Source organism: Streptomyces sp. NPDC047043 (genome assembly GCF_040644055.1).
In the GTDB taxonomy this organism is placed as follows: Bacteria; Actinomycetota; Actinomycetes; order Streptomycetales; family Streptomycetaceae; genus Streptomyces.
Genome location: NZ_JBEYVO010000008.1, coordinates 112,105 through 222,902, shown reverse-complemented (window position 1 = coordinate 222,902; position 110,798 = coordinate 112,105). Strand labels below are relative to the sequence as shown.

The following is a 110,798-nucleotide window of genomic DNA, read 5'->3' as shown; positions in this document are numbered from 1 at the left end:
GAGGTCGTGGCTCACCAGCACGACAGCCAGGCCGAGTTCGTCGCGCAGGGCGGCTATCAGGTCCAGGACACCGCGCTGGGTGACGACGTCCAGTCCGGTCGTCGGTTCGTCGAGGACCAGCACCTTGGGCCGGGCGGCGACGGCCATGGCGATGGCGACGCGCTGCTGCTGGCCGCCGGACAGCTCGTGCGGGTAACGGCGGGCCAGTTCGGCGGGGCGCGGCAGCCGGACCTGCTCGAGCAGATCGACGACGGGGATGTCGCCACCCGCCTCCTCGATCTGGCGGCCGATGCGCATGGAGGGGGTCAGCGCGTGTCCGGCGTTCTGGGCGACCATGGCGACCGTCCCGCCGCGCAGCCGCCGCAACTCCCGTGCGGGCAGGGCGAAGACGTCGCGCCCGTCCACCTGGACGGAGCCACCGGTGATCCGGGAGCCGTGCCGCAGATGCCCGAGCAGGGTCGCGGCGACGGTCGACTTGCCGCTGCCGGACTCCCCGACGAGCGCGAGGGTCCGCCCGGCGGCGACCTCGAGGGAGACGTCGTGGACGACGGGCACGTCCCGGCCGCCCGAACGGTACGCCACGGACAGGGAGTTCACGGAGACGATCGAGGTCGTGACCGATGCGGTCGCGCTCATCAGGAGCCCTCCCTGATCCGGTCGACGCCCCAGGCCTTGGACAGGCCGTCGGCCGCGAGGTTGAGCCCGACCACGAGCGTGGCCAGAGCGATGATCGGCGCGAGGCTCGCCATCGGCACGACGGTGATGGCCGTGCGGTTCTCGGCGACCATCAGCCCCCAGTCCGGAGTGGGCGGGTCGGCGCCGAAGCCGAGGAAGGACAGCGAGGAGATCAGCAGGACGACCCAGGAGGCACGCATCGCGAACTCGACGCACACGACATCGGTGATGTTCGGCAGGACCTCGCGGCGCAGGATCGCCCAGGTGCCCTCGCCGCGGGCGCGGGCGGCGGTCACGTAGTCGGCGGGTACGACGGCGAGGGCGGCACCCCGCACCACCCGGACGACCTGAGGCACGTAGACGACGGCGATCGCGAGCACGATGACCAGCGGGCCCGTGCCGAGTGCCGTGACGACGACGAGGAGCGTGAGGATCGCGGGCACGGACAGCACCGCGTCCAGCACCCGCCCCAGCACGTCGTCGAACCAGCCGCCGCGCAGGGCGGCCGCGCAGCCGATCACCGTGCCGAGGGCGACGGTCAGGACGGTGGCGGTGACGGAGACACCGAGCGCGTACCGGCCGCCGTACAGGACGCGTGCGAGGACGTCGCGGCCGTACTGGTCGGTGCCGGCCCAGTGCGACCAGCTCGGGCCGAGCAGGGCGTGCGAGGCGTCGTTGGCGATGGGGTCGTAGGAGGTGAGCAGTGGGGCCAGCAGTGCGATCACGACGTGGACGGCGACGATCGCGAGGCCCACGACGGCGGTGCGTGAGGAGCGCAGGGTGCGCAAGGCGCGGGCGGTGGCGCGTGGGGCCGGGGCGGCGACCGGGGCGGTGTCGAGCGTGGTCATCGGGTCCTCCCTCGGATGCGGAGCCTGGGGTTGAGGGCCATGGCGCCGAGGTCGGCGGCGAGGTTGCACACGACGTAGACGACGGCGCTGATCAGGGCGATGGCCTGGATGACGGGCAGGTCCCGGTTCTGCACCGAGGAGAGCATCAGCTTGCCGATGCCCGGGTAGTTGAAGACGTTCTCGACGACGGCGACCCCGCCCGCGAGCCAGGCGACATTGAGGGCGATCACGTGGAGGGTGGGCAGGAGGGCACCGGGCAGGGCGTGCCGGGTGACGATCCGCCAGGTGGACAGGCCCTTGAGGCGGGCGGTGGTGACGTACTCGCTCGCCATCACGTCGATGACGGAGGTGCGGGCCATGCGGACGATGTAGGCGGCCATCACCACGGCGAGAGCCAGGGCGGGGAGCCAGACGGCGGGCAGGAGTTGGGAGACGGTGGCGTCGGGGCCGTAGAGGACGACCGCGGGGAACCACGGCAGCGCGACCGAGAAGCACAGCACCAGGACGGTGGCCACGACGAACTCGGGAACGCTCATGCCGACGAGGCTGACGGTCGAGATGAGGTGGTCGGGCCAGCGGCCGCGGTGGAGCCCGGCGAGGATACCCAGGAGGAGCGAGCCGGTCACCGCGAACAGGACCGTGATCAGGGCGATGAGCGCGGAGTTGGCCAGGTACTGGGCGACTTCGGCGCCGACGGGCTTAGTCGAGACGAGGGAGGTGCCGAAGTCGCCGTGCAGGGCGCCCCTGATCCAGTCGAAGTACCGTTCCCAGGCGGGCCGGTCGAGTCCGAGCTTGCCGCGCAGCTCGGCGACGGCGGCCGGGGTCGCGTCCTTGCCGAGGACCTGGGTGGCGACGTCGCCGGGCAGGGCCTGGACGGCGAGGAAGACCAGCACGGAGGAGAGGAAGAGAGTGCCGAGGGCGGCCGCGATCCGGCGGGCGACGAAGGACAGCATGTTCACGCCCCCTTCAGGCCGATGCGGAGGTAGTCGAACTCGAAGCCGTGCTCGGCGTATCCGCGTACCTTGCGCGAGATGCCGACGAGCCGGTCGGCGAACATCGGGGTCATCGCCCCGCCCTTCTCGATCACCAACGCCTGTGCCTGGCCGTAGAGTTCACGGCGTTTCGTGTCGTCCGTCTCGGCGCGCGCCCGGTCGAGGACGGCGTCGAAGTTCTTGTCCGACCAGGCGGTCTCGTTGTAGGAGGAGCCGCTGCGGAAGATCTGGGTGAAGAGCTGGTCGACGGGCCGCCCGGTGAACCAGTAGGTCGCCATCAGCGGCTTCTTCATCCAGATCTGCGTGTAGTACGAGTCCGCGGACGCCGTCTTGACGCGGGCGCGGATCCCGGCGCGCTTCGCCGAGTCCTGGTACGCGAGCGCCATCGGCGTGAAGAGCGGGTCGTAGGAGGAGGTGTACAGGTCGACGGCGAGTCCCTCGTGGCCCGCCTTCTTCAGCAGGAAGCGGGCCTGTTCCGGATCGTGCTTCGGGTGTGCGGAGATGTGTGCCGGGTCGGTCGGGGGCACCGGGTTGTCCCAGCCCGCCGTGCCCGCTCCCTGCAGTGCCACCTGCACGACGTGCTCGGGGTCGTAGGCGAGCTTCATCGCCTGACGGACGCGGACGTCGGTGAAGGGCTTCTCGGTGGTGAGCATCGGCAGCACGTACCACTGGGCGTTCTTGACGCGGGCGATGGTGGCGTGGTCGGAGGCGGCGACGACGCGGGCGGTGGCGAAGTCGAGGTTCGTCTGGGACAGCAGGTCAACCTGCCCGGCCAGCAGGGCATTTGAGCGGGCGGACATGTCGGCGACCGAGTAGAAGGCGATCGCGTCGAGGACTGGGCGGCCGGCCCAGTGGTCGGCGTAGGCGGTGATGCGGCCGGGACCTGCGGGTGCGAACGACTCCAGCTTGAAGGGGCCGGTGCCGATGCCCGTGCGGCCGATCGACGTCGCGCTGCCGTCGGGGACGACGTAGCAGTTGTAGTGCGTCAGCAGGCTCGGGAACTCGGCGTTCGGGGTTTTCAGCGGGACGACGAGGGTGTGGGCGTCGGGGGTGCGCAGCTTGTCCGGGTCCACCAGCGGGGCGAGTACGGCGGCCTGCGGGGACGCCGTCGCCTTGTCGAGGATGTGACGCAGCGTGTAGGCGGCGTCGGCGGAGGTGAAGGCGCGCCCGTCGTGGAAGGTGACGCCCTTGCGGAGCCGGAAGGTCCAGGTGCGCGCCTTGCCGTCCGCCTCCCAGGACTCGGCGAGGTCGGGCGCGAGCTCACCGTCGGAGCCGATGCGGACGAGCCGGTTGTAGAGCGCGCCCAGGTATTCGTACGCCGACAGGGCGCTCGCCGGGTCGAGGGTCTCGGCGTCGGAGGCGGGCGGCCGGGCGATCCGCAGGGTGCCGCCGCGGTCGGGGGCGCCCCGCACGGCGGCGGCCGGCACGACGGGGGCTGCCGTGGCGCCCGTACAGCCGGACAGCAGCCAGGACGCACCGAGCGAGGCCACGGAGGCGGCGCCCGCGGCGAGCACCGACCGGCGACCCGGATGGTGGATGTCGGACATGGACCGACCGTCCCTCCCGCTATTCGTTCAGCGGAACGATTGAGTGAAGTGCGTGAACGATAACGAGACGACGGTTTCCCGCCAACCCTTCGGGCGCGGAAATTTACGTCGGAAACGCAGCGGTTACCTGCGGCGGTCGGTCGGCTGCCGCGTTCAGCAGGTGACCTCGCGGGCCCACGGCAGCAGCAGTCGCTCCAGCAGGACGACGAGGTGGAAGAGCAGCACGCTCATGACGCTGAGCAGGGCCATCGCGGCGAAGGCGAGGGGCGTGTCGGCGTTGGTGCCGGAGGCCACGATGACGTAGCCGAGGTCCTGGTCGCCGCCCGCGAACTCGCCGACGACGGCGCCGACGACGGCCAGGGTGACGCCGAGCCGCAGTCCGGTGAAGACCTGGGGCAGCGCCCAGGGGATGCGCAGTTTGCGGTAGGTCTGCCAGCGGGTCGCGGTGAGCGAGCGGGCGAGTTCGGTCAGTTCCAGGGGCACCGAGGTCAGCCCGGCCATTGTCGTCACCACGACGGGGAACCAGGCGAGCAGGGCCACCATGAACACCTTCGGGGCGGTGCCGTAGCCCAGCCAGACCACGAGGAGCGGCGCGACCGCGATCTTGGGGACCGCGTTGACGGCGACCAGGAGCGGCATGACCGCGCGTTCGACGGTGCGGGAGGCGGTGAGCAGCACCGCGGTGGCGAGACCGGCGGCCACGGCGAGCCCGAAGCCGATCGCCGTCTCGGCGAACGTCTGCCAGGTCTGGCGGAGCAGGTAGCCGGGCAGCCGGTCGAAGGCGTCGACGACGTCGGGCGGCGCGGGCAGCAGGAACGGCCTGATGTCGAAGGCGACCGTCACCAGCCACCACCCGGCCAGGGCGCACCCGGCCGCCAGGACCGGAGGTCCCGCCGACAGGACGCGTCTCACGCCGGAGGCCTGCGGCCGATGGTCGAGTACGTGAAGTGGCTGCGCACAATGAGGCGCGGGTCGTCGACCAGCCGTACCAGGGCGTCGAGTTGGGCCTCGGTCATGCCCGCGGTCAGGAAGTCCTCCCGGGCCTGGGCGAGGTTCGCGCCGATCAGCAGGGCGCCGGCCGTGCCGCCGGGCCAGGACCGGGCGTGCATCGCGGTGTCGACGTCGGTCAGGCCGGCCTCGAGCATGGCGGCGGGTGCCCGGGAGGCCCAGGTGGGGTCGTTGCCGTGGGCGGGCAGGACGCGTTCGACGAGCAGGGTGTGGTAGAGGTCGACCAGTTCGGCGGCCTCCGGGGTGGGTGCCGCCAGCACCATCTTGCGGAAGGTGGTCTCGAAGTCCTCCACCACCAGTGCGCCGCCGGGTGCGAGGACAGCGGCGAGCCTGCGCAGGACGGCCTCGCGGCCGGGCAGGTGCAGCAGCACCAGCCGGGCGTGGATGACGTCCCACGGACCGTCGGGCACCGGTTCCGTCTCCAGGTCGTGCTGCAGCACCTCGTAGGGCGCATCGGTCGGCAGATGGCGGGTGTTGATGTCGGTGGCCAGCACGCGTCCCGTCGGTCCCGCCGCGCGGGCGAGCCAGGCGGCGATGCTGCCGCCCCCGGCTCCGACCTCGAGGCAGCGTCGGCCGGTCAGGTCACCCAGGGACGTCAGCCGCGAGACGGTGAACTCGTCAAGGACCACCGGGAGTTGGCTGTGCCGGTCGACGGCTGCCGGGTCGTCGTTGTCGAAGGCGTAGGTGAGCGGGGTTTCCATGGGCGTCAACTCGCCTTCATGGCGGCGAAGTCGACGACATCCTTCGGCCTCATGCCCGGCTCGATGAGACCGGCTTTCTGCAGGTCGGCGATGGCCCGCCGCATCCGCACCTCGGTGATCATCCCGATGTTCGCCCTGCCCTGCGCCGTCACGGACGGTGTCATCAACTCGATCTCCTGGGTCGCGGCGGCGGCGTCGGTCGCGGGCTGCTGGGCATGCAGCAGATTTCCGGCCTTCAGGTTGGCCTTGAGCGAGGCGTAGGAGTCACAGGTCTTCTTGATCACGTGCTGCGCGGCCTGCGCCCCCAGGCTCCACCGTGCCTTCACCTCGTCGTAGGCGAGGCGGCGCAGCGGAAAGTTGTTCTTCACGCCCTGTTCGAAGGCGACCTGACTGACCCAATTCGCCGCCTCGTTGCAGGCGGCCAGGGTTGCTTCAAGTGCCGCCGCCTGTACGGGCGTCGGCAGCAGCTTCACCTGCACCACCAGCTTCACATCCGCGACGCTATCCGGCGATCCCGGCCCCCGCATTCGAACAGGGCAATCACCCCTGCCCAGTTACCGAGCCGTCCCGGCCCGCCGCGCCGCCCGCCCGAGGATGCGCGCCTCCTCCCGGGCGTGAACGCCCGGGGTTCGTAAGAACATACTGAGGGGCGCGGTCGACGACTTCCGGGTGCACGGCAAGGCACTGAGCGCCGCAGAGGTGGCAGCGCTGGCTCAGGCCCCCTCGGCGTAGCAGAAGAACGGCCGGTCCGCCCCCTCCCCCGTGGAGGGCGGACCGGCCGTCGCTCAGAGGCCGGCCGTCACTCGCCCGCGTAGGCCTTCTCCAGGGCGGCGATGTCGAACTTGCTCATCGCCATGAACGCCTTGGTCGTGCGGGACGCCTTCTCCGGGTCCGCATCACTGATCATGTCGATGAGCTTGTCGGGGATGACCTGCCAGGACACGCCGTACTTGTCCTTGAGCCAGCCACAGGGGCCGGGCTCGCCGCCGCCCTCGGTCAGTTTGGTCCAGTAGTAGTCGATCTCCTCCTGGTCGGCGCAGAAGATCTGGAAGGAGATCGACTCGTTGAACTTGAACTGCGGGCCGCCGTTCAACGCGACGAACTTCTGGCCGTTGGCCGTGAACTCGACGGCCAACACCGAGCCGGCGGGGCCCGCTCCTCCCTCGACGTTGCGGCCGACGCGTCCGATGCTGGAGTTCTTGAAGATCGACACGTAGTAGTGGGCGGCCTCCTCCGCCTGGCCGTCGAGCCAGAGACACGTGGTGAATCCGTCGGTGGTCATGAGCACCTCCTGGGGGCGTGGAACGCGGTCACCTGTGTCGACTGATCCTCGCGCCGGAACTCATCGGCCGGGCGGCCGATTAATCCAGATGGCCGCTACACGGTTCGGAACTAGCATCGCGGTCATGACGACTCCGTCCGCCGACAGCGGCCTACGTCCCTTCCGCATCGACATCCCGCAGCGCGACCTCGACGACCTCCACGACCGCCTCGACCGCACCCGCTGGCCCGACGAGCTGCCCGGGGTGGGCTGGGCGTACGGCGTGCCCACGGACTACCTGCGCGAGCTGGTCGGGTACTGGCGGCACGCATACGACTGGCGGGCAGCCGAGGCGCGGCTGAACGAGTGGCCGCAGTTCACGACCGAGATCGACGGCGCGCGGGTGCACTTCGCGCACATCCGCTCCCCCGAGCCCGACGCCACCGCGCTGATCGTCACGCACGGCTGGCCGGGGTCGATCGCCGAATTCCTGGACGTCATCGGCCCGTTGACGGATCCGGCCGCGCACGGCGGCGACCCCGCCGACGCCTTCCACGTGGTGGTGCCGAGCATTCCGGGCTTCGGGTTCTCCGGACCCACCCGGGAGACCGGCTGGGAGGCGCGCCGGATCGCCGACGCATGGGTCGAGCTCATGACGCGCCTGGGCTACGAGCGGTTCGGCGCCCAGGGCGGCGACTGGGGCGCGGCCATCTCCCGCGAGCTGGGCCGCGTCCACCCCGACCGGGTCGTCGGCATCCACCTCAACCTGCTGCCCGGCGCCCAGGCGGCCACCGAGCCGACCCCCGGGGAACTGGAGAGGCTGAGCCCCGAGGAGCGGGAGCGGACGCTGACGTCGTGGCGCCGGTGGGCCGCGTGGTTCCGCGACGGGACGGGCTACTTCCATGTGCAGTCCACCCGCCCGCAGACCGTCTCGTACGCGCTCACGGACTCGCCGGTCGGCCAACTCGCCTGGATCGTCGAGAAGTTCCAGGAGTGGACGGACTCCGAGGAGCTGCCCGAGGAGGCCGTCGACCGGGACCTGATGCTCACCAACGTGATGCTGTACTGGCTGACGGGCACGGCGGGCTCGTCGGCCCGCGTCTACTACGAGCGTGCCCATGCCTCGGGCGAGCGCATCGCCGCCCCGCACGAGCCCTCGACCGCCCCGACCGCGGTGGCCTCCTTCCCCGGCGACCCGCAGATCCCGCTGCGCCACAAGGCGGAGCGCACGGAGAACATCGTGCGCTGGACGGAGCTCGACCGGGGCGGGCACTTCGCCGCGATGGAGGAGCCCGACCTGCTGGTGGAGGACGTACGGGCGTTCTTCCGGCAGCTGCGCGAGAAGGGCTGAGACGGGGCTCTGCCCATGGCGAATCTGCCGCGGGCAGAGAAAGTGCTGACGGGCGTCGTCCGAGGTCAAGAGTGGAGTCGACGGCATCCCCGCCACCACGAGGAGAACCGATGACTCCACTCACCACGCTCGCGCCGCGGGCCGAGGAGGGCGACACCCCGCCCACCCGCTTCGACGACCAGCTCGCCGCCCAGCTGCTCGCACAGCGGATCGTGCTGCTGGGCACGCAGGTCGACGAGGTCTCCGCGAACCGGGTCTGTGCCCAGCTGCTGGTCCTGTCCGCGGAGGACCCGCGCACCGACATCAGCCTGTTCATCCAGAGCCCGGGCGGTTCCGTGCACGCCGGGCTCGCGATCTACGACACGATGCGGCTGATCCCGAACGACGTCTCGACGCTCGCCATGGGCTTCGCGGCCAGCATGGGCCAGTTCCTGCTCTGCGGCGGCGCACCCGGCAAGCGCTACGCCCTGCCCAACGCGCGCATCATGATGCACCAGGGGTCGGCGGGCATCGGCGGCACCACCGCCGACATCGAGATCCAGGCGGACAACCTGGAGCACACCAAGCGGACCATGGAGCGGCTCATCGCCGAGCACACCGGCCAATCGCCGGAGACCATCTCCCGGGACGGCGACCGGGACCGCTGGTTCACGGCCGAGGAGGCCAGGGAGTACGGCATCGTGGACCGGGTGGTGGAGTCCTTCGCGGACGTCCGCCCGGCCGCCTCGAAGCGACGGATGGGGCTGTGACATGGGGAACTACACGATTCCGTACGTCGTCGAGCGCACCGCGAACGGTGAGCGGTCCTCCGACGTGTTCAGCCGGCTGCTGTCGGAGCGGATCATCTTCCTCGGCACCGAGATCGACGACGGAGTGGCCAACGTCGTCATCGCGCAACTCCTCCATCTGGAGTCGTCGGCCCCGGACAGCGAGATCTCGATCTACATCAACTCGCCCGGCGGATCGTTCACTTCGCTCATGGCGATCTACGACACGATGACGTTCGTGCAGGCGCCGATCTCGACCTTCTGTGTCGGCCAGGCCGCCTCCACCGCGGCCGTGCTCCTGGCCGGCGGGGATCCCGGGCGGCGGTTCGTGCTGGAGCACGCGCGTGTGCTGCTCGGGCAGCCCGCCTCCGGTGGCAGCCGGGGCACGATCTCCGATCTCGCGCTGCAGGCGAAGGAGATGGTGCGGATCCGCTCCCAGGTCGAGGAGGTGCTGGCCCGGCACACCCACCACGAACTCGCGACACTGCGTGCGGACATGGATCGCGACAAGGTGTTCACCGCCGAGGAGGCGGTGGCGTACGGGCTGGCCGACGAGGTGGTGAGCCGGCGCCTCGTCTCGGTGTGAGGCGCCGGCCGGAAGGCGTCCTCAGGCGGCCAGGCACAGTCCGTTGTACGGCGACGCGGACGTGCCCCGGCTGCGGCCGGTGTGGCGGCTGCTGATCCGGGTGAGCTCGCCCTGGGCCAGCGACAGCAGATCGCCGAGGCCCAGGCCCAGGGCGTGGGCGGCGGCCGCGAGGACCTCGGAGGAGGCCTCCTTGCGGCCGCGCTCCACCTCGGAGAGGTACGGCATGGAGATCCGGGCCGCGTCGGCCACGTCCTTGAGGGTGCGCTCCTGGGCGAGGCGCTCTCGCCGCAGGACGTCGCCGATCAGGTCGCGCCACAAGGGTTCCCTGGGCGCGGGAGCCGCAGGAACGGGCGGGGCCGAGGGCGCCGGGGAGGCCTGGCGCGGAGGCGGCGAGGTGGCGGGGCGCGCACCCTGCGGGCGGCGCAGCGGAATGACTCGGGCTTCGTTCGGCGCTTGGCTGCTCACCTCTTCAGCCTAGGTTTTCCGGGCCCCGGCGGAAGGGGGCGGTATTCCGCCCAGAGTGGAATCATGGAGGGAGACGACGTCGTGGTGAGGCCCGACGCAGCGCATCCGGCCCGTCGCCGTGCGTGCCGGTGGGCATGCAACGGCGCGGAGGGGGTACGCGCAACCGGTAGGGCTTGACGCAGACGTCGAACCGTGACTTCGGGAGAGGACATGGACACCGCCGTGGAACGGTCAGAGGCACAGGTCGTGGGGACCGCCGGGACCGGCACGGAAAACGGACCACTGCCAGGTATCGCGGAACCGCGAGCCGTGGCTCCCCGTGACGCTCGGGAACTGTCCCGCCAGTTCTTCCAGCGCCTGTCGGAACTCGAGGAGGGCACGCACGAGTACCAGTACGCGCGCAACACGCTCATCGAGATGAACATCTCGCTGGTGCGCTTCGCCGCCGGACGGTTCCGGGGGCGCGGCGACGAGATGGAGGACCTCGTCCAGACCGGAATGATCGGCCTGATCAAGGCGATCGACCGTTTCGAGCTGGCCCGGGAGGTCGAGTTCACCTCGTTCGCGCTGCCGTACATCGTCGGTGAGATCAAGCGGTTCTTCCGCGACACCACCTGGGCGGTGCACGTACCGCGCCGGCTGCAGGAGCTGCGCGTCGAACTGGCCAAGGCCCGTGAGGAGCTCGCCAGCCGGCTGGACCGGGAGCCGACGGTGCCCGAGCTCGCCACCTTGATGAACATCCCCGAAGGCGAGGTGATCGAGGCGCAGATCGCCTCCAACGGCTACAACTCCTCGTCCCTGGACGCAGCGCTGACCGGCGACGGCCCGGAGGACGGCGAGGCGGTGCTCGCCGACTTCATCGGCGTGGAGGAGGACGGGCTGCGGCTCGTCGAGGACTTCCAGTCGCTCGCCCCGCTCATGGCCGAACTCGGCGAGCGCGACCGGCAGATCATCCACATGAGGTTCGTGGAGGAGGCCACCCAGGCGGAGATCGGCGAACGGCTCGGCTGCTCGCAGATGCATGTGTCCCGCCTGATCAAGCGGATCATCGCGCGGCTTCGCGAGGGGATGCTGGGCGAGCTCGGCTGCGCGTGAGGGACAGACACGCGCACCTCCACGGGTGACCGCCGCAGGCCACTGCGGCGGTCATTCGCCGTTCAGCGCCACCACTGCGAACACCCGCTTGCCCACCGGCACCCGCTCGACGACGACCCGGGCGGCCAGTACGTGGACTATCTCCAGACCGTGCCGGCCGACGCGCTCGGGGTCCTTGGGGAAGCGGCGGGGCAGGGCCGCACTGCTGTCGTACACGCACACCGAGACCGCACTGTCGGTGCCCTCGAGTTCCAGGATGTACGGCCCGTTGCTGTGCCGATCCGCGTTGGTGACCAGCTCGCTCACCACCAGGAGCACTTCGTCCAAGGCCCGGTCGTCGATCTTGGCGCACCACTCGGTTCTGAGCTGGTCCACGAAGTGTGCGGCGAAGGACCGCGCCTCGGCGATGCATCCGGGTTCGCCGGAGTAGTGCGCCGCCCGCCGCAGCGGTTCGACGGGCACGTCGAAACCAGTCGGTACCACTGCCCCGCCCACATGCTCGATCATGCGTTTCTCTCTCGGAAGCCGGCCTGGCCGGACGCTGCTGCATCAGTGCTGTTACCCCGAGCCGGGCCGCGCAGTCCCGTCCGGACCGATGTGTCCGCTTCGACTCAGAGCGCCGGTGATGTGGTGATCGACTCCGACTGGAGCGCGGACGAGGTGGTGATCGACTCCGGCTGGCTCGTCTCCGGCTCGGAGGAGCTCGATCCGGAATCCGGCGGCGAGGAGGACGAGGAGCTGGGCGCGGACGGCGTGGACGGGGCGGTCGACGTCGGCGGGCAGCTGGTCTTGGAGCTCTCGCCGGGCGAGGAGGCGCACGGGGGCGGCGACTTGGACGACGGCGAGGTCGGTGCCGTCGGCGTGGACACGCTGACCGACGGGGAGGGCTTCACCGGCGGCTCGGTCTTGTGGTCGTGGTGGCCGGTGTCGCCGCGGTGCCGGCCGATCCACTCGTGGTGGTCGGGGTCGTAGATGACGAAGATGTTGATGATCCGCGGTGCGGGGGTGACCACGACGACGTTCGCGGGGCGGTACGCCGGCCAGGAGTCGCCGGTGCGTTTCGGGGTGGTCTGCAGGGCGACGGGCGGGGTGAGCGGGTTGCCGCAGGCGCAGCGCACGCGGGGCACGCCGTGGCTGTCGACGAGGACGGCGGTGCCGGTCTGCAGGACGGCCTGGTAGCTGGTGGCGGCGCCGTCGCGGTAGCCGTGGTTGGTGACGCGGGTGTCCATGCGCAGCTGCACGGGGGTGAGTGCGCGCAGGTAGGTGGGGACCTGGGCGGGGGTGACGTCGGCGACGGAGGCGAACGCCTTGTTCTTGGCGGGGGTGGCCTGGAGGGTCTTGATCTGTTTCTCCACGTCGCAACTGGAGACGTTGCGGGTGCCGCCGTACAGTCCGGGCGCCCCGCCTTCGACGCCGCGTACGGCGTTGGCCGGCGCGGACTCGGTGGCCGGGGAGGCGGAAACCGGTGGGGCGGAGCTCTCCGTGGCCGTGGACTGGGTGAACGGCTCGGGTCCGGTCTTGCCGGCGGCCTGCAGGAAGACCTCGCCGCCCTTGCCCGTGCCTCCGTCGGAGCGGGTGAACACGACGGCGAGGACCACGGCGGCGACCACCGCGGTGGTGAGCACGGCGACGCGGGGAGCCGACTTCCACCAGGGGCGGTGGGGCTCCGGCGACGGCGTGCCTCCACTGCTGCCCGGCGGCTGCGAGGGCGGACCCGAGGGTGGCTGGGAGGGGCCCGACAGCGGGCCGGAGGGCGGTCCTGTGGGTCGGCCGGAGGACGGCGGTTCGACGCTCACGAGCTCTTCTTCCCGACGTGTGTTTTCTGCGGCTCGCCCCGATTCCTGCCGCTTTCCTGCCTTGTGAACCTATTGTGTGCTCCGGTCCCGTGCTGCCCGCAAGCCGACGCGGACGGCCCTCCCGGCGGGCGGGGGCCGCGGGTGCTGCTTAGCGTGGCAAGGGTGAGTCCGCGACCCCCCTTCGCCCCGGCCGTCTCCCGTCATGGCTGGGTGCAGGCCCTCGCCGCGGTGCTGGCCTCGCTGGTCGCCATGGGGGTGGTCGCCGCGCTGGGACTGTGGGCGGCCGGTGCGGCGGATCTTCCGGACGGGGCCTTCCCGCGCGTGGTCGCGGCCACGGTCGTCACGGCCGTCGGCGGCACGATCGAACTGTCCGGAAACGCAGGCGGCCTGGCCAAGTCCAACGCCGGTCTCACCGTGATCCCGCTGTCCGTCACGCTCGTCGGGGCACTCGTGCTCGCCGCCGGTTTCCTGCGCCCGCTGCGGCACCGGGCGGTCGCCGGCGCGCCGGAGCTGGCCGGCTGGGCCGCCCGGCTCGCCGTGCTGTGGCTGCTCGCGCTGCTGGGCCTGGCCTTCGCCGCCCGGCAGAGCTTCACGCTCTCGCTCGGCGAGGGGACGATCGGCGACATCGGCGACCTGTTCGACGTCTCGCCGAAGGTCGGCTTCAAGACCGATGTGCCGCTGACTCTGCTCTTCGGTGTGCTGTGGCTGGTCGGAGTACTGGTGCTGGCCCTGCTGGTCGCGCGGGGGGCGCCGCTGCCGGGACGCCTGCTGCGCTTTCAGGAGTCGGTACGGCCGGCCGCGTACGCCATGGTCGTCCTGCTACTGGCGTACGTCGTTCTGGGCATCGTCATCGGCCTGGTCGTCGCGCTGGTCCGGGGCCACCGGGTCGAGACGCTGGCCGTGATCCTGCTGGGTATGCCGAACCTGGTCTGGCTGGCGCTCACGCTCGGCCTCGGTGCCACCTGGACCGGCAGGGTGCAGGGACCGTTCGGGCTGCCGATGCCGCATGTGCTGGACGAGGTGCTGCGCACCAAGGAGGTCTCCACCCTCAACCTGCGCACGCTCGCCGAGTACGACGGCCGGGTGTGGTGGCTCATGGTCGCGGCCGCGGTCATGCTGCTGGCCGCCGCGTTCCTGCTGGCGGCCCGCTCCCCGGCCCGGATACGCGCCTGGCAGCACGCCCTGCACATGGCGGTCGCACTCGCGCTGACCGTGCTCATGATCTGCCTGGTCTGCCGGATCTCCGCGCACTACGGGCTGTCGGTGCTCGGGATCGGCGACCTGGGCGGGGATCTGGCCGGTGACCTGTTTCTCAAACCCCAGGTGTGGACCGCGCTGGGCCTCGCGCTGCTGTGGGGGCTGGTGACCGGTCTGCTCGGCGCGCTGCTGGCCAGGCCGGTGCGGCGACGGGGCGAAACGGAAAAGAGGTGGGACGGATGATGGCGTCCGTGGAAGTGTGCGGTCAGCCCAGGCTCTGTCTGACGACCGGGACTAGGGAAGGGCAGCACATGGCGCTGGCTCTCGAAGACCGCCTGGCGGTCACCGAGTTGATCGCACTGCACGGCCACCTGGTCGACGACGGGGACCTGGACCGGTCACACGAGGTGTTCACGTCCGACGTCGTCTACGACCTGTCCGACTTCGGCCAGGGCGAGGTCGCCGGGCTCGCCGCCCTCAAGGAGGCGGCGCTGGCGCTGGGCGCGAAGAACCCCGTGGCGCACCACGTGACCAACGTGGTGATAGAGGAGGCCGCCGACGACCGGGTGCGTGCCCGTTCCAAGGGGCTCGGGATCATGGCGGACGGCTCGTGCGGGTCGGTGACGTACGAGGACGAGCTGGTGCGCGTCGCGGCGGGCTGGCGGATCTGCCGGCGCAAGGTGATCGCGCGGCGGGTGCCGCTCAGCGGACTGGGTCAGGAGGCGTGAAGACCGGCTCCGCCCACCGCGGCGGCGGTGCCGGCCGCCCCTGCCCCTCCCCCACGACCCGCAGGTCCACCTCCGTCGGCGGGTGGCCGACGGTCGCCTCGCCGGTCACGGCAGCGCGCAGGGCGGTCACGAAGGCCAGGCACGAGTCGTGGCGGTCGTCCGGGCTCTTGGCCAGCGCCTCGGCGAACACCGCGTCCATCCGGGGCGCGAGGTCGGGGCGGAATTCCGTCAGCGGGGGCGGCTCGTCGTACTGGTGGGCCCACAGCAGAGCCATGTCGTCGTCACGCCGGAAGGGCGGGCGGCCGGCCAGGGACTCGTAGACGACGCAGGCGAAGCCGTAGACGTCGCAGCGCCCGTCGACGGGTCGGCCGGAGATCTGCTCCGGAGCCACGTAGTCGAGCGTGCCGACGAACTGGCCGACGGTGGTGAAGCCGGTCAGGGACAGCGACTTCTTGGTCAGGCCGAAGTCCGTCAGATAGGTGTGCTCGGGGTGGTCGCTGTCGGTGCCGCGGGCGACCAGGATGTTGCCGGGCTTCACGTCCCGGTGGACCAGCCCGTGCTCGTGGGCCGCGTCCAGCGCGGAGCCGACCTGCGCGGCGATGCGCAGCGCGACCGCGGGTGCCAACGGGCCCCGCCGGTCGAGGAGATGACGCAGGTCGCTGCCCTCGACGTAACGCATGGCGATGTACAGGACGCCGTCCGTCTCGCCCGCCTCGTACACCGGCACGATGTGCGGGTGGTCGATCGCGGCGGCCGCCCGGGACTCATGGGTGAAGCGGAGGCGGAAGGTGTCGTTGCGGGCGAGTTCCGGGGCGAGCAGCTTCAGCGCGACGGTGCGGTCCAGGCGCAGGTCGCGGGCGCGGTAGACGACGGCCATGCCGCCGCGGCCGATCTCGCGCTCGATGCGGTAGCCGGCGACCTGCCTGCCGATCAGTTCCGAGGGGCGGCCGGAGAAGAGGCCGGTGTCACGGTCCATCGGGTGTCACGACCTGGGTGGGCGCGTGGCCGGGGTCCGCGGCCGCGGCGCGGGGTTCGTCGTCCGTGGCGTAGGTGCTCAGGCGCATCCCGTCGCCGTACACCCACCGGCCGTGCTCGGTGTCGTAGAGCCACATGGACTCGCCGTCGACGACGACGCCGATGCGCAGTCCTTTCGTACGGCCGCGGAAGGACTCTCCGTCCAGGCCGCCGCCGGCGAGTTCCTCGACCGCGGTCCGGTAGCGGGCCAGGGCCTGTTCGGTGCGGGCGATCAGGGGGCGGGGGTCGGCGGTGCGGGCCTCGGGGCCGCCGGTGGCGGGCGGGTCCTGGGGCACGGCGACCAGGAAGCGGCCGTCGACCCAGGCCGACCAGCCGTTGGCGCACAGGACGTGGCCCCAGTCGCCGCGCCGCTCGACCAGCTGGACGGGCAGGAGCGGGTCGAGGGGCACGGTGGGACGGGCGGGGTCGGGGGCCTCCCAGGCGGGCATGCCGTGCTGGGGGACGACGTGGGTGGGGCGGAAGCCGGGGGTCGTCATCACCGCTCCTACTTCCGCATCACGGCGGGTTCGTGCCGGCGCAGCAGCCGCGACACCGCGAACCCGAAGACCGCCGAGAGCACGACCAGCATGGCGATGTTCAGCAGCCACACCCCGGCCGAGTGCTTGAAGAGCGGGTCACCGGTCAGGTCGCCGGGCACGATGCGGGCCAGTCCGACGGTGCCCGCCATCGCGCCGAGCGCCCACCGGGAGGGCACCAGCCAGGACAGCTGCTCCAGGCCGGGTACGCCGTGCAGCTTCAGCAGGGCGCCGCAGAAGACGACTTGGACGATGGCGAGCAGCACCAGCAGCGGCATCGTCACCTCTTCCTTGTGCACCAGCGCCGACACCAACAGGCCGAGCATCATCGCCGTGAATGCCAACAGGGCGACGGCCACGGTGATTTCGGCAAGGGGCGGCATCAACACACCCTCGCCGCCCGGCGCGTTGAGATCGACGCCTGCCAGCCCGACCAGGGTCAGCACCACGGCCTGCAGCACGGTGATCGTCCCCAGCACGACGACCTTCGACATCAGGTACGCCGATCTGGACAGGCCCACGGCCCGTTCGCGCTGGTAGATGGTGCGCTCCTTGACGAGCTCGCGCACGGCGTTGGCCGCTCCGGTGAGGACGCCGCCGACGCAGAGGATGAGCAGCGCGTTCATCGCCGTCGCCTGTGTCAGCTTGTTGCCGGCGAGGGCGCGGGCCATGGCGCCCATCACGAACGGCAGGGCGATCATGATGGCGAGGAACGTGCGGTCCGCGCTCAGTGCGGTCGTGTAGCGGCGGATCAGCGTGCCGAGCTGCCCGCCACGGCTGCGCGGCCGGGCCGGCGGGGTGATCACGACCGGGCCGGACCGGGGCACGCGGGGCTGGGCGGTGGCCTCGGTGACGTAGGCGCGGTGGAAGGGCGAGAAGCTGAAGTCGCCCGCCCAGTCGCGGTCGCGGTCCCGTTCGAAGGACTCGAAGGCCTCCGGCCACTGCTCGAAGCCGAAGAAGGCGAGGGCGTCCTCGGGCGGCCCGTAGTAGGCGACCTTGCCGCCGGGCGCGAGGACGAGGAGCCGGTCGCACACGTCGAGGCTCAGGACGCTGTGGGTGACCACGATGACGGTGCGGCCGTCGTCGGCGAGGCCGCGCAGCATGTGCATCACCGAGCGGTCCATGCCGGGGTCCAGACCGGAGGTCGGCTCGTCGAGGAAGAGCAGGGACGGCTTGGTCAGCAGCTCAAGGGCCACGCTGACCCGCTTGCGCTGCCCGCCCGACAGGCTGTGCACGGGCTGGTCGACGCGCTGCTCCAGGCCCAGTTCGCGGATGACCTCGTCGACCCGGGCGCGCCGCTCGGCCTTCGCGGTGTCCTCGGGGAAGCGCAGTTCGGCGGCGTAGGAAAGGGCGCTGCGGACGGTGAGCTGGGCGTGCAGGATGTCGTCCTGCGGGACCAGGCCGATGCGCTGGCGCAGTTCCGCGTAGTCCCGGTAGAGGTCGCGGCCGTCGTAGAGGACGGTGCCGTGGTCGGCCGGTCGCTGCCCGGTCAGCGCGTTCAGCAGCGTGGACTTGCCGGCGCCGCTCGGGCCGACCACCGCGAGCAGGCACTTCTCCCCCACCGGGAAGGAGACGTGGTCGAGCAGGGTCTTGCGGCCGCGGTCGACGGCGACCGTGAGGTCCTGCACGTCGAGGGAGACCTCGCCGGTGTCGACGTACTCCTGCAGCTGGTCGCCGACGAGGCAGAACGCGGAGTGGCCGATGCCGACGATGTCGCCGGGGCCGATCGGCGCGACGGTGACGGGCGAGCCGTTGAGGAACGTGCCGTTGTGGCTGCCGAGATCCGCGATCTCGTACGTCCCGTCGGGCAGGGCGCGCAGTTCGGCGTGCCGGCGCGAGACGCTCAGGTCGTCGACGACCAGGTCGTTGTCGGCCGCGCGGCCGATGCGGACGGTGCGGGTGGGCAGCGGCCGTACGTTCGTGGGCTGCCGAAAGGTGCCGGTCAGGCCGGGCATGGAAACCGCCGCCGCCGAGGGGCGCTCCCGGACCGGTGGGGGCACGTCGGCCAGGACGGCGCGCGGGCCGTCGGACGGGTTGCCGAAGCGGATCACGCTGCCGGGGCCCACACCCCACTCGTGGACGCGGCGGCCGTCGGTGAAGGTGCCGTTGGTGCTGTTCTCGTCCTCGATCAGCCAGTGGTCGTCGTCGGGCCGCAGCACCGCGTGGTGCCACGAGACCCTCGCATCGTCGATGACGATGTCGCTCAACGGGTCGCGTCCGACGTGGTAGTCGCGGCCCGGACTCATCACCAGGGAGCCTGTCTCGGTCTCCAGGACGAGTGCGGGCGCAGTCGGCGCGACGGGCCGCTCTGCCATGCGGTGAATTCTACCGATACGTCCACATGCGCGCCCGGCGTGGCGGACATGTGGACGGTCAGCCGACGGGCAGGACGAGCGCCGGGATGGTCCGCTGCATGCGCAGGGCGTCGATGGACTCGGCCAGCAGCTCGTACTCGGTGGTCTCGTCTCTGGTGGCGATCCGCACCAGCCGTCCGCCCGCCAACTCGTCGGCCACCAGCTCCTGTTGGGCGACATCGCCGCACCAGGAGCGCAGCACGGCCGGGACGTCGGGCACGGTGTCGGCGACGGGGACGAGGGAGCTCGGCGGGAAGTGCTCGGCCTCGGGCTGCGGGTCGAGGCGGTCGGCGATCCAGTTCGCCCGGTCGCGCAGCCACCACAGGGCGAGGGCCAGGGTGGGGGCCCGGTAGCTGCCTAAAGGCACCCCGATGCGTTCGCCCCCGCAGGTGCCGTACGCGGTGACATGGCATAAGAACTCGTCGTGCACGTTTCGCTCCCCCGTTGCTCGTTCGCCTGTCGGCCGGCCTCGCTTTCAGTGCGGCTCACGTGCTGTGCTTTCGGTGCGGCTCATGTGCTGTGCGTGATGGCGTCTTCGCTCGCCGTGAAGTCCCTTAAGTGTTGAGTATGTTCACTACTGAAACACTGTCACCACGTCTTTCCGGCCAGTCTCCTGGCATATTCACAGGGGGAGTTGGCCGAAACCCTGCGAGTGCCGCCATTACCCGAGGGGTAATCGACCGCGCTCGGAGCCGCGGGCATGGTTGTCGGTACCGGATCGCCGGAGCGCGAATCCGGGTCCTGACCAGCAATGACCACTCGATGGAGGCTGATCGCCCATGTCCGCGAACACCGACCGTTACGAGAGCGCCGTCGCCCGTTACTTCGAGGCTTGGAACGCGAGCGAGCCCGAGGAGCTGACGAAGGCGGTGGCCGCCGCGTGGACCGCGGACGGCTCCTACACCGACCCCCTCGCCGATGTCCGCGGCCACGACCAGGTCGCGGCCGTGATCACGGCGGCCCACGAGCAGTTCCCGGGTTTCGCCTTCCGGCAGAGCGGCGCCGTGGAGGGCCACCACGACACGGCGCGCTTCGCCTGGGAGCTGGTGAGCGAGGCCGACGGCTCGGCACCGGTGGCCGGCTCCGACGTGATCACCCTGGACGCGGACGGCCGTATCCGCTCCGTGCTCGGGTTCCTGGACCGGGTGCCCGCGCGGGCATGACGGCCCGTCCCGCGATGAGTTTCCCCGTTCCCGGCGGTCTGCCGAGTGAAGGACCACCGGGAGCGGAGGAAGCATCATGGCCACGATCGGCAAGCTGGACGCGGAGTTCACCGCGGTCCTGCGCAAGAGCCCGAACGAGGGCGGCTGGATCTATCTCGTCTGGCCGGGGTCCGTCGAGTTCTTCGGCACCCGCGGGCTGGTCAAGGTCCGCGGCACGATCGACGGACACCCCTTCCGCAGTTCCTTCATGGCGCTGGGGAACGACACCCACAAGTTGCCCGTGAAGGCCGAGATCCGCAAGGCCATCGGGAAGGCGGAGGGCGACACGGTGACCGTGCGTCTGGAGGAGCGGATCAGCTCCTGACCGCGTCACGGTAGCGGCGGGGCGCGACACCGACGGCGCGCTTGAAGGCGTTGCTGAAGGCGCTCTCGGAGGTGTAGCCGACGGAACGGGCGAGCACCGCGACGGGCACCGCGTCCTGCCGCAGGGCGCGGGCCGCGAGGCTCATGCGCCAGTTGAGCAGATACGTCAGCGGCGGCACCCCGGCCGCCTCCTTGAACCGTACGGCGAAGGTGGTGCGGGACATCGTGGCCGCCCGGGCCAGCTCCGCCAGCTGCCAGGGGTGGCCCGGGTCCTCGTGCATCAGACGCAGGGCCGGGGCGAGCCGTTCGTCGGCGAGGGCGCGCAGCCAGCCGGGCGGGAGCCCCTCGGACTCGGCGAGGCAGACCCGGAGCACCTGCACGAACAACAGCTGGGCCAGCTGGTCCGAGGCGAACTCGACACCGGCCCGGCGCGTCTTCATCTCCCCCACCAGCTGCCCGGTCAGCCAGCGCAGCACCGGCGCCTCGGCCGCGTCGGCCCGAACGTGGATCAGCTCCGGCAGCGCGCGGCGCAGCAGTTCGCCGCTGTCCCGGCTCAGGTCGATGTGCCCGGACACGCACGCGACGTCCTCGTCCTCACCCTGGCCGAGCCGTGCCATACGGGTCGCGGGTTCCATCGTCACGGCGTCGGAGTCGACGGGTTCGAGGCCCGGCGCACTGCACAGCACGTACGGCTGTCTGCCGTCCGAGACGACCACGTCACCCTCGGACAGGGACACCGGCTCCCCACCGCCCTCGCGCAGCAGCAGACAGCCGCCCCGCAGCACGGCGTTCACCTTCAGCTTGTCGCGTCCGCGCAGCCGGATCGCCCAGGTCCCACCCGCCGTGAAGCCGCCGGAGAACACACTGCGGGCGCCTGCGACGGCGAGGGCGTCGGAGAGCGGATCGGCGGACATGCTCGAACTATCACGCAAGTAATGCGGATTCTCAAGCATTCATCGTACGGAGACGCGCCCCTACGGTGGCCTGAACGGATCGCTTTCGAGGAGACACCGACCATGACCACCGCACAGCACCCGCTCCCCTCCGGCTTCGGCGCCGCGTCCACCGCGGAGGAGGTGATCAAGGGCGTCGACCTGACCGGCAAGGTCGCGATCGTCACCGGCGGCTACTCCGGCATCGGTCTGGAGACGGCCCGTGTGCTGGGCGCTGCAGGCGCCGAGGTCGTCGTACCGGCGAGGGATCTTCAGCGGGCCCGGGAGGCTCTCCAGGACGTGCCCGGTGCCGAGGCCGAGTACCTGGACCTGCTGGATCCGGCGTCGATCGACGCCTTCGCGGAGAAGTTCCTGGGCTCCGGGCGGCCGCTGCACATCCTGGTCAACAGCGCCGGGCTCATGGCGACCCCGCTGACCCGGGACGCCCGCGGGTACGAGGTGCAGTTCGCCACGAACCACCTGGGCCACTTCCAACTGGTCGCGCGCCTGTGGCCGGCGCTGGTCGCGGCCGGCGGTGCGCGGGTGGTGGCGGTGTCCTCGCGAGGCATCCGCTTCGCCGACGTCGACTTCGACGACCTGCACTTCGAGCACCGGCCCTACGAGCCGTTCGCCGCCTACGGCCAGTCCAAGACCGCCAACGCCCTGTTCGCCGTCGAACTGGACCGGCGCGGGCGGACGGACGGTGTGCGGGCCTTCTCCGTGCACCCGGGCATCATCATCGACACGGGCCTGATCAAGCACGTCGACCCGGAGATCATCCGTGCGTCCGGCACGGTCGACGAGGCGGGCAGGCCGATCCGAGACCCCGAGCGCCAGTGGAAGACGGTGCAGCAGGGCGCGGCCACGAGTGTCTGGTGCGCCACCAGCCCGCAGCTCTCCGGTGTCGGCGGTGTCTACTGCGAGAACTGTGACGTCAGCCCGCTGGTGACGCCCGAGACCGAGGCCGCCTGGTACGCGGGCGAGGAGACGCCGGGTGTCCTGCCACACGCCGTGGACCCAGAGGCGGCGGCCCGCCTCTGGGAGGCCAGCGAGCGTCTTACTGCTGGATGATCGCGTCGATGCGGGCGAGCTCGTCGGCGTCGAAGTCCAGGTTGCGGGTGGCCGCGACACTGTCCTCGATCTGCTGCGGACTGCTCGCACCGACCAGCGCGGAGGTCACCCGGCCGCCGCGCAGCACCCAGGCCAGGGCCAGCTGCGCCAGGGTCTGGCCGCGGCCCTTGGCGATCTCGTCGAGGGCGCGCAGCTTGCCGACCAGTTCCGCGGTGAGCCTGTCCGAGTTCAGGAACGGGCTGTCGCTCGCGGCCCGCGAGTCCTCCGGGATGCCGTCGAGGTAGCGGGCGGTCAGCACGCCCTGCTCCAGCGGGGAGAAGACGATGGAGCCGACCTGGAGCTCGTCCAGCGTGTCCAGCAGCCCCGACTCCTCTGGTCCGCGGGCCAGCATCGAGTAGCGCGGCTGGTGGATGAGGAGGGGGGTGCCCAGCTCGCCCAGGATGCGGGCGGCCTCGCGGGTCTGCTCGGGCGAGTAGTTGGAGACACCGACGTAGAGCGCCTTGCCCTGCTGGACCGCCGAGTGCAGGGCACCCATCGTCTCCTCCAGGGGAGTCTCCGGGTCGGGGCGGTGCGAGTAGAAGATGTCGACGTAGTCCAGGCCCATGCGCGCAAGGCTCTGGTCGAGCGAGGACAGCAGGTACTTGCGGGAGCCCCATTCGCCGTACGGGCCGGGCCACATGAGGTAGCCGGCCTTGGTGGAGATCACCAGCTCGTCGCGGTAGCCGGCGAAGTCCGCCTTCAGCGCCGCACCGAGCGCGGACTCTGCGGCGCCGGGCGGCGGACCGTAGTTGTTGGCCAGGTCGAAATGGTTGACGCCGAGGTCGAAGGCGCGGCGCAGGATGGCCCGCTGGGTCTCGACCGGGCGGTCGGGACCGAAGTTGTGCCACAGGCCGAGCGAGAGCGCGGGGAGCTTGAGGCCGCTGCGTCCGGTGCGGCGGTAGGGCATGTCCGCGTAGCGGTCGGGGTGTGCGGTGTACAACGCGACTCCAGAGGGGTTGGCACACGAATCACGGATTCCGGGAACTCTGGGAAACCAGTACCCACTCTTTCGTGACCTGCGGGCAGTGGTCCAACAGGAGAATCCGATGGAACTAAGCGGATAGGCTTCTCAATCATGGAACTGCGCCATCTCCAGCACTTCGTCGCGGTCGCCGAGGACCAGCACTTCACCCGGGCCGCGGAACGGCTGATGGTGTCCCAGTCGGGTCTGTCGGCCTCGATCCGGGCGCTGGAGCGGGAGTTGCAGACCCCGCTGTTCGTCCGCACCACTCGCCGGGTGACCCTCACGGAGGCCGGGCGGGCGCTGCTGGGCGAGGCGGAGCGGATCCTCGCGCAGGTGCGGTCGGCGCACGAGGCGGTCGCGGCCGTGCAGGGCGTGCTGCGCGGGACGCTCGCGCTGGGCACGGAGCAGTGCATCGCGGGGGTGCACGTGGCGGGGTTGCTCGCCGCGTTCCGGCGCCGCCATCCGGATGTGGAGATACGGCTGCGGCAGGCCGGCTCGGGCGCCTTGGCGGAGGAGGTCGCGGCCGGGCGTCTGGACCTGGCCTTCGCCTACCGCACGCAGGCGGACACCGACCAGCTGCGCTCGGTGTCGCTGACCGGCGAGCCGATGACCGTGCTGTGCCACCCCACCCATCGCCTGGCGACCGGCGGCGCGGCCGTCACGCCGGACGACCTCGGCGGCGAGGTGTTCGTCGACTTCCACCCGGACTGGGGGCCGCGGCGCACCACCGACACGGCCTTCGCCGCGGCGGGCGTACGGCGCACCGTCGCGCTGGAGGTGAACGACGTGCACAGCCTGCTGGACCTGGTGGACGAGAACCTCGGCATCGCGGTCGTCCCCCGGCACTTCCGGCACAAGCGCGAGGCGCTGACGGCCCTGCCCGTGAAGGGCACCGGCGAGACGGTCTACGAGACGGTGGCCCTGCTGCCGCCGCCCCAGGCGACCAGCCCCGCGGCCCGGGCGCTGATGGCGCTTCTGGAGCAGGGGACGCACGAGGGACCGTAATGCGCGATGGTGGATGCATGCATGCCAAGGACATCCTCATCGACGGGTTCAACCGCATCCAGGAAGAAGTCCACGCAGCCGTCGAGGGCCTCGGTCCCGACGACCTCCACGCCCGCCCCTCCGAAGCCGCCAACTCCATCGCCTGGCTGGTCTGGCACCTCACCCGGGTTCAGGACGACCACGTCGCCGACGCCTTCGGGCTCGACCAGGTGTGGCTCACGCAGGACTGGGAGAAACGCTTCGGCCTGGACCTCCCGCGCCACGACACCGGGTACGGGCACAATTCCGCGAAGGTCGCCAAGGTACGGGTCGACTCCCCCGACCTGCTGACCGGCTACTACGACGCCGTGCACGCCCAGAGCCTCGGCGTCCTGCGCGAGTTGGCCGCCAAGGACCTCGAGCGCATCGTCGACGAACGCTGGGATCCGCCGGTCAGCCTGGGCGTACGGCTGGTCAGCGTCCTGGCCGACGATCTCGAGCACATCGGCCAGGCCGCCTACCTGCGGGGGCTGTTTCAGAGCGCGGCTTCGTAGCCCGGCAGGACGAGGTCCTCGATGAGGGCCTTGCGCTCGTCGAAGGGGATGAACGCGCTCTTGAGGGCGTTCACCGTGACGGTGCGCAGGTCCTCGACCGTCCAGCCCGCCTGCTCCACCAGCAGGGACATCTCACGGGTCATCGTCGTGCCCGACACCAGCCGGTTGTCGGTGTTGAGGGTGACCCGGAAGCCGAGGTCCTTCAGGGCCGTGATCGGGTGCTCGGCGATCGAAGTCGCCGCGCCCGTCTGGAGGTTGGAGGTCGGGCACATCTCCAGCGCGATACGGCGGTCGCGGACCCAGCCCGCGAGCCGGCCGAGCTTGCCGTCGACGATGTCGTCGGTGATGCGCACGCCGTGTCCGATGCGCTGGGCGCCGCACACCTGAAGGGCCTGGTGGATGCTGGGCAGGCCGTGCGCCTCGCCGGCGTGGATGGTGAACGGCACACTCTCGCGGCGCAGGTGCTCGAAGGCGTCCAGGTGGTCGGCGGGCGGGAAGCCGTCCTCGGCGCCGGCGATGTCGAAGCCGACGACTCCGGCGTCCCGGAAGGCGACGGCCAGGTCGGCGGCCTCACGGACACGGTCGAACATCCGCATCCCGCACAGCAGGGTGCCGACGCGCACCGGGGTTCCGGCGGCCGCCGCCTTCGCCATGCCGGCCGCGAGGCCTTCCTGGACGGTCTCGACGACCTCGGCGAGCGTCAGCCCGCCGCTGGTGTTCAGCTCGGGGGCGTAGCGCACCTCGCCGTACACGACACCGTCGGCGGCCAGGTCGAGGACGTACTCCTCGGCGGTGCGCAGGAGGCCCTCGCGGGTCTGCATCACGGCGAGGGTGTGCTCGAAGGTGGCGATGTAGCGCACCAGGTCACCGGAGTTGGCGGCCTCGAAGTACCAGGCGGCGAGCTCGTCCGGGTCGGTGGTGGGCAGGGTGTGGCCGACCGCTTCAGCGAGCTCCACCACGGTGGCGGGGCGCAGACCGCCGTCGAGGTGGTCGTGCAGGACGGCCTTGGGAAGCCGGCGGAGAGAGTCGGTGTCTATGCGCGTAGAGCTCATGTGCGGTCGTTCCTCGGCGGTTCGGGTGGGCGGGATCAGGTGGCGGGCTGGAGCAGGTCCCAGCGGTTGCCGTACAGGTCCTGGAAGACGGCGACCGAGCCGTACGGCTCGTGGCGGGGCTCCTCCAGGAAGGTCACGCCCGCGCCGAGCATGCGGGCGTGGTCGCGGGCGAAGTCGTCGGTGTGCAGGAAGAAGCCGACGCGCCCGCCGGTCTGGTCCCCGACCCGGCCGCGCTGCGCCTCGCCCTTGGCCCGGGCGAGCAGCAGGGCGGAGCCCTGCCCTTCGGTGCCCGGCTCGACGACGACCCAGCGGGAGCCGTCCGGGCGCGGTGCGTCCTCGGCCAGCCGGAATCCGAGGGCCTCGGTGTAGAAGCGGATCGCCTCGTCATAGTCGTCGACGACGAGGGTGACCAGGGCGATACGTCTCATCGGGGCCTCTCGGAGGGGGTGGTTGACCGGAGAGGTTATACGTAAAACCCCGAGGATGCCAGTCGGCTCTCGGATCGCACTGTCAGAGCCGTCGTCTACAGTTCAGTAGACGGTCTACATGGATGTAGTCCGTCGACTGCGAAAGGGGCTTTCAAGATGACGACAGGGCATCGCACCCTCACCCTCCCGACCGTCCCGGTCGACCCTTTCGCGATACCGGCGTCCCGTCTCCGCCCGTGCCCCTGCCCCACGACGGAAGAGCGCCGCCATGTGTCCCCGACCCCCGAAGACGACCGCCGATCACCAGCCACGCCGAGCGCGGCACGCTCGCGCACACGACCTGCTGCGCCGCCGCCTCGGCCCGGCGATCGCCCTGGCCTACGCCGCCGCGGTACTGCTGCCCGGTCCGGGCCTGTGGCTGCGGCGCCCGCACGGGTTCGGCATTCCCGGTCTTGGCGAACTGTCCTTGCGGACACCGCAGTTGCTGCTCGCGCTGGTGCTGTTCAGCGCCGGGCTCCAGGTGCCGTTGCGTGAGCTGCGGCTGCTGCTGCGGCGCCCGGTCGCGCTCGTCGCCGGGCTTGTGCTGCACGTCGGCGCACCACTGCTGATCGTGCCGGGGGTCGCCTTCGCGCTGCGCCAGTCCCCCGATCAGGACGGCGGCAGCGGCATGGTCGCCGCGGTGATCCTGATCGTCGCGATGCCGGTGGCGGCCGGGGCGACGGTGTGGACCGCCAAGGGGGACGGCGACCAGCCGACGGCCCTCGGGCTGGTCCTCGCCTCCACCCTGGTCAGCCCGCTGACGGTGCCGCTCACCCTGGCCGCCCTCTGTCCACTGCTGCACGGCGGTTACGCGAGCCGGGTGGCCGAGGCGGAGCACAGTGCCGGGTACGCGTTCGCGCTCACATCGGTGGTGCTGCCCTGCGGTGCGGGCATGCTGTGTCGGCTGCTTCTGCCCCGGCATGCATCGGCAGGGCTCCTGGAGACCGCCGTCGCCACGGCACTCCCGGCTTCGCTGCTTCTGACGTACGTCAACGCCAGCGGGGCCCTCGGCCCCTTCCTCCGGCATCCGCGTCCGCTGCTGCTGGCTGCCGCGCTCGCCGTCGCCGCAACCGTGTGCGGGCTGTCCTTCACCCTCGGCCGCGTCGCCGCGCATGCCCTGCGGCTGGACGCGAGAGCGGGCGCGTCCGTGACGCTGGCCTGCGGGATGAACAACAGCAGTGCCAGTGCCGTGCTGATCACGACGGCGCTGCCCGACCGGCCGCAGATCCTGCTGCCGGTGCTGGCCTACGGACTGCTGCAGAAGGTGGCGGCCGGGCGGGTCGTGCGGGGGTTCGGCCCGTGGGAGGGAGAGGCGGAGGCGGACAGATCCCGGCCTCGGTGAGCTGTTCACTGGACGTTCAAGAGGAAGACAGTTTCTTCGATGCCCAGTGAGCAGACTGGCCTCATGGCGACCGCACAGGCAATCGACAACAAGAACCCCGGCGAGCTCAAAGACGTTCCCGGCTGGTTTCCGCCGTTGGACCAGGTCCTGTTCACCTGGTTCCTGGAGCGGCAGGAGACCGGCGGGGTCGGGGGTGACCTGCTGGAACTCGGCGCGTACATGGGCAAGAGCGCGATCCTGCTCGGTCAACACCGGCAGGAGGGCGAGGAGTTCACGGTCTGCGACCTGTTCGGCGGCGAGGCGCCGGACGGGGCCAACCGGGCCGAGACCGCGAAGTCGTACTCCTCGCTCACCCGGCAGGCCTTCGAGCGGAACTACCTCTCCTTCCACGACACCCTGCCCCGGGTGATCGAGGCCCCGACGTCCGTGATCTCCAAGGAGGTGGGCCCGGGCAGCTGCCGCTTCGTCCACATCGACGCGTCGCATCTGTACGAGCACGTCCACGACGACATCGGTGCGGCCCACGACATCCTGCAGCCCGACGGCATAGTCGTCCTCGACGACTTCCGTTCCGAGCACACTCCCGGCGTCTCGGTCGCCACCTGGGAGGCCGTGCTCAACCGCGGGCTGCGGCCGATATGTCTCAGCACCCAGAAGCTGTACGGCACTTGGGGCGATCCGGAGCCCGTCCAGGAGGAGCTGCTGGCGATGCTCAGGAGCCGTACGGACTGCGGCCTGAGCGTCCAGCAGGCCGCAGGACACCGACTGGTCCGCGCCCGCGCCAAGGGCATGCAGCCGCCGCCCTTCCCGCACTCCCGGTACTACTCGGCGCCGGAACCGCAGCCCCGGACATCCCCGGCACCGGCTGCCGTCCCCTCAGTCCGCCGCCCCCGTCCCCGCTCCCGCCGCATCGCCGTGGACCTGCTGCCCCCGATCGTCACCCGCGCGATCCGCCGGACGCGCGCGAAGCGGGCGTAGGGCCTGCCGGGGCCGGGCCTCACATTCCGTACCGGTCGTGAGGCGCCCCTCACGACCGGTCGTCGAGGATGTCCTGAGCTCTCCGCACCGCGTCGTCATTCCAACTGCGCTGTTTTTCCAGCTTGGTTCGGTTCTTGTTGATGAGCTGGTTCTGGATGCGTACGTCGATCGCGTGCACGGTGCGGACGTAGCCGGTCTGCTGCTTGCAGCGGGCGTCGGCGGTCGCGGTCTTCTTCTCCACGGCGGTGGGCTCGTTCGGGTCGTGCCGTGACCCGTTCAATCGATCCTGAAGCTCCTGGTTACGGCGGTCGTCGCCGTTCTGGGCGTCTTGCGGGGTGGCGTAGTGGAAGCCCGCTTTCCGCATACAGGCGGCCCACGCCTTGTCGGCCTTCTTCCAGACGGGATCCTTCTTGCCCTGCTCGATGCTCTTGCTCTCCAACTCCAGGACCGGGTTCCTTCGGTCCTGGGGGTTGGTCCCGTAGATCGCGCGGTCGGCCTCGCCGAGGCAGCCGCGTTCCGGGATGCGGTGGCCGTGCACGGTCTTGTGGTCGTTGCCGACGAACTCGCCGGTGAGCGCGAGGTATTGGGACAGGGTCCACTTCTTCTTCGGGTAACGGCGCTCGAACCGGATCCGCGCGGCCTGATAGCCGTAGCGCGCGGCCTGCTCGGGATCCTGGACGCCGTAACGGAACTCGTCGTCGGCGTACATGACCATCATCACCACACCCGTCCCGGCGGGACGTTCGGGCCAGGCGGGTGCGGGGTCGACGTCGAGGCTCTTGAGGGTGTCGAACCCGAGACGGACCATGCACTCCTTGGCGAGCGTCCACCGGGCCCTCGAGACCGTACGGCCGTCGTCGTGCTTGTCGTACGCGGCCAGCGGCAGGAAGCGGGGGTCGTCGGACGAGGTGGGCCGCCCGTCGGAGGCGGGCGGGTCGGTCTGCCCGCCGCACGCTGCGAGGGCCAGTGCCGAGGCGAGGACCGGTAAGAGGGGGGTGGCTGCTCTGCGCATCGGGCCAGCTCACCAGGGCCCGGCGCCGCCGACTGTGGTGGAGGCCATAGTTCCGGGTCACAGCCGCATCACAGGTACCGGCTCCCTCGTACCGGCCTCCTGATCTGCCGTCAGGAATCGAGGTCGTCGGCGAAGTGCCGGAAGCCGTGCCGGTCGCGGTGCATCTCCCACAGGGTGCCGGCGAGGACGGCCGGGTCCTTCCTGTGGTGGCCCGGGATGATCGCGCCGGGGATGACCAACTGCCCGACGTGGATGCTCTCGTCGGCCAGCGTGTCGTGCAGCAGATGGCCGTACGCGCTCTCCGCGGCGAAGGCGATGGAGGTGCCGGCGCGATCGGGGTGCGGCACGACCGCGGTGCCGCCGTTGACGAAGAGGATGGTGCCGCGGCCGAGGGCACGCATGCCGGGCAGCACCTGCTGGACAGCCGCGACCGGGCCGTAGACGGAGAACTCGATCGGTCCGGCGAGGTCGGCGTGGGTGGTCTCCAGCACAGGAAGCATGAACTCCCGCTGCGGGACCGGGCTGTACTGCAGGACCTCGATCGGTCCGAGTTCCGTGTGCGCCGCGTCGAGGGCGGCCGCGAGGGACTTCGGATCGCGTACGTCGGCCGCGAAGCCGCGTGCCGTGATGCCCGCGTCGGCGAGGTCGGCGGCGAGCGCGTTCGTCCGCTGGTGGTTGCGGGAGACGAGCGCCACGTCGAAGCCCTCACGGCCGAAGCGGCGGGCGACTGCGGCGCCGAGGCCCGGTCCGGCTCCGATGACGGCGATGGTGGTCATGGCTTTTCCTTTGTCCGGACGGTCACTTCGGTGGGGCGGGCTCGAGCGTCGGCGCGGTCGCCGTGACGACGACCGGCAGCACGATGGAGATCGTGAGGCCGATCCGCATTCCGTGCGACAACCCCACCGATGCGGTGATTGTTCATCGCGGCTTGACCGTTTTCATCGTGAAGTGCGACGTGACGTTCTTGACGCGCGGGATGGTCATGACCCGCGTACTGAGGAAGGTCTCGTAGGCGCCCAGGTCGGCGACGGCCACACGCACGAAGTAGTCGGGGCTGCCGAACAACCGGCGCAGCTCGAGGACCTCTTCGGCCTGCGCCAGGGTCTCCTCGAAACGCTCGACGGTCTCCGCATCCTGGGCGTCGAGCGTGAGGTCGATCAGGACCTCGAACGAGCGCCCCACGGCGGCCGGGTCGACGACGGCCCGGTAGCCGCGGATCACTCCGTCGGCCTCCAGCCGCTGCACCCGCCGTAGGCACGGCCCGGTGGTGAGTCCGACCCGGTTCGCCAGCTCGACGTTGGTGAGCCGGCCGTCCCGTTCCAGCTCGGCAATGATTGCCCTGTCAATGGCATCCACAGCAATAAGATTGCATGTAAAGCTGCCCGATGTGCAATTTTCGCAACCACATGTCGCGGGTTTCACGGGACCATGATCGGGTGCAACAAGACGCTCCCGCTCTCCTGACCAGGCCTGACACCCGACGCGACCGCATCGCCGCCGGTGTGCGCGACTCGTTCTCCGCCGGACTCGGCATCTTTCCCCTCGGCACAGCGCTCGGGCTCCTTGTCGTCCAGGCCGGCCTGCCGTGGTGGCTGGCCCCCGCCCTCTCACTGTCCGCCTTCGCCGGCTCCCTCGAGCTGCTGCTGGTCGGCATGACGGCCACCGTCACGCCCCTGGCCACGGTCGCCCTGACCGTGTTCGTGGTGAACTTCCGGCACGTCTTCTACGCCTTCTCGTTTCCCCTCCACCTGGTCAGGAACCCGTTCGCCAGGGCGTACGCCGTCTACGCGATGATCGACGAGGCGTACGCGGTCAACGCCTCGCTGCCCGAACACGAGCGCTCGGCGCCCCGGCTGCTCGCGATGCAGATCGCCTGCGAGACCTACTGGGTCGGCGGCGGCCTGCTCGGCGTGGCCCTGGGTGCGGCCCTGCCCGCCCCGGTCGAGGGTCTGGAGTTCGCCCTGTGCGCGCTGTTCACCGTGCTCACCCTGGACGCGTTCCGCTCCCGCGCCGAGCTGCCGTCGGTACTCCTCGCCGGGGTGAGCGTGGCCGTCGCCCTCCTCCTCTCCCCCGGCGTCGGGATGTTCACCGCGCTGCTGCTGTTCGTCGCCCTGCTGCCGGCCCGCCACGCGCTCACCGCCCGCCGGCCCGCCGAGGAGGCCGCCGGTGCCTAGCACCTCGTACCTCATAGCCGTCCTGGCGATCGTCTTCACGATCACCCTCGCCCTGCGTGCCGTGCCGTTCGCCGTGCTCGGCAGGCTGCGCGACTCGGCGATCGTGCGGCGGCTGGCACTGTGGACGCCGGTCGGCATCCTCGCGATCCTCGCCGTCACCGCCCTGCACGGCACGGTCGAGGCCGACCCGTACGCGATGCCGTACGCACTGCTCGCGGTGGCCGTCACCGCCGGTGTCCACCTCGCCTTCGGCCGGCGCACGATCCTGAGCGTGGGCGTCGGCACCGCCGTCTATGTGGTGCTCGTCAACTCCCTGTAGGGAGCATGCCGACACGTACATTGAGGCACGTCGCCGTCGCGCACCGGACCCGAGGGAAGACGCTAATGGACATCACCGCCGGCTCCATCCCCTCCAGCCACGCCTTCATGAGCGACAACATGGCCGGGGCGTCACCGGAGATCGTCCAAGCAGTCGTCGACGCGGCCGCCGGCCAGGCCCTGCCGTACGGGGACGATCCGTTCACCGAAAGGATCCGACGCAGGCTGAGCGATGTCTTCGAGCGGGACACCACCGTCTTCCTGGTCTCCACCGGAACCGCTGCCAACGCCCTGAGCCTCGCCGCGCTCACCCGGCCCTGGGGCGGTGTGCTGGCCCATCCGCACAGCCACATCAACAACAGCGAGTGCGGTGCTCCCGAGTTCTTCACCGACGGCGCCAAAATCGTCCCGGTGCCCGGAGACGACTGCAAGATCGACCCCGAGGCCCTGGAGCGGGCGGCGCGCCACCGGGCGGGCGACGTGAGCAGCGTGCAGCCGTCCGTGCTGAGCATCAGCCAGGCCACCGAGAGCGGCAGTGTCTACGACCTCGACGAGATCCGCCGCCTGACCGCCGTGGCCAGGGATGCCGGCCTGCGCGTCCACATGGACGGCGCCCGCTTTGCCAACGCCCTGGTCCACCTCGGTGCCACGCCGGCCGAGATGACGTGGAAGGCCGGCATCGACGTGCTGTCCTTCGGCGCCACCAAGAACGGCGGGATGACCGCCGAAGCGATCGTCGCCTTCGATCCCGAACCGGCCGCCGAACTCACCTTCCGCACCAAGCGCGCCGGGCAACTCGCCTCCAAGATGCGCTTCCACGCGGCCCAGTTCGACGCCTACCTCACCGACGGCCTGTGGCTGCGCAACGCCCGCCACGCCAACACGATGGCCACACGGCTCGGCGACGGTCTCAAGGCCGTACCCGGCACCGGCCTGTTGGCCACTCCGCAAGCGAACATCCTCTTCTGCCGCCTGCCCCAACCGGCCGTCGAAGGGCTCCTCGCGGAGGGCTACAGCTTCTACCGGGGCCGCTGGGGCGAGGGAGTCGTACGACTCGTGACCGCCTTCTCCCACACCCCCGACGACATCGACCGGTTCCTCGACGCGATCCGCCGGCACACCGACTGACCGCCGTCCGGGTCGAGCACCGCCCTGTCCGCCCTCCACTAGGACAGGAACAGACCTACTTCGCAGCTATCTTCGCCGAGCGACAACGACATCGGCGAAAGGACTCCCATGTCCGAGCAGACCAACGCTGCACCAGCGGGCTACACCACCGTGGCGCCCTGGGTCGTCACCGACGACACGGGAGCCTTCTTCGACTTCGTCACCCAGGCGTTCGGCGGTGAGGAGCTGGCGCGGGTGCCGACCGAGGACGGCTCGATCGGCCACGGCGAGATCCGCGTCGGTGACACCGTCGTGCTGGCCTTCGACCGACGCGCGGACTGGCCCGCCATGCCGAGCCTGCTGCGCGTGTTCGTCGCCGACGCGGACCAGGCGTTCAGCCAGGCCGTGCGAGCCGGCGGCCAGGTCGTCACCGCTCTGGCCGACAGCGCCTTCGGACAGCGCGGAGGGCGTGTCAAGGATCCCTTCGGCAACATCTGGTGGGTGGTCAGCCATGTGGAGGACGTACCTGAGGACGAGATGTGGAAGCGCCTGCAGGACCCGGTCCACGCGGAGTCCATGCGCGTGGCTCAGGAAACACTGGACGCCGAGCTCAGTGGCCGACGGCACGGGCGCAGCAGCGCACCCGTGAAGCGGACCGACTGACCGCCTTCGCTCAAGGCAGGTACGTCGCGAACCAGTCGAGCATCGGGCCCGGGCGGCGCTGGAATGCCAGGTAACCGCCGAACCGCGCGGTGGTGTCGCCGGAATCGGCGCTGGAGCGCCGGGAGCCGCGTGGCTGCCACAGCAGCGACTTTCCCGGCCTGGATTCCGCCCTGCAGGTCGATCGTGTGGTCGCCGACGACCGGTGTCACTCGCGAGAGCACTCCGGTCATCCCCGACGAGATTTCCTCTCTGATGCAGGAGGTCTCGACCGATGGGAAGCTCGCCGCATAGGGGTGTCACAAACGGAGCTAGTGCCCGGTCTCTCCTGGTACAGGCATCAGGGAAACCCGAAAGGAATTCCGTCATGAAGGTCGTAGTGATCGGTGGAACCGGGCTCATCGGCTCGAAGGTGGTCGCCCGGCTCGGCGAGCACGGCCACGAGGCGGTCGCCGCCTCGCCCAACACCGGCGTCAACACGCTCACCGGCGAGGGGCTGGCCGACGTCCTCAAGGACGCGCAGGTCGTGGTCGACGTCTCCAACTCCCCCTCGTTCGCGGACGAGGACGTCATGGAGTTCTTCCGCACCTCCACCACCAACCTGCTCAAGGCGGAGACCGAGGCCGGCGTGGCCCATCACGTGGCGCTGTCCGTGGTCGGCACCGACCGCCTGCTGGGCAGCGGGTACTTCCGGGCCAAGCAGGTCCAGGAAAACCTGATCAGGGCGGCCGGCCTGCCCTACACCATCGTCCACGCCACGCAGTTCTTCGAGTTCGCGAAGGGACTCGCCGACGGGGTCACCCAGGGCGACACCGTGCGCCTGCCCGACGCCAGGATCCAGCCCATCGTCTCCGACGACGTGGCCGCCGCCGTCGCCCGCACCGCGGTCGGGGCACCGGTGGGCGGCGTGACCGAGGTCGCCGGGCCCCAGGCGTTCCAGCTCGAGGAGTTCATCCGCATGGGCCTCTCCGCCCACAACGACCCCCGCAAGATCGTCACGGACCCGCAGGCGACGTACTGGGGTGCCCCGCTGGAGGAGAACACACTCCTGCCGGGGCCGGACGCGCACATCGCGGAGACCAGGTTCGCCGACTGGCTGGCCCAGCAGAAGTAGTTCCTGCAAGCAGTGGTGGCCCCCGCCGACAGTCGGGAGCCAAGGACTGGCGCGGGATTCCCGGAGTCTCCAGGCGGACTGGACGACGTTGATCACCAAGCGGACGGTTGTGGTCCTGAGCAGCGCCGACGGGTTGAGGACGATCGTCCGGTCCGTTCCCTGGCACCGAAGCCATGCCCCTTGGATGACGCCTTCGGCCCAGATCGAGCAAGGCCGGCCTCCTCCGCCGGGTCCAGTCGCTCCCGGTCGAGACGCAACGACTGCTGTTCACCGCCTCCGCCGAACCGGTCGGGGACGTGGCGTTGTTGAGGCGTGCCGCCGAGCGGCTCGGGATCACGGTGGACACCGCCGCGGTGCACGCCGAGGCGTCAGGATTGATCACCTTCGGAACCTGGGTGCCTTTCAGGCACCCGCTGGTGCGCTCGGCGGCCTACCGCGCAGCGGGTCCGAACGGCCGTCGCGAGGTACACCGAGCGCTGGCCGACGTGACCGATGCCCGGCATCGAGCTCATCGAGGCATCCGTACGCCTCGGGAGACCGGCGCACGCGGCCGACGCGGTCCAGAAGGCCGCATCCGACCGCAACAGCGTCGTTACGACCGGGCAGCGGTTCAGTGCGACGATCCCAGGATCACGGCTATGCACACCCAGACCATCGCCGTGGTGATCAGCGCCATGGCGATCAGTGTTCCTCGCAGCCAGCGTCCGAAGCGGGCGTGATGCCGCTGTTCCAGCACGCTGATGCTGTCGGCGATGTGCTCGGTCACCATACGGGCGACGTATGTCTGCTCCTCGAGGTACCACCGCTCGATGTCCATCTTCTGCTCCCGGGTCAGCCCCGGTGCCCGTGCGGTGAACTCCGCAACGCGCTGGTGCGCTGCTTGCAGATGAGCCTCCCGGTACAGGAACGACTCGATGTCGGTCAGGCCGCGCGCGGCCTCTTCACCTGCATCCATGGCACGCTCCAGAGGGAAAGGGTGGCCTTCGCCGACCTTCACATCACTTGGACCGTTCGGCTCGCACAGATGTGACATACCCCGTGGACAGCCTCCGGCCACCCGTCAAGGGCGAGCGCCCCGCCGACTGCTGCCCGCTCAGCCGTCACGCTCCGCACCCACCAGCACGAAGGCCATCGTGACCGGGCGGTCGCTGCGGTTGCGCCAGCCGTGGCGGGTGCCGTTCTGGATCACGATGTCTCCCGTCGAGAGCCGGGTGCACCGGCCGTCGTCGAGTTCGAGGTCGATCTCGCCCTGCAGCACGATGCCGTAGTCCACGGTCGGCGTTGTGTGCATGCCGTCGGGCTCCATGAGGTCCGCGATGCCGGGCGAGTCGGCTCGCTGCTCCCGGTCGAAGGCGACGGGATCGAACGCCGGGTCGGCCATCGCGGTGTCCGGCGGGAAGGTCAGCACGATGAACCGTGTCCCGCCGGGTGCCGGGAGGAGGCTGGTGACCTTCGATGTGGGGTCCTCCCCGGTCCGGCCGACCGCTTCGCCGGGCTCGGTGGCCCATGGCAGGCGGGACACCCAGCCCGGCAGGCTGCTGAACTCCCGGCTGCGCGGGACGGGTCCGTCGCTCACGACGACGGACCTGCCGTTCTCATCATGGCCGGTGACGACTCTGCGCATCGTCTCTCCTCGCTCGGACGATTCAGTCGTGCAGGCCGGATTCGGTCGGAGCCTCGAGGGCCCTCGCCCAGGCGTCCAGGACATCCGCCACCGACGCGCCCGGCGCCCGAAGCAGCGCCGACGCCGCCGTACGTACGAACAGCCGGTGGCGGTCGTCCGTGAGGTACTCCACCGGGGACTTGCCGTCGACGCGCGCGAGCAGCAGTGCCGGCAGCAGGGAGGCGGCCCGGGCCTCGACGGCCGGTCGTGGCTCCCAGTCGACGCAGCGGACGTACTCCTCGGCCAACACGCGGGCGGATTGCAGCAGTTCGGTACGGCGACCGGGTACCACCAGGCTCTTGAGGAGCAGATGGTTGATGCAGAAGGCCAGGTCGAAGGCCGGGTCTCCGTACCAGGCGCATTCGGCGTCCAGCAGTACCGGTCCCGACGGGCCGACGAGGATGTTCTTGGGGCTGACGTCGCCGTGCACCAGCGCGAGGTGTGCCGTGACCGTGCGGTCGGCGAGGCTCTGGAGGATGCCGCCCAGGCCGGGGTGCGCCGCCGCGGTGGCCAGTAGGTACGGCTCGATGCGCAGTGCGTGGAAGTTGTCGTCGGTGGCGAACTCCGCGGCGAGGGCGGCGTCGCCCGCACTGGCCGCGTGCAGGGTCCCGAGGAGCTCTCCCACGGCCGCTGCTGTCGCCAACTGCACCGCGCCGTGCAGCAGTTGAGTCTTCCACACCGGGTACTGCCCGGGCGGCAGGTATGCCATCGCGAAGAGGCCGGCTTCGGCGTCGTGGGCCAGCAGTTCGGGCACGCTGTCCGGGCGGTGCCGGGACGCGAACCGCATCCAGGCCCATTCGTAGGCGTTGCGTGACACCGGCGCCTCCCAGTCGGCCGCGACCCGCAACCGGGCCAGGGCGCGCTTGACGCACAGGGAGCGTCCTGGCAGGTCCACCCGCCACAGGTCGGACGAGACACCGCCGGCCAGCGGCGTCCAGAGCACGGCTTCGCCGGGGGCGGCGAGCTGTCGGGTGATCAGGAAGTCGGCCAGTGCGGGGTCCGGGCTCGAAGGCACGGCAGTCTGGCTCACCGCCGGTCACCCGACCCGACGGCCGGACCGCGTGGGCTGTTGCAGGCGTGGGCCGGAGCCTCGCCGGCCAGGATCCGTACGACCTCCTCGGCCGCGCGGCGGCGCAACTCCGTGACGGAGGCGTCGGAGGAGAAGGCGACGTGCGGGGTGAGCAGTGCGCCCGGCTGCTCCAACAGGCCGGAGGGGACGTGGGGTTCGGTCTCCAGTACGTCGAAGGCGGCGCCGTCCAGGTGTCCGCCGTCGAGGGCTTTGACGACCGCGTCGGTGTCCACCAGGCCTCCCCTGCTGACGTTGACCAGCAGGCCGCCCGGCTTCATCAGCGCCAGTTGCCCGGCGCCGATGAGGTGGTGGGTGGCGGGCGTGAGCGGCACGTGGAGGATCACGACGTCGCTGCGGCTCAGCAGTTCCTCCAGGTCCACCATCTCCACGCCGGGGGCGTCCCTCGGCGGGTGCGGGTCGTGGGCCAGGATCCGGCAGCCGAAGGCACCGAGCTTGCCCGCGGTGGCACGTCCGATGCGCCCGAAGCCGACGACGCCGCAGGTCAGCGTCGACAGCCGGCGCAGCCGGGCGCTCGCGGGGTCCCATCGGCCGGCCCGGACCTCGCGGTCGAGGACCGCCAGGCCGCGGGTCCACGCCAGCACCATGCCGACGGCGTGGTCAGAGACCTCCTCGACGCAGTAGTCCGGGACGTTGGTGACCCACACGCCGCGCTCGGTGGCGGTGTCCACGGCGATGTTGTCGAGTCCGACGCCGAGTCTGGCGACGATCCGCAGGCCCGGCGAGGTGCCGATCGCGGTGGCGGAGACGGGCGCCCAGCAGGTGAGGATTCCGGCGGGCCGGTGTTCGGCGACCAGCTGCTCGATGGTCTCGGGCGATGCGGGCTCCGCGGGGCCGGTCACCAGGGTGTGCCCGGCCTCCTCGATGACCGATCGCTCGACGGAGTCGTCGGGCCAGGCATGGTCGGTGAGCAACACGGTGCCCGGGCGGCTCGGTGGTTTCATGGCAGGTCGTCCTCGCAGTCTCAGCAGCCTCATCGTCCCCCGGAACGGCGGCCGTCGGCTTGTCCGATGGGCCGTCGGTCGCCGCGGGTGGGGTGGAAGGTCGCTGGGTTCGGTTCAGGTGACGCCGGGGCATGTCGAATCACTCTGTCACAGCCACGTGATGCTAACGATAGCACTGAGGGTCTTCAACCCGTCAAGAGTGCGCCTGCCCGGCAGCGTCGCCGACGCCCCCGCCGTAGGCGACACCCGGACGCGACCGGGACTGCCGCCCGTCCGGCAGAGAAATCCGCTCCGCACATCTTGACGCGCCAGGCACTTCCCCTCATGGTTTCTGTCCAGTCCCGACCGTGCGGCCCATAAATGTCCGCACAAGGTCCGACTGTCGAAGACTCCACAGCCACGGACGTCCCCGACGGGCGATGCACGGCTGAATTCCGTATGCGGTGTCCGACCGCACGGCAGCCGTCCGCCCGCATTTCCGTCAGCCGGCGACAGATTCGCCGTAGCCGACCCGAGTCCGTATTCACCTCACCGCTCGGCGAGCGATTCGCCGTGGCCTGCCATGGCCCAACTCCTCATCAGGAGCCGTAATGAATCACGCAGCACAAGTCGACACCACAGCCGCGCCCACCACGGGCACGCAACAAACAATCAGCCGTGCTCCCATCTCCCGGGTGATGATCGGGACGGGATTCCTGTTGGTGGTCCTCTCCTACATGGTCAACGCGATGGACCGTCAGGTCTTTCCGCCGCTGCTGCCCAACATCCGTCAGGAGTACGGGTTCTCACTGGAGCAGGGCGGACTGCTGGCGACGAACTTCACCCTCGGCATGGCCCTGGCCGGCCTGCCCGCGGGCTATCTGCTGGACCGCTTCCGACGCAAGACGGTGCTGGTGACAAGCATCGTGGTGTACTCCCTCGGCACCCTGGCCACCCCCCTGGCGACGGGTTTCGCCGACATGACCCTGTACCGGGTCGTCTCGGGTTTCGGTGAGGGAATGCAGTCCGCCGCCATCTTCGCGGCGCTCGGCGCTTTCTTCGTCCAGCGGCGCGGGTTCGCCTTCGGCGTCATCGGCCTGGGCTACTCCGTCGGCGTGTTCATCGCCCCGCTCATCGGCGTCCGGCTCATGAGCCTGCACGGCACCTGGCACTCGCCCTTCTATCTCTTCGGCACGGCAGGGCTGTTGATCGCCGCGGCCTCGCTGTTCCTGGTGAAGACCGGCCTGACCGAGCGCGCCGTCGAGAAGGCCGTCCCGACCAGGACGTACGACTACATGCCGGCCTCCGCCTACAACCGCAACTCCCTCTCCCTGGCCGTCCATTCGGTCGTCAGCGGTGTGGCCATCTACGGATTCCTCGGCCTCTACCCGACCTTCCTCATCACCTCGCTGCACTACTCCGCCGAGCAGGCCGCACTCGCGATGAGCCTCCTCGGCTTCGGCGGCATGCTGGGCGTTGTGGGCGGCTGGCTCGGCGACCGTGTGAACCAGCGCAGCCTGCTGGTCCTGAGCCTGCTGGCCGTTTCCGCCATCGGGGTGGGCATCTACGAGACGCATGCCGGAGTCGGCCTGCAGTACGTACTCGCCTTCCTCATGGGTGCGTTCGGGCTGGGCTTCATCTATCCGAACACCAACAGCGCGATGCAGCGGGCGGTTCGCCCCGAACAGATCGGACGCGCCTCCGGCCTCTTCGTCACCAGCTACTACGGGACGGCCGCGTTCTCGGGCCTGCTCTTCGCGGCCCTCGTGGACTCCTTCGGCTGGAGCCGGGCCGGCCTCATCCAGGTGACGTTCCTGCCGATGGTGGGGGTCGCCGCCCTGGCCTTCGTACGGCCGTCGCAGTTCAACAACGCGGAGAGCTAGCAGGCCCGTTCACCCGTACCCGGGGGCCCGTCCACCGCTCGGCGCTGGACGGGCCCCCGGTACGTGGTCGCCCGATGTCAGGCGCCCTCGGCCACAACCGGGTTGCGCAGCACGCCGATGCCCTCGATCTCGACCTCGACCTCGTCCCCCGGGCGGATCGGGCCGACGCCGGAGGGCGTGCCGGTCATGATGATGTCGCCGGGCAGCAGCGTGAGGTGGCGGCTGAGGTAGCCGACCAGGTCGGGCACCGCGAGCAGCAGGTCGGCCGTGCTCGCCGACTGCATGACGGCACCGTTCACACGGGTCGTCAACGACAGGGCGGACGGGTCGAGTTCGGTCGCGATGACCGGTCCGAGGGGAGCGAAGGTGTCCTGCCCCTTCCCGATCAGCAGCGTTCCGAATTTGCTTTCCTTGCGCTGCACGATGCGGTCGCTGACGTCATTCCCACACGTGTATCCGAGGATGTACTCATGAGCCTCGGACGGCTTCACATGACGGGCTTCCTTTCCGATGACGACGACCAACTCGCCCTCGAAATGGATCAGTTCACCGTCCACCGGATAGACGATGGCGTCCCCGGGCCCGACAACCGCCGTGCTCGGCTTCATGAAGCACACCGGAATTTCCGGAACATCGCGGTCGGTCTCGTCGATGTGCGAGGCGTAGTTGTAGGCGAAGCCGAAGATCCGGGGCCGCTCGACGGGCGGTAGAACGATTACGTCGGCGAACTGGTCGACAAGACCTGTGGGCGTCAGCCCGGTGAAAGGATCGCCCTCGAATCTGGCGATCTCGGTGTCACCGGCGCCGAGTTCTCCGTAGTGACACACGTCGCCGACGGCGTACCTGACGATCCGCAAGGGAACCTCCGCAACTAGGCAGCCGCGGGCGGCTGCAGGGCCCTATCAGCAGTGCTAACGTTAGCACGATGAGCGTGATCACCGCCGGACCCCACCCCTTCCGACCACAGAGCGCAACTACAGTGCTATCGTTGGCACACGGACAGTGACGACATCGGGCCGGATCAGTCAGCCCACCGCACCAGTCAGCCCGAGGGGACCCGCTACGTGATCACGACCAGGGACATCGCCGAACGCCTCGGGATCTCCGTCTCGACGGTCGGCCGGGCACTCGCCGACGACCCCCGCATCAGCGACGAGACCAAGTTCCGGGTCCGCCAGACCGCTTCCGAGATGGGGTACGTCGCCAATCGCGCGGCGCGGATGATGCGCGGGGCGTCCAGCAACGTGGTCGCACTGGTGATCCCGGACATCCGCAACAGCTTCTACTCGACCATCGCGCACGAACTGTCCAAGAACATGGAGGCCGAGGGCTTCCAGCTGATGCTCTCGGAGACCGACGACGACCGGATGGTGGAGCTGCGCCATCTGCGGGAGCTGTCCGCGAACCGCGTGGCCGGCGTCATCATCGTGCCCACCGCGCGCCCGCACAGCGAGTCCGTGAAGCTGCTGCGCGCCGTTCCGCACCTCCAACTCCTGCGCAGGCACCCGTCGCTGGGCTCCCAGTGGTTCGGTGTGGACGACCACGAGGCACTGAGGCAGGCGACGGCCCATCTCGTGGAACTGGGCCACACCCGCATCGCGTACCTGGGCGGCCCCGAGGAACTGCCCACCGGCGCCGAGCGCCTGCGCGGCTTCCGCAGCGCCCTGAGCGAAGGCGGTCTGCCGGACGACGCCGGGCGTACGGAGCTGGGGCCGCCGTCGTCCATCGACCACGGGCGTCAGGCGGTGCGCCGGCTGCTGCAGGGCCCGGACGCGCCCACCGCACTCGTGCTGGGCTCGATCCAACTCACCCTGGGCGTCCTGGAGGAGCTGTCCGAGCAGGGCGTGAAGGTGCCCGGAGAGCTGTCCGTGGTCGGGTTCGGGGACGAGCCCGGCTTCTCCTGGTGGGGCCCCGGACTCACCACCGTCGGCCTGCCGATCCAGGAGATGGCCATCGGCTGCGCGCTGTGGCTGATGCGCCGCCTCAAGACCAAGCCGAGCAACGACGGCCCGTACACGTCGGTCTCCCCCGGCTCGCTGGTCCTGCGCGGCAGCACCGCGCCTCCCGGCGGCAGCCGGGTCTCCTCCAAGTCCCGCTGAGCCGTTCGCCCCACGATCCCGACCGGCGGACCCGCGCCTGCCTGTGCTGTCCGTCCTTCCAGGTAGAGAACGGGTCCGCCGGAGTTCTTACGTCCCGGTCGGCATGCTCTGGGGCGCGCTGTGCGAACGATAGCATGCCTTGCAGGCAAGCCGCTGAGGCCGGGCCGAGCCGCAACCTCCTGAGACTCAACCGCCACCAGCCTCTTGACACAGCCGTCATTGCTTCGCACGATTGCGCTATCGATAGCACAACCGGTGAGCCGCAGTGAGAGAGCCGTGTGACCCTTCGCTCGCCGCCCGGCGCCCTCGCACCGATCCGGATGCCGCCCCGCAGGTGCGCCCGCGCCCAAGCGCCGGCGAGGACCCCGCTCCCCGCCCCGATCTTCCGAACTCCGAAAGGTTGCCCCGCAATGACAGACCCCCGGATCGCCAAGCTCTACGGCCGCAGGGTGTGGGACTCGCGCGGCCGGCCGACCGTCGAGGTCGAGGTGCATCTCGCGGACGGAGCCGTCGGCAGAGCCATCGCCCCGGCGGGGGCTTCGACCGGCCGAGGCGAGGCGCTCGATCTGCGCGACGGGGGCGATCGCTTCGGCGGGCTCGATGTCGTTCGTGCCGTCGGGGCGGTGAACCAGGAGATCGCGCCGAGTTTCCCGGACCTCGACGCGAGCGACCAGGAGGCCGTCGACCGGCTGCTGGTGGACCTCGACGGAACCCCCGACCGCAGCCGTCTCGGCGGCAACGCGATCGTGGCCACGTCGATGGCGGTGCTGCATGCGGCCGCCGCGTCGGCGGGCGTACCGCTGTGGCGGCACCTGGCGGGCGGCCGGCCGGTCCGCATCCCGCTGCCGGAGATCCAGATCTTCGGCGGCGGCGCGCACGCGGACCGCCGCGTCGACGTCCAGGACTTCATGGTGGTCTGTCCCGCGGCCGGGAGCTTCTCCGAGGCCCTGGACTGGACGGCGGAGATCTACCGGGCCGCCGGCAGTCTGATGCGCAAGGCGGGCAAGGCTCAGGGCGTGGCCGACGAGGGCGGCTTCTGGCCCGCGTTCGACTCCAACGAGGAGGCGCTGGAGACGCTGACGCTGGCCATCGAGAAGGCGGGCTTCGCACCCTCGGCCCAGGTGGGCATCTCGCTGGACGTCGCGGCCTCGCAGTTCGGGAGCGGCGGGCGGTACAGGCTGGCCCTGGACGAGCGCACGCTGGACACCGAGGCACTGCTCGACATGCTGGGCGGCTGGATCGAGCGGTATCCGATCCTCTCCGTGGAGGACCCGGTGGGCGAGGACGACCACGAGGGCATGGTCGAGTTCACCCGGCGGCACGGCCGGCACTGCCAGGTGATCGGCGACGACTACCTGGTCACGAACGCCAAGCGGGTCGAGGCCGCGGCCACCGCCGGAGCGGTGAACGCCGTGCTCGTCAAGCCGAACCAGGCGGGCACCGTGACGGAGGCCTTCCAGGCCCTGCGCGCCGGGAAGGACGCGGGCTTCGGCACGATCGTCTCGGCCCGGTCCGGGGAGACGGAGGACGTCACCATCGCCCATCTGAGCGTGGGATGGGACGCGGGCCAGTTGAAGGTGGGTTCGTTCACGCGCTCCGAACGAATGGCCAAGTGGAACGAGGTTCTGCGTATCGAGGAGGCTCTCGGAGATTCCGCGGAATTCAGCGGCTGGCCCGCCTTCCCGTTCGCTGATTCCACCCGGCCGTAAAAGGGCCTCGAAGCATTACTGTCAACGAAAACAAGAGCCGATCGGAGCACGGAGACCAGCATGCTGCCACCCGTCAATCTGCGCCCGAGTTTCAACATCACCCGAACCAGCCATGTGCGTCTCACCGTGGCCGATCTCGCCGAGAGCCGGAATTTCTACATGAACGCGCTGGGACTCGTCGTCAGCGACGAGGACGAGCGCACCTGCTACCTCCGCGGTCTCGCCGAGGCCTGCCACCACAGCCTTGTGCTGGAGCTGGACGAGGAGGGCGCGGGTTCCTGCAGGAGGATCGGTTTCCGGGTCTTCTTCGACGAGGACCTCGACATCGCGTACGACTGGTTCCGCGACCGGGGGTTGCCCGCGGAGTGGGTCGAACTCCCGTACCAGGGCCGTACGTTGCACGTCTCCGACCCGGTCGGCACACCGCTCGAACTCTGTGCGCACATGGAGACACGGCCGAGGCTGCACATCGACTTCGAGCATTACAAGGGTGCCCATGTGCAACGGCTGGACCACTTCCAGACCTTCGCGCCGAACACCTACGAACTGTGCGCGTTCTACGGCGAACTGGGATTCCGCAACTCCGAATACCTTGCGCACGGCGACAAGTTGCTGAGCGCGTTCATGTACCGCAAGGGCACCTGTCTGGACCTCGCGATCGTGGAGAACACCGGTCCCGCCCTGCACCACTTCGCCTACACCGTCTCCGAGAGCCGTGACATCTTCACCGCCTGCGACTGGGCGGGGATGCTCGGCTACGGCGAGGGCGTGGAGCGGGGGCCTGGGCGGCACGGTCCTGGCGGGATGCTCTTCACCTACCTGCGCGACCCCGACGGGCACCGGGTGGAGGTCTTCAACAGCCACTACCAGACGATCGACACCGAGGTCGAGCCCGTGCGCTGGGACGCGGGATCGCTGAGCACGAACGTCCGCTGGGGGTTCCCGGCGGTGGAGAAGTGGTACTTCGAGGCGTCGCCGTTCGTGGACGTACCGCAGAAGCCGCCCGCCGAACTTCCGCAGCCGATGACGCTCGAGCGGTTCCTGCTCGAACAGTCCGCGCACTGACCCCTCCGTCCCCCGAGGAGACGCCATGGCACGAGTTCCCTATCTGCGCCGCGAGGACGCGGACGAGTCACGAAAGCCCCTCTACGACCGGCTCGAGGCCGAGCGCAAGGTACCGACGGCGAACATCTTCCTCGCCCTCGCGAACGCGCCCGACCAGCTCGACGCCTTTCTGACCTACGCCAACGCCCTGCGGGCCGGCGGGCTGAGCCCCAAGCTGCGCGAACTGGCGATCCTGACCGTGGGACACGTGACCCGGTCCGCGTACGAGGTCGCCCACCACCAGTCGCACGGGCTCAAGGCCGGCCTCTCCGAGGAACAGCTCGCGGCCGTCGCCGATTTCGAGTCGGCCGACGTCTTCGACGAGACGGAAAAGGCGGTGATGCGGCTTGCGCGGGAATCCACGCTCCAGGTCGACGTATCCGAGGAGACGTGGCGCGCCGCGGCCGACCGTCTGACGGAGATTCAGATGGTGGAACTCGCTCTGTCCATCGCCTGGTACAACTCCGGCGTCCGGATCATGGGGATGCTGGACATCGATCTCGAGAGCGGTTGTCCGAACCCGTTTGCACATTCGTAAGCCGCGTCAGTAATTCCAAGGGGTATTTCAATGGCGAAAATGCTCGCTGCACGACTGCACGCCCTCGGTGAGCCGATGTCGGTGGACACGATCGACGTGCCCACGCCTCGGCCGACCGATGTGCTGGTGCGGGTCAAGGCGTGCGGGATCGTGCCGAACATGGCCAATGTGATCAACAACTGGCCCACCTGGTTCCCGCATCAGCCACTGCCCAGGTTTCCCGCCGTCTTCGGTCTGGACGCCGCCGGTGTGGTCGAGGCGGTCGGCGAGGCGGTGCTGCACACCAGGCCGGGCGACCGGGTCTACGTCAACCCGCTGCGTTCCTGCGGGAGTTGTCAGGTGTGCCGGGGCGGCGAGCGCAGCCGGTGCCGTTACTTCACACTGAACGGCTACTTCAGCACCTCGCGCGACGGGCAGCGGATCTTCGACCTCTACCCCTACGGCGGCTTCGCGCAGTACATGACCGCACCGCAGTACTCGATCGTGAATCTCCCGGACAACATGTCGTTCGAGCAGGCGGGCAAGCTCGGTTACATCGGCACGTCGTACGGCGCTCTGAAGCACGCGGCGGCCGGTCCCGGGCAGGTCGCGCTCATCGACGGCGTCACCGGAACCCTCGGCGTCGCGTCGACCCTGCTCGCGCTCGCCTCCGGTGTCTCCCGGGTCCTCGGGACCGGCCGCAACGAGACGCTCCTCAAGCGGGTCAAGGACCTCGCTCCCGGGCGGGTCGAGGTCTTCCGCCTGGGTGACGGCTCCACCGGCGAGTGGGCGAAGTCCCTCACCGGCGGGGAGGGCGCGGACTTCGTGATCAGCGCGCTGGGCGCGAGGGCCCCGGTGGAGACGATGCTGGACTCGATGCAGGGGGTCCGCAGAGGCGGCAAGGTCGTCAACGTCGGCGGCGTGGCCGACCGGCTGCCCGTGGACATGAAGTGGCTCATGGACGAACAGATCCAGCTGATCGGCTCCAACTGGTTCACCACCGCCCAGGGGCAGGAACTCGCCGACATGGTGGCCACGGGCACTCTGGATCTGTCGTATCTGGAGACCAAACCGTTCCCGCTGGCCAAGGTCAACGAAGCGATCTCCGGCCTCGAGGACCGGGACGGCGGATTCAGCAACTACGTCGTCATCCCCTGACCCGGCTGTGCACACGGGCGCCGTTGCTATCGTCCGCACACACCGAGTAGGACGGAGGAGCCGGTGGAACTGCGCTGGCTGGAATCGTTCGTCACCGTCGCGGAAGAGCTTCACTTCGCGAGGGCGGCGGACCGGCTGCATCTCGCTCCCTCGGCACTGAGCGCGCAGGTCAGGGCGCTGGAGTCGCATCTCGGCGTGCGCCTGATCGACCGCGGACGACGTACCCGGCCCGCCCTCACCAGCGCCGGCAAGCTGTTCCTGGAGGAGGCGCGGCTCACCCTCGCTCAGGCCGCCCGGGCCGAGGCGGTGGGCCGGCGTGCGGGCCGCGGGGAGCTGGGGCACGCCCAGATCGCCTACGTCGCCTCGGCCGCGTTCTCCGGAGTGCTCACCGACGTCCTCACCCGCTGCGCGGCCCGGGGCACCGAACTGACCGTGCAGGTACGCGAGTTGGAAACTCCCGCCCAGCTGGAGGCGCTGGCCTGCGGGGACATCGACGTCGGCTTCCTGCGCTGGCGGCCGGAGTACCCGCCCGAGGTCACGACGACCTGTCTGCTCACCGAGGAGGTCGTCCTGGCGCTGCCGGCCGGCGCACCGCTGGCGGCGCACGAGGCGGTGCCGGCGGCGGAGCTGTGCGACGAGTGGTTCGTGGCCCCGCACTTCGACGAGGAGTACGGCTGCCGCGACCAGATCCTCGAGGTCGCGGAGCAAGGGGGATTCACCCCGCGGTGCGCTGCCCCGGTCCGGGATTTCATCGCCGCCCTGACGCTGGTCGGCGGCGGTCTCGCAGTGGCCCTGGTCCCCGATTCGCTACGGCGGGTGCAGATCCCGGGAGTGGTCTACCGCCCGCTGGCGGACGTGGCCCTCACCACCCGGCTGGTCGGCGCCTACCGCAAGGGGGAGACCTCCCCCGCGGTGCGCGGCGTGATCCGCCGACTGCGGGAGGCGGCCACGGCCACGGCCGCCGTCGGCTGAGCGGCCGTACACGCACAGGTCCGCGGTCGACGACCGATCGGCGCATGTCCGTGCGCCGAAACGCACTGCCGTAGGCAAACGCCATGCCATAGCCGAACGCACTGTCACAGGCGGAGGAACGCATGACATCGATCAACCACGTGGGCGTCGTCGGCGCCGGGCAGATGGGCCGGGGCATCACCGAGGTCTGCGCCCGCGCCGGACTGCACGTCACGCTGTGCGACGTGACCGAGGACCGGGCCCGTGCCGGACTGGCGGGCGTGGCGGACTCCCTGCTCAAGGCCGAACAGCGTGGCGCGATCAGCCCTGAGGAACGCGCACATGCCCTCGCCGGAATCTCGGTCACCGGCGATCTTTCCCAGCTCTCCGGTGCGGACCTGGTCGTCGAGGCCGCCGTGGAGGACGAGCAGGCCAAGACGGAGCTGTTCCGGCAGCTGGACAAGGTGGTCGCCGACCCGGCCGCCGTGCTGGCCAGCAACACCTCCTCGATCCCCATCGCCCGGCTCGCGGCGGCGACCGGGCGGCCGGAAATGGTGGTCGGCCTGCACTTCTTCAACCCCGTACCCGTCATGCCGCTGGTCGAGGTCGTCTCCTCGCTGCACACGTCGAAGGCCACGGAACTGCGGGTGCGGGCCTTCGCCGGCGAGGTCCTGGGCAAGAGGACGATCGTGGCGCAGGACCGCGCGGGCTTCGTCGTCAACTCGCTTCTGGTGCCCTACCTGTTGGCCGCCGTACGCATGGTCGGCACCGGCACGGCGACCGCGGAGGACATCGACACGGGGATGACCGCGGGCTGTGCGCACCCGATGGGTCCGCTGCGTCTGGCCGATCTCATCGGCCTGGACACGGTGGCGGCCATAGGCGAGGCGCTGTACGAGGAGTACCGGGAACCGCTGTACGCCCCTCCCCCGCTGCTGCGCCGCATGGTCGAGTCGGGTCTGCTGGGCCGTAAGTCGGGACAGGGGTTCTTCAGCTACCGGGCGGCCTGATGAGCAGCCGGTCTCAGCCCGCCGCCTTCTTGATGAGTGCGCCGATGCGTTCCTCGTCGGCCGGGGTCAGCTCCGTCACGGCGAAGGACGTCGGCCACATGGCGCCCTCGTCGAGGTTCGCCAGGTCGCTGAAGCCGAGGGTGGCGTACCTCGACTTGAACTTCTGCGCGCTCTGGAAGAAGCAGACGACCTTGCCGTTCCTGGCGTAGGCGGGCATCCCGTACCAGAGCTTCGGGGAGAGGTCCGGCGCGCCGGCTTTGACGATGGCGTGGATCCGCTCGGCGAGGACGCGGTCCGCTTCCGGCATCTCTGCGATCTTCGCGAGCACCTCGCCCTCCGCGTCCGCCTTGCCCGCACGCGAGCCGCGGCGCGCAGCGGCCTTCAGCTCCTGGGCGCGTTCCTTCATCGCGCCCCGCTCCTCGTCCGTGAACCCGTCGTACTTCTCGCCGCTCGCGCTGCTGCTCTTGGCGGACGTCTGGGTGCGCTTCATCGCGGGTTCCTCCCGTACGCGGCTTGCTGCGGACCACTTCATGCTAGGGATCCGCAGCCTCGGCGGCTTCTCCGAAACTGATCGGTTGCCGACCGCGCCCCTCGCCGCGGGGATGCGGGGTCAGCGGAAGGCCGCCTGGCCGGTGAGGGCCTGCCCGACCACCAGGGTGTGCATCTCGCTGGTGCCCTCGTAGGTGAGGACGGACTCCAGGTTGTTGGCGTGGCGCAGCGGCGAGTACTCCAGGGAGATTCCACTGGCGCCGAGGACGGTGCGGCACTCGCGGGCGATGGCGAGCGCTTCGCGGACGTTGTTGAGCTTGCCGACGCTGATCTGCTCGGGCCTGATGCGGTGCTGGTCCTTGAGCCGGCCCAGGTGGACGGCGAGCAGTGCGGCGCTGCCCATGGACACGGTCATGTCGGCGAGCTTCTTCTGGGTGAGCTGGAAGGCGCTGATCGGCTTGTCGAACTGCACCCGGGAGTCGGCGTACTCGATGGCAGCCTGAAGGGAGTCACGGGCCGCGCCGACGGCGCCGAAGAGGATGCCGAAGCGGGCCTCGTTCAGGCAGGACAGCGGTCCGCGCAGGCCCTGCGCATGCGGCAGCCGCGCCGAATCGGGCAGCCGTACGTCGTCGAAGGACAGCTCGGAGGTGATCGAGGCGCGCAGCGACAACTTCTGCTTGATGTCCTGGGTGGTGAAGCCGGGCGTGCCGCGCGGCACGAGGAAGCCGCGGATGCCGTCCTCGGTCTGCGCCCAGACGGTGGCCACATCGGCGATGGAGCCGTTGGTGATCCACATCTTGGAGCCGTTCAGGATCCAGTCGGCGCCGTCGCGCACTGCCCTGGTGCGCATTCCGGAGGGATTGCTGCCGAAGTCGGGCTCGGTCAGGCCGAAGCAGCCGATCGCCTCGCCGGCGGCGAGCCGGGGCAGCCACTCCTGCTTCTGTTCCTCGGAACCCCACTTCCAGATGGAGAACATCGACAGCGAGCCCTGTACGGAGACGAAGCTGCGGAAGCCCGAGTCGGCGGCTTCCAGCTCCAGGCAGGCGAGACCGTAGGACACGGCGTTGGTGCCCGCGCAGCCGTAGCCTTCGAGGTGCATGCCCAGCACGCCCAACTTGCCCAGTTCCGGGGCGAGTTCGCGGGCGAAGTGGGCGTTCTCGAACCATTCGCCGATGTGCGGGCGCACCCGGTCGGCGAGGAACCTGGCGACGGTGGCCTGGATCTCGCGTTCCTCGTCGCTGAGGGTGGAGGCGAGGTCGATCAGGTCGAGAGGGTCCTTCATCGGCTTGGCGCCGCTCATCGTGAGCTCCTGGAGGTTGCGGTGATTCGGTCGTTCGGTGGTCGATGTGTGCGTCGGGAACGGTCGGGTGACGGGCCGCCTCGGCGCTCAGGCCTGGTCGTCGGAGCGGTGGAGAATCTCCGCGGTGTGCCCGCCCAGGCTCGGCGGTGGCAGGCGGTACTGCGCCGGTGTGGCGCTCAGTGCGATGGGGTGCGCGACCTGCCGGGAGGGGCTGCCCTCTGGCCCGTCGGCGGGCATGTCGACGATGCCGGGGAGGCCGAGCTTGTGGGCGAAGGCGAAGGCCTCGTCGAGGGTGTTGACCGGTCCTGCGGGCACGCCCACGGCCAGCAGGACGGCCGACCAGTGGTCGGCCCCGGCGGCGCCCAGCCGTTCGGCGAGGATGTCCCGGAGTTCGGGACGATGGGCGACCCGGTCGGCGTTGGTGCGGAAGCGGTTGTCGAGGGCGAGGCCGGGGTCCCCGACGGCTTCGGCGAGTGCCGCGAACTGCCGGTCGTTGCCCACCGCGATCGCGATCGGGCGGTCGGCGGTCGGGAAGGTCTCGTACGGGGCGATGCTCGGGTGCGCGTTGCCCAGCCGGCCGGGGACCACTCCGGCGACGGCGAACGCCGAGGCCTGGTTGACCATGGCCGACAGCAGGGAGCCGAGCAGGTTGACCTCGACGCGCTGGCCCTCCCCCGTGGCGTCCCGGTGCCGCAGGGCGGCGAGGATGCCGAGCGAGGCGTGCAGGCCGGTGATCACGTCGACCAGGGCCACACCCGCCTTCGTCGGGTCTCCGGCCGCGTCCCCGGTGACGCTCATCAGACCGCCGACGGCCTGCACGAGCAGGTCGTAGCCGGGGATCGCCGCGCCCGCGCCGCTGCCGAAGCCGCTGATCGAGCAGTAGACCAACCCCGGGTGCCGGGCGAGGAGTTCGCGGTGGCCGAGGCCCAGCCGTTCCATCGTGCCGGGGCGGAAGTTCTCCACCAGGACGTCTGACTCGGCGATCAGGGCGCGGGCCTGTTCGAGGCCGGTCTCTGTCGTGAGGTCCAGGACGACGGATCTCTTGTTCCGGTTGACGCTCAGGAAATACGTCGACGTGCCGTCCCGGTCCGCCGGAGGGTGCCAGGCCCGGGTCTCGTCCCCGATGCCCGGCCGCTCCACCTTCACCACGTCGGCGCCGAGATCGGCGAGGAGCATGGTGGCGTACGGCCCCGCGAGAACCCTGGAGAAGTCGGCGACGCGCAGCCCTTCCAGCGCGCCGCGCCCGCCCGTCACCACCAGCGCTCCAACGGCGGTTCCGGGCGGGTGAGTTCGACGACGGGAAGGCCCTGGCCGACGGCGGCGACGGCCCGTACGACACGCACTCTTGCGCCGATGGCGACGGCGGCCGGGGCCGTCCTGCTCACCTCGCAGACGAGGTTGAAGCCCTCGTCCATCGCGACGATCCAGGTGTTGTGCGGGGCGGTGTGGCCGTAACGGCGGACGATCACCCCGACGCCCGCACTGCGCTCGGGTGCGAAGGCCCGGGACCCACAGGCGCGGCAGAACGAGCGGCGGTAGGCCGGGGTGCCGCACCAGAGGCAGCGCTGGAAGGTCAGTTCGCCGTAGTCCGCCGGTGCGGGGCTTTCCGGGAGCGCGGTGTGGTCGCGGGTGTGGGTGTGGAGCATCACGGCCTCCTGCACGCGTTTCGGTGACCGAAAGCGGCTGATCGGAATCCGATGTGGCTCCTTCACCCTGTCCCTGCCGCGGATCGCCGGTCAACGACGAACTCGCGCATCTTTGTGCGCCGAACGCGTTCCGTTCGCGGAGGTCAGAGCGGGTTTGGCGGCGCTACTCCGCGCACGTGTCTCCGCTCCGGGATCCCGGTCCCCGCCGACATCTCCGTGGTCGGCTTCGACGACAGCCATCTGGCCCGCCTGGCCCACATCGACCTCACCACCGTCGGCCAGGACATCGCCCGCCTCGCCGGGCTCGCGGTCGCCCGGGCCGTCGCACGACTGGAGGGCGACGAGACGCCCGCCGGTGAACAGGTCATCGATCCCCGGCTCGTCGTCCGGGGCACGACCGCCCCGCCGCGCTGAGCGAGGGCCCCACGCGGCACACGATCACTGCCGTGCCGCCTCGGGCGGCCGCATCTCCAGGGGCCGCAGCTCGTCGGCGTACGAGATGGAGAGCCGTCGCATCAGGCCGTCCTCGGTGATGTCGTACTGGCCGAGGCGCCACAGCGGCGGCGAGTAGGCGTGGATCGACACCGCGTCGTCGCTCGCGCCGATGAGCCGGTGGATGTGCTCGGGGCCGAAGCAGAAGGACTCGCCGGCGTCGACGGTCACGGAGACATGGCTGCCGCCGATGCGCGGGCTGGACTCGTGGAGCGCGCCCTGGACCACTCCGACGGCGCCCGCGGAGATGTCGTGGTCGTGCCAGCCGGTGTCGTTCTGCCGGGTCCAGCACAGCAGCCAGACATCGACGTATTCGTCGCGGTGCAGGGAGACGTAGTGCCGCTCGTGGTCGGAGAAGGCGACGTGCGCCCGCCAGAGGTCGGGGCGGGCGGCCAAGTCCGCTACGAGCGCCTGGAGTTCGCGCTTGTCGAGGGTGCGCTCGGGCAGGGACTCGTACGTCATGAGTGGCTCCTTTCGGGCTGGGTCCGCCACGGGCACGGCTCAGGTTCGGCCGTGCAGCAGGCGCGCGGGGTTGGCGGTGCGCAGGGCGTGGACGGCGGCGTCCGCGCCGAGGTCGGGGACGACCAGGGGTGCGTAGGGGCGGTCGCTGCCGCTGACGACCACGTCGATGCCGACGGCACGGACGAGCGCGTCGACGGCCCGCGTGCCGTAGGAGGAGGTCTCGTAGAACACGTCGAAGTCGATCTCGCCCCGTCCGCCGCCGCGGACGGCGAGCCGCTCACCGTGCAGCGGGGCGAGGCCCGCGAGGGCGGCGAAGCAGATCCGCAGACGTGGGTGGCGGGCGCGGCCGAAGGCGCGGAAGGCGAACCAGGACGCGTGCAGCTGCTGGAGGTAGGGGACGAGGGCCGGCCACCACGGCGGGGCGTCGGGGGTCGGCGGAGCCGCGCCGGGGTGGACGAACAGGGGCTTGTCGTGGTGCGTGAGGACGTCGAGGAGGGGAGCGCAGTGGGCCCAGCCGTCCGCGTCCAGGAGGGCTGTGGTGGGGAGTTGGAGGCCGACGCAGCCCCGGTGGAGTTCGCGTTCCACGGCTTCGGGGTCCGGTGCCGACAGGCAGGGGGAGGCCCAGACGCCGAAGGGGGCCGGGAGGGCGAGGGCGCCGTCGTGGAACGCGGCCAGCAGCGGGGCGGCCTCGGCGGGCGGCAGGTACTCGATGCCGAGAGGACTGGAGAGGGAGATCAGGGCCAGTTCGAGGCCGTCGGATGCGGCGAGGCGGGTGCGGGCCGCGATGTCGTGGTCGGCCGGGTCTACGTCGTAGGGCGGTTCGCCCGTCAGGTGCAGGGTCCAGCCGTCGAGGAACGGGGGTGTCGTGCGGGAGCGCAGCTGCTCGACGAAGGCGGGCGGCCAGAGGTGCTGGTGGACGTCGGTGGGCACGCGGCGATCCCGGGGAGTGCAGAGGTTAAGCGGTTCACTGATACGGTTAACTTAACCGCTTAACAAGAGGGTGTGTCAAGCATGGCTCCGGACCGCGTACGGGGCGGCGAGCCCACAACGTGCGCACGCCCCGGTAGGCTTCCCGGCATGGCCAGGCCCAACAAGCGCACCACCCTCAGGGAGGTGGCCGAGGCCACGGGCCTCTCCACCGCAGCCGTCTCCTACGCCCTGCGCGGCAAACACGTCTCCAAGGAGACCGAGGAACGGGTGCGCAGGACCGCGGCCGAGCTCGGCTACGAGGCCGATCCCATCGCCCGCGCCCTGGCCAGCGGCCGTACCAGCATGGTCGGCGTCCTCGCGGGCGACCTGCAGGACCTGTGGCAGCAGCAGCTGATGGCCGCCATCGGACGGGAGCTGCTGGCCGGCGACCGCTACGCCCTGATCCTGGACGCGGGCGGCGACCCCGACCGCGAGCTGGTCCTCGCCAAGCAGCTGCGCGACCAACGGGTCGACGCGCTGCTGGTGTCCCCCGTGGACCCCTCCGCCAAGGGCTGGGCCGCGATCGCCGAGGCGCTGCCGGTGGTGGCCGTCGGTGACTCGCTGAGCCGGGCACGCACGGCCGGCCAGGTCATCTTCGACAACCGGGCCGGCATCGACGCCGTACTGGAGTATCTCCACCGTCTGGGCCACCGCCGGGTGACCGTGCTGACCCCGACCCGCCCGAGCACTCCGGACCGCCCCGCCGACGTGTATGTGCGCGAGGCGGCCGACCGGCTCGGCCTGCGGGCCGAACTGGTGCCCTGCCCCCAGGAGTTGGGCGAGGCGACGGCAGTCGCGCGCCGTGTGCTGGACGGTGCGCACCCCACGACCGCCGTGTTCTGCTTCTCCGACTCGCTGGCGTACGGGGTGTACGCGGCCGCGGCGGAGGCCTCGCTGACGGTGGGCAGGGACGTCTCCGTGGTCGGCTTCGACGACCATCCGGTGTCGCGGGTGCTCACCCCGCCGCTGACCACGGTGGACTGGGGGCTGACCGAGATCGCGGCGGAGGCGGCGCGGCTCACCGTCGCGGCGATCGAGGGGAAGCGGGTGCGGAAGAAGCGGGTGCTGTGTGCGCCGCGAATGAGTGAACGCGGGTCCGCGGTGCGGGTCTGAACCGACGTCGTTCGACGTCTGCATCGGTTTGATGTCCACGTTCGATGTCCACGGAGGTCTTCGATGCTTGCGTCCTGGTACGACGAACAGGGTCCGGCCGCCGACGTGCTGCGCGTCGGCGAACTGCCCGATCCCAGCCCCGGTCCCGGCGAGGTCCGTGTTCGTGTGGCCGTGTCCGGCATCAATCCCGGTGACACCAAGAAGCGGCGCGGCTGGCTCGGCTCCTCGATGCCCTTCCCGCGGGTGATCCCGCACAGTGACGCGGCCGGAGTCGTCGACGCGGTCGGCGAGGGCGTGGACGCGCGCCGCGTCGGGCAGCGGGTGTGGGTGTACGGCGCGCAGTCCTACCGGCCGTTCGGCACCGCCGCGCAGTACACCGTCCTACCCGACGAACTGGCCGTGCCGCTGCCGGGCCACCTCGGTGACGCGCTCGGGGCGAGCCTCGGCATCCCCGGGATCACCGCCCACCGTGCGGTGTTCGCAGACGGTCCGGTCGACGGAAAGCTGGTGCTGGTGCACGGTGTGCTCGGCGGGGTCGGGTCGATCGCGGCGCAGCTCGCCCGCTGGGGCGGGGCCACCGTGCTCGCCACCGTCCGGCGCACCGCGGATCTCGAACGCGTCGACCCGGCCGTCGTGTCCCATGCGGTTGCCCTCGACACCGGCGACCCGGCCGCTGCGATTCGCGTGTACGCGCCCGGGGGCGTGCAGCGGGTCGTCGAGGTGTCGCTGTCGGACAACGCCGACCTGGACAACGCGGTCGTCGCTAACGAGGCGGTCGTCGCCGCCTATGCGACGGGCGCCGACCGGACCGAACTGCCCTTCTGGACGCTGTTGTTCAACAACGTCGCGCTGCGTCTGATCGGCAGCGACGACGTTCCGGCCGAGGCGAAGCGGCAGGCGGCGCGCGACCTCACCGCGGCGGCCGCGGTCGGCGCCCTCACCGTCGAGGTCGGTGACCTCTACCAGCTGGCGGACATCGCCAAGGCGCACGAACGGGTCGACGCCGGGGGCCGGGGCCGCGTCCTGGTGACCGTCCCCGGCTGACGCACTGCGTTCAGTCCTCGCCGGTGCAGCAGTCGTCCTTCGTCGCTGAACCCTGGGCGGTCTCCATACGGCAGAAGCAGGACGCCTCGATCGGTACGTCCGCCGTGGCGGTGGCCAGCTTCAGCTGCTGGGCCACGATCTGCGCCTCGCCGTCCTTGCCGAGCCGTACGAGGCACTCGTGGAAGCCGTGCAGGGACCAGACGTTGCCCGGATGCTGCTGGGCGCGCGGCAGGGTGGCGTCCAGGCCCAGGTCGGCGCGGTAGACGGCCTCGGCCTCGGCGACCAGGCCCTGTTCCAGGAGCAGTGCGCCGTACGCATGGCGGGTGGGCTGCATCCAGCCCCACGGCTCGTCGTACGGCAGGCCGTCGTCGAGTTCGATCGACCGGCGCAGGGCGGCGAACGCCGCTTCGTGGTTGCCCTTGCGGTAGTCGAGCTCGCCGTCCAGCATCTCGGCGGCGATCGCCAGGATGTCCGCGCAGGTGTTGTTGAACAGCATGCGTGTGTCGGGGACCCGGGCGACCGCGGCACGGAAGAGTTCGCGCTCGGCCTCGGCCTCGTCGATGCGGCCCGTGGCCGAGAGCGCGACGCCGCGCGCGTAGTGCAGCATCGCCGTGGTCACGCAGTACAGCCGCGCGTCGGCGGGCAGCGGAAGGGCGAGGATGTCGTCCCAGCGGCCGAAGCGGATGAGCACGTGCACCCGCATCGCGAGGAAGCCCTCCAGCCAGTCGGCCATGGGCGGGCTCTGCACGCGCATCAGGTCCTCGGGCACGGCGGCTTCGAGCCGGTGCACGGTCTCGATCGCGTCCTGGAAACGGCCGAGGAACATCGCACCGTAGATCTTGAAGTGGAGGTTGTGGCACCGGTAGAGGGTGTAGAAGTTCATCGCCCCGGCCTGGGCGTGGAACTTCTCGTCGACTTCGATCGCCGCGGTGTTGTCGGAGACGACTCGGCGGTAGTCGCCGCAGAGCACTTCGAGATGGGACGGCATGTGCTGCAGATGTCCGGCGTCCGGCACGAGACCGCGCAGCCGTTCACCGGCGGGCAGGGCGATCTCGGGGGTCGGGGACATCTCCATCAGGTGGATGTACATGTGGAGCAGGCCCGGGTGCCGTCCGCCTGCTTCCGTGGCGAGTGCTCGCTCCAGCGCGGCCCTGGCCTCGACGGTGCGCGCGCCGGAAGCCGGTTTGCCCGTGCGGAGGTCCCACAGCTGCCAGGGGGTGAGGTTCATCAGGGCGTCGGCGTACAGGGTGGCCACGTCGAGATCGTCGGGAACCAGTCCGTGGACGGCTCGCATGCTGTCGGCGTAGGCGATGTTCCACACCGAGCACTCCTCGACGGCCGGGGCCCGGTGCTGCGGATAGCGGGCGCTCAAGGCGTCGATGAGAGCCTGCTCGACCGGGGTGGCAGCGGCGGCCTTCGCCTGGGCGCGCCGGACGGCCGCGTGCGTGCGCTCCACCGTCCGCGCCAGGTCCTGCTCGTCGAAGAACTCCCAGGGCTTGTTGTAGTTGGGGCCGAGGGCGTAGGCGATGCCCCAGTCGGCCATGGCGCAGTCGGGGTCCGCCGCGGCGGCGGCCTCGAAGCAGCGGACGGCCTCTTCGTGGTTGAAGGCGTAGGTCCAGTTCAGTCCGCGGTCGAACCACGACTGCGCTTCGGGGGACGAGGTCGTCACGCGTCGGCCGTGGCTGCCGAGGTCGTAATAGGTCACGAGTCACGAAATACCGCACATCGGCCGTAACACACAAGCCCCACCACCTGCACGGACAGTGGCATCGCAAAGGAACCGTATGGTCTAGACCAAGAAGCCGTCTGGTCTAGTCCAGAGCGTGGACATGCCACAAGCTCGGCGGGAAGCTGGGGCACTCCCCCACCCCCACCGGAGGCACACCGTGAGACGTCTTCGTGCATGTCTGGGCGCAGCCGCCGCCGTCGGACTCACCGCCGCGGGCACCACAGCCCTGGTAGCGGGCAACGCCTCGGGCGCCACCACCGCGCTCGACAACCGCTGGTACGCGGCGGCCCCCTATCTGATGCCACTGGACAACGACCCGCCGGACCCGGCCGCCATCATGGACGCCACCGGCCTCAAGGCCTTCCAGCTCGCCTTCGTCCTCGCCCCCAACGGCGGTGGCTGCTCGCCCACTTGGGGCGGCACGACTCCGGTCTCCTCGGACACCGCCGTGCAGTCCGTCATCGACGGCATCCGTGCCAAGGGCGGCGACGTGTCCGTCTCCATCGGCGGCTACGGCGGCACGAAGCTCGGCCAGACCTGCTCGGACGCGGCGGCGACGGCGGCCGCGTACCAGCAGGTCATCACCAAGTACGGCCTCCACGCGATCGACTTCGACCTGGAGGAGCCGGAGTACGAGAACACGGCGGCGATCAAGAACGAGATCGGCGCCGCGAAGATACTCCAGCAGAACAACCCCGGGCTGTACGTCTCCGTCACGACGGCCGGCACGGCGGACGGCACCGGCTGGTTCGGCAAGCAGATGCTGCTGGAGGCGAAGTCGCAGGGCTTCACGCCGAACAACTTCTCCATCATGCCGTTCGACGGCGGCTTCAACGGCGCGTCCTCGCAGACCAGCGCGCTGACCAACTTCAACGCCATCCTGCAGTCGACGTTCGGCTGGGACCAGGCGACGGCCTATGCCCATGAGGGCTTCTCCGGCATGAACGGGCGCAGCGACACCGGCGAGATCTTCACCCAGGCCGACTTCCAGACCGTGCTGGACTACGCCACCAGCCACAACATGGACCGCTTCACCTTCTGGTCCCTCAACCGCGACCGCCAGTGCACGCCGCCCGACAACGGCGGCCGCACATCGGGCACTTGCTCCAGCGTGGCGCAGAACGCCTGGGACTTCGCGAAGTATTCGGTGAAGTTCGCGGGCGCCACCCCGCCGACCTCGACGCCCACCCCGACCCCCACACCGACTCCGACGCCCACCGGGTGCAAGGCCGCCTGGAGTTCGAGCTCGGTGTACACCGCGGGTGACGAGGTCTCGTACAACAAGCACAACTGGAAGGCCAAGTGGTGGACGCAGAACGAGGCGCCGGCCGCGACGGACTGGGGTCCGTGGCAGGACGAGGGGGCGTGCTGATTCCGGCTCCCTCCCGGCGACGGCGCGTGTGGCCGGATCCGTTCCCCCGCTCGGCCCGCCCTCTGCCCACTGGGTATCCCTGCGCATAGGGCGAAGCGGACTGCGTTGGGGGGGCCGGCACTGTGGCGCGCGGATGGTGGACTTCCAGCCCCTTTCCGTCACACCGATCACAGCGGCGGCACACCGTGGCGTCCCTGCAAGCACAGGGACGCCACGGGCCCGGGTTGCGCGACGTACTGCCGGCGCTCGCCGGAGTGTGTGCCGCCTGGTGCTCGGTGGTCGCCGTACTCGCCGCGGGCTATCGAGCACTCGGAATCGGCTTTCCCCTCGGAGGACTCGCCCTTCTGGTCCTCCTCGTCGTGCTGGGAGTCCGGCGCCGACGTCCGGCGGCACGCCGGCGGCTCGGCTACTACGACCCCGGCGAGCTGCTCGAACTCGACACCGAGGGACTCGCGTTGGCCGTGGCCCGGATGCTGCGCCGGGACGGGTGGCGCGTACGGCTGCTGCCCGCGCCGGACCGGCCGCGGCTCTGCGCCCGGGACAGCAGCGGCCGGCAGCTCGACGTGGCCTTCCGGCCGGTCGCGGAGCCCCTCCCCGACGAGGACGTGCCGCACACTCAGTGGCACGGCACGGACACCGCTCCGCATCTTCAACTGGTCGTGCACCGCGGCACTTTCCGAGACCGTGACATCCGTTGGGCCCGGCGTCAGGGCAAGACCTGCCTGCTCGACGGCTCCTCGCTCAGGCGCTGGGGCCAGGGCACTCGTCTGAGCGAGCTGCTCACGCCCGGTCGGTGACGCGGACCGGGGAGTCCTGGCCGCCCGGGTCGAGGCGGAACGGCGGGTACTGATCCGTCATCAGTGCGGCATAGGCAGCCACCCGAGCGGTCCAGCGTGCCAGGCCCAGCAGGAAGTCGAAGAGGTGAACCGGGTAACGGGCGGTGAACGCCAGGATGATCACAGCGACCAGTGAGAGGAAGGGGATCAGACCGCCGCCACGCCAGCCGTCCCCCTCTCCCCAGCCCCAGCCACCGACGAAAATGCCGACGACGATGTACTGCGGGATCACCAGCAACCACCACTTCACCAGGACCAGACCGCGGGAGAGACGCTCGGGATGGGCGACGTCGAAATGCGCCGGGTAGTCGGGCACGTCCGCCAGGGTGAATGGAGGGTAGCGGTCGGTGCCGAGCGCGGTGTGGGCGTAGTAGCTGACACGCCAGTTCCAGCGCATTACGCCGACATTGAAGTCGAAGAGTGATCGGGGGTAGCGGCCGGTGAAGAGAATGGCGAAGAAGGCGACGACGGTCACGAAGACAAACGCGATCCACAAGAAGAACAGCACGATGTAGTGCGGGATCGCGAGGAGCCACTTCACCAGCCACAGCCATCTGGACAGCCGGGGATCGAGAAACGCCTCGATACGCACAGGCGACGCGGTGACAGGAATCATGTGGCCCACTCCTTTCGAGCGTTACCGCCCGACGGCCACCCGTCCATGCCCTCCCCCGGACGGGCAGGCGGCAGGGCGGTCACCTGATCATGAATTCAGGCTCGCACGAGAGGTGGGAGGCCGCGACTCGGGTGCATCCCGCTCGGCACCCCTCGGGTCCGGCTAGAGGTCGATCGTGCCGTCCGCCGCGCAGGCCTTCGCGGCCAGCCCCTGCGCGTCCGGATCAGGCTGCAGTATCTGCGCGACGATCTCGCCCGTGGCCCGGTGCCAGTCGCCGCTTCGGCGGAGCATCGCGTGGTCTCCGCCCTTGACCACGACCATGCCGGCCTGGGCCCCGGCGGCCCGGGCCCGGCGCACGTAGTCCGCCGATTCGGCGGGAGACGTCACGCGGTCGCGGTCACCCTGCACGACCACCATCAGCACACCGCCGAGATGGGCGGCGGAGTCCTGGGGCGGACACCACGGTGCCAGGGCGAGCACACCGTGCACCAGCGGGTGCGACGCGGCACGCAGGGCCGCTCTCGCGCCCATCGAGTGCCCCACGAGGATGGTGGGCACGTCGCCGACCATCCGCTCGAGTTCGTCGAGCGCCCGCAGTGCGTCCTGGGCGGGATCGCTGTCGTTCCAGCCCTGGTACCGGTAGCGGACCTGCCCGAGCAGGACGTCCCCGGGCGAGGCCGCCGCGGCGGCCCGCAGAACCGGGTGCATACGGAGCGCGGCCGGCTGCCAAGGGCGAGCCGCCCGGCGGCTCACCTCGCGCCCGCCGTGCAGCGTCACGATCGCCGCGGTCGCGGCTTCGCTCGGCGCGTGCCGCACCATCAGCGCGGACTCGTTGCGCTGCACGTCCCCACCAGCCCTCATCGCTACGGCACCTCTCCCGTCCGGACTCCCCCATCCTCCCCCAGAGATCCGGAGCGCCGACTGCGCGGGGGGCGCACGAGGCGGAGAAGTGAGCCCTGTACGCGCCTCCACGCAGACGGTGAAAATGCGCCAGGTCGACGGTCTCGTGGCCGGGTCGTCGTGCACCTCAGCTCCAACTCGTCGAGAAAGCAGGTCGGCTCCCGTGCTGCTACGTCTGCCCGAGTCCGTGTCCGAAGCGCAGGAGTGCATGGCGGAGGGAGCGGTGCCCATCGGCGGGGCGACGCTCGTCTGGGCGGGCTGGCAACAGGACGGTTTTCCCGCGCAGGCCATGTCGCTGCGCAACCTCCCGGAGGCCAACGTCATCGCGCGCGGGACGCTCGGTTCCGCCGTCGTGCTGAACCGGATCGACGACCGCGTGCCCGAGGTCCTCGCACAGGCGGCCGCCACGGTGGGCACCGGAGCCGTCCGCCGCACGGCCACGGTCGGCGGCAACCTCGTCGGCAGCACACTGCGCTGTCTGCTGCCCGCCGCCCTGGTGCTGGACGCCCGGGCGACAGTGCTCGACCAGGACCGGGTCTACGAGACCGACCTCGCCGAAGTCCTGGCCAAGCGCCATCTGCTGCTCAGCCTCCACTGGCGCGAACCGCTCACCAGCAGCTACCGCAAGCTGCCCGGCGAGGCGGGCGGACCCCCGCCGTTCGTCGTCGCCGCCGCGGTGCGCACCGACGACGAAGGCCGCAACCGCCTTCATGTGGCCGTCCGCGACGGCTACGACGTACTCACGGCCGACGTCGCCTGCGCCGACGGGAGCGAGGAGGCGATCGGCGCGCTGAGGGGCACGGCCATCGGCTCACTGCCCGCCGCGGTGTGGGATGTCGTACGGGAACACGTCACCCATCTGCTGGCTCGCCCGGTCAGTCGGTGAGACCCGGCACGTCCAGCACCTCGGCGGGCTTCGGGGCCTGGACGTCCAGCGGTTCGTCGAAGTCGCGGAATGAGGTGGTGGTGCGGTACCTGGCTCCCTTGTAGACCGTCCTGAGGAGGTACGGCTTGCCGTCGGTGGCCACATAGAACGTGTACGTGCCGCCCTTGTCCTGCTTGTCGGTCACGATCAGCGCGAGAGCGTCCCTGCCGTCGATGCGGGTCGTCTCGCCCTTCGTCGCCGTGCCGAAGGAGCCGAAGGGCCATTCACAGGAGACGAGACCCTGTTCGCTGTCCTTCGCCTCGTCGACGGGCGACTTCGTCCACAGCTTCTGTTCACTGCTGACGTTCGTGTCGCCGCTCCACTTCTGGAGGTAGACGCGGTCCGGGCGGACGTAGTCCGTGTCGCCGATCCGGATCTGCTCGAGACTTCCGCCTTCGGACCAACTCATCTTGGCTCTGCACCGGTTGCCGAGGTCGGTCACGAGGCGGGTGGTGACGGTACCGCCCTTCGCCGGGTTGCTGGTGAACTCGATCCGCACCGACTTCAGCCCGCTCATCGCGTCGTTGGCGTCGTCGAACATCTCCTCGGCGGACCTCTCGTCAGCGGTGCCCCCGGCGCCACATCCCGATGCGGCTGCTCCCGTCAACAGGCACGTCAGCGCGGTCGTCACCACGGCGGCCTTGTTCCGCATGGAACCCCCTGTCCAGTCCATGATCAGGCGGGAGAGCCTACCAACCGTTCGGCGGCGTCCCAGAGTTCACCCTCACGCTCCGGGTCGTACGACTCCGCCGAGGACCGAGCCACCCGCGCTCGGTCGACGTAGGAACCGGTCGGCGCGCAGAGCGTGCCGAGGACCAGGTCGGCGAGGTGCCGGCCAGCGGCCGTACGGGGGGTGGCGAACGGGGTGAGGGTGAGCACCGGCAGGATGCGGCGCATCGCGAAGCGGGAGAGGGCGTCCGCGTGGCGGGCCAGATCGGTGCCGGGAACGAAGCCGGGGTTGTAGGCAACGGCGTCGATGCCGGCGGGCAGACGGCGTGCGTACTCGTGGACGAGATGGATGGCGGCCAGTTTGCTCGTCGAGTACGCGGTGCGACCGGCGGCCGTGGTGTGCGGCTCGGGGAAGGCGCCCGGGCGGGCGAGAGTGTCGGGGGCGCGCCAGGCCGGGCCGGGGACCATGCCCAGGTTGTGCCGGAAGTCGCCGAAGTGGGTGTCGCTGACGGTGATCACGATCCGGGCGGGGCGGGCGAAGCGCTCCTGGAGTCGGCGGACGAGCAGGTGGTTGGCCAGGACGTTGACGGCGAATGTGGCCTCGTGGCCTTCGGGTGTCTCAGTGAGCGCGTTCGTGTACTGGATGCCCGCGTTGCCCACGAAGCCGTGCAGGGGCGGCAGTTCACCGCGGTCGAGCCGGTCACCGATCTCGCCGGCCGCCGAGCGGACGCTCTCGAGTGACCGGAGGTCTGCCGTGACATGCGTGACCTTCCGCCCGGCTGTCGCACCCAGTTCGGCGGCCAGTTGCGGACCGGAGGAGCCGCGGGCCACGACGAGGAGGTGCGTGTCCGGCGAGTCACGCAGGATGCGCTCCGCTGCGATACGGCCGATTCCGCGGCCGGCACCCGTCATCACGATGGTGGACTGCATGTACGGCTCCTTCGCCGGTCGGAATCCGATGAGAGCGGTGCGCCACCCACGCTCGTCTCTCTCCGCCCCGGCAGCCAGGGCCGCCCGCGACGGTAGGACCGGCAGTACCCAGGCTGATGCGGGCACGGGTGACGACAATGGCCGTATGGCTGCCTCCCGCTCCGACTTCGGCTCGCTCCTGCACGCCTGGCGCGACCGGCTCTCCCCCGCCGACGCCGGCTTCACCGCCACGGCCGGTCGGCGCGCCCCGGGGCTGCGTCGTGAGGAGCTCGCACAGCTGGCCGGCCTCTCCGTCGACTACGTACTGCGCCTGGAGCAGGGGCGCGCACAGCACCCGTCGGCCCAGGTCGTCGGCGCCCTCGCCCGGGCCCTGCAGCTCTCGCGGACCGAACGCGACGAGCTCTACCGGAGCGCCGGGCTGCTGCCGCCGCGGGACGCCACGATCCACACGCACGTGCCTCCGGGCGTCCAGCGGCTCACCGCACGCCTGGCCGACGTCCCCATCGGGGTGTTCTCCGCCGACTGGAGCCTGGTGTGGTGGAACGCCATGTGGTGCGCCCTGCACGGGGATCCCGAGACGCTGCCGGTCGCCGAACGCAACCTCGCCCGCGCCGTGTTCGGCGACGGACCCGCACACGCCGCGCTGCGTCCGTTCCGCTCCGAGCGAGAGGACGACGCCTTCGCCGCGTCGATCGTCGCCGACCTCAAGCACGCCGTGTCCCGTTACCCCGCCGACGTCCGACTGGCCCGCCTGGTGGAGAACTTGAGAGACGCGTCTCCTGCCTTCGCCGACTACTGGGTCACGGCTACGGCCTCCCAGCACACCAGCGACCGTAAGACCGTCGAGCACCCCGAGGTCGGTGACATCGTGCTCGACTGCGACGTCCTCGTCGTACCGGGTGCGGACCTGCGGATGGTCACCTACACGGCGGCGGCCGGGAGCAGCGACGCGGGCAAGCTGGACCTCCTGCGCGTCACGGGCGGTCGGACCTCCCCGACGCTTCCCTGACGCGTCACTCGGCCGTCTTGCGGGCCAGCGCGTTGTTGTCGATGGAGTTGTGCACGCTGAAGCTCACGGCGTCCGAGCGGTAGCGGTCGTCCGACCACTCCACCGGGCGTCCCTCGCGGGTCGTGGTCACGCGGCGGACCCGCAGCAGAGGGCTGGTGCGGCGGATGCCGAGCAGGTCCGCGTCCTGGGCGCTGGCCGCGACGGCGTCGATGACGTGTTCTCCGTATGCGAAGACCAGGCCCGTGCTCTCGAACAGCAGCTGGGTGACGGACGCGGCATCGGGGTCGATGAGCTCGACGGCGGGTGAGATCCAGTCGGCGTACACGGTGCGCTCCACCAGGACCGGTTCGCCGTCCAGGCCGCGCACCCGCAGGACGTGCAACACCCTTGTGCCCTCGCGCAGTTGGAGCCGGGCGGCGTCCTGCGCGGTGGCGGGCAGGTACTCCTGCGCCACGACGCGCCCGGTCGCCTCCCGGCCCATGGCGCGCGCCCACTGGGCGAAGCTGCGCAGTTCGGCGAAGCTCTGGCTGCGGCGGCTGGCCAGGACGACACGGCGGGCGCCCTGTCGGGAGCCGATGAGGCCCTCGGCGGTCAGGGCCGCGACGGCCTGGCGGACCGTGCCGCGGGAGACGCCGTAGTGGGTGGCGAGTTCGGACTCGGAGGGCAGCCTGCCGCCCACCGTGTACTCCTCGCGGTCGATCGCCCGCCGCAGTTCGTCGGCGATCTCCTCGTGTCGCGTCGGCACCGTTTCCCTCCGAGTCGGCAGCTGTGCACAGCGTGACCACCCTAATCGAGACCGGCGGGTGACTGCGCTTACCCCGAACTGTGCAGGGATTGGGAGGTCACAATTTCGCCACTGTTTACGAACGCGTCACCACAGACAGCATTACTGAGGCCAACTTGTTCAGACAAGTTGCCGCCTCTTGTGCGTCCCCTGCACCCCTTCTGGAGTCACCGTGTCCCAGCCGAGAACAGCCGTCCTGACCGGCTCCCTCGCCGTCGTAGCCGCGCTCGCCCTGAGTGCCTGCGGCGCCGCTCCCGACAACGCGTCGACGACCGCCGACGGCAAGAACGCCGCCACCGCCACCTCCGCCGCCGACTTCGGCGGTATGGACGCGCTGGTGAAGGCGGCCAAGAAGGAGGGCACGCTGCACGCCATCGCGCTGCCCCGCGACTGGGCCAACTACGGCGCGCTGATCGACGGCTTCACGAAGAAGTACGGCATCAAGATCCAGGTCGAGAACCCGGACGGCTCCAGCCAGGACGAGATCAACGCCGTCACCTCCCGCAAGGGCCAGGACCGCGCGCCCGACGTCCTCGACCTCGGCTCCTCCTTCGCGCTCAGCGCCGCCCAGCAGGGCCTGCTCGCGCCGTACAAGGTCGCCTCGTACGCGGACATCCCCACCGGCCAGAAGGACCCGAAGGCGCGCTGGTACAACGACTACGGCGGCTACATCTCGATCGGCTGCGACGCCAAGCGTGTGAAGGCCTGTCCGACGACCTTCGCGGACCTGCTCAAGCCGCAGTACAAGGGGCAGGTCGCGCTCAACGGGAACCCCACCAAGTCGGGTTCGGCCTTCGGTGGTGTGTACGCGGCCGCGCTCGCCAACGGTGGCTCCTTCGACAACATCCAGCCCGGTCTGGACTTCTTCGCCAAGCTGAAGAAGAACGGCAACTACACGCCCGTCGAGTCGACTCCGGCGACCGTCGAGAAGGGCGAGACGCCGATCAGCATCGACTGGGACTACCTGAACGCCGGTTACGCCGACGAGTTCAAGTCCAAGGGCGTCGACTGGAAGGTGTCGGTCCCGAGCGACGGCCAGTTCTCCCAGTACTACTCCCAGGCCATCAACAAGGACGCCCCGCACCCGGCGGCCGCCCGTCTGTGGCAGGAGTACCTGTACAGCACCGAGGGCCAGAACCTGTGGCTCAAGGGGTACGCCCGTCCGGCGCTGATGACGGCCATGGAGAAGGCCGGCACGCTCGACAAGACCGCGGCCGCCAAGCTGCCGAAGGTCTCCGGTACGCCGTCCTTCCCGACCGAGGCCCAGCAGAGCAAGGCCAAGACGGTCATCGCGCAGGGCTGGGCGAAGGCCGTCTCCGGATGACGGCCACCCTCACGGGCGTGGACGTGGCGCCGCCGGTCGCTTCGGCGAAGCGGCGGCGCCGTGCCCCCGGCTGGCTCGCCGTCGTCCCGCTGCTCGTGTTCACCGCGATCGCCTTCGGGGTCCCGGCGATCGCCATGCTGAACGGTGCGTTCAGCATCAAGGACCAGGCCACGGGCGCCAGTTCGTACAGCGCCGAGAACCTGACGACATCGCTGCACGGCGCCTACCTGACCGCCCTGCTCGGCAGCGTGAAGCTGTCCGCGGTCTCCGCGGGCATCGGCACTGTGCTCGGGCTGCCGCTCGCGCAGGTCGTGGTCACCTCCCGGTTCCAGGCACTGCGCAACGCCGCGCTCACCGCGTCCGGTGTGCTCGCCAACTTCGGCGGCATCCCGCTGGCATTCGCCTTCGTCGCCACGCTCGGCAACGCCGGTGTGCTGACACGGCACCTGGGCCTCACGGACAAGGGCTGGGATCTCTACAGCTTCTGGGGCCTGGTCATCGTCTATCTGTACTTCCTGATCCCGTTGATGGTGCTCACGATCATGCCGGCGCTGGAGGGCCTGCGCTCCCAGTGGCGGGAGGCTGCGCAGAACAACGGGGCCACGGCCGTGCAGTACTGGCTGCACGTCGCCCTGCCCGTGCTGCTGCCCTCGCTGCTGGGCGGGTTCGTGCTGCTCTTCGGTAGCGCGTTCGCCGCCTACGCCACCGCCGCGGCGATGGTGGGCAGTTCGGTCCCGCTGGTCACCCTGCAGATCGCCGACGCCATCTCCGGCAACGTGCTCGTCGGCCAGGAGAACGTGGCGCTCGCGCTCAGCCTCGACATGGTCCTGGTCGCGGGCCTCGTGATGGCCGTGTATCTGCCCCTGCAACGACGGAGTACGCGATGGCTCGCCTGAACCCGTGGCGGTGGGTCGTCCTCGGCCTCGCCGCGCTGTACTTCCTGGTGCCGCTGGCCGCGTCCGTGGTCTTCACCGTGGACGTGCCCGGGCAGGGCGTCACCTTCGACGCCTACTCGCAGATCATCTCCACCGACGGCTTCGTCTCCAGCCTGCTGCTCTCGCTGGAGCTGGCGCTCGCGACCATCGCGATCGTGCTGCTGCTGATGGTGCCCGCCATGGTGGCGCTGCGGCTGGGCGCGCCCCGGCTGCGGCCGGTGGTCGAGGTGATCTGCCAACTGCCGCTGGTCGTCCCGCCGATCGCGTTCGTCGCCGGGATCTCGACCGTCCTGAAGTGGGGCCCCGAGTACCTGTCGCGGACCCCGCTGTTCGAGACGTTCGTAGCGGTCCAGAACCCGAGCTTCCCCTTCGTGCTGGTCATGGCGTACGTCGTGATGGCGCTGCCGTTCGTGCACCGTTCGCTGGACGCCGGGCTGCGCGCGATCGACGTGCGGACGCTCGTGGAGGCCGCCCGCAGCTGCGGCGCGAGCTGGCCGCAGGCTCTCGTGCGGACCGTGCTGCCCAACCTGCGCGGGGCGCTGCTGAACGCCTCCTTCCTCACGCTCGCCCTGGTGCTCGGCGAGTTCACCGTGGCCCAGCTGCTCGGCTTCCAGCCGTTCGCCGTGTGGATCTACAGCGTCGGCGGCTCGCAGGCCCAGCTGTCCGTCGCCGTGTCCGTGCTCAGCCTGCTCGTCACATGGGCCCTGCTGCTCGCGCTCGCCGGTGTCGGCGGGCGGACCCGTACCGCTTCGTCCCGGGGATGAAACCATGACCGTCACCACGCTCGAGAAGACCACCGCGGAGAAGGCCGCCACGGTCGAATTCCGCGGCCTGCGCCGGGAGTTCGGGGCGACCGTCGCCCTGGACGGACTCGACCTGACCGTGCGGCCGGGTGAGTTCCTGGCGCTGCTCGGCCCGTCCGGCTGCGGCAAGACCACCGCGCTGCGCATGCTCGCCGGGTTCGAACACCCCGACTCCGGTGCGGTGCTGGTCGACGGCGAGGATGTCACCCAGGTGCCGGCCCACCGCCGGGACGCCGGGATGGTCTTCCAGTCGTACAGCCTCTTCCCGCATCTCAACGCCCTCGACAACGTCGCCTTCGGGCTGCGGATGCGGAAGGTGCGTACGGCCGAACGCCGTTCCCGTGCCGCCGAGTTGCTGGAGCTGGTCGGGCTCGCCGACAAGGGCGACCGGTTCCCGCACCAGCTCTCCGGCGGGCAGCAGCAGCGCATCGCGCTCGCCCGCGCACTCGCGCTGCGTCCGCGGGTGCTCCTGCTGGACGAACCGCTGTCCGCGCTCGACGCCAAGGTGCGGCTGACGCTGCGCGAGGAGATCCGGCGGCTGCAGCAGGAACTCGGCATCACCACCCTGTTCGTGACGCACGATCAGGAGGAGGCCCTGTCCGTCGCGGACCGGGTCGCCGTGATGCATGCGGGCAGGCTCGAACAGTGCGCCGAACCGGCCGAGTTGTACGGCCGTCCGGCCACCGCCTTCGTAGCCGAGTTCGTCGGCACGATGAGCCGGATTCCCGGGCGGCTGTCCGGAGAGACGGTCGAGGTCCTCGGGCTGCGGCTGCCCGCCGAGGGCACCCTTCCCGCGACGGCGGAGGTGGACGTGCTGGTGCGACCGGAGGCCGTGCACGTCACCGCGGACGACAACGGCGACGCCCGGGTGATCGCCACCGCGTTCCTCGGCGCGGCCATCCGCGTCACCGTGCGACTGGCCGACGGCACGGAGGTGAAGGCCGACCTGCCCACCCACGAGGCCGCCACGCTGGGCGCGGGATCCGCCGTACGGGTGTCGCTGCCCGAGCGGCCGGTCCTGGTCGCCGAGCGAGCGGCGTGAGGCACGCCCACCATTTCCTCGTAGCAAATCCCCCCATGCGAAAGAAGAAGCCGTGACCCAACCCCCGCTCCAGGCCGTCCTGTTCGACATGGACGGCACGCTCGTCGACACCGAGCGGCTGTGGTGGGAGGCGGTGCAGGACATCGCCTCGGGCCTCGGCAGGCCACTGACCGAAGCGGATCAGCCGGAGGTGCTCGGCAGACCGGTCGAGCACACCGCCGCCTGGCTCGGCCGGATCACCGGGCGGCCGGTCCCGGGGTTGACCGACCGCCTGCACCGCGAGTTCACCGACCGTGTCCGCACCGGCATCGTGCCGCGCCCCGGTGCCCTCGACCTTCTCGACGCGCTCGCCCGCGAAGGTGTGCCGACCGCCCTGGTCACCGCCTCCCCCCGCACGGTCGCCGACAGTGTGCTGGCCGCGCTCGGCGCCGACCGCTTCCTGGTGTCCGTCACCGCGGACGACACGCCACTCACCAAACCCGCCCCCGACCCGTACCTCGCCGCCAGCCGGGCCCTCGGCGTCGACCCGGCCCGCTGCGTGGCCGTCGAGGACACGCCCACCGGCGTCAGCTCCGCGGAGGCGGCCGGGTGCGCGGTCCTGGCGGTGCCGTCGCTGGCCCCCATCGACGCGGCACCCGGGCGGACGGTCGTGGCCAGCCTCGAGGAGGTGACCCCGGCCCGGCTGCGTGCGCTCGTCGGCCCCCGGCTGCGCGTCATGAGCTGGAACCTCTGGTACGGCGGCGCGAAGGTCGACGACCACCGCGCCAAACAGCTCAAGGTCATCCTGGACACCGAGGCCGACGTGGTGGGCCTGCAGGAGACGGCCGGTACGGCGGCCCGGGAGCTCGCCGACGCGCTGGGCTGGCACCATCACCAGGCCGGCGAGAACCTCGGCGTCATCAGCCGCCACCCGATCACGGCCCGCCTCGGCGACCCCGACGTCGGTTTCTACGGGGCGGCGGGCGTACGCCTGCGCATCGGCCGAGCGCACGAGGTGGACGTATGGACGGCACACCTCCACTACACGCCGTACGGACCCTACGAAGCCGCCTTCGACGGGCTGCCGCCGAAGGAGCTGATCGCGCACGAGGAGCTACGGCTCGCCCAGATGCGGGAGGCCTTGCGGCAGATCGCCGAGTCGGGTGCCGGCGAGCGGCCCGTGATCCTCACCGGGGACTTCAACTGCCCCTCCCACCTGGACCGGCCCGACGTGGCGTGGCCGGTGACCGGGGCGGCCGAGGAGGCCGGTCTGCGCGACTCGTACCGCGAGGCCCGGCCCGATCCGGTGCGCGACCCGGGCCACACCTGGTCCCCTATCCACCCCCGGCACGAGAACGACCCCGCCCTCCCGGAACCTCAGGACCGGATCGACTACGTCCTGCACAACGGACGAGGGCTGGCAGTGGTCGACTCCCGCACCGTCGTGACCGGCGTCCCGCGGGCCTGGCCGGACGTCGCCGACAACGACTGGCCGTCGGACCATGCGGCGGTCCTCACGACCTTCGCCCTGCGCGACGGGGACTGACCCGGCGCTGCGGGTGCCGTACGTCAGCCGCCCGCGTTGTCGACCCGCAGCCGTACCTGCTCCTCGAGGCGCTCCAGGCTTCGGTCGAGGGCTTCCTGTGCCGCCGTCTCGCCCGGGTCGTGCTCGTCGTCGGCGAAGGAGAGGTGCACGGTCACCTCGCTGATGCCGCTGCCCGTCTCCTCGACCTGGAGCCAGCCGGTGTAGCTGCCGTCGTCGCGGGTGCCCCACTCGAGGCGCATCCGGTCCTGGCGGGACCGCAGGAGGGCAGGGGTGTCCTGGTCGGTCCGGTCCTCGTGGACGGTGACGGCGGGCGGGGCCTCGGCGTGGACGTGCAGTGCGTCCGGCAGCCAGCTGTCGAGCCGGCCGATGTTCGCCGCCTGGTCGAAGACGTGCTCGGGCAGCGCGGGCATCGCGCGGGAACGCTCGTATTCGGTCATCGCTCTTCGTCCCTCGGCATGGTGTCGTACACGGCGACGCGTGCCCCTTTTGTCGATATTGAACCGTCCGGTCGCGCGGTGCATTGCTCCGTCCGAGTGGTGCACGGCTCCGCCCGGTCGTAGCGTCGGTAGCGGGGCCCTTGCTTGCGGCCCCGGTTCCGGAGGCGGCAGCCGGGAGCGGACATGCGCGTACACGTACTGACCACGGCGGTCACGCTTTGTCTTGCTGCATCACTTGCAGCGGCCGCGGGAGCTCCCTCCGCTGCCAGAACGACGTCGTCGCCGGCCGCGCAGGCCGTTCAGCAGCGGCCCGGGAACCCGGTGATCGTCGACTGCTTCTGGCACCCGCACGTGCGCCCGGCCGATTTCATGCTCGCGTGCGGCGACGGCAACAGCCGCCTGTCCTCGCTGCGTTGGTCCCAGTGGGGTGCCAACTCGGCGAAGGCGAAGGGCGTCAACTGGGTCAACGACTGCAAGCCCTACTGCGCGGCGGGCAAGTTCCACTCGTACCGGGTCGTCGTGCGCCTCGACCGCGCAGAGCCCTGGAAGAAGCGCCCACAGGTGCAGCACTACACGCGGATGACCCTCACCTACTCCGACGGCAGGCCGGACGGCTTCCCGCGGACGGTGACGTATCCGCTCTGGAACTGACCTCGCGCCCGGCTCAGGCGCCGGAGTCGATGCCGGTGATCACGACGGGCCCCAGCGGCGCCTCGTCCGCGTCCAGGCCCGCGGCTCGCAGAGCGGATTCCGCGAGGTGCCGGGCGTCCTGTTCGGCTCGGGAACGGCTGTCGGCCTCGACGGTGAGGCGGATGGTGAAGGTGTCGTCCTCGTTCACGGTCAGGACATCGAGGTCCTCCGCGCTGCCCATCCGGGTGCGGTGCGGATCGGCCGGGCGCAGGGCGCGGGTCAGCTCGGCCCGTGCGTCGGCGCCGGTCGCGGTGGTGAAGGTGCCGGGCACGGTGATCAGGTACGTCGTCATGGCGGTCCTTCCGTCGTGGTCAACGTCGCCTACCCCGGTTCGCGGCGCTGATCGCCGGGAGGTCCGGACGATGCGGCGCGCCGCCCGCCTCAACGGCGGTCGTCCGCGTCCAGGGGCGACCTGGGCTGTGGGGTGTCGCCTGCGGTGAGGTGTTCCAGGACCTCGACCAGTTCCTGGCAGGCCCGTTCCACCGAGCGTCTGGTGTTGAGCTGTTCGGTGATCACGGCCGACAGGAGCAGCGCGGTGAGGGCCATCGCGCCGTTGAACGCCTGGAGTTTGATCATGATCTCGATCGGGCTCAGTCCGGCGAACGGTCCGACCTGGTCCGTGGCCGCGATGGTGGCCATGACGGAGGCGAAGAGCGCGCACAGCATGCTGCCCGCGAGCTGGAACCGCAGGGCCGCCCAGATCACCAGCGGGTAGACGAGGAACAGCAGGCTGACGGAGCTCTGGGCGGCGAACGGCACGAGACCGCACGCGATGAGGGTCAGCCCCATGGCCTCCTTCCACCGGTGCGGGTGCGCGGTCCGGCGCGCGCCGAACAGTCCGTACAGCAACAGCAGGGCCGGGGTGACGATCAGGACGCCCATCGCGTCGCCCGCCCACCATGCCGACCAGACGAGCCAGAAGCCGTGCGGGGCGAGCTTGCCGGTCAGGACGAGCAGGCCGGCGCCGGCGGTGGCACTGATGAGCGTGGCGGTCAGGGCGCCCAGGAACACCAGCGCGAAGCCGTCCCGTAAACGGGCGAGGTCGGTGCGGAAGCCCACCTTGCGCAGCATGTAGTACGCGCAGACGGGGGCGGCGGTGTTGCCCACCAGCGTGCCGATCACCGCGGGCTGCGGCGAGGTGATGGACATGACGACGAGCAGGGCCCCGAGCGCGATGCCGGGCCAGACGCGCAGGCCGAAGAGGAGCAGACAGGCCACCGCGACGCCCGTGGGCGGCCAGATGGGAGTGACCACTGCGCCGTCGACGACGAGCCGGCGCATGAGCCCCAGCCGCCCGGCCGCGTAGTACCCGGCGGCGACGGCCAGCATCTGGAGGGCGAGGCCGGCCGGTCGGCGCAGATCCGCGATACCCACCACAGCTGCCATCAGACACCGCTGCCGCCCGCTCGGCGAGGCGAGCGGCGCGGTCTCCAGCCCCGGGGGCGGCCGTCGAGGCCGTCGTGGCCGACGACCAGTACGGCCGCGTCGTCCTCGTGCCCCACCCGCTCGGCCACCTTCATCACGGCGCCCGCGAGCGCGTCGGCCTCCATGCCGGCGACGGCGGCGATCCCGGCGAGCCGTACGACGTGGTCGAGGCCGTCGTCGACGCTCAGGGACGGCCCCTCCACCACGCCGTCCGTGAGCAGGACGAACACTCCGCCCTTGGTCAGCCGGTACCGGGTCACCGGGTACTCGACCGCCTCCACGATGCCCAGGGGCGGTCCGCCCTCGTCCTCGGCGATGCCGGACTGTCCGTCCGCGGTGGCCCAGATGTGGGGCACATGCCCGGCCCGTGCGCTCTCCAGCACTCCGGTGCACGGGTCGAGCCGCATGAACGTGCAGGTGGCGAACAGGTCGGTGCCGAGGGACATGAGCAGGTCATTGGTACGGGAGAGCAGCTCGCCGGGTTCGCTCGTGACGGAGGCGAGGGCGCGCAGGCCGACCCGGACCTGGCCCATGAAGGCGGCCGCCTCGATGTTGTGGCCCTGGACGTCGCCGATGGACAGCCCGATGCGGCCGTCGGGCATGGTGAAGGCGTCGTACCAGTCGCCGCCCACGTTGAGGCCGTGGAAGGCGGGCGCGTAGCGGACGGCGAGGTGGAAGCGGCGGGCCGTGGGCAGGTCCCGGGGCAGCATGCCGCGCTGCAGGGCGACGGCCAGTTCGACCCGGGAGCGCTGCAGTTCGGCGAGCTCACGTGCCTGTGCGGTCAGCGACCCGAGTCTGGCGAGCAGCTCGTCGCCGTCCTCCATAGGGCGCTCGAGGGACATTGATCACTCCGGCGGGGCCGTGGGCCGTGGCCCCTTCTGGGCGTAAACCCATATGTCGCGTTTAGGAGATGATAGCGACATACCTCCACAACTGAACAAACCGGACAAAGCGCATGACAGAGGGGCCTGGTCGAGCCAGGCCCCTCGGTGCCGTGTCAGCCCCCCAGGGCCGCCATCACCACGTCCTTGGCCTCGTCCTGCACCTGGCGGAGGTGGTCGGGGCCGCGGAAGGACTCGGCGTAGATCTTGTAAACGTCCTCGGTGCCCGAGGGCCGGGCCGCGAACCAGGCGTTCTCGGTGGTGACCTTGATGCCGCCGATGGCCGCGCCGTTGCCCGGTGCCTCGGTGAGCACCCCGGTGACCGCCTCTCCGGCCAGCGTGTCGGCGGTGACCTGCGCGGGCGAGAGCTTGGCGAGCAGGGCCTTCTCCTCACGGGTCGCCGGTGCGTCGATGCGCGCATAGGCGGGCTCACCGAAGCGGGCGGTCAGGTCGGCGTAGTGCTGCGAGGGCGTCTTCCCGGTGACCGCGGTGATCTCGGAGGCGAGCAGCGCCAGGATGATGCCGTCCTTGTCCGTGGTCCACACCGAGCCGTCCCGGCGCAGGAACGACGCACCGGCCGACTCCTCCCCGCCGAAGCCGATCGACCCGTCGACCAGGCCGTCCACGAACCACTTGAACCCGACCGGTACTTCGACCAGTTGACGCCCGAGGTCGGCGGCGACGCGGTCGATCATGCTGGACGACACCAGCGTCTTGCCGATGCCTGTGTCTGCGGGCCACTCCTTGCGGTGCGCGTACAGGTAGGAGATGGCCGTGGCGAGGTAGTGGTTGGGGTTCATCAGCCCCGCGTCCGGGGTGACGATGCCGTGCCGGTCGGCGTCGGCGTCGTTGCCGGTCGCGATCTGGAAGCGGTCGCGCTGCTCGATGAGCGAGGCCATCGCGTACGGCGACGAGCAGTCCATCCGGATCTTGCCGTCCCAGTCGAGCGTCATGAACCGCCAGGTGGGGTCGGCGAGCGGGTTGACCACGGTCAGGTCGAGCCGGTGCTGCTCGGCGATACGGCCCCAGTAGGCGACCGAGGCCCCGCCGAGCGGGTCGGCGCCGATACGGACGCCGGCGGCGCGGATCGCGTCCAGGTCCAGCACGTTGGGCAGGTCCGCGACGTAGGCGCCGAGGAAGTCGTGGCGCCGGGTGGTCTCGGCGGCGAGCGCCCGCGTGTAGGGGATGCGCCGTACGTCCTTCATCCCGGCGGCGATGATGTCGTTGGCCCGGTTCTGGATCCAGGACGTCGCATCGGAGCCGGCCGGGCCGCCGCTCGGCGGGTTGTACTTGAAGCCGCCGTCGGCGGGCGGGTTGTGCGAGGGGGTGACCACCACGCCGTCGGCGAGGCCGGAGGTGCGGCCGCGGTTGTGGGTGAGGACGGCGTGCGAGAGCGCGGGGGTGGGCGTGTAGCCGTCCGCGCTGTCGATGAGGACGGTCACCTCGTTGGCCGCGAACACCTCGAGGGCGGTGACCCGCGCGGGCTCGGACAGGGCGTGGGTGTCGGCGCCGAGGAAGAGGGGGCCGTCGGTGCCCTGGTCGGCGCGGTACTCGCAGATCGCCTGGCTGGTCGCGGCGATGTGGTCCTCGTTGAACGCGGTCGCCAGCGACGACCCGCGGTGTCCCGACGTGCCGAACGCCACCCGCTGCCCCGGGTCGGCCGGGTCCGGGTGCAGCGCGTAGTACGCGGTGACCAGCCGGGCGACGTCGACGAGATCCTGGGGACCGGCAGGCTGACCCGCTCGCTCGTGCTGCATGTGCCCGCTCCTCCACATCGGTTGACCAAAACGCTTGCCGCCCCATCTTCCCTCGTCATGGCGGCGGCTAGCGAGACCGGGTCAGTGCCCGGACCGGTTCAGCAGCGCGCAGACGAAGTTCTCCTGTACGGCACGCATCCGGCTCACCAGGTCCGGGTTTCCGGCCTCGTTGATCTGAGTGGTGACGGAGAAGGTCAGCGAGCGACGGCCGTCCGGGGTGGCGGCGATCAGCTGGGTGTAGCCGGGGAAGTTGCCGGTGTGCCCCAGCACCACGCCGCACCGCGTCGCGTAGCGGAAGATGGCGAGGCCCGCCATGTTGGCACCGGGGCCCGCGGGTTCGGACGCACCGGCGATCCAGCGCCGCTGCTCACGTACGACGTTCCTGCCGTAGAGCGCACCGCCCGCGTAGCCGCGGATGAAGCGGGTCATGTCCGCAGGCGTGGAGATGATGCCGCCCGACGCCCAGGAGCCGGAGACGCCGAAGACCTCGCTGACGTCCTCCGGGGGCGTCGTGGTCACGTCGTAGCCGTGCAGATAGGGCTCGGGCATCCGGTAGCCCTGGGGAAGGCTCGTGTTGCGCAGGCCCAACGGCCGGTAGACCAGAATGCGCAGCAGCTGCTCGTACGGCGTGCCGGTCGCCGCCTCCGCCATCAGGGCGACGGCGATGTTGTCGGAGTTGGAGTAGCGGTACTGGGTTCCCGGGGGGAAGTTGAGGGGCCGGTCGGCGACGAAGTCGAGCAGGCGGCGGGAGTCGAAGTGATGGCGCGGGTCGGCCGCGAGGATCTGCCGGAACTCCTCGTCCTCCGTGTAGTCCGGGAGACCGCTGGTGTGGTTGAGCAGCTGCCGGAGCGTCACGCTGTGCCAGGCACGAGGCAGTCGCGGCAGCCGCCGGCCGATGGTCTCGTCCAGCCGCAGGGCGTGCCGGTCGACCAGGCTCAGCGCCACCGCGCCGCTGAAGGCCTTCGCCGTACTGGCGATGCGCATGTGATCGCCCGGCTGCGGCGGCCGACCCGTGGCAAGATCGGCCACGCCCGCGCGGACGACGCGGGTCACGCCGTCCCGCTGCAGCACGGCGATGGCACCGGGCGGGCCGCCGGGTGCGCGCACGAGCTGCTCGAGCTGGCCGCGCAGGTCGTCGGCGCCCGATCCGGGGGCGGCGGCCGTGCTCGTGGGCGCCTGGCACAGGGCCGCCACGCAGATCGCGATGACGCAGGTCGCCCGCAGGCGGGAGCGGAAGGGGCGGGCGGGGGCAGAGCGAAGGGGCATCGGAACTCCCGTGACAGGCCGGTGGTGCGGCCAAGCCTTTCGCCGTGTCCGTGCGGGGGCTCCTTGAGCTGCTGCATACGGCCCAACGCCTCATTCCTCGGCGGGCATCACCTTTGTCACCTTGCCCTGGGGGGTGGCCTCCAAGTAGCCGCTCTCGCCGTACTCGTCGCTGAGGTAGACCGCAATGGCCGCCGGGGTGTCGAAGACGTTGTTCGGCTGCTGGATCGTCAGGTAGCGGGCGGTCGGGTTCTTCACCTTCAGCTCCTTGTCCGCCCGGGCGAACAGGGCGGGCACGGCGTCCCAGCGGAAGTTCTTCAGGCTCACCGGCTCCTCGCTGTCGGGCAGCGTGCTCTTGATGATGCCCTCCTCCGCCCCGGTACCGGGACGGTAGTTGTAGTCGACGTACCGGGTCTTGCTGCCCTTCACCATCATTTCCGCCGATGCGTGGTCCGGGTAGACGGTGAAGTCACCGAAGCTGTCGCTTCCCGATGCCTCCTCGAGCGCCTTGATCACGATCCGGATGTTGCCGGGGGTGAGCAGGTTGGCGGTCTTCGCCGTGCTCGCCGCGGTGGACGGTGTGGCGGTCGAGCCCGTGTGACCGGTCCCGGTCTGCTGCGTCTGCCCGTCCTTCCCAGTGGACGCCAACGCGTCATTGCCCTCCCCGCCCGAGAGAGCCACCCAGGTCACCCCGCCCACCAGCACGGCACCGGCCGCGACGGAGGCGAGCGCGACGCGGCGCGGGTTCCTCTGCCGGGGAGCCTGTGGCACGACGGTGCTGGAGAGCGCCGGCGACGGCGGGACGGGTACGGCGTCCTGCGGCGGCGCCAGTGGATAGGAGGTCGGCACGGAGACCTGCGGAGGGGACAGCGGATAGGACGTGGGCGCGATGTCCTGCGGAGGCGTCGGCGGGTAGGACGTCGGCGTCGAATCGGCGCCTGGCTGGGCCGCGACGGCCAGCATCCGGTCCACCGTCTCCGCATCCGGCCGCGCCGCAGGATCCCGCACCAGCACCCGCGCCAGTACGGGCGTCAGCGGCCCGGCCTGCACAGGTGGCGGTACGTCCTCGTGCAGTACGGCGGCCAGCGTGGCCAGTGTCGTGCCGCGCCGCAGCGGATGGTGGCCCTCGACGGCCACGTACAGCATCATCGCCAGCGACCACAGGTCGGCCGCCGGGCCGCCGGGATCGCCCGAAACGCGCTCCGGAGCCATGAAGTCCGGCGTGCCGATGATCGACCCGGTGGCGGTCAGTGCGGTGGCCTCGCGGATCGCGGCGATGCCGAAGTCCGTCAGTACCGGGCGGCCGTCCGTGCGCAGCAGGACGTTGGCGGGCTTCACGTCCCGGTGTTCCACACCCGCGGCGTGTGCCGCGCGCAGGGCGTCGAGTACACCCCGGCCGATACGGGCGGCTTCGGCGGGACTCATCGGCCCCCGAGCCAGCCGGTCCGCGAGCGAGCCGCCGTCGACCATCTCCATGACGATCCACGGGTACGTGCCCTCGCCGCCGTCGACGATGTGATGGATCGTCACCACATTCGGATGCTGGACCCGGGCCAGGGCACGCGCCTCGCGCAGCACCCGCTCGCGCAGCATCCGTGCCGTGCCGGGGTCGTACTCGGCGAGGTCCGGATCCGCGGGCCGGACCTCTTTCACGGCCACGTTGCGGTGCAGCAGCAGGTCGCGGGCGCGCCACACCGTGCCCATGCCTCCGCCGCCGAGCCTGGACTCCAGCTCGAAGCGCCCGTCGACCACCCGTCTGGCGGGTTCCCCCTCGTTCATGGCGAGGAGCTTAAGGGACGCCGAATGCTCCGCCGCACCGCCCTCCAGCCCGTCGGTGACTTAAGTGAACAGTTAACCAACCGTTGACACCCCTGAGTGCCGAGGGCGCAATGGGCCACGACAGGGGGGAGAGTCACATGCAGGTTCCCGCTCCGTTCGAGTACCAGCGGGTGCACAGCGTCGGCGAGGCGATCACGCTCCTGGACCGGCTGGGCGACACGGCGCGCCTGGTGGCCGGGGGGCACAGCCTGATCCCGATGATGAAGCTCAGGCTGGCCAACTTCGAGTACCTGATCGACATCAACGAACTGCACGACGAGCTGGGTTACATCCGCGCCGAGCCCGGACTGATCCGCATCGGCGCGATGACCCGGCACCGCGAGCTGCTGGAGTCCGACGAACTCGCCGCCGCCTTTCCGATCTTCCGTGACGCCGAGCGCGTGATCGCCGACCCCGTGGTCCGCAACCGGGGCACCCTCGGGGGCTCGCTGTGCCAGGCGGATCCGTCCGAGGACCTGTCCGCCGTGTGCACGACGCTGGGCGCCTCCTGTGTGATCCAGGGGCGCGAGGGTCAACGGATCGTGCCGATGGAGGACTTCCACCAGGGGCCGTACGAGACGGCGGTCGGCGACGCGGAGATGCTCACCGAGGTGCGCTTCCCCGTCCGCCCCGGCGGGTCGAGCGCCTACGAGAAGGTCGAGCGGCGGGCCGGCGACTGGGCCGTCGTCTCGGCGGGCGCCGCGGTGTGGCTCGACGGCGGGCTGGTCGACGACGCCCGGGTGGGGCTCGCGGCCGTGGGCCCGAACACCGCAGGCATCCCGGGCATCGCCGAGCTGATGCGCGGTCGGCCGCCGGGCGAGGAGCTGTACGCACGGGCCGGGGACCTCGCGGCCGCGGCCTGTTCACCGGTGACCGACCGGCGCGGCAGCGCCGAGTACAAGCGCCATCTGGCGCGTGAGTTGACCGTGCGGGTGCTGCGCCGGGCCGTGGCCCGGGCCGGCGGACAGGAGGCGTGATCGTGCAGGTCACCATGACCGTCAATGGCGAAGAGGTCACCCGGGAGATCGAGGGCAGGCTGCTGCTCGTCCACTTCCTGCGCGATCATCTGCGGCTGACCGGGACGCACTGGGGCTGCGACACCAGCAACTGCGGTACGTGCGTGGTGTGGCTGGACGGCGAGCCCGTCAAGTCCTGCACGGTGCTGGCCGCGATGGCGGGCGGGCACGAGGTGCGCACCGTCGAGGGCCTGGAGCAGGGCGGTGAACTCGACGCCGTGCAGCGGGGGTTCGTCGAGTGCCACGGCCTGCAGTGCGGGTTCTGCACGCCCGGCATGATGATGACCGCGCGGGCGCTGCTGGACCGTAATCCCGACCCGTCGGAGCAGGAGATCCGGGAGGCGATCTCGGGGCAGATCTGCCGGTGCACCGGTTACGCCACCATCGTCCGCTCCGTGCGCTGGGCGGCTGCCGAGGAGGCAGGCACCCGCACCACGACGGCGCAGAGCGTCTCGGGGAGCGCGTCATGACCACCGTCTCCGAGAACGGCCGGCGCACCGCGTTCGTCGACAACGACCAGAAGCCCTGCGGCCACGGCCGGATGCTCCGCAAGGAGGACCCGCGTTTCGTCCGCGGCAAGGGCCGCTACGTCGACGACCTCCAACTGCCCGGCATGCTGCACCTGGCGATCCTGCGCTCGCCGCTCGCCCACGCGCGCGTGGTCTCCGTCGACACCAGCCTGGCCGAGGCGCACCCGAAGGTCCGTCTGGTGGTGACCGGTGCGATGCTCGCCGAGAAGGGCCTGGCCTGGATGCCGACCCTCTCCAACGACGTCCAGGCCGTGCTCGCCACCGACAAGGTCCGCTTCCAGGGCCAGGAGGTCGCCTTCGTCGTCGCCGAGGACCGCTACTCGGCACGCGACGCACTGGAGTTGATCGACGTCGAGTACGAGGCGCTCGACCCGGTGATCGACGTGCGCACCGCGCTCGCCCCGGACGCGCCCGTCATCCGCGACGACCTCGAGGACAAGCGGGACAACCACTGCTTCGACTGGGAGACCGGCGACGCGGCCGAGACCGACGCCGTCTTCGCCCGCGCCGACGTCGTGGTCAGGGAGGACATCGTCTACCCGCGGGTGCACCCGGCGCCCATGGAGACGTGCGGTGCGGTCGCCGACTACGACGCCGTCGACGGCAAGCTGACCATGTGGTCCACGACCCAGGCCCCGCACGCCCACCGCACGCTGTACGCGATCGTCGCCGGACTGCCCGAGCACAAGATCCGGGTCGTCTCCCCCGACATCGGCGGCGGCTTCGGCAACAAGGTGCCGATCTACCCCGGTTACGTGTGCGCGATCGTCGGCTCCCTGCTCACCGGCAAACCGGTGAAGTGGATGGAGGACCGCTCCGAGAACCTCATCACCACCGGCTTCGCCCGCGACTACATCATGCGCGGCGAGATCGCGGCGACCCGCGAGGGGAAGATCCTCGCCATCCGCACCCATGTCCTCGCCGACCACGGCGCGTTCAACGGCACCGCCGCGCCCGTGAAGTACCCGGCCGGCTTCTTCGGCGTCTTCACCGGCAGCTACGACCTCGAGGCCGCGCACTGCAAGATGACGGCCGTCTACACCAACAAGGCGCCCGGCGGGGTGGCGTACGCCTGCTCGTTCCGCATCACCGAAGCGGTCTACCTGGTCGAGCGCATCGTCGACTGTCTCGCGTACGAGCTGAAGATGGACCCGGTCGAACTGCGCACGAAGAACTTCATCCGGCCCGAGCAGTTCCCGTACCGGACCAAGACCGGCTGGGTGTACGACTCCGGGAACTACGCGCCGACCATGGAGCTGGCCACACAGCTCGCCGGATACGCCGAACTCCGCGCCGAGCAGGCGGAGAAGCGGGCCCGTGGTGAGCTCATGGGCATCGGCGTGTCGTTCTTCACCGAGGCCGTCGGCGCGGGCCCCCGCAAGGACATGGACATCCTCGGGCTCGGCATGGCCGACGGCTGCGAACTGCGGGTGCATCCCACCGGCAAGGCGGTCGTACGGCTGTCGGTGCAGACGCAGGGACAGGGGCACGAGACGACGTTCGCGCAGATCGTCGCCGAGGAACTCGGCATCCCGCCGCAGGACATCGAGGTGGTGCACGGCGACACCGACCAGACACCCTTCGGGCTGGGCACCTACGGCAGCCGCTCCACTCCCGTCTCGGGCGCGGCGGCCGCGCTGGTCGCCCGCAAGGTCCGTGACAAGGCCCGGCTGATCGCCTCCTCGATGCTGGAGGTGTCCGTCGCCGACCTGGAGTGGGAGAAGGGCTCCTTCCATGTGGCCGGTGACCCCAAGGCCTCGGTCACCATCCAGGACATCGCCATGCGCGCGCACGGCGCGGGCGATCTGCCCGACGGTGTGGAGGGCGGCCTGGACGCGCAGATCTGCTACAACCCGGAGAACCTCACCTACCCGCACGGCGCCTACATCTGCGTGGTCGACATCGACCCGGGCACCGCCAAGGTCACCGTCCGCCGCTTCGTCGCGGTCGACGACTGCGGCACCCGTATCAACCCGATGATCATCGAGGGGCAGGTGCACGGCGGGCTCACCGACGGCGTCGGCATGGCGCTGATGGAGATGATCGCCTTCGACGAGGACGGCAACTGCCTCAGCGGCTCCCTGATGGACTACCTCATCCCGACCTCCCTCGAAGTCCCCGACTGGGAGACGGGGTTCACGGTCACCCCGTCCCCGCACCATCCCATCGGCGCCAAGGGCGTCGGCGAGTCCGCGACGGTCGGCTCACCGCCCGCGATCGTCAATGCCGTCGTAGACGCTCTCAAGCCCTTCGGTGTCCGGCACGCCGACATGCCCCTCACGCCCTCGCGGGTCTGGGAGGCCATGCAGGGCCGGCCCACCCCGCCGATCTGAAGGTGGTCGCGATGACCGGGAAGGTGAGCGCGCGGGCGCTCGAACTCGCCCAGCGGCGGGTGCCGTTCGTGCACGCGCGCGTGGTGCGCGCGCAGGCTCCGGCCTCCGCGCATCCGGGTGACGAGGCCATCGTCCACGGAGATGGGACGATCGACGGTTTCGTCGGCGGCCAGTGCGCGGAGGGTTCGGTGCGTACGGCCGCGCTGGGCGCCCTGCACGGCGGCGCACCGCTGCTGCTGCGGGTGCTGCCGGCGGGCGAGGAGGAGTTCCCCGACACGCCCGGCGCCCAGGTCGTGGTCAACCCCTGCCTGTCCGGAGGGGCTCTGGAGATCTTCCTGGAACCGGTGCTGCCGCCGCCCTTGATCGAGGTCGCCGGGAACACACCGATCGCCGAGGCGTTCCTCGCCCTGGCCGAGGTGCTGGGCTACGCCACCGCCCGCTCCCTGCCCGAAGGCCCGCCCGCCGAGAACACGGCCGCGGTGATCGTCGCGGGACAGGGGCACGGCGACACCGAGTCCATCCGTGCCGCCCTCGACGCGGGTGTCCCGCACATCGAGCTGGTCGCCAGCCGCCGCCGAGGCTCCGCCCTCCTCGACCAACTCGGCCTGGACGATGGGGAAAGAGCCCGTGTCCACTCCCCCGCCGGCCTGGACATCGGTGCCCGCACCGCGCCCGAGATCGCGCTGTCGATCCTGGCCGAGGTGGTGGAGGTCGTACGGGCGACACCGGCGACCGCGGCACGGCCGGTCGAGGCCGTCGACCCGGTGTGCGGGATGACGGTGATCGTTCGGTCCGACACCCCTCATCTGACCACGGACGAGGGCGAGTTGTGGTTCTGCGGCACGGGCTGCCGGGACCGCCACGCCGCGAGGCCGGTGGGCTAGCGCGTGAGCGAGCTGTTCACGGACGCCGACGAGGTACGCCAACGCCTCGATGCCGTAGGCCACTTGGTCGACGAGGGCACCGCGACCGCGCTCTTCCTGGCCACCGTCCTCGACCGGCCGCTGCTGGTGGAGGGCGAGCCCGGCGTCGGCAAGACGAGCCTCGCCAAGGCCCTCGCCGAGGTACTGGACACCCCGCTGATCCGGCTGCAGTGCTACGAGGGACTGACACCGGGCGAGGCCCTGTACGAGTGGAACTACCAGCGCCAACTCCTCGCGATCCGGCTCACCGAGGCGCGCGGCGGCCGACTCGACGACGCCGACGTGTTCACCGAGGAGTTCCTGCACGACCGGCCGCTGCTGCGGGCGGTGCGTCACCCCGGCCCGCTGCCACCCGTCCTGCTGATCGACGAGATCGACCGGGCCGACGACGAGTTCGAGGCACTGCTCTTCGAGTTCCTCGGCGAACGGTCCATCACCGTGCCCGAGTTGGGCACGTTCGCCGCCGTACGGCCGCCCGTCGTCCTGCTCACCTCCAACCGCAGCCGCGAACTGCACGACGCGCTGCGCCGCCGCTGCCTCTACCACTGGATCGACTTCCCCTCCCCCGAGCGCGCCGCCCGCATCCTGCGCCGCTCGGTACCGGCCGCGAACGAGCCGCTGATCGCGTCGGTGACTCACTTCATCGGTCGCGTACGGCAGTTGGACCTCGACAAGGCGCCCGGCATGGCGGAGGCGATCGACTGGGTCTCGGCGCTGGCCGCACTGCGTGTCGCGCGGCTGACGCGCACCGACGTCGTCAGCACGCTCAGCACGGTCGCCAAGAGCCCGGACGACCGCATCGCCATCACCGAGGCGCTCGAAGAACTCGGCTACCCCGAACAGGCGAGGAGACCATGAAGATCGACCAGGAGTTCGGCGTCGACGTCCCCGTCGAGCGCGCCTGGCAGGCGCTCACCGATCTGGAGGGCCTCGCCCCGTGCATGCCCGGTGCGCAGCTCACCGGGGTCGAGGGTGACGTCTACAAGGGGCGCGTGAAGGTCAAAGTGGGCCCTGTGGTCAGCCAGTTCGCGGGTACGGCACGCTTCGTGAAGCTGGACGACGCCGCCCACATCGCCGTCATCAGCGCGGCCGGGAAGGACACGCGCGGGGCCGGGAACGCCTCCGCGACCATCCACGCCCAGCTGCGCCCCGACGGCGTGGGCACCGTCGTGACGGTCAGCACGGATCTCAACATCAGCGGGAGACTGGCCCAGTTCGGCAGCGGCATGATCAAGGAGATCTCGGAGAAGCTGTTCGCGCAGTTCGTCGCGAACGTGGAGACGCAGCTGCTGGCCCCGGAGGAGTCGGCCGAGGAGACGGCTGCTCCCGAGCCTGCGGAGGCGGTCGTTCCCGAACCCGCGGAGGCGCCCCAGGCCGTGGCCGAGCCCCTGGACCTGATGCGGCTGGCCGGGAAGTCCGTGTACGTGCGGCTGGTCCCGGCGCTCGTCGTGGTCGTCGTGGTCGTCGCCGCCGTGGTCCTCCTGCTGATGCTGTGACCAGCGCCGGACCCCTGCTCCCGGCGGTCGACCGGGCCGCCTTCGCCGTCGCGTTCGCCGCCCGGCTCAGGGAGCGGGGCGTGGCCGTGGGGCTCACCGCCACGCAGGACTTCGTCCGGGCGCTGGTCGCCGTTCCGCCCCTGTCGCGGACGGCGTTGTACTGGGCGGCGCGCGTCACGCTCGTCCGCCGGCAACCGGATCTGCCGCGGTTCGACGAGGTCTTCGACGCCGTGTTCGGCGAGGCACTGCTCTCCGTCGACCCGCACGCCCGGCGCGGCGGCGACCGGCCGGCCCCGCACGGGGGCGACGCCCGTACGCAGGCGCCCGTCGACCCGTACGACGTCTCCGACGCGACCGGCGATCGGCGCGGTCTGCCCTGGGTGACCCTACCGCCGGTCGTCGCGCAGAGGGACCACCGTGACGACGTCGCCCTGTCCGTGCCGGACCGTCTGCCCAGCGATCTCGCCGGTGCCCTGGACACGCCGTTCGAGCAACTCGGCGCCATGGAAGCGCAGTTGCTGGGCCGGTGGCTGGAGCGGGCGCTGCGGGAGTGGCCCACCCGGCGCTCGCGGCGGTACGCGGTGCGGCCGGGCGGTCCCCGGGTGGCGATCCGGGAGACGGCGGCCCGGGCGCGGCGCACCGGTTGGGACCCGGTCCACCTGGTGCGTACGGGGCCCGTGGCCCGGCCGCGCCGGGTGGTGGTGCTGTGCGATGTGAGCCGTTCGATGCAGGCGCAGGCGATGGCCTATCTGCATCTGATGCGGGCGCTCGCGCTGACCACCCACGCCGAGGTCTTCGCGTTCGCGACTTCGCTGACCCGGCTCACCACGGCTCTCGCCCACCGTTCGGCGCAGGAGGCGCTGGACGAGGCGACGGAGCGGGTCGCCGACCGGTTCGGCGGTACGCGGATCGCGCACTGTCTGTCGACGCTGCTCGGCTCGCACCACGGCGGCACGGTGCGGGGTGCGGTCGTCCTGATCGGTTCGGACGGCTGGGACGGTGATCCGCCGGAGCGGCTGGCCGTGGCCATGGCCCGGCTGCGGCGCCGTGCCCACACGGTGATCTGGCTGAACCCGCGGGCCGGGGTCCCGGGGTTCGTCCCCCGTACGACGACGATGGCCGCGGCGCTTCCGTACGTCGACCTGCTGCTGCCTGCGGACAGCTTCGGGGCGCTGCTGCGGGTGCCGGGCGAGGTCGCCCGCCATGCGCGGCGCAGCTGAACGGCCCGGGCGGGGAGGCCGCCCGGGCCGTGTGTCGCCGGGTGCTGCGCGTCAGCCGAACATGCCCGGCTGGTAGTCGCCGGCGGGCTGCTGGACGATGACGTTGAAGCGGTTGTACATGTTGATCAGGGCGATGGTCGCCACGAGGGCCGCGAGCTGGTCCTCGTCGAAGTGCTTCGCGGCGTTCTCCCAGGCCTCGTCCGTGACCCCGCCGGCCGCGTCCGCGATGCGGGTGCCCTGCTCCGCCAGCTCCAGGGCGGCGCGCTCGGCCTCGGTGAACACCTTCGCCTCGCGCCAGGCCGCGACCAGGTGCAGGCGCTGCGCGTCCTCGCCCGCGGCCAGGGCGTCCTTGGTGTGCATGTCGGTGCAGAAACCGCAGCCGTTGATCTGACTTGCACGGAGCTTCACCAGCTCCTGCGTGGCGTGCGGCAGCGTCGAGTCGGTGACCGCCTTGCCCGCCGAGTTGATGTAGCGGAAGACCTTGGTGGCAACGGCGTTCTCGAAGACGTTCATGCGAGCTTCCATGCTGCGCTCCTGTGTCGTTTTGGGTGGCTACACCTCTCTGACGGAGCGGCTCTCAGCGGTGTGACACGCCCAAATGTGACCTGCGTCTCCCTCCCGGCTCCACGCAGGGTCTAGCTCCACAACGTGACGTGGATGGCGGGCCGGAAGCGGCCCGCGGTCACTCCCGCGCCCCGCAGCATGGCCTGGGTGGCCCGGGGTGTGGTCACGAAGCGGCGCAGTTCCGCGGCGACCGGCGGGGCCTCGCGGTCGGGGAGGGCGAGCAGGTTCCAGGAGCCGCGGGCCGGCAGGTGAGGGCCGTCGAGCCGCCGTAGATGCCCGTCGGCCAGGTCTCTCGCGACGGCGAAGGCCACCGCGAGGGCGATGCCCTTGCCGCGTTTGGCCTCGTCCACGGCGGCGGCATGGCTCTGGAAGATGCGCTGGTTGTGCTCGGGGACGCTCAGCCGGCGCAGCACCGAGGGCACCAGGCCGGTGCGGCCGACGGCGGAGGGGCCGAGCAGCCACGTCTGCTCGCGCAGTTCGGTGGGGCCGGCGCCGCCGACGGCGAGCGGATGGTCGGGGCCGACGACCGCGATCACCTGGTAGTTGAGGAAGTGGGCGCAGGTCATGGCGGATTCGAGGGTGGCGGGCCGGGGTCCGATCGCCACGTCGACCGCGCGGTTGACGAGCATCGTGCCGAACTGCTGCGGGTCGTCCACGCTCAGCTCGACGTCCAGGTCGGCGGCGCGCTGTGCGAACAGTTCGATGAGGCCGGGGGCCGCGTGTTCGGCGAACAGGCTCGACGCCGCCACGCGCAGGAGCCGCCGGCCGGAGCCGGCCCGCCGTACCTCCAGGATGGTGCGGTCCTGCAGGCCCAGCATCTCGGTCGCCCGGCTGGCGAGCCGGAGCCCGCCCGGGGTGAACGCCAGCCCGTGGGCGGTCCGCGTGAACAGCTTGTCGCCGAGTTCCTTGCGCAGGTGGGCGATGTGGATCGAGATCGCGGCCTCGGTCACGGCGAGATCGGCCGCGGCGGCCTTCACCGAGCCGAGGCGCACGGTGGCTGCGTAGGCCCGCAGCTGTGCCGGGGTCAACGAGAACCTCCCCGCTCTCCACGGGTGTACGTCACCTGTGACCTGCACCTCAAATTAGCGCACCTGTTCCCCAAGGGCCACTGTTGTGCGGTGCCTGTGGGGCCCAAGTGGCGTGTGGGGCAAGGCAGTTCGAACTCAGTCCAGCAGCCCGGCGGCGAGCATCGCGCCCAGCTCCCAGCAGGCCTCGATGTCCGCCTTGGCGGGCTCTCCGGTCACGGTGACGGGCTTCGCGGCGAGCTTCCAGCCGAGGCCGGTGGTGATGGCCTCGATCCCGCGCACCGCGCCGGTGACGTCGCTCCCGCCGTGGACGTAGTAGCCGTAGGGCCTGCCCTGTGTCGCGTCCAGGCACGGGTAGTAGATCTGGTCGAAGAAGTGCTTGAGGGCGCCGGACATGTAGCCGATGTTGGCAGGGGTGCCGAGCAGGCAGGCATCGGCGGCGAGCACGTCGGATGCCGTGGCCGCGAGCGCCGCCCGCCGCACGACCTCGACACCCTCGATCTCGGGCGCGGTCGCTCCGGAGACGACGGCTTCGAGCATGGCCTGACAGTTGGGTGAAGGAGTGTGATGCACGATCAGCAAGGTGGGCACGTCCCGCACCCTAGTTCACGACTTCACGCGCCCTTCGGTCCGATTCAGAAGAGACATCGCTGAATGTGATGGAACGGAGTTGTTGGACTCCGCAATCGTGCGCGAGCACAGTGAACCCCATGAACCACCTCGCGGATCCCGAGCGCTACGACGGCACCATGCGCTACCGGCGCACCGGACGTTCCGGCCTCGACCTCCCCCTGCTGTCCCTGGGCTACTGGCACAACTTCGGCGACGACCGGCCGTTCGAGCGGCAGCGCGAGATCGCCCTGCGCGCCTTCGACCTCGGGATCACTCACCACGACCTCGCCAACAACTACGGACCGCCGTACGGCTCGGCGGAGATCAACTTCGGGCGTCTGATGCGCCAGGACCTCGCGCCGTACCGCGACGAACTGGTGGTCTCCACCAAGGCCGGCTGGGACATGTGGCCCGGCCCCTACGGCCAGGGCGGCGGCTCCCGCAAGTACGTGCTCGCCTCGCTCGACCAGTCCCTCAAGCGCATGGGCCTGGAGTATGTCGACATCTTCTACTCCCACCGTCTCGACGCGAGCACACCGCTCGAGGAGACGATGGGCGCGCTCGACACGGCGGTGCGCCAGGGCAAGGCGCTCTACGTCGGCATCTCCTCGTACGACGCCGAGCGCACCCGTGCGGCCGCGGCGATCCTGCGGGACCTGGGCACTCCGCTGCTCATCCACCAGCCGTCGTACAGCATGCTGAACCGGTGGATCGAGACCGAGGGGCTGCTGGATGCCGCGCAGGAGGAGGGCTTCGGGGTCATCGGGTTCACGGCGCTCGCGCAGGGGCTGCTGACCGGGCGTTATCTGGACGGTGTGCCGGAGGGCTCGCGGGCCGCGGCGGGGACGTCGTTCGACACGTCGTGGCTGTCGGAGGACATGTTGGGCAGGCTGCGCGCGCTCAACGACATCGCCGCCCGGCGCGGGCAGACGCTGGCGCAGATGGCGCTGGCCTGGGCACTGCGGGACGAACGGGTCACGTCGCTGGTGATCGGCGCGTCGCGGACGGAACAGCTGGAGCAGAACGTGGCCGCGTTGGACAACCTCGACTTCAGTGCCGAGGAGCTCGCCGAGATCGACAAGTACGCGACCGACAGCGGCGTCGACCTGTGGCAGGACGCCCGCACGGGCAACCTCGGCTGAAGCATCAGCACAGCACGCGCAGCGCCCCGGGCAGGACTCTGACCGTCACCGGCAGCACGGCCTCGACCTCGCCGTCGGCACCGTAGGGCACCTCGCGGTCGGCGGAGATGCTGATCTCCCGGCCGCGCAGGATGCGTACTTGGGGCCGGTCGACATGGGTGCCGGACTTGAGTTCGTTCATCATGGCGAAGAACAGCCGCCGGGGCGCTTCGCTGATCATCACCACCTCCAGCAGGCCGTCGTCCAGACGGGCGCCGGGGGCGATGAGGCGGCCGGAGCCGTAGTAGCCGGAGTTGGCGGCCACCACCGTGTAGCCGGTGTGCCGGTGTTCCTCGCCGTCGACGGTGACCCGGTAGTGGGCGGGCCGCCAGGTGGTGACGGCCCGCAGACCGCCGGCGTAGTAGGAGGCCGCGCCCTTCAGGAGTTTCGCGTGGTTGGCGTGGCGGTTGGCGAGCGCGTCGACGCCGGCGTACACGCTGCCCAGGACGACCGTGCGGTGGTGGACGGCGGACTCGACCTCGATGGTGTCGACGGGGCGCGGCTCGTTGTGGAGCAGCACTTTGACCAACGCCTCTGGTTCTGTGGGGAGTTGGAGGGCGCGGGCGAAGTCGTTGCCCCGGCCGGCGGGGACCAGGCCGAGCACGGTTCCGGTGCCGCTGAGGGCTCCGCCGATGCCGCCGGCGATGCCGTCCCCGCCGACCGCGAGGACCACCCGGCCCTGCTGCCCGGCGTGCCGGGCGAGTTCCTGGGCGTGGGCCAGGCTGCGGCTGTACTCGGTCTCCAGCTCGGCGCCCGCCTCGCGCAGCAGCCGGGCCACGCCCAGGAGCGCGGCGGCTCCGGTGGATCCGCCCGCGGTGGGGTTGACGATGGCGGTGAAGTGTCGCATCGGTGCGCCTCCGGGGCGGACGGGGTGGGGCTGCCGGGCGGTGGTGTGACGGGACGGCGGGTCGGAACCGCGGTGCAGGTTCGTCGACACGGCGTCGGGTCGACGAACCGGTGCCGGGTCAGTCGTCCAGGGGCAGGAGCACGCCGGGGTTGAGCAGCCCCGCCGGGTCCAGTCGCCGCTTGACGGCGCGCAGGGCTTCGACGGCCAGGGCGCCCGCCTCGCGGACGTACCAGTCCCGGTGGTCGGTGCCCACACCGTGGTGGTGGGTGATGGTGCCGCCGGCGGCGAGGATCGCCTCGTTGGCGGCGTGCTTGGCCCGGGTCCAGTGCGCGACGGGGTCGTCGCCCTGGGCCGAGACAACGGTGAAGTACAGCGAGGCGCCGTTCTCGTAGACGTGGGAGATGTGGCACATGACCAGCGGCGGGGTGCCTGCCTCGGTGAGCGTGCCGGTCAGCGCGTCGCGCACGGCCGTGTAGAGCGCCGGGATGCGGGACCAGAAGGTCGCCGTCTCCAGCGTCTCGGCGAAGGCGCCCGCGTCGAGCAGGGCGTCGCGCAGGTAGGGGGCGGAGTAGCGGCCGTGCGCCCAGCGCTCGCCCGGTTCCTCGCCCAGGGGTGTGCCGCCGCACTCGCGCAGGACGGCCGCGGCGCGCTCGCGCCGGTACGAGGTGTCCTCCTCCATGCCCTCGTAGCCCGCAATTGCCATGCATCCGGCGGACGTTGGCGCATCCGCGGAGCCGATCGCGTCGGGCTGGGCGAGGCCGATCAGGGTCTCGGTCTCGTCGGACAGCCGCAGCACCGTCGGACGCGGCCCGTCCTGTGCGAGCCGGCGCAGGGCGGCTGCGCCCTCCTCGAAGGAGGCGAACCGCCAGCCTTCGTACACGCTGGTCTGCGGGACCGGACGCACCCGGACCGTCACGGACGTGATGACGCCGAACGCGCCCTCCGAGCCGAGGACGAGCTGGCGCAGGTCGGGGCCGGCCGCCGAGCGCGGGGCGCGGCCCGTGTCGACGGTGCCCTCGGGGGTGGCGAGGGTGAGGCCGAGGACCATCTCGTCGAAGCGGCCGTAACCGGCGGACGCCTGGCCGCTGGAGCGGGTGGCGGCGAATCCGCCGATGGTGGCCCACTCGTAGGACTGGGGGAAGTGGCCGAGGGTGAAGCCGTGTTCGGCGAGCAGCACCTCGGCCTGCGGGGCGCGCAGGCCGGGCTGCAGGGTGGCGGTGCGGGAGACCGGGTCGAGGGCGAGCAGGCCGTCCATGCGCCGCAGGTCCAGCGCGACGAAGATGCCCCGCGGTACGGGGGCGAGCCCGCCGACGACGGAGGTGCCACCGCCGAACGGGACGACAGACAGGCCGTGTTGGGCGCATGCCCGCAGGACGGCGAGGACCTCGTCGTGGTTCGCCGGGAGGAGTACGGCCGCCGGGAGGTCGTCGACGTCGCCCTGCCGGATCCGCAGCAGGTCCGGCGTGGACTTGCCGCGTGTGTGCCGGATCCGCGTCTCGGCGTCGGTGCGCACGTGCTCCCCGGCGCCGACCGCAGCCGCGAGGGCCTGGTGCACGGCAGGCTCCAACTGCCCTTCCGGTACGGCGATGTCGTCCAGGCCCACCGGGTCGGTGCTGCGCGGCTTGACGCCGAGCAGATCGCGCAGCAGCCCGATCACCGTGTCGGGCAGCGGCGTGGCCTTGGCCGGGTCGCCCCAGCCGCTCCACAGCATGTCCATGGCTGTCGTCCTCACCGGTCGATTCGAGCGATTGCGTCGTCCGGCGCACCGCTGGGGGCGCCGAGGCGTTACACTGTGACACATGACGCCTATTCGTCACAACAGCTCGGACAGTGATGCGGTGCTCGACGCGGTGCGGGACTGCGTGCTGGCCGTCGGGGTGCGCCGCACGACCCTCACCGACGTGGCCCGCCGCGCGGGCGTCTCCCGTATGACGCTGTACCGGCGCTGGCCCGATGTCCGTTCCCTGGTCGGCGACTTGATGACCCGTGAGTGGGTCGGCGTGGCGACCGAGGCGATCCCCGAGCGCAGAGAGGGGGCGGACGCGCGCAGCCTGCTCGTGGAGGGTCTCGTGGCCGGAGTCGACTCCTTCCGCGCCCACCCCCTCTTCCGCAAGATCATCGACGTCGACCCGGAACTGCTCCTGCCCTATGTGCTCGACCGTCGCGGTGCGAGCCAGATCGCCCTGCTGGAGCTGCTGGTCGACGACCTCGAGCGAGGACACGCCGACGGTTCGGTCCGCGTCGGCCACCCCGAGCGGCAGGCCCGGTCCCTGCTGCTGATCGTCCAGTCCTTCACCCTGTCCCTGCGGACCATGACCGACGAGGACGACCCCGAGCTCTCCGCCGCGGCCTTCCTCGCGGAGCTGCGCTCCATCCTGGAGAGGACCCTCACGCCATGAGCCACAGCCCCGCTTCCGGATCGTCACTGTCCGCCGCCCGGCGCTCGCGCGAACTGGCCGAGACCGTCGGCGGCCCGGCCGTGGACGTCCTGGTCGTCGGCCTCGGCGCCACCGGCGCCGGAGCCGCCCTGGACGCCGCCGCCCGGGGCCTGTCGGTCGTCGCCATCGACGCCCACGACCTGGCCTTCGGCACCTCCCGCTGGAGCAGCAAGCTCATCCACGGCGGGCTGCGCTACCTCGCCTCCGGGCAGCTCGACGTGGCCCATGAGAGCGCGGTCGAGCGGGGCGTGCTGATGGAGCGCACGGCACCGCATCTGGTGCGCGCCCAGCCGTTCGTGCTGCCGCTCACCCCGCTGGTGTCACGCGGTCAGGCGGCGCTGGCCTGGGCCGGTTTCCGGGCCGGTGACACACTGCGGCTGACGGCGCGTACGGCCCGGGCCACACTGCCCGCGCCGCGCCGGCTCTCCGCGGTGGAGACCCGCCATCTGGCCCCGGCGCTGCGCACCGACGGCCTGCGCGGCGGACTGCTGTCCTGGGACGGCCGACTCGTCGACGACGCCCGCCTGGTCATCGCGCTCGCCCGCACCGCCGCCGCCCGCGCCGCCCGGATCCTGACCCGGGTCAGGGCTCTGGAACTCACCGGCTCCGGCGCCCGCGTCCACGACGAACTCACCGGCGAGGAGGGCGAGATCAGGGCCCGCGCGGTGATCAACGCCTCCGGCGTCTGGGCGGGCGGCCTGGTCGACGGCATTCGCATACGGCCCTCCCGCGGCACCCACCTGATCCTGCGCGCGGAGCACCTCGGCCCCCTGCCGGCCGGCCTGCACATCCCGATCCCCGGCGAGACCAACCGCTTCGTCCTCGTCCTGCCCCAGGGCGACGGCCGGGTCTACGTCGGCCTCACCGACGAACCCGTCGACGGCGACATCCCCGACGTCCCCGAGGCACCGGAGTCGGACATCGGCTTCCTGCTCGACGTGCTGGGCTCGGTCCTGGACGTCCCGGTCCGGCGCGAGGACGTCGTGGGCACCTTCGCGGGACTGCGCCCCCTGCTGGACACGACGCCGGAGGCCGGCTCCGGCGCCGCGGCCAGGACCTCCGACATCTCCCGGAAGCACGCGGTGCTCACCTCGCCCGAGGGCGTGGTCACCGTGGTCGGCGGCAAGCTCACCACGTACCGCCGCATGGCCGAGGACGCGGTGGACGCCGCCGTCGCCGCCCGCCGCCTCACCGCCGGCCCCTCCCCCACCGCCTCGCTCCCACTCGTCGGCGCCGCGTCCCCGCGGGCACTCGCCACCCTGCGGGCACCGCGCCATCTGATCCGCCGGTACGGCACCGAGGCACCGGCCGTCCACGCCCTCGGCGACCACGACCCCCGACTCAACGAACCCGTCGTGCCGGGGCACCCCGTCACCGCCGCGGAACTCCTCTGGGCGGTACGCCACGAGGGCGCCCTCGACGAGGCCGACCTGCTCGACCGCCGAACCCGGATCGGCGTGGTGCCGTCCGACCGTGCGGCGGCATTGGACGCCGTACGCGAGCTGTTGGGAGAGGCCTCGGCCCATAGGGTCTGATCCCCGGTCGGCCCCACGGCACAGGGACTGAGGCCCGCTCGCCCCCGCACTGAGACCAGCTCACCGCGGCGGCGATGCCTCCCGTTCCACCGGGCCACCGAAATTCCACCGAGGCCGAGAGCTGCTCACCCCGCGGTGGCTACGGCCCGCTTGCCGGACGACCAAAACCCGCTCCGCCCCAGCGGCCGAGACCTGCGGACCGTGGCGGCTGCGGACCGCTCGTGCGAGGTGCCCACACCGCTCCGCCACGGCAACCGCGACCTGATCGGTCCGCCGACGGCCCGAACCCGTCCACCCCGGCGACCGCGGCCCGGTCCGCCGACGGCCCGATACCTGCTCGTCCCGGCGGTCGGCGACTCGGCGCGCGGGATGTTAAATACCCCCATATGATGCGTTTGCGTGGCACATAACTTCGACGAGCTGGTAGAGAAGCAGCGCGCAGCCGACCAGGCGCACCACCGGGTCGATGAGCTGCGCCACTCGTACGGGCCGCCGTCCCAGGAGGGCGGCTGGAGCAAACGGCAGACGGACACGTACGAGACCGCGCGGCGGGCCTGGCGCGACCTCGCCCGTGAGGCACGGACCGCGGTCACCGAGTACGCGAAGGACTCGGGGAAACCGCGCAACGAGGTCGAGACGGACGTCCAGCAGGCGGTCACGCACCCCGCGGAAGGGAACTGAACCAAGGCAGTGAGGACAGGGGCGCCCGATCCTGCCGCCGGGCAGGATCGGGCGCCCCTGTGACGCGGTCCGTCAGATGATGCGGCGCTTCGTGCGGGTGAGCACGATCAGGCCGGCGACCAGCAGGACGGTGCCGACGGCCGCGGGCCACAGGGTCGTGCCCGTCTCGGCCAGTCCGCCCTGCACCGCCTGGGGTTCGGTCTGGCCGGCGGCCTCGGCGCCACTCCCGCTCGGAGCCTGGGACTGCGCGGAGCCGGAGCCGCTGTCGCTGCCCGCCGCGGCGGCCGCACTGCTCTTGGCCGGAGAAGGCTTCGAGTAGACCTTGGGCTCCGTCGTGCTGGACACGGTGGGCTCGTCGTTCGAACCCGACTGGCCGGAATCGGAGGCCGCGGCGGTGGGCTCCGTCGCCTGGTCATCGCCTCCGTTGCCGGAGTTGTCGCCCTTGTCCCCGGAGTTGTTCCCGTTGCCGTCGTCACCGGCGGGCGGCGTGGTGGGCGCCTCGGTCGGCTGGGCGGTCGGCTCTTCGGAGGGCTGGTCCGTCGGCTTCTCGGTGGGCTGCTCACTCGGCTGGTCGGTCGGGTTCTCCGACGGCTGCTGGGTCGCACCGTCGTCCGAGCCCGGGTCCTCGCCGGTGCCGGCACCGCAGTTCCGGCCGCCGTTGATGCAGGACACCATCTCCTTCATCAGGGACTCGTCGAAGACGTTGATGAAGTCGCCGTGGTCGGTGACCGGCTTGTGCAGCTGCTCGGGGAAGGAGTCCACCGCGAACAGCGGAGTCGTACGGCCGCCGTCCTGCAGGCTCGGCGCGTCGACGTCGTAGACGATCCGCTGCACCAGCTGCGGAATGGCCTCGAAGCCGTTCGGGCAGTTGCCGGCGGCGTCCTGGAAGGCCACGTGGGTGCGGTGGTTGGCGCTGTCGATGTTGCGGCCGTCCCAGCAGCTCTGGAACTTGAAGGTGCGGACCACGTCACTGCCCTGCGGGCACAGCGGGTACTTGTCCTTCAGCTGCCGGTCCTCGAAGCCGGTGCAGCTCCAGGAGGCGTTGGCGTTGGCCGTGCCGTTGACGAAGGCCTTGGCGTCGCCGGTGATGATGCGCAGCAGGCGGGGCATCTCGGTGACCTTGCCGCGCTGGTTGCCGATGAACGTCAGCGTGACCTGCTTGGCCTGGACGATCTCACCGGCGTTGCCCTCGATGCCGCCGCCGGGCTTGTTGGCGTCCTGCTCCTGGCTGCCGTTCTGCAGACGCAGCACCGGCCAGTAGTACGTGGACTTGTCGCCCGGGTTCTCGCAGCTCGTGTCCGCTTTGGCGAGATCGTCGTCGCTGGCGAAGGCGTTGTTGGACTGGTTGCCGATGTAGTCGTGGAAGTGGTGGGCGCCGTTGGTGACACCCGGGGCCACGATCACGTTGTCGGAGTTGAACAGCCCGTTCTCGTTCACCCCGCAGCTGGTGGTGAAGGTGCCCTTGGAGGCGAAGGAGTTGAGGTTCGGCGCCGGGGCGTTGGGCTGGACGGTGTTGATGTCCTGGTAGTCCGCGGCGACCGGACCGTTGCCGGCCTGGCCTCCGTTTCCGCCCTGCTGACCGCCACCGTTCTGCTGGCCGCCGCCGTTCTGCTGGTCCCCCTGCCCCTGCTGGCCGTTCTGGTCGTCACCGCCCGAGTTCTGGCCGCCGTTCTGGTCGTTCCAGGTGCGCATCGAGCAGTCCGCCATGGAGTCGAGCCCCTCGGGACGCTCACCGGCCTGCTCGATGGCGCCGCCGATGCGGTCGAGCGACTCGGCCCGCTTCTCCTTGAGCGGCTTCATGACCGTGTCGTCGGTGTAGCCGCTGTCCTGGCGCTGCTCCGGCGTCGCCGCCTGCAACCGCTGATAGGCCTCCGCTATCTGCTGATCCATGGAGGCGAGTTCCTTGTCGACATCGCCCCGCGCCTGGTCCGGCACCTGCGTCAGCTTGCTGCCGACGTCCGGACAGTCGATCGTGCCGGCCGCGGCACTCCGCGTCGTCTGCTCGGAGCCCGAACCGCCTTCCGTCGCCGAGGCGTAGACGTTGGCCGCCACAAGACCGCCTCCGCCCAGCATCAGCGCGAATGCCGCAAAAGTTGCGCGGCGCGGGCCTGTTGGGCGTCTGCGCGTGTTGCGTCCCACGAGAGTTCTCCTACGGATCATGACGGTCAGGCATGGAAATCCCTCGACCCCATACGGACGGTGGCTCGAGCGTGTTCAAGCGCCCCACAGATTCATAGGAACCTCTCAGTAAGCGCGTGCCCCCACATCCCCACACGTGGCGCAAACCGGGTCAGCACGGCACAGTGAGAACGTGGCCGGGCAGGACTTCGACGTGTGGACCGCCGGGGACGCGTACGAACGGTACATGGGGCGGTGGAGCCGACTCGTGGCCGACGAGTTCGTCACCTGGCTCTCGTGCACGCCCGGGGGCCGATGGCTGGACATCGGCTGCGGTTCGGGAGCCTTGACGTCGACCGTGGCCCGCCGCTGCCGGCCCCGGACGCTGCTCGGGGTGGAGCGGTCCGCCGGGTTCGCGGCCACGGCCCGGGCCCGCGCGTCCGCGCCCGCGCTCTTCGCCAGGGGCGACGCACAGGCCCTTCCGGTGAGCGACGCCTCGGTCGACGTGGCCGTCAGCGGGCTGGTCCTCAACTTCCTCCCCGAGCCGGGCGTTGCGGTGGCCGAGGCCGTGCGAGTGGTGGCGCCCGGCGGCCTGGTCGCCGCGTATGTGTGGGACTACGGCGAAGGCATGGAGTTTCTACGGCACTTCTGGGGCGCCGCGACCTCCGTCGATCCGCCGGCGGCCGCACTCGACGAGGGCCACCGCTTCCCGCTGTGCCGACCGGACCCCCTGCGGCGGCTGTGGGGTGAGGCCGGCCTTGTCGAGGTGACGGTCGCACCGCTCGAGATCCCGACGCGGTTCGCCGACTTCGCCGACCTGTGGGACCCGCTCCTGGCCGGACAGGGACCCGCGCCCGGTTACGTGGCCTCCCTCGCACCGGCCGCGCGGGAACGGCTGCGGGACGCGCTGCGCGAACGGGTGCCGACTCGGCCGGATGGATCGATCGCGCTCCGGGCTCGGGCTTGGGGGGTGCGGGGGCGGAAGCCGGGGGCGTAGATCGGGGGCTGCTGGAGACAGGCGGGGCAGTGCTATGTCACGTACCGCAGCAGTGCTATGTCACATGACACCGCGGCGGTATGTGACATAGCACTGCCCGCCCTCCGGGTACGAGCCCGGTTACCAGAAACCGGCCGCGACCGGCGGCGGCCACTGGCACTCCAACGGCGGCGGCCACTGGCACTCCAACGGCGGCGGCCGGGTCGACGACCGCGCCAACGTCTCCGCCGGCGTCTACGTCGGCCCGCGGGCGGCCGTGTTCGGCAACTCGACGGTGCCGGGCAACGCCCGTATCAAGGGCCTGGCCTGGGTCAACTCCGGCGCCGCCGTGGGCGGCAACGTCGTCGTGAAGGACAGCGCCATCGTGCAGGGCGGCGCCAATCTGTCGGGCAGCCTCGTGCTGGGCGGCGACGCCGAGATGTGGATCAGCTGCTCGTCGGGCACCTATCTGATGCACGACCCCGACCCCGACCGCGGCTGTGACGGCCGGGGCGGCGAGAGCGACGTCAATGCGCCGTATCGCCCTTCACGGTGCTGAGCTGGCGATCACATCCAGTCGGCGGGTGGGGCGCACCGGCACGTCCGCTGCGCCTCACGGGCTACACCTCCAGCCAGAACCCTGTGCGGTTCAGCCAGAGTTCGAGCAGTGCCGTGTCGCCGCGGATCTCGAGGGCGGGCGCGGGGCGCCGGTAGAGGAACAGGAGCAGGTCCGTCGCCGTTCCCCGCACGGTCGCGGCGCCTTCCTCGGCGGGGCCCGAGCGCCAGGACGGGCGGTCTCCGGTGAGGTCGACGAACCACTCGCCGGCGCCAGGAGCCTGGAAGTGCAGTGTACGGCCGGGGCCGAGCAGGCCGGGCGCGTCCGGCCCGGACTCGTACGCCTCAGGGACCGTCGCGAACCGCAGCCACTCCTCGACACCGTCGACGGCGAGGTCGTCCTCGACCGTGAACTCCCCGTCGGTCGCCAGCGTCGCGTCGGCCCGGTGGACGAGGGTTTCGTGGGTCATCCGCCTGGCCCAGAACAGCGCGGACTGCTCCACGACGGTCCCGTCGGCCGGCGTCCAGACCCGCACGTCCGGTCCGGCGCCGCGCAGGGTGGCGCCGAGCCTCGCGGCGCCTTCGCCGAGCCAGGAGTCCAGTGCCGCGTCGTTCAAGTGGGCGTATACGGCAGGGTCGTTGACGGAGTCATCGGCGACGGGTGCGGTGGCCCTCGTCCGCACGATCTCCTCCGCCCAGCGGTGGTCCCCGCCCACGTGCCGCAGCAGCCGGCCGAGGTCCCAGCCGGGGCAGGTGGGCACCGGCGTTGTTGTGTCCGCCCCTGCGACCTGGGTTCTGAGCAGGTCGGTCTGGGAGACGAGGTGGTGACAGTAGTCGTTGAAGGTCGGCGAAGTCACCGGGTCATCATGCGCCATCCGCCCGTCGTAGGCCCTCGGATATTGTGTCCCGCCTGATCGAGAGGGGACACGGAAATGCTGGTCGGGGCGGGGAACGCACGGCGGGGGCTGGCTCATGTGGCTTTGCTGGCCGGGGTGTTGACGGGCTGCGCGGGCGCGGAGGAGGACGGGACGCGGGCGAACGCGTCGACGTCTGCGAAGGCGACGGCGGACAGGACCGGATCGAACGCGGAGGTCGCAGCGCGGGGCGGGACGATCGGGGCGTCCGGCTCCGCCTGCGAGCTCCCCGTCACGTTCGACATCGCCAAGGAGTGGAAGGCGGAGGCGGTCGACGGCGGGACCGCCACGGACAAGGCCACGGACGACGCCGGTGAACTCGGCCAGGACGTCGCCGACGCCCTCCTTCACCAGGGCCCGGTCACGGCCGCCTGCGAGGTGGACGCCAAGCCCGCGGGTCACATCGGCTTCCTGCGTGTCTGGACCGGCGAACCGGGCGACGACGACGCGCGCACCGTGCTGGAGGCCTTCGTGGCGGCCGAGGGCAGCACGAGCAAGGCGAAGTACCAGGACTTCAAGGCGGGTGACCTCAAGGGAGTCGAGGTGCAGTACCTGTACACGAGCGAACTCCTGGACGAGACCAAGCCGGAGCGGGCGCTCGCCGTCACCACGGCACGCGGACCCGTCGTCGTACACCTCGGCGGACTGGACACCGGCGAGCACCGGGCGATGCTCCCCGCATACGAACTGGCGAAGCGAACGCTCCGCACGGCTTAGCGGCGTTCGGGGCGGACGGCTCATTGACAGCGGTGGCGGGACTCCGATGGTGAAGTCCCGCCGCCGCTCAATTTCTTGAAGGGGCGGAACCCGCTCACACCACTCCTGCTTCATCTCTTGACGTGTTTGGTTCAGACCTTTAGGTTCCGGGTCGCACAGCTTCACGAGTACGCCCAGTGTTCACTCACGTGAACGGCGAAAGGCTGCGACCCAGAGATGAAGCCCCAACCCCCCACCCCCGGCTCCGCGCTGCGCGGAAGCCTCGCCCTGGCCCTGCTCGCCCTGTCCGCCACTGCTCTCACCGCCGCCCCTCCCGCCGGAGCCGCCGAGCCGGCCGCGGCCGCTCCGACGATGGCCGTGGCGCCCTACCTCTACAACGGCTGGGGCAGCCCGCCCAGCCCGGCGACGATCACCAACGCCACCGGCGTCAAGTGGTTCACGCTCGCCTTCGTCCTCAGCAACGGCAACTGCAACCCGCAGTGGGACGGCAGCCGTCCGCTCACCGGCGGCGTCGACCAGCAGACGATCAAGACGGTCCGTGCAGGCGGCGGTGACGTCATCCCGTCCTTCGGCGGATACAGCGGCAACAAGCTGGAGAGCTCCTGCTCCAAGGCCGGTCGACTGGCCGCCGCGTACCAGAAGGTGATCAACGCCTACGGGCTCAAGGCGATCGACATCGACCTGGAGGCCGACGCCTACAGCAGCCCGACGGTGCAACAGCGCACCGTCGACGCACTCAAGACCGTGAAGGCGAACAACCCGGGTCTGAAGGTGTACATCACCATCGGCACCGACCAGAGCGGACCCGACACCAGCCTCATCAACCGGGCCGCCGCGTCCGGGCTCTCCGTCGACGCCTGGGCCATCATGCCGTTCGACTTCGGCGGCGCCGGCAAGAACATGGGGACGCTCACGCTGCAGGCGGCCGAGGGCCTCAAGTCCGCGCTCAAGAACGCCTACCACTACAGCGACGACCGGGCCTACCGCACCATGGGCATCTCCTCCATGAACGGGATCACCGACCAGAACGAGAAGGTCACCGTCGCCGACTTCCGCACCATCCTCGGCTACGCCCAGCAGCACCACCTGGCCCGCCTCACCTTCTGGTCGGCCAACCGCGACCGGCCCTGCACCGGCGGCGGCGCCGACAGCTGCTCCGGCGTCAGCCAGCAGGCCTGGGACTACACCCGCGTCCTCGCCCAGTACACGGGCTGAACTCCCCCGACGCTCAACCACCCCTGATCGGAGAGGAGTTCATCCGATGCAAGCCATCAGAACCGGCGCCGTACGCATCCTCGTGCTCCTGGCAGTCCTGCTGACGGGACTGTCCGCGCCACGGGCCCACGCGGCCGACCAGCCCTTCAAGGTGCTCGCCCTCTACAACGGCACCTGGGATGCCGCGCACATCAGCTTCGTCCACGAGGCCAACGACTGGTTCCCGAAGCAGGCCGCCCAGAACGGCTTCACCTACACGGCCAGCAACAACTGGAACCTGCTGGCGAACGGAGGAGTGAAGGGCTACCAAGTCGTCCTCTTTCTCGACGACTTGCCGCAGACCGCCGCCCAACGCACCGGGTTCGAGACCTACATGAGGGGCGGCGGGGCCTGGATGGGCTTCCATGTCTCCGCGTTCACCACCGACGCCAAGAGCTGGCCCTGGTACCACAACCAGTTCCTCGGCAGCGGCGCCTTCAAGTCCAACACCTGGGGGCCGACCACCGCCGTCCTACGGGTCGAGGACCGCACCCATCCCTCGACGAAGAACCTGCCGGCGACCTTCACCTCGTCCGTCAGCGAGTGGTACAGCTGGTCGAACGACCTGCGGCGGAACCCCGACATCAAGATCCTCGCCTCGGTCGACCCGAGCAGCTTCCCGCTCGGGACGGATCCCGACCAGAGCTGGTACAGCGGCTACTACCCGATCCTGTGGACGAACACGAGGTACAGGATGCTGTACGCCAACTTCGGCCACAACGCGATGGACTACGACACGAACACCACCCTGTCCTCGACGTTCGCGAGCGGGACGCAGAACCGCTTCCTGCTCGACGGGCTGAAGTGGCTGGGCGGTGCCCCGAGCGCGCACCCCTGAGCCGGTGCGCAAAGGGTCCCGACCGCCGCGCGGGTGCGGTCGGGACCCGCACAGCCATGTTTCCCAAGCCGGGAGCCGTAATGAGAGCCGACGATCTCGTTCCCCTCGCAGGCACCGGGCTGCGCGTCAGCCGGCTCGGGCTCGGGCTGGCGTCGCTGGGCGGGCTCTTCGCGCCCGTCTCCGACCGGGAGGCCGCCGCCGTCCTGGACCGTGCCTGGCAGCTGGGCATCAGGCTGTACGACACGGCACCCGTGTACGGCTACGGCCGCTCGGAGGCCCGGGCCGGCACCGGGCTCGCTTCCCGGCCGCGCGGCGCGTACGTGCTGTGCACCAAGGTGGGCCGGATCATCGAGCCGGGCGGCCCCGACATCCAGCCGATCTGGGCCGACCCGCCGCCCGGTGTGGGACCCCGGCTGGACTACTCGTACGCCGGGGTGATGCGCAGTGTCGAGGAGAGTCTGGAGCGGTTGCGGCTGGGCCACGTCGACGTCCTGCACATCCACGACCCCGACGAGGACTTCCCGACCGCGGTGCGGGAGGCCTACCGGGCCCTTGCCGACCTGCGCAGGGCCGGCACGGTCAAGGCGGTGTCGATCGGGGTGAACCACGCCCCCGTCGCCGCACGCTTCCTGCGCGAGGCGGCCGCGCCGGGGCCCGACTGCGTCCTGCTGGCCGGCCGGTACAACCTGCTCGACCGGACGGGCCTCGACGAACTCCTGCCCCTGTGCGCCGAGCGGGAGATCTCGGTCCTGGCGGCGGGCGTGTACCAGTCAGGGCTGCTCGCCGACCCGCGGCCGGGCGCACCGCACGGCTACACCGCCGTACCCGCGGAGCCGGCCGAGCGGGTGCGGGCGTGGCAGAGGCTCTGCCGGGACTTCTCGGTGCCGCTGCTCGCCGCGGCGGTGCAGTTCCCGCTCGGTCACCCGGCCGTCACCAGTGTGGTCGTGGGCGCACGCGCGCCGGAGGAGGTGAGCGGCAGCGTGGATTTCTTCAACTACCCCATTCCGCAAGGCTTCTGGCCCGCCGCCAAGAACGCAGGCCTGCTTTCCGCAGAAACCCCGACACCCGCCTGAGGCGTTCGTCCGGCCCGCACGGGCGTTCCCTACGATGACCCGGTGACGAGTGACACCTCAACGCGGGACCGTGTCGGAGTAGGGGCCCGCCCGGCGGCGGAGACGAGCGCCTGGGCGGTGCGGCTGCGCCGGTTCGGATACACGACGGGCCCGCGGACCGACACCCGTACCCGCCTGGTCCCGCCCTTCCCCGAACCGGGCACCCGGCTGTGGGATTGGGCGGGCCTCGGTCCGCAGCTCGCACAGCGCCTCGCGCGGTGGACGGGCTGGCTGGGCCCGGTCCTCCTCGCCGTGTTCGCCGGGGCGCTCCGCTTCTGGCGGCTCGGCAGTCCGCGCGCGGTCGTCTTCGACGAGACGTACTACGCCAAGGACTCCTGGGCGCTGCTCAAACTCGGCTACGAGGGCACCTGGCCGGACCGCAAGATCGCCGACCCGCAGATCCTTGCGCACCCGCAGGTGATCCCGCTCTCCGACACCGGCAGCTTCGTGGCGCATCCGCCGATGGGCAAGTGGGTGATCTCCCTCGGGGAGGGGATGTTCGGGCTCGATCCGTTCGGCTGGCGGTTCATGACCGCGCTCCTCGGCACGCTGTCGGTACTCATGCTGTGCCGAATAGGGCGCCGGCTGTTCCGTTCGACGGTGCTGGGCTGTCTGGCCGGGGCGTTGCTGGCGGTGGACGGCCTGCACTTCGTGATGAGCCGTACCGCGCTGCTCGACCTGATCGTCATGTTCTTCGCGCTGGCCGCGTTCGGCTGCCTCCTGATCGACCGGGACCGGGCGCGGGCCCGGCTCGCCGCCGCCCTGCCCGTCGGCGGGGACGACTTCGCACGCCCCGACCACCAGGCCGGTGCGCACACGGGCCTGGGCCTGCGTCCGTGGCGGATCGCGGCCGGTGTCTTCCTGGGCCTGGCGGCGGCCGCCAAGTGGAACGGCCTGTACTTCCTCGTCTTCTTCACGGCGCTGACCGTCCTGTGGGACGTCGGTTCCCGCCGCGTGGCCGGGGCGTGGAGTCCGTACCGGGCGGTGCTGCGCAAGGACCTCGGCTGGTCGGTGCTGTCCCTGGTGCCGGTCGCCGTGGTGACGTACCTGTCGACGTGGACCGGCTGGTTCCTGTCCGACAAGGGCTACGGCCGGCACTGGGCGGACGGCCGCGGCGGCACCTGGTCGTGGATTCCGGCGCCGCTGCGCAGCCTGTGGCACTACGAGCACGCCGTCTACCAGTTCAACGTGGGCCTCCACACCCCGCACCGCTACCAGTCCAACCCGTGGAGCTGGCTGGTCCTCGGGCGGCCGGTGTCGTTCTACTACCAGTCACCGAAGGCCGGGCAGGAGGGCTGCCACGCCACGACCAACTGCTCGCAGGAGATCCTGGCCCTCGGCACACCGCTGCTGTGGTGGGCCGCCTGCGGCGCGCTCCTCTACCTGCTCTACCGGTGGGCACTGCGCCGCGACTGGCGCGCGGGCGCCGTACTGTGCGCGGTGGCGGCCGGCTATCTGCCGTGGTTCCACTACCAGGACCGTACGATTTTCTCCTTCTACGCCGTCGCGTTCGTGCCGTACCTGTGTCTGGCCGTAGCGATGATGCTGGGGGCGGTTCTGGGACCACCGGGGGCGAGTCAGGGGCGCCGGGCGGGCGGTGCGGTGGCCGCGGGCGCGTTGGTGCTGCTCATCGCCTGGAACTTCATCTACTTCTTCCCGCTCTACACGGGGCAGACGATCCCGTACGGCGACTGGCACGCGCGGATGTGGCTGGACACCTGGATTTGAGGCCGGAGTTCACCCCGGCCGGGCGTCACAGCCGGTCCAACTCCTTTGTCGTACGCCCGAGATACGTGACCGGGCCGGGGTCCGGCACCTCGATCTCGTGGAAGCCGAGCCGGTCGTAGAAGGCCCTGGCCGGGGTGTTGGCCGTGACCATGGAGAGGTGGACGGCCGGGACGCCCCGGTCCTGCAGGGCCTGCAGGAAACTGCGCATGAGTGCACGGCCGTGACCGCGGCCCTGCCAGGCGGGGAGCAGGTCGATGTGCAAGTGGGCCGGGTAGTCGGCGACTTCGGGGACGATCATCCGCTCGGGGTGATGGAGGAGCGGGATCATCTCGTCGTCCGGGGTGGTCGGCGGCCCCACGGGCTCGGGATAGCGGGCGGCGACCAGGGGCAGCCACTTGGTGCGGTAGTCGTCGACGAAACGCGGGGTGTCCGCGGTGCCGAGGATGTAGCCGACCGCCTCGCCCCGGCCGTCGTCCAGGACGAACGCCAGCTCCGGCTCCAGGTGGACGTAGGGAGCTGCGAAGATCACCGGGAAGATGCCGGGGTCCGTGTAGACGGGCCGGCTGTCCTGGCCGTTGTGCGCGGTGCGGATGCAGATGTCGTCGAGGGCCGGGCGGTCCTCGGGGCGGTAGCGGCGGATGGCGGGTGACGAGGTCATCGCAGCATCCTGCACGCTTGGGAGCGCTCCCACAATCCCGTGGTGAGGGCCCGGGAGCCGTTCTTCGGCGGCCCGGCGGCGACGGCCTTCTGGACGCTCGGCGGGAGGAGGGTCAGGGCCGCGGCGCCGCCCAGCGCGCCCACGGCGGAAGGAGTCCACGACGTGTCAACTCGGCCATGATTGCCCCTTCTTGAGCCGGCGAAGCTTTGCGGAGTGGCGGCCGGCCCGGCGCGGCAGGCGGGCCGTCGATCACTCTCCGCTCGATGCGGCGGGGCAGATCAGGGGTGGGTGATGAACATGTAGCCAACGTGCGGTAGGGAGTTGGCCAAGCCGTGACCGGCGATGTTTGGCCGCTTCATGGACGTTGGCCGGTGTTGGGAAACGGATGGCCGCCCCGTGCATGGGGGGCGGCTCGACCGACCCGTCAGTCGGCCGAGTCCGAATGGAACTCCATTGCCAGGGCGTCGGGTTTGACCGTGATCACGGCCTGCGCACGCGGTGGACGGGACGTCAACTCGAACCGGGGCCAGACCTGGAGGACGGTCGCAAGGATGATCTGGAGCTCGACCCACGCGAAGTTCTCGCCGATGCACTTGCGGCGGCCGTCGCCGAAGGCGAGGAAGGATCCTCGGGTGACCGGGACGCGGTCCGCCTCCCAACGGTCCGGGTCGAAGGTGTCCGGGTCGGGGAAATGGGAGGAGTCGTGCTGGTGCAGATAGGGACTCCACACGACATCGGCGCCCTCGGGGATGAGGTGTCCACCGAGGACGATGTCGCGGGCTGCTCTCCGCGTCACCATCCAGGACACCCCGTATTTCCTGATGGCCTCCTGCAGAACCCGTCGGCTGTACGGGAGTTGGTCGAGGTCCTCGTAGCGCAGCGGCCGGTCCTGGCACACCGAGGCCAGTTCCTCGCGAAGACGTTGTTCGACGGCGGGATTGCCGGCGATCTCGTACAGCGCCCAGGCGAGTGTGGTGCCGGTGGTCTCGATCGCGCCGGCCAGGAGGGTGATGGCCTCGTCCTGGAGTTGCCGGCGGCCGAGTTCGTCCTCGACACCGAGCAGGGTCTCGAACAGGCCCCCCTGCTGCCTGCGCGCCTCGGACGCATGCGGGCACACCTCGGCGCCGGACGCACCGTCCGCCGCAGCGGATCCGGGTGCGGTGCCGTCGATGTGATGGTCGATGGCCTGGTCGATGAGGGCGCGCAGGCGGGCGACACGGTCGGCGTGTGCGCGGTTGGCAGGCAGCGGCAGCCGCGTGATCCAGGGCGGAAGAATGACCTGCCGAATCGTTCCTCTCATGATCTCGGGCATGAGGGCGGTGAACTCGCCCTCCAGGTGTGCGGGCAGGCCCGTGCCGAACACAGCGACGAGGAACGTGGCGAGGGTGATCTCGTTCATGTCGGCGAACACGTCGCACGGCTCGGACGCGGGCCAGGCGCCGACCATCGCCCGCACCTGATCGATCATGGCGTCGCCGCTCTCGGCGATATGCGCCTTGCTGAACATGGGCTGCATCAGGCGGCGGTTGCGCAGATGGGTGTCGCCGTCGACGACGGTGGCGACTCCGTCGCCGAGGAAGACCCGCAGCGCGTCGTAGTACTTGCCGCCCTTGGTGAAGTGGGCGGCGTCGGTCACCAGGACCCGGCGGGTCAGTGCGGGGTCCGTGACCACGTAGGCGGGGGTGGGGCCGATGCGTATGCGCACCACACTGCCGTATTCGCGCAGCGAGCTGATGAACGGCAGCGGGTCGCGGGCGAGGCGGAGACCATGCCCGATCAGCGGGAGTCCGCCGGGGGCTGTGGGGGTGGGGATGGGTGCCGTGGTGGGGGCGCTCATCACGCGATTCACTCCTCGTAGGGGCGGGGTCAAACCCCGGGATGCATGCCCATGGCAGCTACCTCCGATGCACCGGAACGGAGATCTTCACGTCACACCGGGTTGTCCGACGTCTCCGTCCGCCCAGGTGCGCCGCAGCCCCGCAGTGGCGCATTCTTGTCTGTGTCGCCCGCTGGACGGCGCACGGACGAGGTAGGACCGATGACCCGGAGGGCTCAGGACGCACACCGGAAGCCCGGACAGCTGGCCGCGCTGCTGCTCGACGCCTCGACGGCGGCGATCGGAGCGGCCGGCGGCCACGCGGGAGGCGTCTACCTGCGCTCCGGCACGCCCGGCCTGCTGCGGCTGGCGGTGCTCGCGGGACTGCCCGGCCAGCTGTTCCGGCCCTGGTGGCGGATGCATGTGGACCGCCCGTTCCCGGTGGCCGACGCCTATCGGCTGGGCGTTCAGGTGGTCCTGCCGAACGCCACGGAGACGATGCGCCGCTACCCCCAGTTCGCGGCCGGGCTGCCCTTCCAGTTCGGATCGCTGTACGTGCCGGTCGTGGGCGGGTCGACGACCTTCGGCGTGCTGACCGTGCTGCGCCCGTCCGCCGCGGACGCCGCCGAGTTGGTCCAGCACCGGGATCGCATGGTGCGGCTGGCCGAGGACCTGGGAACCGCGCTGCTGCGGCTGGAGGACGGCGTCAGGCCCCCGGTGGCCTGGGACGGCGAGCCCGTGTGCGTACGTCCGCCGGGCGGGCGTACGCCCGCGGGCCGTGCCGGGGGTTTCGCCTGGGATCCGGTGACCGACGTGGTGAGCGTGGACGAGCGTCTGCCCGCCCTGCTGGGCATGCCGGCCGGCGACTTCGCCACGTCCGTCGAGGCGCTCGCGCACGCCGTGTCCCCGGCCGAGGCGCAGCGCGTCCTGGTCGCCCTGCGGGAGACGGCCACCGGCAGACCGCCGTCGCTGCCCCTGTACGTACGGTCCGCGGACGACGTGCTGCGCCTGCTGGAGCTGTGGAGCCCGTACGCCTCCCCCGCCCCGCCGGGCACACCGTCGGGCGCGCACCCGGTGCGGGGTTTCGTGGTGGAACCCGGGCCCGGCGCGGCCGCCGACGCCGCGGCCGACCTGCTGCCCGAGGGCGTGCTCTGCCTGGACCGGCTGGGCCTGATCCTCTACGCCAATCCGCGCGCCGGACAGCTGC

111 protein-coding genes and 4 pseudogenes (2 of these 115 only partly in view) are annotated in these 110,798 nt (G+C 70.8%); 60 read left to right on the top strand and 55 right to left on the bottom strand.

Translation table 11 applies throughout. The features are described 5' to 3' along the window. The 8 genes from ABZ880_RS14865 to ABZ880_RS14830 form a co-directional block, all read right to left on the bottom strand. Positions 1-636, bottom strand: the start of a protein-coding gene (locus ABZ880_RS14865; RefSeq protein ID WP_361261531.1) for an ABC transporter ATP-binding protein. It extends 1,113 nt beyond the left edge of the window; only the first 636 of its 1,749 coding nucleotides appear in the window; its start codon is at positions 634-636; its stop codon lies off the left edge, out of view. Next, a complete protein-coding gene (locus ABZ880_RS14860) occupies positions 636-1,523 on the bottom strand; it encodes an ABC transporter permease (RefSeq protein WP_361261528.1) in 888 nt (295 codons plus the stop codon). The genes ABZ880_RS14865 and ABZ880_RS14860 overlap by 1 nt, the downstream gene beginning before the upstream one ends. Further along, entirely contained in the window at positions 1,520-2,476 is a 957-nt protein-coding gene (locus ABZ880_RS14855; protein WP_361261839.1) for an ABC transporter permease, read from the bottom strand. Before ABZ880_RS14855 ends, ABZ880_RS14860 begins: the two co-directional genes overlap by 4 nt. A gap of 2 nt (positions 2,477-2,478) precedes the next feature. Further along, positions 2,479-4,062, bottom strand: a complete 1,584-nt coding sequence (locus tag ABZ880_RS14850; protein WP_361261525.1) for an ABC transporter substrate-binding protein — start codon at positions 4,060-4,062, stop codon at positions 2,479-2,481. 153 nt (positions 4,063-4,215) lie between these two features. Next, a complete protein-coding gene (locus ABZ880_RS14845) occupies positions 4,216-4,974 on the bottom strand; it encodes an ABC transporter permease (protein WP_361261522.1) in 759 nt (252 codons plus the stop codon). After that, positions 4,971-5,771: a methyltransferase domain-containing protein gene (locus ABZ880_RS14840; protein ID WP_361261519.1), complete on the bottom strand. Its 801-nt coding sequence runs from the start codon at positions 5,769-5,771 to the stop codon at positions 4,971-4,973. The genes ABZ880_RS14845 and ABZ880_RS14840 overlap by 4 nt, the downstream gene beginning before the upstream one ends. A 5-nt stretch (positions 5,772-5,776) precedes the next feature. After that, positions 5,777-6,262, bottom strand: a complete 486-nt coding sequence (locus tag ABZ880_RS14835) for a hypothetical protein (protein ID WP_361261516.1) — start codon at positions 6,260-6,262, stop codon at positions 5,777-5,779. A gap of 308 nt (positions 6,263-6,570) precedes the next feature. Beyond that, complete coding sequence (locus ABZ880_RS14830) at positions 6,571-7,053, bottom strand: VOC family protein (protein WP_361261514.1); 483 nt, start codon at positions 7,051-7,053, stop codon at positions 6,571-6,573. 124 nt (positions 7,054-7,177) lie between these two features. On the opposite strand from ABZ880_RS14830, the gene ABZ880_RS14825 reads away from it, so the two are divergent. The 3 genes from ABZ880_RS14825 (at position 7,178) to ABZ880_RS14815 (ending at position 9,736) form a co-directional block, all read left to right on the top strand. Then, positions 7,178-8,383 carry an epoxide hydrolase family protein gene (locus tag ABZ880_RS14825; protein ID WP_361261511.1) on the top strand — a complete coding sequence of 402 codons (1,206 nt, stop codon included), beginning with the start codon at positions 7,178-7,180 and terminating at the stop codon, positions 8,381-8,383. A 110-nt stretch (positions 8,384-8,493) separates the two neighbouring features. After that, positions 8,494-9,132 (top strand): ATP-dependent Clp protease proteolytic subunit, encoded by a 639-nt coding sequence (locus tag ABZ880_RS14820; RefSeq protein ID WP_361261508.1) that lies wholly within the window; start codon positions 8,494-8,496, stop codon positions 9,130-9,132. Between the two features lies 1 nt (position 9,133). Next, a complete protein-coding gene (locus ABZ880_RS14815) occupies positions 9,134-9,736 on the top strand; it encodes an ATP-dependent Clp protease proteolytic subunit (RefSeq protein WP_361261505.1) in 603 nt (200 codons plus the stop codon). A 21-nt stretch (positions 9,737-9,757) separates the two neighbouring features. Here ABZ880_RS14815 and ABZ880_RS14810 read toward each other — a convergent pair whose 3' ends face one another. Further along, positions 9,758-10,201: a helix-turn-helix transcriptional regulator gene (locus tag ABZ880_RS14810; protein ID WP_361261502.1), complete on the bottom strand. Its 444-nt coding sequence runs from the start codon at positions 10,199-10,201 to the stop codon at positions 9,758-9,760. A 210-nt stretch (positions 10,202-10,411) separates the two neighbouring features. Here ABZ880_RS14810 and ABZ880_RS14805 point away from each other — a divergent pair, with 210 nt between their 5' ends. After that, entirely contained in the window at positions 10,412-11,296 is an 885-nt protein-coding gene (locus ABZ880_RS14805; protein WP_361261499.1) for an RNA polymerase sigma factor SigF, read from the top strand. 51 nt (positions 11,297-11,347) lie between these two features. Here ABZ880_RS14805 and ABZ880_RS14800 read toward each other — a convergent pair whose 3' ends face one another. Together ABZ880_RS14800 and ABZ880_RS14795 are read right to left on the bottom strand one after the other, a co-directional pair. Then, entirely contained in the window at positions 11,348-11,803 is a 456-nt protein-coding gene (locus ABZ880_RS14800; RefSeq protein WP_361261497.1) for an ATP-binding protein, read from the bottom strand. A 104-nt stretch (positions 11,804-11,907) separates the two neighbouring features. Further along, on the bottom strand, positions 11,908-13,092 hold the full coding sequence (locus tag ABZ880_RS14795; RefSeq protein ID WP_361261494.1) for a DUF6777 domain-containing protein: 1,185 nt from the start codon (positions 13,090-13,092) through the stop codon (positions 11,908-11,910). A gap of 162 nt (positions 13,093-13,254) precedes the next feature. Between ABZ880_RS14795 and ABZ880_RS14790 the strand changes: the two genes are divergently transcribed. Then, a complete protein-coding gene (locus ABZ880_RS14790) occupies positions 13,255-14,532 on the top strand; it encodes a streptophobe family protein (RefSeq protein WP_361261491.1) in 1,278 nt (425 codons plus the stop codon). A 68-nt stretch (positions 14,533-14,600) separates the two neighbouring features. Continuing rightward, the gene (locus ABZ880_RS14785; RefSeq protein WP_361261488.1) at positions 14,601-15,017 is read left to right on the top strand and encodes a nuclear transport factor 2 family protein; all 417 of its coding nucleotides are present in this window, start codon (positions 14,601-14,603) and stop codon (positions 15,015-15,017) included. Here ABZ880_RS14785 and ABZ880_RS14780 read toward each other — a convergent pair. From ABZ880_RS14780 to ABZ880_RS14765, 4 genes are read right to left on the bottom strand one after another with little or no spacing between them, the layout of a single operon-like run. After that, complete coding sequence (locus ABZ880_RS14780; protein WP_361261486.1) at positions 14,992-15,993, bottom strand: serine/threonine-protein kinase; 1,002 nt, start codon at positions 15,991-15,993, stop codon at positions 14,992-14,994. The genes ABZ880_RS14785 and ABZ880_RS14780 overlap by 26 nt on opposite strands. Further along, positions 15,983-16,528 (bottom strand): hypothetical protein, encoded by a 546-nt coding sequence (locus tag ABZ880_RS14775; RefSeq protein WP_361261483.1) that lies wholly within the window; start codon positions 16,526-16,528, stop codon positions 15,983-15,985. Before ABZ880_RS14775 ends, ABZ880_RS14780 begins: the two co-directional genes overlap by 11 nt. 8 nt (positions 16,529-16,536) lie before the next feature. Beyond that, entirely contained in the window at positions 16,537-18,882 is a 2,346-nt protein-coding gene (locus ABZ880_RS14770; RefSeq protein ID WP_361261480.1) for an FHA domain-containing protein, read from the bottom strand. Between the two features lie 58 nt (positions 18,883-18,940). Next, positions 18,941-19,351 (bottom strand): hypothetical protein, encoded by a 411-nt coding sequence (locus tag ABZ880_RS14765; RefSeq protein WP_361261477.1) that lies wholly within the window; start codon positions 19,349-19,351, stop codon positions 18,941-18,943. A 349-nt stretch (positions 19,352-19,700) separates the two neighbouring features. Between ABZ880_RS14765 and ABZ880_RS14760 the strand changes: the two genes are divergently transcribed. Further along, positions 19,701-20,084 (top strand): nuclear transport factor 2 family protein, encoded by a 384-nt coding sequence (locus tag ABZ880_RS14760; protein WP_361261475.1) that lies wholly within the window; start codon positions 19,701-19,703, stop codon positions 20,082-20,084. Between the two features lie 76 nt (positions 20,085-20,160). Continuing rightward, positions 20,161-20,448 carry a DUF1905 domain-containing protein gene (locus tag ABZ880_RS14755; protein WP_361261472.1) on the top strand — a complete coding sequence of 96 codons (288 nt, stop codon included), beginning with the start codon at positions 20,161-20,163 and terminating at the stop codon, positions 20,446-20,448. Here the strand turns inward: ABZ880_RS14755 and ABZ880_RS14750 are convergent. Further along, a complete protein-coding gene (locus ABZ880_RS14750; RefSeq protein WP_361261469.1) occupies positions 20,438-21,361 on the bottom strand; it encodes an AraC family transcriptional regulator in 924 nt (307 codons plus the stop codon). The genes ABZ880_RS14755 and ABZ880_RS14750 overlap by 11 nt on opposite strands. Positions 21,362-21,463: 102 nt before the next feature. On the opposite strand from ABZ880_RS14750, the gene ABZ880_RS14745 reads away from it, so the two are divergent. Then, positions 21,464-22,450: an oxidoreductase gene (locus ABZ880_RS14745; RefSeq protein WP_361261467.1), complete on the top strand. Its 987-nt coding sequence runs from the start codon at positions 21,464-21,466 to the stop codon at positions 22,448-22,450. Here ABZ880_RS14745 and mgrA (ABZ880_RS14740) read toward each other — a convergent pair. After that, positions 22,437-23,429: an L-glyceraldehyde 3-phosphate reductase gene (mgrA, locus tag ABZ880_RS14740; RefSeq protein WP_361261464.1), complete on the bottom strand. Its 993-nt coding sequence runs from the start codon at positions 23,427-23,429 to the stop codon at positions 22,437-22,439. The two genes, ABZ880_RS14745 and mgrA (ABZ880_RS14740), sit on opposite strands and share 14 nt — an antisense overlap. 135 nt (positions 23,430-23,564) lie before the next feature. Here mgrA (ABZ880_RS14740) and ABZ880_RS14735 point away from each other — a divergent pair, with 135 nt between their 5' ends. Both ABZ880_RS14735 and ABZ880_RS14730 read left to right on the top strand, forming a co-directional pair. Continuing rightward, positions 23,565-24,458: a LysR substrate-binding domain-containing protein gene (locus tag ABZ880_RS14735; RefSeq protein WP_361261461.1), complete on the top strand. Its 894-nt coding sequence runs from the start codon at positions 23,565-23,567 to the stop codon at positions 24,456-24,458. Between the two features lie 17 nt (positions 24,459-24,475). After that, positions 24,476-24,991 (top strand): DUF664 domain-containing protein, encoded by a 516-nt coding sequence (locus ABZ880_RS14730; protein ID WP_361261458.1) that lies wholly within the window; start codon positions 24,476-24,478, stop codon positions 24,989-24,991. On the opposite strand, the gene ABZ880_RS14725 is transcribed toward ABZ880_RS14730, so the two are convergent. Both ABZ880_RS14725 and ABZ880_RS14720 read right to left on the bottom strand, forming a co-directional pair. Beyond that, positions 24,973-26,043 (bottom strand): adenosine deaminase, encoded by a 1,071-nt coding sequence (locus ABZ880_RS14725; RefSeq protein ID WP_361261455.1) that lies wholly within the window; start codon positions 26,041-26,043, stop codon positions 24,973-24,975. The two genes, ABZ880_RS14730 and ABZ880_RS14725, sit on opposite strands and share 19 nt — an antisense overlap. Before the next feature lie 35 nt (positions 26,044-26,078). Further along, the gene (locus tag ABZ880_RS14720; RefSeq protein WP_361261452.1) at positions 26,079-26,471 is read right to left on the bottom strand and encodes a VOC family protein; all 393 of its coding nucleotides are present in this window, start codon (positions 26,469-26,471) and stop codon (positions 26,079-26,081) included. A gap of 268 nt (positions 26,472-26,739) precedes the next feature. Between ABZ880_RS14720 and ABZ880_RS14715 the strand changes: the two genes are divergently transcribed. Beyond that, a complete protein-coding gene (locus tag ABZ880_RS14715; RefSeq protein ID WP_361261450.1) occupies positions 26,740-27,852 on the top strand; it encodes a sodium-dependent transporter in 1,113 nt (370 codons plus the stop codon). 63 nt (positions 27,853-27,915) lie between these two features. Further along, complete coding sequence (locus ABZ880_RS14710; RefSeq protein ID WP_361261447.1) at positions 27,916-28,830, top strand: class I SAM-dependent methyltransferase; 915 nt, start codon at positions 27,916-27,918, stop codon at positions 28,828-28,830. Positions 28,831-28,879: 49 nt separating this feature from the next. On the opposite strand, the gene ABZ880_RS14705 is transcribed toward ABZ880_RS14710, so the two are convergent. From ABZ880_RS14705 to ABZ880_RS14695, 3 genes are all read right to left on the bottom strand, one after another. Further along, on the bottom strand, positions 28,880-29,842 hold the full coding sequence (locus ABZ880_RS14705) for a hypothetical protein (RefSeq protein WP_361261444.1): 963 nt from the start codon (positions 29,840-29,842) through the stop codon (positions 28,880-28,882). 110 nt (positions 29,843-29,952) lie between these two features. After that, positions 29,953-30,618, bottom strand: a complete 666-nt coding sequence (locus ABZ880_RS14700) for an SDR family NAD(P)-dependent oxidoreductase (protein WP_361261441.1) — start codon at positions 30,616-30,618, stop codon at positions 29,953-29,955. Between the two features lie 142 nt (positions 30,619-30,760). After that, complete coding sequence (locus ABZ880_RS14695; protein WP_361261438.1) at positions 30,761-31,198, bottom strand: Lrp/AsnC family transcriptional regulator; 438 nt, start codon at positions 31,196-31,198, stop codon at positions 30,761-30,763. Between the two features lie 80 nt (positions 31,199-31,278). Here ABZ880_RS14695 and ABZ880_RS14690 point away from each other — a divergent pair, with 80 nt between their 5' ends. From ABZ880_RS14690 to ABZ880_RS14660, 7 genes and pseudogenes are all read left to right on the top strand, one after another. Then, on the top strand, positions 31,279-32,016 hold the full coding sequence (locus tag ABZ880_RS14690) for an AzlC family ABC transporter permease (protein ID WP_361261436.1): 738 nt from the start codon (positions 31,279-31,281) through the stop codon (positions 32,014-32,016). Next, positions 32,009-32,335: an AzlD domain-containing protein gene (locus ABZ880_RS14685; RefSeq protein ID WP_361261433.1), complete on the top strand. Its 327-nt coding sequence runs from the start codon at positions 32,009-32,011 to the stop codon at positions 32,333-32,335. The genes ABZ880_RS14690 and ABZ880_RS14685 overlap by 8 nt, the downstream gene beginning before the upstream one ends. Positions 32,336-32,400: 65 nt before the next feature. After that, the gene (locus ABZ880_RS14680) at positions 32,401-33,462 is read left to right on the top strand and encodes a low specificity L-threonine aldolase (RefSeq protein ID WP_361261431.1); all 1,062 of its coding nucleotides are present in this window, start codon (positions 32,401-32,403) and stop codon (positions 33,460-33,462) included. Positions 33,463-33,570: 108 nt separating this feature from the next. Next, positions 33,571-34,104, top strand: a complete 534-nt coding sequence (locus ABZ880_RS14675) for a VOC family protein (RefSeq protein ID WP_361261428.1) — start codon at positions 33,571-33,573, stop codon at positions 34,102-34,104. Positions 34,105-34,199: 95 nt separating this feature from the next. Beyond that, positions 34,200-34,395: pseudogene (locus ABZ880_RS14670) on the top strand (succinate dehydrogenase); the annotation flags it as partial. 73 nt (positions 34,396-34,468) lie between these two features. Then, on the top strand, positions 34,469-35,215 hold the full coding sequence (locus tag ABZ880_RS14665; protein WP_361261425.1) for an SDR family oxidoreductase: 747 nt from the start codon (positions 34,469-34,471) through the stop codon (positions 35,213-35,215). A 221-nt stretch (positions 35,216-35,436) separates the two neighbouring features. Then, a pseudogene (locus tag ABZ880_RS14660) lies at positions 35,437-35,709 on the top strand (LuxR family transcriptional regulator); the annotation flags it as partial. Positions 35,710-35,825: 116 nt separating this feature from the next. On the opposite strand, the gene ABZ880_RS14655 reads toward ABZ880_RS14660, so the two are convergent. The 4 genes from ABZ880_RS14655 to ABZ880_RS14640 all read right to left on the bottom strand — a co-directional run bounded on the left by ABZ880_RS14655 (position 35,826) and on the right by ABZ880_RS14640 (position 38,909). Then, entirely contained in the window at positions 35,826-36,170 is a 345-nt protein-coding gene (locus ABZ880_RS14655; protein WP_361261422.1) for a hypothetical protein, read from the bottom strand. A 138-nt stretch (positions 36,171-36,308) separates the two neighbouring features. Beyond that, a complete protein-coding gene (locus tag ABZ880_RS14650; RefSeq protein WP_361261421.1) occupies positions 36,309-36,839 on the bottom strand; it encodes a cupin domain-containing protein in 531 nt (176 codons plus the stop codon). 22 nt (positions 36,840-36,861) lie between these two features. Next, complete coding sequence (locus ABZ880_RS14645; RefSeq protein WP_361261418.1) at positions 36,862-37,908, bottom strand: aminoglycoside phosphotransferase family protein; 1,047 nt, start codon at positions 37,906-37,908, stop codon at positions 36,862-36,864. Next, complete coding sequence (locus ABZ880_RS14640; RefSeq protein WP_361261415.1) at positions 37,905-38,909, bottom strand: C-terminal binding protein; 1,005 nt, start codon at positions 38,907-38,909, stop codon at positions 37,905-37,907. The genes ABZ880_RS14645 and ABZ880_RS14640 overlap by 4 nt, the downstream gene beginning before the upstream one ends. A gap of 677 nt (positions 38,910-39,586) precedes the next feature. Here ABZ880_RS14640 and ABZ880_RS14635 point away from each other — a divergent pair. After that, on the top strand, positions 39,587-40,771 hold the full coding sequence (locus ABZ880_RS14635; protein WP_361261412.1) for an MFS transporter: 1,185 nt from the start codon (positions 39,587-39,589) through the stop codon (positions 40,769-40,771). A gap of 77 nt (positions 40,772-40,848) precedes the next feature. On the opposite strand, the gene ABZ880_RS14630 is transcribed toward ABZ880_RS14635, so the two are convergent. Further along, the gene (locus ABZ880_RS14630) at positions 40,849-41,628 is read right to left on the bottom strand and encodes a fumarylacetoacetate hydrolase family protein (protein ID WP_361261409.1); all 780 of its coding nucleotides are present in this window, start codon (positions 41,626-41,628) and stop codon (positions 40,849-40,851) included. 207 nt (positions 41,629-41,835) lie between these two features. On the opposite strand from ABZ880_RS14630, the gene ABZ880_RS14625 reads away from it, so the two are divergent. From ABZ880_RS14625 to ABZ880_RS14595, 7 genes are all read left to right on the top strand, one after another. Then, positions 41,836-42,870, top strand: a complete 1,035-nt coding sequence (locus tag ABZ880_RS14625) for a LacI family DNA-binding transcriptional regulator (RefSeq protein WP_361261406.1) — start codon at positions 41,836-41,838, stop codon at positions 42,868-42,870. 410 nt (positions 42,871-43,280) lie between these two features. Further along, entirely contained in the window at positions 43,281-44,579 is a 1,299-nt protein-coding gene (eno, locus tag ABZ880_RS14620) for a phosphopyruvate hydratase (RefSeq protein ID WP_361261403.1), read from the top strand. A gap of 60 nt (positions 44,580-44,639) precedes the next feature. After that, a complete protein-coding gene (locus tag ABZ880_RS14615) occupies positions 44,640-45,644 on the top strand; it encodes a VOC family protein (protein WP_361261400.1) in 1,005 nt (334 codons plus the stop codon). Positions 45,645-45,669: 25 nt separating this feature from the next. Next, a complete protein-coding gene (locus ABZ880_RS14610; RefSeq protein WP_361261397.1) occupies positions 45,670-46,221 on the top strand; it encodes a carboxymuconolactone decarboxylase family protein in 552 nt (183 codons plus the stop codon). 39 nt (positions 46,222-46,260) lie between these two features. Beyond that, positions 46,261-47,358 (top strand): alcohol dehydrogenase catalytic domain-containing protein, encoded by a 1,098-nt coding sequence (locus ABZ880_RS14605; protein ID WP_361261394.1) that lies wholly within the window; start codon positions 46,261-46,263, stop codon positions 47,356-47,358. A 63-nt stretch (positions 47,359-47,421) separates the two neighbouring features. Continuing rightward, a complete protein-coding gene (locus ABZ880_RS14600; RefSeq protein WP_361261391.1) occupies positions 47,422-48,330 on the top strand; it encodes a LysR substrate-binding domain-containing protein in 909 nt (302 codons plus the stop codon). A gap of 122 nt (positions 48,331-48,452) precedes the next feature. Continuing rightward, a complete protein-coding gene (locus tag ABZ880_RS14595; RefSeq protein WP_361261388.1) occupies positions 48,453-49,319 on the top strand; it encodes a 3-hydroxybutyryl-CoA dehydrogenase in 867 nt (288 codons plus the stop codon). Between the two features lie 13 nt (positions 49,320-49,332). Here ABZ880_RS14595 and ABZ880_RS14590 read toward each other — a convergent pair whose 3' ends face one another. The 4 genes from ABZ880_RS14590 to ABZ880_RS14575 form a co-directional block, all read right to left on the bottom strand. Continuing rightward, a complete protein-coding gene (locus ABZ880_RS14590) occupies positions 49,333-49,809 on the bottom strand; it encodes a DUF1801 domain-containing protein (protein WP_361261385.1) in 477 nt (158 codons plus the stop codon). A gap of 120 nt (positions 49,810-49,929) precedes the next feature. After that, the gene (locus tag ABZ880_RS14585; protein ID WP_361261382.1) at positions 49,930-51,108 is read right to left on the bottom strand and encodes an acyl-CoA dehydrogenase family protein; all 1,179 of its coding nucleotides are present in this window, start codon (positions 51,106-51,108) and stop codon (positions 49,930-49,932) included. A gap of 87 nt (positions 51,109-51,195) precedes the next feature. After that, positions 51,196-52,362, bottom strand: coding sequence for a CoA transferase (locus ABZ880_RS14580; protein ID WP_361261379.1), 1,167 nt, complete (start codon positions 52,360-52,362; stop codon positions 51,196-51,198). Beyond that, positions 52,359-52,754 carry an OB-fold domain-containing protein gene (locus ABZ880_RS14575; protein WP_361261376.1) on the bottom strand — a complete coding sequence of 132 codons (396 nt, stop codon included), beginning with the start codon at positions 52,752-52,754 and terminating at the stop codon, positions 52,359-52,361. Before ABZ880_RS14575 ends, ABZ880_RS14580 begins: the two co-directional genes overlap by 4 nt. A 51-nt stretch (positions 52,755-52,805) precedes the next feature. Between ABZ880_RS14575 and ABZ880_RS14570 the strand changes: the two genes are divergently transcribed. Next, on the top strand, positions 52,806-53,168 hold the full coding sequence (locus ABZ880_RS14570) for a substrate-binding domain-containing protein (protein WP_361261373.1): 363 nt from the start codon (positions 52,806-52,808) through the stop codon (positions 53,166-53,168). 24 nt (positions 53,169-53,192) lie between these two features. Here ABZ880_RS14570 and ABZ880_RS14565 read toward each other — a convergent pair whose 3' ends face one another. Both ABZ880_RS14565 and ABZ880_RS14560 read right to left on the bottom strand, forming a co-directional pair. After that, positions 53,193-53,708 carry a cysteine dioxygenase family protein gene (locus ABZ880_RS14565; protein WP_361261370.1) on the bottom strand — a complete coding sequence of 172 codons (516 nt, stop codon included), beginning with the start codon at positions 53,706-53,708 and terminating at the stop codon, positions 53,193-53,195. A 39-nt stretch (positions 53,709-53,747) separates the two neighbouring features. Then, complete coding sequence (locus ABZ880_RS14560) at positions 53,748-54,638, bottom strand: amidohydrolase (RefSeq protein ID WP_361261367.1); 891 nt, start codon at positions 54,636-54,638, stop codon at positions 53,748-53,750. Positions 54,639-54,785: 147 nt separating this feature from the next. On the opposite strand from ABZ880_RS14560, the gene ABZ880_RS14555 reads away from it, so the two are divergent. Continuing rightward, entirely contained in the window at positions 54,786-55,790 is a 1,005-nt protein-coding gene (locus ABZ880_RS14555; RefSeq protein WP_361261364.1) for a LacI family DNA-binding transcriptional regulator, read from the top strand. 63 nt (positions 55,791-55,853) lie between these two features. Beyond that, positions 55,854-56,834, top strand: coding sequence for an NADPH:quinone reductase (locus ABZ880_RS14550; protein WP_361261361.1), 981 nt, complete (start codon positions 55,854-55,856; stop codon positions 56,832-56,834). A gap of 10 nt (positions 56,835-56,844) precedes the next feature. On the opposite strand, the gene ABZ880_RS14545 is transcribed toward ABZ880_RS14550, so the two are convergent. After that, positions 56,845-58,539 carry a hypothetical protein gene (locus ABZ880_RS14545; protein WP_361261358.1) on the bottom strand — a complete coding sequence of 565 codons (1,695 nt, stop codon included), beginning with the start codon at positions 58,537-58,539 and terminating at the stop codon, positions 56,845-56,847. 181 nt (positions 58,540-58,720) lie between these two features. Here ABZ880_RS14545 and ABZ880_RS14540 point away from each other — a divergent pair, with 181 nt between their 5' ends. Both ABZ880_RS14540 and ABZ880_RS14535 read left to right on the top strand, forming a co-directional pair. Beyond that, positions 58,721-59,935, top strand: coding sequence for a chitinase (locus ABZ880_RS14540; protein ID WP_361261355.1), 1,215 nt, complete (start codon positions 58,721-58,723; stop codon positions 59,933-59,935). Positions 59,936-60,159: 224 nt separating this feature from the next. Beyond that, the gene (locus ABZ880_RS14535; protein WP_361261353.1) at positions 60,160-60,732 is read left to right on the top strand and encodes a hypothetical protein; all 573 of its coding nucleotides are present in this window, start codon (positions 60,160-60,162) and stop codon (positions 60,730-60,732) included. On the opposite strand, the gene ABZ880_RS14530 is transcribed toward ABZ880_RS14535, so the two are convergent. Beyond that, entirely contained in the window at positions 60,716-61,387 is a 672-nt protein-coding gene (locus ABZ880_RS14530) for a DUF4389 domain-containing protein (RefSeq protein WP_361261837.1), read from the bottom strand. The two genes, ABZ880_RS14535 and ABZ880_RS14530, sit on opposite strands and share 17 nt — an antisense overlap. Before the next feature lie 162 nt (positions 61,388-61,549). Further along, on the bottom strand, positions 61,550-62,248 hold the full coding sequence (locus ABZ880_RS14525) for an alpha/beta fold hydrolase (RefSeq protein ID WP_361261350.1): 699 nt from the start codon (positions 62,246-62,248) through the stop codon (positions 61,550-61,552). A 202-nt stretch (positions 62,249-62,450) separates the two neighbouring features. On the opposite strand from ABZ880_RS14525, the gene ABZ880_RS14520 reads away from it, so the two are divergent. Further along, on the top strand, positions 62,451-63,173 hold the full coding sequence (locus tag ABZ880_RS14520; RefSeq protein ID WP_361261347.1) for an FAD binding domain-containing protein: 723 nt from the start codon (positions 62,451-62,453) through the stop codon (positions 63,171-63,173). Here ABZ880_RS14520 and ABZ880_RS14515 read toward each other — a convergent pair. Both ABZ880_RS14515 and ABZ880_RS14510 read right to left on the bottom strand, forming a co-directional pair. Then, complete coding sequence (locus ABZ880_RS14515; protein ID WP_361261344.1) at positions 63,163-63,864, bottom strand: hypothetical protein; 702 nt, start codon at positions 63,862-63,864, stop codon at positions 63,163-63,165. The genes ABZ880_RS14520 and ABZ880_RS14515 overlap by 11 nt on opposite strands. Positions 63,865-63,887: 23 nt before the next feature. Beyond that, positions 63,888-64,811 (bottom strand): SDR family NAD(P)-dependent oxidoreductase, encoded by a 924-nt coding sequence (locus ABZ880_RS14510; RefSeq protein WP_361261341.1) that lies wholly within the window; start codon positions 64,809-64,811, stop codon positions 63,888-63,890. A gap of 145 nt (positions 64,812-64,956) precedes the next feature. Between ABZ880_RS14510 and ABZ880_RS14505 the strand changes: the two genes are divergently transcribed. Next, positions 64,957-65,820 carry a helix-turn-helix transcriptional regulator gene (locus ABZ880_RS14505; RefSeq protein ID WP_361261338.1) on the top strand — a complete coding sequence of 288 codons (864 nt, stop codon included), beginning with the start codon at positions 64,957-64,959 and terminating at the stop codon, positions 65,818-65,820. Between the two features lie 4 nt (positions 65,821-65,824). Here ABZ880_RS14505 and ABZ880_RS14500 read toward each other — a convergent pair whose 3' ends face one another. Then, positions 65,825-66,565 carry a GntR family transcriptional regulator gene (locus ABZ880_RS14500; RefSeq protein ID WP_361261335.1) on the bottom strand — a complete coding sequence of 247 codons (741 nt, stop codon included), beginning with the start codon at positions 66,563-66,565 and terminating at the stop codon, positions 65,825-65,827. 211 nt (positions 66,566-66,776) lie between these two features. On the opposite strand from ABZ880_RS14500, the gene ABZ880_RS14495 reads away from it, so the two are divergent. The 5 genes from ABZ880_RS14495 to ABZ880_RS14475 are packed head-to-tail and all read left to right on the top strand — an operon-like array spanning position 66,777 to position 72,233. After that, positions 66,777-67,928: an extracellular solute-binding protein gene (locus ABZ880_RS14495; protein WP_361261333.1), complete on the top strand. Its 1,152-nt coding sequence runs from the start codon at positions 66,777-66,779 to the stop codon at positions 67,926-67,928. Next, entirely contained in the window at positions 67,925-68,824 is a 900-nt protein-coding gene (locus ABZ880_RS14490) for an ABC transporter permease (RefSeq protein ID WP_361261330.1), read from the top strand. The genes ABZ880_RS14495 and ABZ880_RS14490 overlap by 4 nt, the downstream gene beginning before the upstream one ends. Further along, positions 68,812-69,627 (top strand): ABC transporter permease subunit, encoded by an 816-nt coding sequence (locus ABZ880_RS14485; protein ID WP_361261328.1) that lies wholly within the window; start codon positions 68,812-68,814, stop codon positions 69,625-69,627. The genes ABZ880_RS14490 and ABZ880_RS14485 overlap by 13 nt, the downstream gene beginning before the upstream one ends. Before the next feature lie 4 nt (positions 69,628-69,631). Next, on the top strand, positions 69,632-70,708 hold the full coding sequence (locus tag ABZ880_RS14480; protein ID WP_361261326.1) for an ABC transporter ATP-binding protein: 1,077 nt from the start codon (positions 69,632-69,634) through the stop codon (positions 70,706-70,708). 52 nt (positions 70,709-70,760) lie between these two features. Further along, positions 70,761-72,233 carry an HAD-IA family hydrolase gene (locus ABZ880_RS14475; protein WP_361261324.1) on the top strand — a complete coding sequence of 491 codons (1,473 nt, stop codon included), beginning with the start codon at positions 70,761-70,763 and terminating at the stop codon, positions 72,231-72,233. A 23-nt stretch (positions 72,234-72,256) separates the two neighbouring features. Here the strand turns inward: ABZ880_RS14475 and ABZ880_RS14470 are convergent, their stop codons facing one another. Further along, positions 72,257-72,670, bottom strand: a complete 414-nt coding sequence (locus tag ABZ880_RS14470; protein WP_361261322.1) for an SRPBCC family protein — start codon at positions 72,668-72,670, stop codon at positions 72,257-72,259. Between the two features lie 183 nt (positions 72,671-72,853). Between ABZ880_RS14470 and ABZ880_RS14465 the strand changes: the two genes are divergently transcribed. After that, positions 72,854-73,321: a hypothetical protein gene (locus tag ABZ880_RS14465; RefSeq protein ID WP_361261320.1), complete on the top strand. Its 468-nt coding sequence runs from the start codon at positions 72,854-72,856 to the stop codon at positions 73,319-73,321. A gap of 13 nt (positions 73,322-73,334) precedes the next feature. On the opposite strand, the gene ABZ880_RS14460 is transcribed toward ABZ880_RS14465, so the two are convergent. From ABZ880_RS14460 to ABZ880_RS14435, 6 genes are all read right to left on the bottom strand, one after another. Continuing rightward, positions 73,335-73,652, bottom strand: a complete 318-nt coding sequence (locus ABZ880_RS14460) for a hypothetical protein (RefSeq protein WP_361261318.1) — start codon at positions 73,650-73,652, stop codon at positions 73,335-73,337. Positions 73,653-73,741: 89 nt separating this feature from the next. After that, entirely contained in the window at positions 73,742-74,746 is a 1,005-nt protein-coding gene (locus tag ABZ880_RS14455; RefSeq protein ID WP_361261316.1) for an MASE1 domain-containing protein, read from the bottom strand. Continuing rightward, positions 74,746-75,627 carry a PP2C family protein-serine/threonine phosphatase gene (locus ABZ880_RS14450; RefSeq protein ID WP_361261314.1) on the bottom strand — a complete coding sequence of 294 codons (882 nt, stop codon included), beginning with the start codon at positions 75,625-75,627 and terminating at the stop codon, positions 74,746-74,748. Before ABZ880_RS14450 ends, ABZ880_RS14455 begins: the two co-directional genes overlap by 1 nt. A 155-nt stretch (positions 75,628-75,782) precedes the next feature. Then, positions 75,783-77,423: a phosphoglucomutase (alpha-D-glucose-1,6-bisphosphate-dependent) gene (gene pgm / locus ABZ880_RS14445; RefSeq protein WP_361261312.1), complete on the bottom strand. Its 1,641-nt coding sequence runs from the start codon at positions 77,421-77,423 to the stop codon at positions 75,783-75,785. Between the two features lie 81 nt (positions 77,424-77,504). Next, on the bottom strand, positions 77,505-78,689 hold the full coding sequence (locus ABZ880_RS14440; protein ID WP_361261310.1) for a serine hydrolase domain-containing protein: 1,185 nt from the start codon (positions 78,687-78,689) through the stop codon (positions 77,505-77,507). 90 nt (positions 78,690-78,779) lie between these two features. Continuing rightward, positions 78,780-80,465 (bottom strand): protein kinase, encoded by a 1,686-nt coding sequence (locus ABZ880_RS14435; protein ID WP_361261308.1) that lies wholly within the window; start codon positions 80,463-80,465, stop codon positions 78,780-78,782. 137 nt (positions 80,466-80,602) lie between these two features. Between ABZ880_RS14435 and ABZ880_RS14430 the strand changes: the two genes are divergently transcribed. From ABZ880_RS14430 to ABZ880_RS14400, 7 genes are read left to right on the top strand one after another with little or no spacing between them, the layout of a single operon-like run. Beyond that, positions 80,603-81,481, top strand: coding sequence for a xanthine dehydrogenase family protein subunit M (locus ABZ880_RS14430; RefSeq protein ID WP_361261306.1), 879 nt, complete (start codon positions 80,603-80,605; stop codon positions 81,479-81,481). 2 nt (positions 81,482-81,483) lie between these two features. Continuing rightward, on the top strand, positions 81,484-81,990 hold the full coding sequence (locus ABZ880_RS14425) for a (2Fe-2S)-binding protein (RefSeq protein ID WP_361261834.1): 507 nt from the start codon (positions 81,484-81,486) through the stop codon (positions 81,988-81,990). Next, entirely contained in the window at positions 81,987-84,383 is a 2,397-nt protein-coding gene (locus ABZ880_RS14420) for an aerobic carbon-monoxide dehydrogenase large subunit (RefSeq protein ID WP_361261303.1), read from the top strand. The genes ABZ880_RS14425 and ABZ880_RS14420 overlap by 4 nt, the downstream gene beginning before the upstream one ends. 11 nt (positions 84,384-84,394) lie before the next feature. Continuing rightward, entirely contained in the window at positions 84,395-85,267 is an 873-nt protein-coding gene (locus tag ABZ880_RS14415) for an XdhC family protein (RefSeq protein ID WP_361261301.1), read from the top strand. Between the two features lie 3 nt (positions 85,268-85,270). After that, on the top strand, positions 85,271-86,164 hold the full coding sequence (locus ABZ880_RS14410; protein WP_361261299.1) for a MoxR family ATPase: 894 nt from the start codon (positions 85,271-85,273) through the stop codon (positions 86,162-86,164). Beyond that, on the top strand, positions 86,161-86,802 hold the full coding sequence (locus tag ABZ880_RS14405) for an SRPBCC family protein (protein ID WP_361261297.1): 642 nt from the start codon (positions 86,161-86,163) through the stop codon (positions 86,800-86,802). The genes ABZ880_RS14410 and ABZ880_RS14405 overlap by 4 nt, the downstream gene beginning before the upstream one ends. Continuing rightward, positions 86,799-88,022 carry a VWA domain-containing protein gene (locus tag ABZ880_RS14400; RefSeq protein ID WP_361261295.1) on the top strand — a complete coding sequence of 408 codons (1,224 nt, stop codon included), beginning with the start codon at positions 86,799-86,801 and terminating at the stop codon, positions 88,020-88,022. Before ABZ880_RS14405 ends, ABZ880_RS14400 begins: the two co-directional genes overlap by 4 nt. A gap of 51 nt (positions 88,023-88,073) precedes the next feature. Here the strand turns inward: ABZ880_RS14400 and ABZ880_RS14395 are convergent, their stop codons facing one another. The 3 genes from ABZ880_RS14395 to ABZ880_RS14385 form a co-directional block, all read right to left on the bottom strand. Next, positions 88,074-88,547 (bottom strand): carboxymuconolactone decarboxylase family protein, encoded by a 474-nt coding sequence (locus tag ABZ880_RS14395; RefSeq protein ID WP_361261293.1) that lies wholly within the window; start codon positions 88,545-88,547, stop codon positions 88,074-88,076. 110 nt (positions 88,548-88,657) lie between these two features. Continuing rightward, entirely contained in the window at positions 88,658-89,614 is a 957-nt protein-coding gene (locus ABZ880_RS14390; RefSeq protein ID WP_361261291.1) for a LysR family transcriptional regulator, read from the bottom strand. Positions 89,615-89,749: 135 nt separating this feature from the next. Next, positions 89,750-90,202, bottom strand: a complete 453-nt coding sequence (locus ABZ880_RS14385; RefSeq protein WP_361261289.1) for a flavodoxin family protein — start codon at positions 90,200-90,202, stop codon at positions 89,750-89,752. A gap of 119 nt (positions 90,203-90,321) precedes the next feature. On the opposite strand from ABZ880_RS14385, the gene mgrA (ABZ880_RS14380) reads away from it, so the two are divergent. Next, complete coding sequence (gene mgrA, locus ABZ880_RS14380) at positions 90,322-91,365, top strand: L-glyceraldehyde 3-phosphate reductase (RefSeq protein ID WP_361261287.1); 1,044 nt, start codon at positions 90,322-90,324, stop codon at positions 91,363-91,365. A gap of 4 nt (positions 91,366-91,369) precedes the next feature. On the opposite strand, the gene ABZ880_RS14375 is transcribed toward mgrA (ABZ880_RS14380), so the two are convergent. Next, the gene (locus ABZ880_RS14375) at positions 91,370-92,251 is read right to left on the bottom strand and encodes a YegS/Rv2252/BmrU family lipid kinase (RefSeq protein ID WP_361261285.1); all 882 of its coding nucleotides are present in this window, start codon (positions 92,249-92,251) and stop codon (positions 91,370-91,372) included. A 118-nt stretch (positions 92,252-92,369) separates the two neighbouring features. Beyond that, complete coding sequence (locus ABZ880_RS14370) at positions 92,370-93,968, bottom strand: FAD-binding oxidoreductase (RefSeq protein WP_361261831.1); 1,599 nt, start codon at positions 93,966-93,968, stop codon at positions 92,370-92,372. Between the two features lie 82 nt (positions 93,969-94,050). Between ABZ880_RS14370 and ABZ880_RS14365 the strand changes: the two genes are divergently transcribed. The 3 genes from ABZ880_RS14365 to ABZ880_RS14355 all read left to right on the top strand — a co-directional run bounded on the left by ABZ880_RS14365 (position 94,051) and on the right by ABZ880_RS14355 (position 96,905). Next, positions 94,051-94,650, top strand: a complete 600-nt coding sequence (locus ABZ880_RS14365; RefSeq protein ID WP_361261283.1) for a TetR/AcrR family transcriptional regulator — start codon at positions 94,051-94,053, stop codon at positions 94,648-94,650. After that, positions 94,647-96,224, top strand: a complete 1,578-nt coding sequence (locus ABZ880_RS14360; protein ID WP_361261281.1) for a glycerol-3-phosphate dehydrogenase/oxidase — start codon at positions 94,647-94,649, stop codon at positions 96,222-96,224. Before ABZ880_RS14365 ends, ABZ880_RS14360 begins: the two co-directional genes overlap by 4 nt. Positions 96,225-96,623: 399 nt before the next feature. After that, positions 96,624-96,905 carry a hypothetical protein gene (locus tag ABZ880_RS14355; RefSeq protein ID WP_361261280.1) on the top strand — a complete coding sequence of 94 codons (282 nt, stop codon included), beginning with the start codon at positions 96,624-96,626 and terminating at the stop codon, positions 96,903-96,905. A gap of 72 nt (positions 96,906-96,977) precedes the next feature. On the opposite strand, the gene ABZ880_RS14350 is transcribed toward ABZ880_RS14355, so the two are convergent. Continuing rightward, positions 96,978-99,044 (bottom strand): DUF1996 domain-containing protein, encoded by a 2,067-nt coding sequence (locus ABZ880_RS14350; RefSeq protein ID WP_361261278.1) that lies wholly within the window; start codon positions 99,042-99,044, stop codon positions 96,978-96,980. A gap of 172 nt (positions 99,045-99,216) precedes the next feature. Here ABZ880_RS14350 and ABZ880_RS14345 point away from each other — a divergent pair, with 172 nt between their 5' ends. Together ABZ880_RS14345 and ABZ880_RS14340 are read left to right on the top strand one after the other, a co-directional pair. After that, positions 99,217-100,020, top strand: coding sequence for a class I SAM-dependent methyltransferase (locus ABZ880_RS14345; protein ID WP_361261276.1), 804 nt, complete (start codon positions 99,217-99,219; stop codon positions 100,018-100,020). Between the two features lie 256 nt (positions 100,021-100,276). Beyond that, complete coding sequence (locus ABZ880_RS14340) at positions 100,277-100,558, top strand: hypothetical protein (RefSeq protein WP_361261274.1); 282 nt, start codon at positions 100,277-100,279, stop codon at positions 100,556-100,558. 61 nt (positions 100,559-100,619) lie between these two features. On the opposite strand, the gene ABZ880_RS14335 is transcribed toward ABZ880_RS14340, so the two are convergent. Continuing rightward, positions 100,620-101,411, bottom strand: coding sequence for a maleylpyruvate isomerase family mycothiol-dependent enzyme (locus ABZ880_RS14335; protein ID WP_361261272.1), 792 nt, complete (start codon positions 101,409-101,411; stop codon positions 100,620-100,622). A 75-nt stretch (positions 101,412-101,486) separates the two neighbouring features. Between ABZ880_RS14335 and ABZ880_RS14330 the strand changes: the two genes are divergently transcribed. The 5 genes and pseudogenes from ABZ880_RS14330 (at position 101,487) to ABZ880_RS14310 (ending at position 107,117) form a co-directional block, all read left to right on the top strand. After that, on the top strand, positions 101,487-102,185 hold the full coding sequence (locus tag ABZ880_RS14330) for a lipoprotein (RefSeq protein WP_361261270.1): 699 nt from the start codon (positions 101,487-101,489) through the stop codon (positions 102,183-102,185). Positions 102,186-102,536: 351 nt separating this feature from the next. Then, a pseudogene (locus tag ABZ880_RS14325) lies at positions 102,537-103,400 on the top strand (chitinase); the annotation flags it as partial. A 46-nt stretch (positions 103,401-103,446) separates the two neighbouring features. After that, positions 103,447-104,259, top strand: a pseudogene (locus ABZ880_RS14320) (ThuA domain-containing protein); the annotation flags it as partial. A 98-nt stretch (positions 104,260-104,357) separates the two neighbouring features. After that, positions 104,358-105,350 carry an aldo/keto reductase gene (locus ABZ880_RS14315; RefSeq protein ID WP_361261268.1) on the top strand — a complete coding sequence of 331 codons (993 nt, stop codon included), beginning with the start codon at positions 104,358-104,360 and terminating at the stop codon, positions 105,348-105,350. Between the two features lie 117 nt (positions 105,351-105,467). Beyond that, a complete protein-coding gene (locus ABZ880_RS14310) occupies positions 105,468-107,117 on the top strand; it encodes a phospholipid carrier-dependent glycosyltransferase (protein ID WP_361261828.1) in 1,650 nt (549 codons plus the stop codon). A gap of 25 nt (positions 107,118-107,142) precedes the next feature. Here the strand turns inward: ABZ880_RS14310 and ABZ880_RS14305 are convergent, their stop codons facing one another. After that, complete coding sequence (locus tag ABZ880_RS14305) at positions 107,143-107,775, bottom strand: GNAT family N-acetyltransferase (protein ID WP_361261266.1); 633 nt, start codon at positions 107,773-107,775, stop codon at positions 107,143-107,145. Positions 107,776-108,199: 424 nt separating this feature from the next. Then, a complete protein-coding gene (locus ABZ880_RS14300) occupies positions 108,200-109,612 on the bottom strand; it encodes a cytochrome P450 (RefSeq protein WP_361261264.1) in 1,413 nt (470 codons plus the stop codon). Between the two features lie 201 nt (positions 109,613-109,813). Between ABZ880_RS14300 and ABZ880_RS14295 the strand changes: the two genes are divergently transcribed. Continuing rightward, on the top strand, positions 109,814-110,798 hold the 5' end (the start) of the coding sequence (locus tag ABZ880_RS14295) for a SpoIIE family protein phosphatase (RefSeq protein ID WP_361261263.1). 1,568 nt of this gene lie beyond the right edge of the window; only the first 985 of its 2,553 coding nucleotides appear in the window; its start codon is at positions 109,814-109,816; its stop codon lies off the right edge, out of view.

Coding starts and splice junctions, on each gene's coding strand:
- ABZ880_RS14705 (WP_361261444.1), bottom strand. CDS start 29,842: ATGCGCAGAGCAGCCACCCCCCTCTTACCGGTCCTCGCCTCGGCACTG.
- ABZ880_RS14360 (WP_361261281.1), top strand. CDS start 94,647: ATGAGCCACAGCCCCGCTTCCGGATCGTCACTGTCCGCCGCCCGGCGC.
- ABZ880_RS14370 (WP_361261831.1), bottom strand. CDS start 93,968: ATGGACATGCTGTGGAGCGGCTGGGGCGACCCGGCCAAGGCCACGCCG.
- ABZ880_RS14650 (WP_361261421.1), bottom strand. CDS start 36,839: ATGCGCAGAGTCGTCACCGGCCATGATGAGAACGGCAGGTCCGTCGTC.
- ABZ880_RS14570 (WP_361261373.1), top strand. CDS start 52,806: ATGTGGCTCCTTCACCCTGTCCCTGCCGCGGATCGCCGGTCAACGACG.
- ABZ880_RS14725 (WP_361261455.1), bottom strand. CDS start 26,043: ATGAGCTCTACGCGCATAGACACCGACTCTCTCCGCCGGCTTCCCAAG.
- ABZ880_RS14815 (WP_361261505.1), top strand. CDS start 9,134: ATGGGGAACTACACGATTCCGTACGTCGTCGAGCGCACCGCGAACGGT.
- ABZ880_RS14605 (WP_361261394.1), top strand. CDS start 46,261: ATGCTCGCTGCACGACTGCACGCCCTCGGTGAGCCGATGTCGGTGGAC.
- eno (WP_361261403.1), top strand. CDS start 43,281: ATGACAGACCCCCGGATCGCCAAGCTCTACGGCCGCAGGGTGTGGGAC.
- ABZ880_RS14585 (WP_361261382.1), bottom strand. CDS start 51,108: ATGAGCGGCGCCAAGCCGATGAAGGACCCTCTCGACCTGATCGACCTC.
- ABZ880_RS14365 (WP_361261283.1), top strand. CDS start 94,051: ATGACGCCTATTCGTCACAACAGCTCGGACAGTGATGCGGTGCTCGAC.
- ABZ880_RS14485 (WP_361261328.1), top strand. CDS start 68,812: ATGGCTCGCCTGAACCCGTGGCGGTGGGTCGTCCTCGGCCTCGCCGCG.
- ABZ880_RS14550 (WP_361261361.1), top strand. CDS start 55,854: ATGCTTGCGTCCTGGTACGACGAACAGGGTCCGGCCGCCGACGTGCTG.
- ABZ880_RS14480 (WP_361261326.1), top strand. CDS start 69,632: ATGACCGTCACCACGCTCGAGAAGACCACCGCGGAGAAGGCCGCCACG.
- ABZ880_RS14820 (WP_361261508.1), top strand. CDS start 8,494: ATGACTCCACTCACCACGCTCGCGCCGCGGGCCGAGGAGGGCGACACC.
- mgrA (WP_361261287.1), top strand. CDS start 90,322: ATGAACCACCTCGCGGATCCCGAGCGCTACGACGGCACCATGCGCTAC.
- ABZ880_RS14715 (WP_361261450.1), top strand. CDS start 26,740: ATGTGTCCCCGACCCCCGAAGACGACCGCCGATCACCAGCCACGCCGA.
- ABZ880_RS14840 (WP_361261519.1), bottom strand. CDS start 5,771: ATGGAAACCCCGCTCACCTACGCCTTCGACAACGACGACCCGGCAGCC.
- ABZ880_RS14640 (WP_361261415.1), bottom strand. CDS start 38,909: ATGAAACCACCGAGCCGCCCGGGCACCGTGTTGCTCACCGACCATGCC.
- ABZ880_RS14430 (WP_361261306.1), top strand. CDS start 80,603: ATGCAGGTTCCCGCTCCGTTCGAGTACCAGCGGGTGCACAGCGTCGGC.
- ABZ880_RS14735 (WP_361261461.1), top strand. CDS start 23,565: ATGGAACTGCGCCATCTCCAGCACTTCGTCGCGGTCGCCGAGGACCAG.
- ABZ880_RS14860 (WP_361261528.1), bottom strand. CDS start 1,523: ATGACCACGCTCGACACCGCCCCGGTCGCCGCCCCGGCCCCACGCGCC.
- ABZ880_RS14510 (WP_361261341.1), bottom strand. CDS start 64,811: ATGCAGTCCACCATCGTGATGACGGGTGCCGGCCGCGGAATCGGCCGT.
- ABZ880_RS14405 (WP_361261297.1), top strand. CDS start 86,161: ATGAAGATCGACCAGGAGTTCGGCGTCGACGTCCCCGTCGAGCGCGCC.
- ABZ880_RS14745 (WP_361261467.1), top strand. CDS start 21,464: ATGACCACCGCACAGCACCCGCTCCCCTCCGGCTTCGGCGCCGCGTCC.
- ABZ880_RS14315 (WP_361261268.1), top strand. CDS start 104,358: ATGAGAGCCGACGATCTCGTTCCCCTCGCAGGCACCGGGCTGCGCGTC.
- ABZ880_RS14415 (WP_361261301.1), top strand. CDS start 84,395: ATGACCGGGAAGGTGAGCGCGCGGGCGCTCGAACTCGCCCAGCGGCGG.
- ABZ880_RS14675 (WP_361261428.1), top strand. CDS start 33,571: ATGTCCGAGCAGACCAACGCTGCACCAGCGGGCTACACCACCGTGGCG.
- ABZ880_RS14655 (WP_361261422.1), bottom strand. CDS start 36,170: ATGGATGCAGGTGAAGAGGCCGCGCGCGGCCTGACCGACATCGAGTCG.
- ABZ880_RS14680 (WP_361261431.1), top strand. CDS start 32,401: ATGGACATCACCGCCGGCTCCATCCCCTCCAGCCACGCCTTCATGAGC.
- ABZ880_RS14300 (WP_361261264.1), bottom strand. CDS start 109,612: ATGAGCGCCCCCACCACGGCACCCATCCCCACCCCCACAGCCCCCGGC.
- ABZ880_RS14700 (WP_361261441.1), bottom strand. CDS start 30,618: ATGACCACCATCGCCGTCATCGGAGCCGGACCGGGCCTCGGCGCCGCA.
- ABZ880_RS14750 (WP_361261469.1), bottom strand. CDS start 21,361: ATGTCCGCCGATCCGCTCTCCGACGCCCTCGCCGTCGCAGGCGCCCGC.
- ABZ880_RS14470 (WP_361261322.1), bottom strand. CDS start 72,670: ATGACCGAATACGAGCGTTCCCGCGCGATGCCCGCGCTGCCCGAGCAC.
- ABZ880_RS14730 (WP_361261458.1), top strand. CDS start 24,476: ATGCATGCCAAGGACATCCTCATCGACGGGTTCAACCGCATCCAGGAA.
- ABZ880_RS14490 (WP_361261330.1), top strand. CDS start 67,925: ATGACGGCCACCCTCACGGGCGTGGACGTGGCGCCGCCGGTCGCTTCG.
- ABZ880_RS14755 (WP_361261472.1), top strand. CDS start 20,161: ATGGCCACGATCGGCAAGCTGGACGCGGAGTTCACCGCGGTCCTGCGC.
- ABZ880_RS14440 (WP_361261310.1), bottom strand. CDS start 78,689: ATGCCCCTTCGCTCTGCCCCCGCCCGCCCCTTCCGCTCCCGCCTGCGG.
- ABZ880_RS14760 (WP_361261475.1), top strand. CDS start 19,701: ATGTCCGCGAACACCGACCGTTACGAGAGCGCCGTCGCCCGTTACTTC.
- ABZ880_RS14770 (WP_361261480.1), bottom strand. CDS start 18,882: ATGGCAGAGCGGCCCGTCGCGCCGACTGCGCCCGCACTCGTCCTGGAG.
- ABZ880_RS14530 (WP_361261837.1), bottom strand. CDS start 61,387: ATGATTCCTGTCACCGCGTCGCCTGTGCGTATCGAGGCGTTTCTCGAT.
- ABZ880_RS14615 (WP_361261400.1), top strand. CDS start 44,640: ATGCTGCCACCCGTCAATCTGCGCCCGAGTTTCAACATCACCCGAACC.
- ABZ880_RS14775 (WP_361261483.1), bottom strand. CDS start 16,528: ATGACGACCCCCGGCTTCCGCCCCACCCACGTCGTCCCCCAGCACGGC.
- ABZ880_RS14375 (WP_361261285.1), bottom strand. CDS start 92,251: ATGCGACACTTCACCGCCATCGTCAACCCCACCGCGGGCGGATCCACC.
- ABZ880_RS14665 (WP_361261425.1), top strand. CDS start 34,469: ATGAAGGTCGTAGTGATCGGTGGAACCGGGCTCATCGGCTCGAAGGTG.
- ABZ880_RS14595 (WP_361261388.1), top strand. CDS start 48,453: ATGACATCGATCAACCACGTGGGCGTCGTCGGCGCCGGGCAGATGGGC.
- ABZ880_RS14800 (WP_361261497.1), bottom strand. CDS start 11,803: ATGATCGAGCATGTGGGCGGGGCAGTGGTACCGACTGGTTTCGACGTG.
- ABZ880_RS14515 (WP_361261344.1), bottom strand. CDS start 63,864: ATGCGGAACAAGGCCGCCGTGGTGACGACCGCGCTGACGTGCCTGTTG.
- ABZ880_RS14855 (WP_361261839.1), bottom strand. CDS start 2,476: ATGCTGTCCTTCGTCGCCCGCCGGATCGCGGCCGCCCTCGGCACTCTC.
- ABZ880_RS14460 (WP_361261318.1), bottom strand. CDS start 73,652: ATGACGACGTACCTGATCACCGTGCCCGGCACCTTCACCACCGCGACC.
- ABZ880_RS14565 (WP_361261370.1), bottom strand. CDS start 53,708: ATGACGTACGAGTCCCTGCCCGAGCGCACCCTCGACAAGCGCGAACTC.
- ABZ880_RS14555 (WP_361261364.1), top strand. CDS start 54,786: ATGGCCAGGCCCAACAAGCGCACCACCCTCAGGGAGGTGGCCGAGGCC.
- ABZ880_RS14805 (WP_361261499.1), top strand. CDS start 10,412: ATGGACACCGCCGTGGAACGGTCAGAGGCACAGGTCGTGGGGACCGCC.
- ABZ880_RS14635 (WP_361261412.1), top strand. CDS start 39,587: ATGATCGGGACGGGATTCCTGTTGGTGGTCCTCTCCTACATGGTCAAC.
- ABZ880_RS14465 (WP_361261320.1), top strand. CDS start 72,854: ATGCGCGTACACGTACTGACCACGGCGGTCACGCTTTGTCTTGCTGCA.
- ABZ880_RS14850 (WP_361261525.1), bottom strand. CDS start 4,062: ATGTCCGACATCCACCATCCGGGTCGCCGGTCGGTGCTCGCCGCGGGC.
- ABZ880_RS14720 (WP_361261452.1), bottom strand. CDS start 26,471: ATGAGACGTATCGCCCTGGTCACCCTCGTCGTCGACGACTATGACGAG.
- ABZ880_RS14505 (WP_361261338.1), top strand. CDS start 64,957: ATGGCTGCCTCCCGCTCCGACTTCGGCTCGCTCCTGCACGCCTGGCGC.
- ABZ880_RS14305 (WP_361261266.1), bottom strand. CDS start 107,775: ATGACCTCGTCACCCGCCATCCGCCGCTACCGCCCCGAGGACCGCCCG.
- ABZ880_RS14590 (WP_361261385.1), bottom strand. CDS start 49,809: ATGAAGCGCACCCAGACGTCCGCCAAGAGCAGCAGCGCGAGCGGCGAG.
- ABZ880_RS14825 (WP_361261511.1), top strand. CDS start 7,178: ATGACGACTCCGTCCGCCGACAGCGGCCTACGTCCCTTCCGCATCGAC.
- ABZ880_RS14610 (WP_361261397.1), top strand. CDS start 45,670: ATGGCACGAGTTCCCTATCTGCGCCGCGAGGACGCGGACGAGTCACGA.
- ABZ880_RS14450 (WP_361261314.1), bottom strand. CDS start 75,627: ATGTCCCTCGAGCGCCCTATGGAGGACGGCGACGAGCTGCTCGCCAGA.
- pgm (WP_361261312.1), bottom strand. CDS start 77,423: ATGCAGCACGAGCGAGCGGGTCAGCCTGCCGGTCCCCAGGATCTCGTC.
- ABZ880_RS14330 (WP_361261270.1), top strand. CDS start 101,487: ATGCTGGTCGGGGCGGGGAACGCACGGCGGGGGCTGGCTCATGTGGCT.
- ABZ880_RS14420 (WP_361261303.1), top strand. CDS start 81,987: ATGACCACCGTCTCCGAGAACGGCCGGCGCACCGCGTTCGTCGACAAC.
- ABZ880_RS14710 (WP_361261447.1), top strand. CDS start 27,916: ATGGCGACCGCACAGGCAATCGACAACAAGAACCCCGGCGAGCTCAAA.
- ABZ880_RS14395 (WP_361261293.1), bottom strand. CDS start 88,547: ATGGAAGCTCGCATGAACGTCTTCGAGAACGCCGTTGCCACCAAGGTC.
- ABZ880_RS14830 (WP_361261514.1), bottom strand. CDS start 7,053: ATGACCACCGACGGATTCACCACGTGTCTCTGGCTCGACGGCCAGGCG.
- ABZ880_RS14785 (WP_361261488.1), top strand. CDS start 14,601: ATGGCGCTGGCTCTCGAAGACCGCCTGGCGGTCACCGAGTTGATCGCA.
- ABZ880_RS14435 (WP_361261308.1), bottom strand. CDS start 80,465: ATGAACGAGGGGGAACCCGCCAGACGGGTGGTCGACGGGCGCTTCGAG.
- ABZ880_RS14780 (WP_361261486.1), bottom strand. CDS start 15,993: ATGGACCGTGACACCGGCCTCTTCTCCGGCCGCCCCTCGGAACTGATC.
- ABZ880_RS14575 (WP_361261376.1), bottom strand. CDS start 52,754: ATGCTCCACACCCACACCCGCGACCACACCGCGCTCCCGGAAAGCCCC.
- ABZ880_RS14455 (WP_361261316.1), bottom strand. CDS start 74,746: ATGGCAGCTGTGGTGGGTATCGCGGATCTGCGCCGACCGGCCGGCCTC.
- ABZ880_RS14525 (WP_361261350.1), bottom strand. CDS start 62,248: ATGAGGGCTGGTGGGGACGTGCAGCGCAACGAGTCCGCGCTGATGGTG.